The 111,119-nt window shown below is 71.7% G+C and carries 111 protein-coding genes, 1 pseudogene and 1 riboswitch (2 of these 113 running past the window's edge); of the genes and pseudogenes, 48 read left to right on the forward strand and 64 right to left on the reverse strand.

The genetic code is table 11. From position 1 onward, the window contains the following. From JOL79_RS01280 to uraD, 7 genes are all read right to left on the reverse strand, one after another. On the reverse strand, positions 1 to 787 hold the 5' portion of the coding sequence (locus JOL79_RS01280; RefSeq protein WP_210153725.1) for a glycerate kinase. Its footprint begins 419 nt before the window's first position; 787 of the gene's 1,206 nt are visible here — the first part of the coding sequence; it begins with the start codon at positions 785 to 787; its stop codon lies beyond the left edge, outside the window. Positions 788 to 954: 167 nt separating this feature from the next. After that, positions 955 to 2,337 (reverse strand): 8-oxoguanine deaminase, encoded by a 1,383-nt coding sequence (locus tag JOL79_RS01285; protein ID WP_307848228.1) that lies wholly within the window; start codon positions 2,335 to 2,337, stop codon positions 955 to 957. 20 nt (positions 2,338 to 2,357) lie between these two features. Then, a complete protein-coding gene (locus JOL79_RS01290) occupies positions 2,358 to 2,858 on the reverse strand; it encodes a (2Fe-2S)-binding protein (protein WP_210153726.1) in 501 nt (166 codons plus the stop codon). Then, positions 2,855 to 3,742, reverse strand: coding sequence for an FAD binding domain-containing protein (locus JOL79_RS01295; RefSeq protein WP_210153727.1), 888 nt, complete (start codon positions 3,740 to 3,742; stop codon positions 2,855 to 2,857). Before JOL79_RS01295 ends, JOL79_RS01290 begins: the two co-directional genes overlap by 4 nt. A 91-nt stretch (positions 3,743 to 3,833) precedes the next feature. Then, positions 3,834 to 4,712 carry a factor-independent urate hydroxylase gene (gene pucL, locus JOL79_RS01300; RefSeq protein WP_210154162.1) on the reverse strand — a complete coding sequence of 293 codons (879 nt, stop codon included), beginning with the start codon at positions 4,710 to 4,712 and terminating at the stop codon, positions 3,834 to 3,836. Next, positions 4,709 to 5,056, reverse strand: a complete 348-nt coding sequence (gene uraH / locus JOL79_RS01305) for a hydroxyisourate hydrolase (RefSeq protein ID WP_210153728.1) — start codon at positions 5,054 to 5,056, stop codon at positions 4,709 to 4,711. The genes pucL and uraH overlap by 4 nt, the downstream gene beginning before the upstream one ends. Continuing rightward, a complete protein-coding gene (uraD, locus tag JOL79_RS01310) occupies positions 5,053 to 5,526 on the reverse strand; it encodes a 2-oxo-4-hydroxy-4-carboxy-5-ureidoimidazoline decarboxylase (protein ID WP_210153729.1) in 474 nt (157 codons plus the stop codon). The genes uraH and uraD overlap by 4 nt, the downstream gene beginning before the upstream one ends. A 122-nt stretch (positions 5,527 to 5,648) precedes the next feature. On the opposite strand from uraD, the gene JOL79_RS01315 reads away from it, so the two are divergent. Continuing rightward, positions 5,649 to 6,488: a deoxyribonuclease IV gene (locus tag JOL79_RS01315; protein ID WP_210153730.1), complete on the forward strand. Its 840-nt coding sequence runs from the start codon at positions 5,649 to 5,651 to the stop codon at positions 6,486 to 6,488. Positions 6,489 to 7,007: 519 nt separating this feature from the next. On the opposite strand, the pseudogene JOL79_RS01320 reads toward JOL79_RS01315, so the two are convergent. Both JOL79_RS01320 and JOL79_RS01325 read right to left on the reverse strand, forming a co-directional pair. Continuing rightward, positions 7,008 to 7,730, reverse strand: a pseudogene (locus tag JOL79_RS01320) (LytR/AlgR family response regulator transcription factor); the annotation flags it as partial. 126 nt (positions 7,731 to 7,856) lie between these two features. Continuing rightward, complete coding sequence (locus JOL79_RS01325) at positions 7,857 to 8,831, reverse strand: NADP-dependent oxidoreductase (RefSeq protein ID WP_210153732.1); 975 nt, start codon at positions 8,829 to 8,831, stop codon at positions 7,857 to 7,859. A gap of 49 nt (positions 8,832 to 8,880) precedes the next feature. Between JOL79_RS01325 and JOL79_RS01330 the strand changes: the two genes are divergently transcribed. After that, complete coding sequence (locus JOL79_RS01330) at positions 8,881 to 9,492, forward strand: TetR/AcrR family transcriptional regulator (protein ID WP_307848229.1); 612 nt, start codon at positions 8,881 to 8,883, stop codon at positions 9,490 to 9,492. On the opposite strand, the gene JOL79_RS01335 is transcribed toward JOL79_RS01330, so the two are convergent. Next, positions 9,489 to 10,658 (reverse strand): sensor histidine kinase, encoded by a 1,170-nt coding sequence (locus JOL79_RS01335; protein ID WP_307848230.1) that lies wholly within the window; start codon positions 10,656 to 10,658, stop codon positions 9,489 to 9,491. The two genes, JOL79_RS01330 and JOL79_RS01335, sit on opposite strands and share 4 nt — an antisense overlap. A gap of 28 nt (positions 10,659 to 10,686) precedes the next feature. Then, positions 10,687 to 11,307, reverse strand: a complete 621-nt coding sequence (locus JOL79_RS01340) for a molybdopterin-dependent oxidoreductase (RefSeq protein WP_210153735.1) — start codon at positions 11,305 to 11,307, stop codon at positions 10,687 to 10,689. Positions 11,308 to 11,566: 259 nt separating this feature from the next. Between JOL79_RS01340 and aroF the strand changes: the two genes are divergently transcribed. Beyond that, entirely contained in the window at positions 11,567 to 12,607 is a 1,041-nt protein-coding gene (aroF, locus tag JOL79_RS01345) for a 3-deoxy-7-phosphoheptulonate synthase (RefSeq protein ID WP_210153736.1), read from the forward strand. A 3-nt stretch (positions 12,608 to 12,610) separates the two neighbouring features. Here aroF and JOL79_RS01350 read toward each other — a convergent pair whose 3' ends face one another. The 4 genes from JOL79_RS01350 to JOL79_RS01365 all read right to left on the reverse strand — a co-directional run bounded on the left by JOL79_RS01350 (position 12,611) and on the right by JOL79_RS01365 (position 16,232). Continuing rightward, on the reverse strand, positions 12,611 to 12,991 hold the full coding sequence (locus tag JOL79_RS01350; protein ID WP_210153737.1) for a periplasmic substrate-binding domain-containing protein: 381 nt from the start codon (positions 12,989 to 12,991) through the stop codon (positions 12,611 to 12,613). 5 nt (positions 12,992 to 12,996) lie between these two features. Then, entirely contained in the window at positions 12,997 to 13,731 is a 735-nt protein-coding gene (locus tag JOL79_RS01355) for an ABC transporter substrate-binding protein (protein ID WP_210153738.1), read from the reverse strand. 79 nt (positions 13,732 to 13,810) lie between these two features. Beyond that, a complete protein-coding gene (gene thiI / locus JOL79_RS01360) occupies positions 13,811 to 15,007 on the reverse strand; it encodes a tRNA uracil 4-sulfurtransferase ThiI (protein WP_210153739.1) in 1,197 nt (398 codons plus the stop codon). A 199-nt stretch (positions 15,008 to 15,206) separates the two neighbouring features. Further along, complete coding sequence (locus tag JOL79_RS01365) at positions 15,207 to 16,232, reverse strand: 6-phosphofructokinase (RefSeq protein WP_210153740.1); 1,026 nt, start codon at positions 16,230 to 16,232, stop codon at positions 15,207 to 15,209. 299 nt (positions 16,233 to 16,531) lie between these two features. Between JOL79_RS01365 and JOL79_RS01370 the strand changes: the two genes are divergently transcribed. Then, positions 16,532 to 17,449, forward strand: a complete 918-nt coding sequence (locus JOL79_RS01370) for a bifunctional helix-turn-helix transcriptional regulator/GNAT family N-acetyltransferase (protein ID WP_210153741.1) — start codon at positions 16,532 to 16,534, stop codon at positions 17,447 to 17,449. 4 nt (positions 17,450 to 17,453) lie between these two features. On the opposite strand, the gene JOL79_RS01375 is transcribed toward JOL79_RS01370, so the two are convergent. Beyond that, positions 17,454 to 18,656 (reverse strand): alkaline phosphatase PhoX, encoded by a 1,203-nt coding sequence (locus JOL79_RS01375; protein WP_230984006.1) that lies wholly within the window; start codon positions 18,654 to 18,656, stop codon positions 17,454 to 17,456. A 194-nt stretch (positions 18,657 to 18,850) separates the two neighbouring features. On the opposite strand from JOL79_RS01375, the gene JOL79_RS01380 reads away from it, so the two are divergent. The 3 genes from JOL79_RS01380 (at position 18,851) to mmuM (ending at position 23,314) form a co-directional block, all read left to right on the forward strand. Then, a complete protein-coding gene (locus tag JOL79_RS01380) occupies positions 18,851 to 19,519 on the forward strand; it encodes a MerR family transcriptional regulator (protein WP_210153743.1) in 669 nt (222 codons plus the stop codon). Beyond that, on the forward strand, positions 19,516 to 22,149 hold the full coding sequence (locus JOL79_RS01385) for a VIT domain-containing protein (protein ID WP_210153744.1): 2,634 nt from the start codon (positions 19,516 to 19,518) through the stop codon (positions 22,147 to 22,149). Before JOL79_RS01380 ends, JOL79_RS01385 begins: the two co-directional genes overlap by 4 nt. Positions 22,150 to 22,411: 262 nt before the next feature. Beyond that, entirely contained in the window at positions 22,412 to 23,314 is a 903-nt protein-coding gene (gene mmuM, locus JOL79_RS01390; RefSeq protein WP_210153745.1) for a homocysteine S-methyltransferase, read from the forward strand. A 13-nt stretch (positions 23,315 to 23,327) separates the two neighbouring features. Here the strand turns inward: mmuM and JOL79_RS01395 are convergent, their stop codons facing one another. Together JOL79_RS01395 and JOL79_RS01400 are read right to left on the reverse strand one after the other, a co-directional pair. After that, positions 23,328 to 24,869, reverse strand: a complete 1,542-nt coding sequence (locus tag JOL79_RS01395) for an MDR family MFS transporter (protein WP_210153746.1) — start codon at positions 24,867 to 24,869, stop codon at positions 23,328 to 23,330. 135 nt (positions 24,870 to 25,004) lie between these two features. Then, the gene (locus JOL79_RS01400; RefSeq protein ID WP_210153747.1) at positions 25,005 to 25,703 is read right to left on the reverse strand and encodes a lysophospholipid acyltransferase family protein; all 699 of its coding nucleotides are present in this window, start codon (positions 25,701 to 25,703) and stop codon (positions 25,005 to 25,007) included. Between the two features lie 128 nt (positions 25,704 to 25,831). Here JOL79_RS01400 and JOL79_RS01405 point away from each other — a divergent pair, with 128 nt between their 5' ends. Together JOL79_RS01405 and JOL79_RS01410 are read left to right on the forward strand one after the other, a co-directional pair. Continuing rightward, positions 25,832 to 26,596 carry an alpha/beta hydrolase gene (locus JOL79_RS01405; RefSeq protein ID WP_210153748.1) on the forward strand — a complete coding sequence of 255 codons (765 nt, stop codon included), beginning with the start codon at positions 25,832 to 25,834 and terminating at the stop codon, positions 26,594 to 26,596. A 12-nt stretch (positions 26,597 to 26,608) separates the two neighbouring features. Next, positions 26,609 to 27,064, forward strand: coding sequence for a hypothetical protein (locus JOL79_RS01410; RefSeq protein ID WP_210153749.1), 456 nt, complete (start codon positions 26,609 to 26,611; stop codon positions 27,062 to 27,064). A gap of 50 nt (positions 27,065 to 27,114) precedes the next feature. On the opposite strand, the gene JOL79_RS01415 is transcribed toward JOL79_RS01410, so the two are convergent. The 7 genes from JOL79_RS01415 to JOL79_RS01445 form a co-directional block, all read right to left on the reverse strand. Next, a complete protein-coding gene (locus JOL79_RS01415) occupies positions 27,115 to 28,350 on the reverse strand; it encodes a hypothetical protein (RefSeq protein ID WP_210153750.1) in 1,236 nt (411 codons plus the stop codon). 115 nt (positions 28,351 to 28,465) lie between these two features. Next, positions 28,466 to 29,158, reverse strand: a complete 693-nt coding sequence (locus JOL79_RS01420; RefSeq protein WP_210153751.1) for an endonuclease/exonuclease/phosphatase family protein — start codon at positions 29,156 to 29,158, stop codon at positions 28,466 to 28,468. Positions 29,159 to 29,178: 20 nt separating this feature from the next. Beyond that, the gene (locus JOL79_RS01425; protein ID WP_210153752.1) at positions 29,179 to 30,120 is read right to left on the reverse strand and encodes an ROK family glucokinase; all 942 of its coding nucleotides are present in this window, start codon (positions 30,118 to 30,120) and stop codon (positions 29,179 to 29,181) included. Positions 30,121 to 30,259: 139 nt separating this feature from the next. Next, positions 30,260 to 30,820, reverse strand: coding sequence for a DUF5304 family protein (locus JOL79_RS01430; protein WP_210153753.1), 561 nt, complete (start codon positions 30,818 to 30,820; stop codon positions 30,260 to 30,262). Then, on the reverse strand, positions 30,817 to 31,980 hold the full coding sequence (locus tag JOL79_RS01435) for an ArsA family ATPase (protein ID WP_210153754.1): 1,164 nt from the start codon (positions 31,978 to 31,980) through the stop codon (positions 30,817 to 30,819). The genes JOL79_RS01430 and JOL79_RS01435 overlap by 4 nt, the downstream gene beginning before the upstream one ends. Continuing rightward, complete coding sequence (locus tag JOL79_RS01440; RefSeq protein ID WP_210153755.1) at positions 31,977 to 32,414, reverse strand: SRPBCC family protein; 438 nt, start codon at positions 32,412 to 32,414, stop codon at positions 31,977 to 31,979. The genes JOL79_RS01435 and JOL79_RS01440 overlap by 4 nt, the downstream gene beginning before the upstream one ends. A gap of 14 nt (positions 32,415 to 32,428) precedes the next feature. Next, the gene (locus JOL79_RS01445; RefSeq protein WP_210153756.1) at positions 32,429 to 33,196 is read right to left on the reverse strand and encodes a metallophosphoesterase family protein; all 768 of its coding nucleotides are present in this window, start codon (positions 33,194 to 33,196) and stop codon (positions 32,429 to 32,431) included. 244 nt (positions 33,197 to 33,440) lie between these two features. Here JOL79_RS01445 and JOL79_RS01450 point away from each other — a divergent pair, with 244 nt between their 5' ends. Further along, the gene (locus JOL79_RS01450) at positions 33,441 to 35,228 is read left to right on the forward strand and encodes an AMP-dependent synthetase/ligase (RefSeq protein WP_210153757.1); all 1,788 of its coding nucleotides are present in this window, start codon (positions 33,441 to 33,443) and stop codon (positions 35,226 to 35,228) included. On the opposite strand, the gene JOL79_RS01455 is transcribed toward JOL79_RS01450, so the two are convergent. From JOL79_RS01455 to JOL79_RS01485, 7 genes are all read right to left on the reverse strand, one after another. Continuing rightward, positions 35,216 to 36,370, reverse strand: a complete 1,155-nt coding sequence (locus JOL79_RS01455; protein ID WP_210153758.1) for a glycosyltransferase family 4 protein — start codon at positions 36,368 to 36,370, stop codon at positions 35,216 to 35,218. The genes JOL79_RS01450 and JOL79_RS01455 overlap by 13 nt on opposite strands. A 173-nt stretch (positions 36,371 to 36,543) precedes the next feature. Next, positions 36,544 to 37,413: a hypothetical protein gene (locus tag JOL79_RS01460; RefSeq protein WP_210153759.1), complete on the reverse strand. Its 870-nt coding sequence runs from the start codon at positions 37,411 to 37,413 to the stop codon at positions 36,544 to 36,546. Positions 37,414 to 37,495: 82 nt separating this feature from the next. Further along, positions 37,496 to 38,026: a C40 family peptidase gene (locus JOL79_RS33625; protein WP_307848235.1), complete on the reverse strand. Its 531-nt coding sequence runs from the start codon at positions 38,024 to 38,026 to the stop codon at positions 37,496 to 37,498. Between the two features lie 121 nt (positions 38,027 to 38,147). Then, positions 38,148 to 38,309: riboswitch (cyclic di-AMP (ydaO/yuaA leader) on the reverse strand. A gap of 312 nt (positions 38,310 to 38,621) precedes the next feature. Then, positions 38,622 to 39,584, reverse strand: a complete 963-nt coding sequence (locus tag JOL79_RS01470) for a C40 family peptidase (RefSeq protein WP_210153760.1) — start codon at positions 39,582 to 39,584, stop codon at positions 38,622 to 38,624. A 136-nt stretch (positions 39,585 to 39,720) separates the two neighbouring features. Further along, positions 39,721 to 41,037 (reverse strand): NYN domain-containing protein, encoded by a 1,317-nt coding sequence (locus JOL79_RS01475; protein ID WP_210153761.1) that lies wholly within the window; start codon positions 41,035 to 41,037, stop codon positions 39,721 to 39,723. Between the two features lie 127 nt (positions 41,038 to 41,164). Continuing rightward, complete coding sequence (locus JOL79_RS01480; RefSeq protein WP_210153762.1) at positions 41,165 to 41,827, reverse strand: response regulator; 663 nt, start codon at positions 41,825 to 41,827, stop codon at positions 41,165 to 41,167. Further along, positions 41,824 to 43,071 (reverse strand): sensor histidine kinase, encoded by a 1,248-nt coding sequence (locus JOL79_RS01485; RefSeq protein WP_230984008.1) that lies wholly within the window; start codon positions 43,069 to 43,071, stop codon positions 41,824 to 41,826. The genes JOL79_RS01480 and JOL79_RS01485 overlap by 4 nt, the downstream gene beginning before the upstream one ends. A 109-nt stretch (positions 43,072 to 43,180) precedes the next feature. On the opposite strand from JOL79_RS01485, the gene JOL79_RS01490 reads away from it, so the two are divergent. The 4 genes from JOL79_RS01490 to mtnB all read left to right on the forward strand — a co-directional run bounded on the left by JOL79_RS01490 (position 43,181) and on the right by mtnB (position 45,991). Next, positions 43,181 to 43,402 (forward strand): hypothetical protein, encoded by a 222-nt coding sequence (locus tag JOL79_RS01490; RefSeq protein WP_210153763.1) that lies wholly within the window; start codon positions 43,181 to 43,183, stop codon positions 43,400 to 43,402. A gap of 194 nt (positions 43,403 to 43,596) precedes the next feature. Next, entirely contained in the window at positions 43,597 to 44,667 is a 1,071-nt protein-coding gene (locus JOL79_RS01495; protein ID WP_210153764.1) for a translation initiation factor eIF-2B alpha/beta/delta subunit family protein, read from the forward strand. Beyond that, positions 44,664 to 45,362: an acireductone synthase gene (mtnC, locus tag JOL79_RS01500; RefSeq protein WP_210153765.1), complete on the forward strand. Its 699-nt coding sequence runs from the start codon at positions 44,664 to 44,666 to the stop codon at positions 45,360 to 45,362. The genes JOL79_RS01495 and mtnC overlap by 4 nt, the downstream gene beginning before the upstream one ends. Continuing rightward, complete coding sequence (gene mtnB / locus JOL79_RS01505) at positions 45,362 to 45,991, forward strand: methylthioribulose 1-phosphate dehydratase (RefSeq protein ID WP_210153766.1); 630 nt, start codon at positions 45,362 to 45,364, stop codon at positions 45,989 to 45,991. Before mtnC ends, mtnB begins: the two co-directional genes overlap by 1 nt. Positions 45,992 to 46,026: 35 nt before the next feature. Here mtnB and mtnK read toward each other — a convergent pair whose 3' ends face one another. Then, positions 46,027 to 47,274: an S-methyl-5-thioribose kinase gene (gene mtnK / locus JOL79_RS01510; RefSeq protein WP_210153767.1), complete on the reverse strand. Its 1,248-nt coding sequence runs from the start codon at positions 47,272 to 47,274 to the stop codon at positions 46,027 to 46,029. Positions 47,275 to 47,500: 226 nt separating this feature from the next. Between mtnK and JOL79_RS01515 the strand changes: the two genes are divergently transcribed. The 3 genes from JOL79_RS01515 (at position 47,501) to JOL79_RS01525 (ending at position 50,242) form a co-directional block, all read left to right on the forward strand. Further along, positions 47,501 to 48,097: a 1,2-dihydroxy-3-keto-5-methylthiopentene dioxygenase gene (locus JOL79_RS01515; protein ID WP_210153768.1), complete on the forward strand. Its 597-nt coding sequence runs from the start codon at positions 47,501 to 47,503 to the stop codon at positions 48,095 to 48,097. A gap of 84 nt (positions 48,098 to 48,181) precedes the next feature. Further along, on the forward strand, positions 48,182 to 49,903 hold the full coding sequence (locus tag JOL79_RS01520) for a DEDD exonuclease domain-containing protein (RefSeq protein WP_210153769.1): 1,722 nt from the start codon (positions 48,182 to 48,184) through the stop codon (positions 49,901 to 49,903). 51 nt (positions 49,904 to 49,954) lie between these two features. After that, complete coding sequence (locus tag JOL79_RS01525) at positions 49,955 to 50,242, forward strand: Lrp/AsnC family transcriptional regulator (RefSeq protein WP_210153770.1); 288 nt, start codon at positions 49,955 to 49,957, stop codon at positions 50,240 to 50,242. A 105-nt stretch (positions 50,243 to 50,347) separates the two neighbouring features. On the opposite strand, the gene trpD is transcribed toward JOL79_RS01525, so the two are convergent. Both trpD and JOL79_RS01535 read right to left on the reverse strand, forming a co-directional pair. Next, on the reverse strand, positions 50,348 to 51,391 hold the full coding sequence (gene trpD / locus JOL79_RS01530; RefSeq protein ID WP_210153771.1) for an anthranilate phosphoribosyltransferase: 1,044 nt from the start codon (positions 51,389 to 51,391) through the stop codon (positions 50,348 to 50,350). 67 nt (positions 51,392 to 51,458) lie between these two features. Continuing rightward, the gene (locus JOL79_RS01535) at positions 51,459 to 51,854 is read right to left on the reverse strand and encodes a hypothetical protein (RefSeq protein WP_210153772.1); all 396 of its coding nucleotides are present in this window, start codon (positions 51,852 to 51,854) and stop codon (positions 51,459 to 51,461) included. A gap of 163 nt (positions 51,855 to 52,017) precedes the next feature. Between JOL79_RS01535 and ctaE the strand changes: the two genes are divergently transcribed. The 4 genes from ctaE to qcrB are packed head-to-tail and all read left to right on the forward strand — an operon-like array spanning position 52,018 to position 56,181. Next, on the forward strand, positions 52,018 to 52,635 hold the full coding sequence (gene ctaE / locus JOL79_RS01540; protein ID WP_210153773.1) for an aa3-type cytochrome oxidase subunit III: 618 nt from the start codon (positions 52,018 to 52,020) through the stop codon (positions 52,633 to 52,635). A gap of 17 nt (positions 52,636 to 52,652) precedes the next feature. Beyond that, entirely contained in the window at positions 52,653 to 53,465 is an 813-nt protein-coding gene (qcrC, locus tag JOL79_RS01545) for a cytochrome bc1 complex diheme cytochrome c subunit (RefSeq protein WP_210153774.1), read from the forward strand. Continuing rightward, the gene (qcrA, locus tag JOL79_RS01550; RefSeq protein WP_210153775.1) at positions 53,462 to 54,541 is read left to right on the forward strand and encodes a cytochrome bc1 complex Rieske iron-sulfur subunit; all 1,080 of its coding nucleotides are present in this window, start codon (positions 53,462 to 53,464) and stop codon (positions 54,539 to 54,541) included. Before qcrC ends, qcrA begins: the two co-directional genes overlap by 4 nt. Beyond that, a complete protein-coding gene (gene qcrB / locus JOL79_RS01555) occupies positions 54,538 to 56,181 on the forward strand; it encodes a cytochrome bc1 complex cytochrome b subunit (RefSeq protein ID WP_210153776.1) in 1,644 nt (547 codons plus the stop codon). Before qcrA ends, qcrB begins: the two co-directional genes overlap by 4 nt. Before the next feature lie 147 nt (positions 56,182 to 56,328). On the opposite strand, the gene JOL79_RS01560 is transcribed toward qcrB, so the two are convergent. The 4 genes from JOL79_RS01560 to ctaC all read right to left on the reverse strand — a co-directional run bounded on the left by JOL79_RS01560 (position 56,329) and on the right by ctaC (position 60,603). Continuing rightward, entirely contained in the window at positions 56,329 to 57,507 is a 1,179-nt protein-coding gene (locus tag JOL79_RS01560) for a L,D-transpeptidase (protein WP_210153777.1), read from the reverse strand. A 218-nt stretch (positions 57,508 to 57,725) separates the two neighbouring features. Then, positions 57,726 to 58,121, reverse strand: coding sequence for a cytochrome c oxidase subunit 4 (locus tag JOL79_RS01565; RefSeq protein WP_210153778.1), 396 nt, complete (start codon positions 58,119 to 58,121; stop codon positions 57,726 to 57,728). Continuing rightward, the gene (ctaD, locus tag JOL79_RS01570) at positions 58,118 to 59,776 is read right to left on the reverse strand and encodes an aa3-type cytochrome oxidase subunit I (protein WP_210153779.1); all 1,659 of its coding nucleotides are present in this window, start codon (positions 59,774 to 59,776) and stop codon (positions 58,118 to 58,120) included. Before ctaD ends, JOL79_RS01565 begins: the two co-directional genes overlap by 4 nt. Beyond that, a complete protein-coding gene (ctaC, locus tag JOL79_RS01575; protein ID WP_210153780.1) occupies positions 59,773 to 60,603 on the reverse strand; it encodes an aa3-type cytochrome oxidase subunit II in 831 nt (276 codons plus the stop codon). The genes ctaD and ctaC overlap by 4 nt, the downstream gene beginning before the upstream one ends. Positions 60,604 to 60,789: 186 nt before the next feature. Here ctaC and JOL79_RS01580 point away from each other — a divergent pair, with 186 nt between their 5' ends. Both JOL79_RS01580 and JOL79_RS01585 read left to right on the forward strand, forming a co-directional pair. Continuing rightward, entirely contained in the window at positions 60,790 to 61,917 is a 1,128-nt protein-coding gene (locus JOL79_RS01580) for a cysteine desulfurase family protein (protein WP_210153781.1), read from the forward strand. Then, on the forward strand, positions 61,917 to 62,246 hold the full coding sequence (locus JOL79_RS01585; RefSeq protein ID WP_210153782.1) for a sulfurtransferase TusA family protein: 330 nt from the start codon (positions 61,917 to 61,919) through the stop codon (positions 62,244 to 62,246). Before JOL79_RS01580 ends, JOL79_RS01585 begins: the two co-directional genes overlap by 1 nt. 118 nt (positions 62,247 to 62,364) lie before the next feature. Here the strand turns inward: JOL79_RS01585 and JOL79_RS01590 are convergent, their stop codons facing one another. After that, positions 62,365 to 63,351: a carbohydrate kinase family protein gene (locus JOL79_RS01590; RefSeq protein WP_210153783.1), complete on the reverse strand. Its 987-nt coding sequence runs from the start codon at positions 63,349 to 63,351 to the stop codon at positions 62,365 to 62,367. Between the two features lie 226 nt (positions 63,352 to 63,577). After that, positions 63,578 to 63,928: an iron-sulfur cluster insertion protein ErpA gene (gene erpA / locus JOL79_RS01595; RefSeq protein WP_210153784.1), complete on the reverse strand. Its 351-nt coding sequence runs from the start codon at positions 63,926 to 63,928 to the stop codon at positions 63,578 to 63,580. A 202-nt stretch (positions 63,929 to 64,130) separates the two neighbouring features. On the opposite strand from erpA, the gene nadA reads away from it, so the two are divergent. Then, positions 64,131 to 65,312: a quinolinate synthase NadA gene (gene nadA / locus JOL79_RS01600; protein WP_307848237.1), complete on the forward strand. Its 1,182-nt coding sequence runs from the start codon at positions 64,131 to 64,133 to the stop codon at positions 65,310 to 65,312. A 46-nt stretch (positions 65,313 to 65,358) separates the two neighbouring features. Here nadA and pspAB read toward each other — a convergent pair whose 3' ends face one another. Genes pspAB through JOL79_RS01620 form a run of 4 tightly spaced genes read right to left on the reverse strand, consistent with a single transcriptional unit; the run spans position 65,359 to position 67,890 of the window. Beyond that, the gene (gene pspAB / locus JOL79_RS01605; protein ID WP_210153786.1) at positions 65,359 to 65,907 is read right to left on the reverse strand and encodes a PspA-associated protein PspAB; all 549 of its coding nucleotides are present in this window, start codon (positions 65,905 to 65,907) and stop codon (positions 65,359 to 65,361) included. Then, the gene (gene htpX, locus JOL79_RS01610) at positions 65,907 to 66,806 is read right to left on the reverse strand and encodes a zinc metalloprotease HtpX (protein ID WP_210154165.1); all 900 of its coding nucleotides are present in this window, start codon (positions 66,804 to 66,806) and stop codon (positions 65,907 to 65,909) included. The genes pspAB and htpX overlap by 1 nt, the downstream gene beginning before the upstream one ends. Then, entirely contained in the window at positions 66,806 to 67,084 is a 279-nt protein-coding gene (gene pspAA, locus JOL79_RS01615; RefSeq protein WP_210153787.1) for a PspA-associated protein PspAA, read from the reverse strand. Before pspAA ends, htpX begins: the two co-directional genes overlap by 1 nt. Next, positions 67,081 to 67,890, reverse strand: coding sequence for a PspA/IM30 family protein (locus tag JOL79_RS01620; RefSeq protein ID WP_210153788.1), 810 nt, complete (start codon positions 67,888 to 67,890; stop codon positions 67,081 to 67,083). Before JOL79_RS01620 ends, pspAA begins: the two co-directional genes overlap by 4 nt. A gap of 144 nt (positions 67,891 to 68,034) precedes the next feature. Between JOL79_RS01620 and JOL79_RS01625 the strand changes: the two genes are divergently transcribed. Both JOL79_RS01625 and JOL79_RS01630 read left to right on the forward strand, forming a co-directional pair. Then, complete coding sequence (locus tag JOL79_RS01625) at positions 68,035 to 68,655, forward strand: DUF3043 domain-containing protein (RefSeq protein ID WP_210153789.1); 621 nt, start codon at positions 68,035 to 68,037, stop codon at positions 68,653 to 68,655. Between the two features lie 64 nt (positions 68,656 to 68,719). After that, positions 68,720 to 69,718 (forward strand): aldo/keto reductase family protein, encoded by a 999-nt coding sequence (locus JOL79_RS01630; RefSeq protein WP_210153790.1) that lies wholly within the window; start codon positions 68,720 to 68,722, stop codon positions 69,716 to 69,718. Positions 69,719 to 69,763: 45 nt separating this feature from the next. Here JOL79_RS01630 and JOL79_RS01635 read toward each other — a convergent pair whose 3' ends face one another. Next, positions 69,764 to 69,970, reverse strand: coding sequence for a hypothetical protein (locus JOL79_RS01635; RefSeq protein ID WP_210153791.1), 207 nt, complete (start codon positions 69,968 to 69,970; stop codon positions 69,764 to 69,766). A gap of 190 nt (positions 69,971 to 70,160) precedes the next feature. Here JOL79_RS01635 and JOL79_RS33630 point away from each other — a divergent pair, with 190 nt between their 5' ends. Continuing rightward, the gene (locus tag JOL79_RS33630; RefSeq protein ID WP_230984010.1) at positions 70,161 to 71,285 is read left to right on the forward strand and encodes a bifunctional adenosylcobinamide kinase/adenosylcobinamide-phosphate guanylyltransferase; all 1,125 of its coding nucleotides are present in this window, start codon (positions 70,161 to 70,163) and stop codon (positions 71,283 to 71,285) included. A 2-nt stretch (positions 71,286 to 71,287) separates the two neighbouring features. Next, complete coding sequence (locus tag JOL79_RS33635; protein WP_230984011.1) at positions 71,288 to 72,145, forward strand: adenosylcobinamide-GDP ribazoletransferase; 858 nt, start codon at positions 71,288 to 71,290, stop codon at positions 72,143 to 72,145. Between the two features lie 80 nt (positions 72,146 to 72,225). Here JOL79_RS33635 and JOL79_RS01645 read toward each other — a convergent pair whose 3' ends face one another. Then, positions 72,226 to 73,236, reverse strand: a complete 1,011-nt coding sequence (locus tag JOL79_RS01645; protein ID WP_210153792.1) for a DUF1648 domain-containing protein — start codon at positions 73,234 to 73,236, stop codon at positions 72,226 to 72,228. After that, positions 73,233 to 73,580 (reverse strand): GntR family transcriptional regulator, encoded by a 348-nt coding sequence (locus JOL79_RS01650; RefSeq protein ID WP_210153793.1) that lies wholly within the window; start codon positions 73,578 to 73,580, stop codon positions 73,233 to 73,235. Before JOL79_RS01650 ends, JOL79_RS01645 begins: the two co-directional genes overlap by 4 nt. An 84-nt stretch (positions 73,581 to 73,664) precedes the next feature. On the opposite strand from JOL79_RS01650, the gene JOL79_RS01655 reads away from it, so the two are divergent. From JOL79_RS01655 to JOL79_RS01695, 9 genes are all read left to right on the forward strand, one after another. After that, positions 73,665 to 75,224, forward strand: a complete 1,560-nt coding sequence (locus JOL79_RS01655) for a leucyl aminopeptidase (RefSeq protein ID WP_210153794.1) — start codon at positions 73,665 to 73,667, stop codon at positions 75,222 to 75,224. Between the two features lie 116 nt (positions 75,225 to 75,340). After that, the gene (gene lpdA / locus JOL79_RS01660) at positions 75,341 to 76,720 is read left to right on the forward strand and encodes a dihydrolipoyl dehydrogenase (RefSeq protein ID WP_210153795.1); all 1,380 of its coding nucleotides are present in this window, start codon (positions 75,341 to 75,343) and stop codon (positions 76,718 to 76,720) included. Between the two features lie 30 nt (positions 76,721 to 76,750). Continuing rightward, the gene (gene sucB, locus JOL79_RS01665) at positions 76,751 to 78,232 is read left to right on the forward strand and encodes a 2-oxoglutarate dehydrogenase, E2 component, dihydrolipoamide succinyltransferase (RefSeq protein ID WP_210153796.1); all 1,482 of its coding nucleotides are present in this window, start codon (positions 76,751 to 76,753) and stop codon (positions 78,230 to 78,232) included. 96 nt (positions 78,233 to 78,328) lie between these two features. Then, positions 78,329 to 79,222 (forward strand): TIGR01777 family oxidoreductase, encoded by an 894-nt coding sequence (locus JOL79_RS01670; protein ID WP_210153797.1) that lies wholly within the window; start codon positions 78,329 to 78,331, stop codon positions 79,220 to 79,222. 43 nt (positions 79,223 to 79,265) lie between these two features. Then, positions 79,266 to 80,012, forward strand: a complete 747-nt coding sequence (locus JOL79_RS01675; RefSeq protein ID WP_210153798.1) for a Type 1 glutamine amidotransferase-like domain-containing protein — start codon at positions 79,266 to 79,268, stop codon at positions 80,010 to 80,012. Next, the gene (lipB, locus tag JOL79_RS01680; RefSeq protein ID WP_210153799.1) at positions 80,009 to 80,671 is read left to right on the forward strand and encodes a lipoyl(octanoyl) transferase LipB; all 663 of its coding nucleotides are present in this window, start codon (positions 80,009 to 80,011) and stop codon (positions 80,669 to 80,671) included. The genes JOL79_RS01675 and lipB overlap by 4 nt, the downstream gene beginning before the upstream one ends. A gap of 183 nt (positions 80,672 to 80,854) precedes the next feature. Further along, positions 80,855 to 81,796 carry a lipoyl synthase gene (gene lipA, locus JOL79_RS01685; protein WP_210153800.1) on the forward strand — a complete coding sequence of 314 codons (942 nt, stop codon included), beginning with the start codon at positions 80,855 to 80,857 and terminating at the stop codon, positions 81,794 to 81,796. 29 nt (positions 81,797 to 81,825) lie between these two features. Next, positions 81,826 to 82,497, forward strand: coding sequence for a DUF4191 domain-containing protein (locus JOL79_RS01690; protein ID WP_210153801.1), 672 nt, complete (start codon positions 81,826 to 81,828; stop codon positions 82,495 to 82,497). A gap of 18 nt (positions 82,498 to 82,515) precedes the next feature. Beyond that, a complete protein-coding gene (locus JOL79_RS01695; RefSeq protein ID WP_210153802.1) occupies positions 82,516 to 83,307 on the forward strand; it encodes a class I SAM-dependent methyltransferase in 792 nt (263 codons plus the stop codon). On the opposite strand, the gene JOL79_RS01700 is transcribed toward JOL79_RS01695, so the two are convergent. Further along, positions 83,308 to 83,766, reverse strand: coding sequence for an RDD family protein (locus tag JOL79_RS01700; RefSeq protein WP_210153803.1), 459 nt, complete (start codon positions 83,764 to 83,766; stop codon positions 83,308 to 83,310). 100 nt (positions 83,767 to 83,866) lie between these two features. Between JOL79_RS01700 and JOL79_RS01705 the strand changes: the two genes are divergently transcribed. Beyond that, positions 83,867 to 84,967: a hypothetical protein gene (locus JOL79_RS01705; RefSeq protein WP_210153804.1), complete on the forward strand. Its 1,101-nt coding sequence runs from the start codon at positions 83,867 to 83,869 to the stop codon at positions 84,965 to 84,967. Positions 84,968 to 85,135: 168 nt separating this feature from the next. Next, complete coding sequence (gene glnA, locus JOL79_RS01710) at positions 85,136 to 86,560, forward strand: type I glutamate--ammonia ligase (protein WP_210153805.1); 1,425 nt, start codon at positions 85,136 to 85,138, stop codon at positions 86,558 to 86,560. Between the two features lie 161 nt (positions 86,561 to 86,721). Here the strand turns inward: glnA and JOL79_RS01715 are convergent, their stop codons facing one another. Beyond that, entirely contained in the window at positions 86,722 to 87,741 is a 1,020-nt protein-coding gene (locus JOL79_RS01715; protein ID WP_210153806.1) for an aldo/keto reductase, read from the reverse strand. 116 nt (positions 87,742 to 87,857) lie between these two features. Here JOL79_RS01715 and JOL79_RS01720 point away from each other — a divergent pair, with 116 nt between their 5' ends. From JOL79_RS01720 to JOL79_RS01735, 4 genes are all read left to right on the forward strand, one after another. After that, entirely contained in the window at positions 87,858 to 88,475 is a 618-nt protein-coding gene (locus JOL79_RS01720; RefSeq protein ID WP_230984013.1) for a TetR/AcrR family transcriptional regulator, read from the forward strand. Continuing rightward, positions 88,472 to 88,735 (forward strand): hypothetical protein, encoded by a 264-nt coding sequence (locus JOL79_RS01725; RefSeq protein WP_210153807.1) that lies wholly within the window; start codon positions 88,472 to 88,474, stop codon positions 88,733 to 88,735. Before JOL79_RS01720 ends, JOL79_RS01725 begins: the two co-directional genes overlap by 4 nt. Positions 88,736 to 88,874: 139 nt before the next feature. Further along, complete coding sequence (locus tag JOL79_RS01730) at positions 88,875 to 89,243, forward strand: hypothetical protein (RefSeq protein ID WP_210153808.1); 369 nt, start codon at positions 88,875 to 88,877, stop codon at positions 89,241 to 89,243. 162 nt (positions 89,244 to 89,405) lie between these two features. Continuing rightward, the gene (locus tag JOL79_RS01735; protein WP_210153809.1) at positions 89,406 to 90,092 is read left to right on the forward strand and encodes an alpha/beta fold hydrolase; all 687 of its coding nucleotides are present in this window, start codon (positions 89,406 to 89,408) and stop codon (positions 90,090 to 90,092) included. A 155-nt stretch (positions 90,093 to 90,247) separates the two neighbouring features. On the opposite strand, the gene JOL79_RS01740 is transcribed toward JOL79_RS01735, so the two are convergent. The 7 genes from JOL79_RS01740 to JOL79_RS01770 all read right to left on the reverse strand — a co-directional run bounded on the left by JOL79_RS01740 (position 90,248) and on the right by JOL79_RS01770 (position 101,539). Continuing rightward, the gene (locus JOL79_RS01740) at positions 90,248 to 91,969 is read right to left on the reverse strand and encodes an IlvD/Edd family dehydratase (RefSeq protein WP_210153810.1); all 1,722 of its coding nucleotides are present in this window, start codon (positions 91,967 to 91,969) and stop codon (positions 90,248 to 90,250) included. Between the two features lie 88 nt (positions 91,970 to 92,057). Beyond that, entirely contained in the window at positions 92,058 to 92,939 is an 882-nt protein-coding gene (locus tag JOL79_RS01745; RefSeq protein ID WP_210153811.1) for a carbohydrate ABC transporter permease, read from the reverse strand. After that, on the reverse strand, positions 92,939 to 93,814 hold the full coding sequence (locus JOL79_RS33640) for a carbohydrate ABC transporter permease (RefSeq protein ID WP_210153812.1): 876 nt from the start codon (positions 93,812 to 93,814) through the stop codon (positions 92,939 to 92,941). Before JOL79_RS33640 ends, JOL79_RS01745 begins: the two co-directional genes overlap by 1 nt. Before the next feature lie 134 nt (positions 93,815 to 93,948). Beyond that, positions 93,949 to 95,355 carry an extracellular solute-binding protein gene (locus tag JOL79_RS01755; RefSeq protein WP_210153813.1) on the reverse strand — a complete coding sequence of 469 codons (1,407 nt, stop codon included), beginning with the start codon at positions 95,353 to 95,355 and terminating at the stop codon, positions 93,949 to 93,951. A gap of 212 nt (positions 95,356 to 95,567) precedes the next feature. Beyond that, complete coding sequence (locus tag JOL79_RS01760; RefSeq protein WP_210153814.1) at positions 95,568 to 97,751, reverse strand: alpha/beta hydrolase; 2,184 nt, start codon at positions 97,749 to 97,751, stop codon at positions 95,568 to 95,570. A gap of 166 nt (positions 97,752 to 97,917) precedes the next feature. After that, positions 97,918 to 98,940, reverse strand: a complete 1,023-nt coding sequence (locus JOL79_RS01765; RefSeq protein WP_210153815.1) for a LacI family DNA-binding transcriptional regulator — start codon at positions 98,938 to 98,940, stop codon at positions 97,918 to 97,920. Between the two features lie 199 nt (positions 98,941 to 99,139). Then, complete coding sequence (locus JOL79_RS01770; protein ID WP_210153816.1) at positions 99,140 to 101,539, reverse strand: glycoside hydrolase family 3 N-terminal domain-containing protein; 2,400 nt, start codon at positions 101,537 to 101,539, stop codon at positions 99,140 to 99,142. 177 nt (positions 101,540 to 101,716) lie between these two features. Between JOL79_RS01770 and JOL79_RS01775 the strand changes: the two genes are divergently transcribed. Continuing rightward, positions 101,717 to 102,586 (forward strand): fumarylacetoacetate hydrolase family protein, encoded by an 870-nt coding sequence (locus JOL79_RS01775; protein ID WP_210153817.1) that lies wholly within the window; start codon positions 101,717 to 101,719, stop codon positions 102,584 to 102,586. Positions 102,587 to 102,650: 64 nt separating this feature from the next. On the opposite strand, the gene JOL79_RS01780 is transcribed toward JOL79_RS01775, so the two are convergent. Next, positions 102,651 to 103,208, reverse strand: a complete 558-nt coding sequence (locus tag JOL79_RS01780; protein WP_210153818.1) for a DoxX family membrane protein — start codon at positions 103,206 to 103,208, stop codon at positions 102,651 to 102,653. A 222-nt stretch (positions 103,209 to 103,430) separates the two neighbouring features. Then, the gene (locus JOL79_RS01785) at positions 103,431 to 104,153 is read right to left on the reverse strand and encodes a VOC family protein (RefSeq protein WP_210153819.1); all 723 of its coding nucleotides are present in this window, start codon (positions 104,151 to 104,153) and stop codon (positions 103,431 to 103,433) included. A gap of 217 nt (positions 104,154 to 104,370) precedes the next feature. On the opposite strand from JOL79_RS01785, the gene JOL79_RS01790 reads away from it, so the two are divergent. Continuing rightward, positions 104,371 to 104,733 carry an alcohol dehydrogenase catalytic domain-containing protein gene (locus tag JOL79_RS01790; protein ID WP_210153820.1) on the forward strand — a complete coding sequence of 121 codons (363 nt, stop codon included), beginning with the start codon at positions 104,371 to 104,373 and terminating at the stop codon, positions 104,731 to 104,733. 139 nt (positions 104,734 to 104,872) lie between these two features. Continuing rightward, entirely contained in the window at positions 104,873 to 105,445 is a 573-nt protein-coding gene (locus tag JOL79_RS01795) for an ester cyclase (RefSeq protein WP_210153821.1), read from the forward strand. Between the two features lie 32 nt (positions 105,446 to 105,477). Here the strand turns inward: JOL79_RS01795 and JOL79_RS01800 are convergent, their stop codons facing one another. Then, complete coding sequence (locus JOL79_RS01800; RefSeq protein WP_210153822.1) at positions 105,478 to 105,885, reverse strand: VOC family protein; 408 nt, start codon at positions 105,883 to 105,885, stop codon at positions 105,478 to 105,480. 75 nt (positions 105,886 to 105,960) lie between these two features. On the opposite strand from JOL79_RS01800, the gene JOL79_RS01805 reads away from it, so the two are divergent. After that, positions 105,961 to 106,449: a MarR family winged helix-turn-helix transcriptional regulator gene (locus JOL79_RS01805; protein WP_210153823.1), complete on the forward strand. Its 489-nt coding sequence runs from the start codon at positions 105,961 to 105,963 to the stop codon at positions 106,447 to 106,449. On the opposite strand, the gene JOL79_RS01810 is transcribed toward JOL79_RS01805, so the two are convergent. Next, on the reverse strand, positions 106,434 to 106,940 hold the full coding sequence (locus JOL79_RS01810; RefSeq protein ID WP_210153824.1) for an SRPBCC domain-containing protein: 507 nt from the start codon (positions 106,938 to 106,940) through the stop codon (positions 106,434 to 106,436). The genes JOL79_RS01805 and JOL79_RS01810 overlap by 16 nt on opposite strands. A gap of 161 nt (positions 106,941 to 107,101) precedes the next feature. Then, complete coding sequence (locus JOL79_RS01815; RefSeq protein ID WP_307848241.1) at positions 107,102 to 108,046, reverse strand: helix-turn-helix transcriptional regulator; 945 nt, start codon at positions 108,044 to 108,046, stop codon at positions 107,102 to 107,104. 81 nt (positions 108,047 to 108,127) lie between these two features. Between JOL79_RS01815 and JOL79_RS01820 the strand changes: the two genes are divergently transcribed. Next, the gene (locus JOL79_RS01820; RefSeq protein ID WP_210153825.1) at positions 108,128 to 108,835 is read left to right on the forward strand and encodes an alpha/beta fold hydrolase; all 708 of its coding nucleotides are present in this window, start codon (positions 108,128 to 108,130) and stop codon (positions 108,833 to 108,835) included. Positions 108,836 to 108,846: 11 nt separating this feature from the next. Here the strand turns inward: JOL79_RS01820 and JOL79_RS01825 are convergent, their stop codons facing one another. Both JOL79_RS01825 and JOL79_RS01830 read right to left on the reverse strand, forming a co-directional pair. After that, positions 108,847 to 110,109 carry a hypothetical protein gene (locus JOL79_RS01825; protein ID WP_210154207.1) on the reverse strand — a complete coding sequence of 421 codons (1,263 nt, stop codon included), beginning with the start codon at positions 110,107 to 110,109 and terminating at the stop codon, positions 108,847 to 108,849. Beyond that, positions 110,106 to 111,119 carry the 3' portion of a bifunctional [glutamine synthetase] adenylyltransferase/[glutamine synthetase]-adenylyl-L-tyrosine phosphorylase gene (locus JOL79_RS01830; RefSeq protein WP_307848288.1) on the reverse strand. The gene runs 1,995 nt beyond the window's last position, so 1,014 of the gene's 3,009 nt are visible here — the last part of the coding sequence; its start codon lies beyond the right edge, outside the window; its stop codon occupies positions 110,106 to 110,108. Before JOL79_RS01830 ends, JOL79_RS01825 begins: the two co-directional genes overlap by 4 nt.

The following is a 111,119-nucleotide window of genomic DNA, read 5'->3' on the forward strand; positions in this document are numbered from 1 at the left end:
CGCCCGCCGCCCCTGCGCCGGGCATGCCGGCCACGCCCATGCTGCGGACCACGCCGTCGTGCTCGGCCGCGCCCGCCAGGCCGTGGGTGTGGGCGGCGACCGCGGCCAGCCGGGCGAGCCCCGCCGCAAGGACGGTCACGTCCTGCGGCGACGCGCCCTTCTGCGGCGCGTACACGGCCGCCGCGCCGTACGGGCCGAGCAGCGGGTTGTCCACGTCACTCGCGACGACCAGGTCGAATCCGCGCAGGCACCCGGACGGGTCGATGACCGCGAGGTCGCGCAGCGCCGCCCCGCCCGGCGGCAGCTCGGCTCCGGCCTCGTCGAGCAGCCGCACCCCGAGGGCCTGGACCAGGCCCGCGCCGCCGTCGGTGCAGGCGCTGCCGCCCAGGCCGAGCACCACCCGGGTCGCGCCGTGCCGTACGGCGTGGGCGATCAGCTCGCCCGTCCCCCGGCTCGTGGCCGTCAGCGGGGCCGGGCCCCGCCCCTCGGGCAGCCGCCGCAGGCCGGACGCCTCGGCCAGCTCGACCACGGCCAGCCGCCCGCCCCCGGGCTCGTCGCGTACGGCGTAGGAGGCCGTGACCGGCTCGCCGACCGGCCCGGTGACCTCGGTCTCGACGCGGGCGAAGCCGCAGGCCACCACGGCGTCGACGGTCCCGTCGCCGCCGTCCGCGACCGGCAGCAGCACGGTGGGCACGCCGCCCAGCCCGGCCGCGACGTGCCGGGCCACCTCGGGGGAGGTCAGCGACCCGCGGAACTTGTCCGGCGCGATGACGACGTGGCCGCTCATCCGTGACGCTCCGCCCCGTGCCGATCAGAACCGTGCCGATCAGCCCAGGGCCGCTCGCCCGCGTGCCGCGGGCCCCGGCCGTCCCGGTGGTCTCTCGGGTGCCGCCTCATGCTCCGCCTTCCCTCCCGGTGCCGCCCGGCGCCCTGCCGTGCCCGACGGTGTGTCATCTACACATGATCGCCGGTCAGGAGACGGCGGTGCGCCCGGGCCCCCGCCTCGGCGGCGGCCTGGCCGGACACGGTGCGCAGCTCGCCGCCCGCCACGACGGTGCGGCCGCCGACGAGCAGGCGCTCCAGGGGTGGGGTGGCCCCGTAGGCGAAGGCCACGACGGGGTCGTCGATCGCGTCGTAGAACCCGCCGAGCCGCCACAGGGCGACGTCGGCGAGCTTGCCCGGCTCCAGGGACCCGATCTCGTCCTGCCGTCCCAGGCACCGGGCGCCGCCCAGGGTCGCCATCTCCAGCGCCCGCCTGGCGGTGAGGGCGCGTGGGCCGTACCGGGCCCGTTGCATCAGCATCGCCATCCTGATCTCCCCGGCGAGCGGGGTCATCTCACTGGAGGCGGCACCGTCGACGCCCAGCCCGACGGGCGCGCCAGCGGCCAGCAGGTCGCACACGCGGGCGATGCCCGCGCCGAGGCGGCCGTTCGACGACGGGCAGTGGGCGGTCCCGGTGCCCGTCTCGCCGAAGCGGCGGACGTCCTTGTCGGTCAGGTGCACGCAGTGGGCCAGCCACACGTCCGGCCCGAGCCAGCCCAGCCGGTCCAGATACTCGACCGGCAGCACGCCGAACTGCTCCCGGCAGTGCTCCTCCTCGTCGGCCGTCTCCGCGATGTGCGTGTGCAGCCGTACGCCGTGCGCCCGGGCCAGCTCGGCCGACCCGGTCATCAGCTCCTCGCTGACCGAGAACGGCGAGCAGGGAGCCACCGCCACCCGCAGCATCGAGCCGAACGACGGATCGTGATATTTCCGGATCACGTCTTCGGTGGCCCGGAGGGCGTCCCCGGCCCGCTCGACCACGTCGTCCGGCGGCAGGCCGCCCGCCGACCGGCCCCGGTCCATCGACCCCCGGCACGGGTGGAAGCGCAGGCCGACCCGCCGGGCCGCCTCGACCTCCGCCTCGAACAGGTCGCCCCGGCCCTTCGGGAAGACGTAGTGGTGGTCGGTGGACGTCGTGCAGCCCGAGGCGGCCAGCCAGGCCAGCCCGGCGGTGGCCGCGCCCGCCACGACCTCGGCGTCCATCCGGGCCCAGAGCGGATAGCTGGCGACCAGCCACTCGAACAGCGTCCCGTCGGGGATGACGCCCTGGGCGGCCCACTGGTAGAGATGGTGATGGGTGTTGACGAGCCCGGGGGTGGCCAGGCAGCCGGAGCCGTCGATCCGCTCGGTTCCCTCCGCTCCCCCGGCCGGCTCGGCGGCCGGGCCGGGACCGACGGCCGTGATGCGGTCGCCCTCCACCACGATGTGACCGGACGGGAACTCCGCCCCCGAGACCGTGACCACGTGGGCGTTCTCGATGACGAGGCGCCGGGCCCCCGGCGCGTCCCCCGGCACGCGTGTTCCTCCGGCCGGGCTCACGCCGCCGGCTCCGCTTGGCCGGAGCCGGCGCCCCCGCCGTACGCGCGCGCGGCGGCCAGCCGGACGGCGTCGATGATCTTCTCGTAGCCGGTGCAGCGGCACAGGTTCCCGGCGAGCGCCTCCCTGATGTCGGCGTCCGCCGGGACGCCGCGGGTGCTCTCGATGAGGGACTGCGCCTGCACGACCAGGCCCGGCGTGCAGAAGCCGCACTGCACGGCCCCCGCCTCCACGAACGCCCGCTGCACCTCTCCCGCGCGCGATGCGAGGCCCTCCACCGTGACGACCTCGCGGCCCTGCGCCTGCCCGGCCGCGACGAGGCAGGCGCACACCGGCGCGCCGTCGAGGAAGACCGTGCACGAACCGCACTCGCCCTGTTCGCACGCGTTCTTGGCGCCCGGCAGGCCCAGCCGCTCGCGCAGGACGTAGAGCAGGCTCTCGCCCTCCCACACGTCGTCGGCCGCCGCCGGGCGGCCGTTGACGGTCAGGCTCACTCTCATGCCGCTCCCCTCCCGCTGCTCTCGCTCGTGTCGTCTCCGATGTGATCGGCCCAGGCCCAGGTCAGCGTGCGGCGGGCCATGACGGCCAGCGCGTGCCGCCGGTAGGCGGCCCGGCCCCGCACGTCGTCGATCGGCGCGGCCGCCGCCGCCACCAGCTCGCCGAACCGGCGGGCGAGGCCGGGGTCGAGCGGGGACCGTCCCGCCCAGTCGAGCCCTTCGGCCAGCAGGGCCTCCGCCTCGGGGGCGCGGCGCGGCGTCGGCGCGGCCGAGCCGATGCCGGTCCCGGCCCGGCGCTCGGCGGGATGCAAGGCGACGGCGAACGAGCACACCGCGATGACCATGGCGTTCCTCGTGCCGATCTTCGAGAAGTACTGCGGGCCGCCGGCGACGGGCACGCGGACCGCGCGGATCAGCTCGTCCGGCCGGAGGGCGTTGCGCTTCACCCCGGTGTAGAACTCGCCGATCGGGATCAGCCGGGTGCCCCGCGTGGACGCCGCCTCGACGGTGGCGCCGGAGGCGAGCAGCGGCGGGTGGCTGTCGCCCGCGGGCGAGGCCGCGCCCAGGTTGCCCGCCACCGTGCCCCGGTTGCGGATCTGCGGCGAACCGACGGTGCGGGCCGCCTGGGCCAGTCCCGGGAGCACGTTCCCCAGTTCGGCGATCAGCCGCGCGTACGTGAGCCCGGCGCCGAGCCGTACGACGTCGCCCTCCCGGGACCATCCGTCCAGCCCGGGGACGGCGGTGAGGTCGAGCAGCGCGGCGGGCCGTCCCCGGTCCAGGTTGATCTCCACCATGACGTCGGTGCCGCCCTGGATCGGCGTGGCGTCCGGCCGCTCGGCCTTGCCGGCCAGCGCCTCGTCCCAGGTGCGGGGTCGCAGGAAGTCCATGGTCACTCCGTCACTCGCGGGGTCGCCCTCACGTCTCGCCGCCGGTCGGCGCCGTCCCCCGGCGTCACCGGCATCACCGATGTCACCGGCGTTACTGCCAGGCCGGGCCGGGGTCGGGGGCGTCGTCGCGCAGCACCGCGCCCTCGATCAGCCCGTACGGCCGGTCCGCGGCGTGGTAGACCTCACCGTCGTTGGCCAGGCCGAAGGGCGACAGGTCGACCTCGAAGTGGTGCCGGTTGGGCAGCGAAAGCCGCACCTCGCACACCCCTGGACACTCGGTGAGCACGCGGCTCCCCATGGCGTACAGCGTCTGCTGCAGCGAGAGGCTGTAGGTGTCGGCGAACGCCGCGAGCAGGGCCTGCCGCGCCTTCTCATACGTTTTGTCCCAGTCTCCACCGTCGCCGTCCTCCCCTGCCGCGGTGTGCCGCCAGGACGCCTCGACGGCCGTCGCCAGCACCCGGTCACGGGTCTCGGGCAGCGTCGTGTACTCGTCCCTCACGTAGCCCCAGAACTCCGAGTTCGTGGTGTTGAGCACGACGAGGTCGCGCAGCCCGGACACCACCCACGCGCGGGAGCCGTCGTAGTGGGCGACGCAGACGCGGGTCTCCCGGCCCGACCGGACGAACGCGTGGCCCAGGGCGCCGTTGCGCTCCCAGGCGTACTCCTCGATCGCCACCCTGGCGTGGCGCACGGGCTCCTGGGAGTCCACGAAGTGCTGGGCCAGCGTGAGCGCGAAGTCCTCGATCGCGCCCACTCCGTAGCGTTTGGCGAAGGCGAACACCGTGTTCTTCTGGCTGTCGGTCGGCAGCACCGCCGCGTTGTCGCCGCTGAGGTGCACCCGCTCCATGTCGCCGGACAGGGCGGTGCTCACGTTGAGATCCTTGAGGCTGTGGGCGTCCCCGTGCCGGGTCACCCGGACGAGCCTCGTCTCGGCCTTGCCGTACCTGTTGGGACCAAGGACGATCATCAGCTCCCCCGGTAGGTCGAGTAGGCGAACGGGCTCAGCAGCAGCGGCACGTGGTGGTGGCCCCCGGCCTCCCGCACCGTGAAGACGACGCTCACCTCGGGGAAGAACGCGTCCTCGCCCAGGTATCCGCCGGTGTCGAAGAGCAGCCGGTAGGTCCCGGGCCGCGGGTCCACCCCCGCGCTCCACTCCCGGCCCAGCGGGGACCACTCGCGGATCCGGCCGTCGTCGTCGGTCCTGCCCTCGGCCACCGGCACGAAGCCGTGCGGTGCCCGCCGCGACAGCCGGACGAGCACGTCCTTCGCGGGCCGTCCGGCCGCGGTGTCCAGCACATGCGTCGACAGGCTCACCGGCCCTCCCACAGCTTCTCCAGGCGCAGGGAAACGATCTTCCCGAGCTCCTCGCGGACCACCTCGCGCTCGGCCTTCCGGTCGTTGCCGAGCCGCTCGCGGAGCAGATCGAGCAGCTCGGCCGCGCCGAGTCCGGTGGCGCACACCAGGTAGACGTGGCCGAACCGTCTCTCGTATTCGGCGTTGCCCGCGTGGATCGCGTCCAGCACGGCGGGCCCGGCCCCCGCCGTCCCCGCCTGCTCGCGGCGCGACCACGACGCCTCCCTGCCGTCGCCCGCGGGCCGCTCCCCGATCCGGGGATGCGCCGCGAGCGCCTCCTCCACGTCGTCCCAGGCCAGCTCGGCCAGCGCGGCGCGGCCCGCCTCGGTGAGCGCGGCGACGTCCTGGTACGGCCCCCGCGCGCCGACGGCCGCCACCCAGGCGGCCGACGCGCAGCAGGAGCGCAGGTCCTCCGGGGCGAGTCGTCGCATGCCCGCCAGTCAACCGGGGCCGCGGTGACGGGTCCAGCGGCGCGAACGCCAACCGCCCGCCATCGGCCACGTCGCTGTTTGTACGTTGTCACAAAGGGGGCCGCACTAACCTGGAGGGCATCATGACTGCTTCCCAGCTCATCGGCGGACACGTCCTCGTCAGCGGCGGCCTGGCCACAGGCGGGCTGCGCTACGCGGCCGACATCGGCGCCGAGATGATCCAGGTGTTCGTGACCAACCCGCGCGGCTGGGCGCTCCCCGCGGGTAACCCGGCGGAGGACGCCAAACTCAGAGAGTCGGGGATGCCGGTCTACGTGCACGCCGCCTATCTGGTGAACTTCGGGTCGCCGACCCAGGCCACGCTGGACAACTCCGTCGCCGTGGTGCGCCACACCCTGCGCAGGGGCGCGGAGATCGGGGCGCTCGGGGTGGTCGTGCACACCGGCTCGGCGGTCAGCCAGCCACGCGAGGACGCCATGCGGCAACTGCGCGAGCACCTGCTGCCGCTGCTGGACGAGATCGGCGACGACGGCCCCGACCTGCTGCTCGAGCCCATGGCCGGGCAGGGTCAGATGCTCTGCGCGACCGTGCAGGACATCGGTCCCTACCTGGAGGCCCTGGACCACCACCCGAAGGCGGGCATCTGCCTGGACACCTGCCACGCCTTCTCGGCGGGGCACGATCTCTCCACCCCGGCAGGCGTGACCGAGACCTTCGACGCGCTGGGCGAGGTCGCCCCGGGCCGGCTGAAGCTCATCCACGCCAACGACTCCAAGGACCCGTGCGGGTCGAAGAAGGACCGCCACGAGAACATCGGCGCCGGCCACATCGGCGCGCAGGCGTTCGCGGACATCATGCGCCACCCGGTCGCGGCCGGCGTGCCGCTCTGCATCGAGACGCCCGGCAAGGCGGACAAGCACCGCGAGGACATCGAGACGCTGAAGAAGCTCCGCGGCCGCTGAGCCGCCCGGACTGAGCCGCCCCGACTGAGCCGCCCCGACTGAGCCAGCCGGGCTGGGCCACCTGGGCTGGGCCACCTGGCCGAGCCAGCCAGGCCCGCGCCACCCGGACCGCCACCCGGACCGCCACCCGGACCGGGGCCCCCGGGGCGATCCGGCGCCCCCGTATGGCCGGATCGCTCCACGGGCTCCCGCCACGCGGGGCGGAGCCCTTCCCCCCCGAGAGGGCCCCGCCCAGACTAACCGTTCAGCGAGGTTTCCCTCACTTTCGGCTACTCCGCGTGTCTTGCTATGCCGATAACACTACGTGGGGTAGTCAGATGGGCGCGTGTGGCTTCGGACGAGCGGCGCCTAGTTAGCGCCATGCGGCCCGTCGCCGCGCGACGAGCGGGGCACGGAGAACGACGAGCGGTCGCCGACAGCGTGCGTCCCGTCCCTCAAGCCGGGCGAGACGTCCTGCGGCGCGGACCCGGGCGACGGCGGGGCCGGCGTCATCGTCGCGCCGGTGTCGGTGAGGCAGGCGCGGAACTGCCGGACGAGCAGCTCCCGCACCTGCCGGGTGTGGCGCCTGCTGACGGGCAGCGTCTCGTCGCCGACCTGGAGGACGACCCGGCCCGCGTCGAACCGCAGCTCGCTCACGTGACGCGCGTTCACCAGGGTGCTCCGATGCGCCCGGATGAAGCCGGAGCCGCCCCAGCGGCGCTCCAGGGCCGCCAGCGACATCCGTACGAGGTAGTTGGCGTCGGAGGTGTGCAGGCGGACGTAGTCGCCCTGCGCCTCTGCGTAGCAGACGTCGTGCTGGGCGACGAACCGGGTACGCCCGGCAAGCTCGACCGGGATCACCTCGTCGGCATCGTCCGGCGACGGGGGCGCGACGGCGGCGGTGAGCCTCCGCACCGCCTCGGCGAGCCGCTCGGGGCGGACCGGCTTGAGCAGGTAGTCGACAGCCTCCAGCTCGAACGCCTGGATCGCGCAGTCGTGGGCGCTGACGAAGACCAGCCGGGGCGGCGCGGGAAAGCCCCCGATCAACCGGGCCAGGTCGAGGCCGTCGAGGCCCGGCATGCGGATGTCGAGGAACACCCCGTCGAGGCGCTCCCCATTCGTGATCATCTGGACCATGTCGTGGAGCGCCGCTCCGCCGTCCGAGGCCGTGCGCACGTGCTCGATCCTCGCGTCCTGCCGGAGCAGGTAGGCGAGCTCGGACAGGGCGGGGACCTCGTCATCGACCGCAAGGACGCGCAGCATGGCCAACACCGTGCCCCGTGCGGCCACCCCAGCGCAAGGGTTTGATCGACAATCGGTGAACAATCAATTACCCAAAGCGACAATGACCGGCCATACGGCTCGAGATCGAGGGCCCGGTGGGGCCGATCAGTTCACCAGCACGATCTTCCCGCGTGCGTGACGGCTCTCGCTCAGCCTGTGCGCGGCCGCGGCCTCGGTGAGCGGAAACGCCGCCGCGACCGGCACCCGCAGCCGGCCCTGCCCGGCGAGCTCGACCGCGATGCCGAGGCCGTGTACCGCCAGCGGGTCGGCGGCTCCCACAGCCGCGGCCCTGTCGCCGGCCCTGTCGCGGGCCCTGTCGCCGGCCGGCACGCCGTGCGACAGGTGCACGCCGAGGGCCGCCGCGGTGAGGTCGGGAGCGATGGTCACCACGCGCGCCGGGCTCCCGGCGACGGCGATCAGATCGGGCAGCGCCCCTCCCGCGCAGTCGAACACCGCGTCCACCCCGCCCGGCGCCAGCGCGCGCACCCGTTCGGCCAGACCCGCCCCGTACGTCGTCGGCTCCGCGCCGAGCGAGCGCAGGAAATCGTGGTTGTGCTCCCCGGCCGTACCGATGACGACGGCGCCACGTGCGACCGCGAGCTGCACGGCGACCGCGCCCACCCCGCCGGCCGCGCCCTGCAGCAGCACGGTGTGCCCGGCGCCGACCGCGAGCCGGTCGAGCACCCGGGTGGCCGTCTCGACGGCGCCCGCGGCGCCGCCGGCCTCCTCCCAGCTCCACGCGGCCGGTTTCGGCGCCCAGGCGGTCAGGACCGCGTGATCGGCGTTGGCGCCGCGCGCGGCCGGCGCGGTCATGCCGAACACCTCGGAGCCGAGCCCGACCCCCGTGACGCCGTCGCCGACCTCGTCCACCACGCCCGCGGCGTCGAACCCGGTGCGGTACGGGAACGTCACGGGCACCACGTCACGCATCTTCCCGGAGCGGATGGACGTCTCCCCCGTCGACAGTCCGGACGCCCGCACCGCGATGCGGATCGTCCCCGGCCCCGCGTGCGGCTCCTCGACCTCGGCGACACACACCACGTCGGCCGGGCCGTACTCGGAAAACTGAACAGCTCTCATGCGCCGCACCGTAACGGAACACCCCGTCCGTTTGACTAAAGTGAGAGCGGTGACGGCGGAAGTGAGGCAGAAGCGGCGCTCGGACGCCCGCGACAACCGGGCGCGCATCCTCGCGGTCGCCCGCGCGGCCTTCGCCGCCGAGGGCCTCAACGTGCCGATCCGGGAGATCGCCCGGCGCGCGCAGGTCGGCGCGGCCACCGTCTACCGGCACTTCCCGACCAAGGAAGCGCTGCTCGGCGAGGTCTTCGCCGAGCCGATGGCGATGTGCTCGGCGGTCGTCGAAGAGGGACTGGCGGAGGCCGACCCGTGGCGCGGCCTCTGCCTGGTGATCGAGAAGCTCATGGAGGTGCACGCCCTCGACCGGGGGCTCTCCCGCGCGTTCACCTCACGGCTGCCGTACTTCACGGCGGACCGCGACCGATCGATCCGGCTGCTGCTCCAGCTCATCCGGCGTGCGAAGGAGGCGGGTGACCTGCGGCCGGACATCGTCCTGGAGGACGTCGTCCTGGCGATGATGGCGAACGAGGGCATCCGCGCCGAATCACCCGAGCAGCGAGTGGCGGCGTCGCGCCGTTTCGCGGCCCTGATGATCCAGTCGTTCCGCGCCGATCCCGTCCGCGCGCCTCTTCCGCCGGCGGTCCGGCTGGAGTTCGGGGCCTAGACCGGGCTGTCCTCGGGGCGGATCTTGGGCACCCGGAGCTGAATCCGGGTGCCCTCTCCCGGCGCGGTGCGAACCACGAGTCCGTACTCCGGCCCGTAGATGTGGCGCATCCGCAGATCGACGTTGCTCAGCCCGATCCCGCCGCGCGGCTCCTCTCCGAGGATCGCCCGCACGTGCTCGGGGTCCATGCCGATCCCGTCGTCCTCGACGGAGATGTGGGCCTCCGGTCCGGCGTCCTCGATCACCACGCGCACCTCGCCCGGCATGCCGTGCTTGATGGCGTTCTCGACGAGCGGCTGCAGGCACAGGAACGGCACCGGGACCCGCAGCACCTCGGGCGCGACCTGCACGGTGAAGCGCAGGCGGTCGCCGAATCTGGCGCGTTCGAGAAGCAGATAACGGTCCACGCAGCTCAGCTCGTCGGCGAGCGTGGTGAAGTCGCGGGCGCGGCGCAGCGCGTAGCGGGTGTAGTCGGCGAAGTCGAGCAGGAGCTCGCGGGCCCGCTCGGGGTCGGTCCGGACGAACGAGGCGATCGTGGTGAGCGAGTTGTAGACGAAGTGGGGGGAGATCTGGGCCCGCAGGGCCCGCATCTCCGCCTCCAGCGCGCGCCGCCGCGACGAGTCGAGCTCGGCCAGCTCAAGCTGCCCGGAGACCCACCGGCCCACCTCGGTCGCCGTGCGGACGCGGGAGGCGCTGACCAGCGGGTCGTACGCCACGAGCGCGCCGATCACCCGGCCTTCGACGGTCAGCGGCACCACCACGCCCGCCACGGTCGCGGCGCCGCCGCCGGGGCCGCCGATTGAGCCGCTGATTGGGCCGTCGCCGGGGATCAGATGGGGCCGGCCGTCCGTCATGGCCGACCGGACCCCGGCGAGGATCTCCTCGTCCACCGGCAGGTTGTCGCCGTCCCGGGCGAGGACCCGGTCGGTGGACGTGACGGCGAGCGCGGCGGTGCCGAGCAGCGTCCGCAGGTGGCGTACCGCCTTGCGGGCCGACTCGCGGGTGAGGCCCGCCCGCAGCGAGGGCGCGGCGAGACCCGCCACGTGGAGGGCGAGATAGGTCCCCTCCTCCGGAAGGCCGCCGCGGCACGGCCTCGTCCGGCGGGCCAGCGCGTAGCCCGCGGCGGCGGACATCGCGCAGAGCGTCACCCATACGGCTGCAGACACGCGGCACACCGTAACCCCTCGGCGGGGGTCAGGGCGGGCCCTCGCCCGGCTCCTCCTGATATGAGTAGCGCTGCTCTTTCCAGGGGTCGGCGATGTTGTGGTAGCCGCGGTCCTCCCAGAACCCACGCCGGTCATCGACCAGATATTCGACGGCGCGCACCCATTTCACGCTCTTCCAGGCGTACAGGTGGGGGACGACGAGACGCACCGGATGGCCCGTCTCCGGGGTGAGGCGCGCCCCGTCCAGGTGGGTGGCGAAGAGGGTGGTGGGCCGGTCGAAGTCGCTCATCCGGAGGTTGGCGCTGTACCCGTACTCCGCCCAGACCAGGACGTGCCGGACCTCCGGCGCCGGGGGCGCCCGCTCCAGCAGCGCGGCGGCGGGGAAGCCCTCCCACTCGTTGCCCAGGACGGAGAACTTGGTGACGCAGTGGAAGTCGGCCATGACGACCGCCGGGGGCAGCCGGGAGAACTCCGCCCAGTCGAACTCGTGCACCTCGCCGGACGCCGTCGCGCCGAAGACCTGGAACCGCCAGGTCTGCGGGCGGAAGGCCGGCACCCTCCCGTAATGGATGACGGGACGCCCCCGTGGGATGTACTGGCCCGGGGGCAGGCGAGTCTCCTCTTCAGGGATCTCCGGCACGCCCGCCATCCTGCCATCAGGGGCTCGCCCGGCTCCCACCGGACCCCGGGCGGCCGATCCAGCCCGACGATGCGCTATATTCCACGCCATGCGCACCGTTTACGCGTTTTGGTATGGCGACGGACCCGTGAGGACCGCTCGCCCGCGAACGCTGCGCTGACAGCCACCGCGAACGAAGGCCCCGGGTCCACTGGACCCGGGGCCTTCGTCGTTTTTCCCGGAACCGGCAGCAGAGACCGGCACCAGACCCGCAGCAGAAGGAGTCATCATGGTCATCGTCATGGCCCCCGAGGCCACGCAGGACGACGTCGAGGCGATCGTCGAGGTCGTCGTCGCGGCGGGCGGCGAGGCATTCGCCAGCCGCGGCGTGAGCCGCACGATCGTCGGGCTCGTCGGCGACGTGGAGCGCTTCGCCACGCTGAACCTCGGCGCCATGCGCGGCGTCGCCGAAGTCGTCCGGGTGTCGACGCCGTACAAGCTGGTCAGCCGGGAGAACCATCCCGACCGGACCACGGTGACCGTGCGCGGCGTGCCCATCGGCCCGGACACCGTCACGCTGATCGCCGGCCCGTGCGCGGTCGAGACGCCGCGGCAGACGCTCGAGGCGGCCCGGATGGCCAAGGCGGCGGGTGCCACGCTGCTGCGGGGCGGCGCCTACAAGCCGCGCACCTCGCCGTACGCCTTCCAGGGGCTGGGCGAGGAGGGCCTGCGCATCCTGGCGGACGTCAGGGAGCAGACCGGTCTGCCGATCGTGACCGAGGTGGTGGACGCCCACGACGTGGCGCTGGTCGCCTCCTACGCCGACATGCTGCAGGTCGGCACCCGCAACGCGCAGAACTTCGCGCTGCTGCAGGCCGTGGGTGCCGCGGGCAAGCCGGTCATGCTGAAGCGCGGCATGACGGCCACGATCGAGGAGTGGCTCATGGCCGCCGAGTACGTGGCGCAGCGCGGCAACCTCGACATCGTCCTGTGCGAGCGCGGCATCCGGACCTACGAGACCGCGACCAGGAACACCCTCGACATCTCGGCCGTCCCGGTGGTCCAGCGGCTGTCGCATCTGCCCGTCATCGTGGACCCCTCCCACTCCGGCGGACGGCGCGACCTGGTGCTGCCGCTCACCCGGGCCGCCGTGGCCGTCGGCGCGGACGGCGTGATCATCGATGTGCACCCCGACCCCGGACAGGCCCTCTGCGACGGCCCGCAGGCCCTCGTCGACGGCGACCTGGACGAGCTGGCCGCCGTCATGCGGGACTTCCCCCCGCTGATGAACCGCACACTCGCCGGAGCCGCCGCGCGGGCGCTCGCCTGACGGCTACGCGATCCTGACCGAGGACGCGTCCAGCCATCCGGAGGGAGTGAGCTTCGCTGACGCGATCCTGGACGAGTAGCCGGCCATCTCGCGCGTGAACCAGAGCGGGATGGCCGGCAGGTCCTGGACCAGGAGCGACTCGGCCCGCTGGTAGAGCCGCGTGGCCCCGGACGCCGAGACCTGCCGGTCGGCGGACTTCAGCAGCGCGTCGAACTTCGGGGCGCGGTAGACCGAGAAGTTGAAGAGCGCGCCGGAGGCGTAGTGGCCGAGGGCGTTCTCCACGTACGGGAAGTCGAGGCTCCAGCCCGCGCGGAACAGGCCGGGGAGGCGTCCCCCGGCCTGGGCCCTGGTGAACTCCGCCAGCGTCTTCACGGGCTTCGGCACGATCTTCAGCTTGCCGCCGAACGCGCGCCGGAGAAGGCCGACCTGACGATCGCGGCCCGGTCGATCGCCGCCGAGATCGCCTTGCGGACGTCCGCGCCGGTGTGCAGCGAGAGCGGGAAGTCGATCGTCTCCAGCGTGCCGCCCGGCCGGTCGACGACCCGGCCGCCCAGGTCCTGCCGGAAGCTGCCCGCCTTCGCGGCCGGGATCAGGTCGACGAAGTCGACGTCACCGGCCAGGAGGGCGCTGTAGCCCTGCCCGGCGTCCCGGAACGTCGTGTATCTGACGCCGGTCACGTTGGTCCGCAGGGTGCCGGCGTACCCGCCGAACCGGGCGAGCACGGCGCCGGAGCCCGGCGTGCCGGAGACGAGCCTGAACGGGCCGTCGACCACGGGGTGAGCGGCGAGCGACGACGGCCGCTTGAGGGTCGCGTCGGGCAGCGGCGAGAACGCCACCTGCCCCAGCTTCTTCACGAACGGCCCGAAGGGCCGGTTCAGCTCGATGGTGAAGGTGAGGTCGTCGACCACCGTGAGACCGGACATCCGCCGGGCTCCGTATCCCTTGATGTCCTGGAAGAGGTAGGACGCGCCCCTCTTCGAGGAGGCGGCCAGGTTCCACGCCTCGACGAAGTTGCGGGCCCGGACGGGGGGCGTCCCCACGACCAGCGCCGAGGACACCAGGGTGAGGGCGAGGCCAAGCCCGCGGTGGGACACCGTCTCCTCCGGGATGAAAGCCGCGATCAACAACAGATTGAACATCCCAGTGGTGAAGGTTGACCCTCGGAGTCAGTAAGACGCCCGGCCAGAAACGATCGAATTACGATCAGGCGTCCAGTTTGTACGGCCGAATGGAGTCGGCGAGCTGAGAGGCCAGGTCTTCCGCGTCGAGCCGCTTCTCGATCTGCTTGAGATCCTCGATCTTCGCCCGGGTCTCGGCGGACCGGGGGGCGAGCACGGTGCAGCAGTCCTCGTCCGGCAGCTCGGAGATCTCCAGCGTGCCGATGCGCCGCGCCTCGGCCATGATCTCTGTCTTGTCGAGGCCGATCAGCGGCCGCAGGATCGGCAGGTCGACGGCGTGGTCCTGCGCGGTGATGTTGGTGAGCGTCTGGGAGGAGACCTGACCGAGGGAGTCTCCGGTGACCAGCGCCTCCGCGTGGATGCGGCGCGCCACCTCCTCGGCCGTCTTCAGCATGAGCCGCCGCTGGGCGATGACCGCGAGCCGGTCGTGGCCGGAGTTCCTGATCGACTGCTGGGCCTTGCCGAACGGCACCACCCACAGCCGCGACTTGCCCTGGAACCGGTCGAGGTTGCGCACCAGCGCGTACGCCTTGTAGATCGACTCCGAGGTCGTGTAGGGGATCCCGGAGAAGTGCAGGAAGTCCACGCGCAGGCCGCGTCGCATCATCCGGTACGCCGCGACCGGTGAGTCGATGCCGCCCGACAGCAGGGCGAGGGCCCGGCCGCTCGATCCGACCGGCAGGCCGCCCTGCCCCGGGCGGCCGTCCGTGAAGAGGAACACCTCGTCGCGGTCGACCTCGATGTTCACCCTCAGCTCGGGGTCGCTCAGGTCGACCGGCAGGCCGTATGTGTCGTTGATGGCCCCGCCGACGAGACGGTCGAGCTCGATCGAGCGCAGCGGGAACCGCTTGTCCCTGCGGCGCGATCGCACCGCGAAACGGGCCTTGCGGGCCACCTCGTCGGTGTCCCTCACGAGTTCGAGGGCCGCCTTGGTGACCGACTCCGGGTCCTTCGGCACCCGCCAGGCGAGGTGGATCAGCACCAGGCCGGGCACCTCGGACACCCGCCGCGCGACGGCCTCGGCCACCTCGACGCCGGTGCCAGCGGGCAGGAACAGGGCGATCACGCCGTGCCGCTGGCGGATGTCGACCGGATAGTCCTTGAGCGCGGCCTTGATGTTGGCGCGCAGCCGCATCTCGAAGAGTTCGCGATTCCTGCCTTTCAGGACCACCTCGCCGAGCTTGAGCAGCACACACGGCTCTCCGAGGGCGGACATGGTCATGAGCGGGAACCTCCGGGAAGGGGACACGGGGGCGTGGTCGCTGCGACGACGCTCCCGTGCAGCGCGAACTTCCCTACTGTAGTGCGGCCGTGGCGCGCACGCTCCCGGGGATCCGCCGCCGATCCGGCGGATGTCCCCGGACGCGCGTACGGCTCCCGCGGAAAGGGACCGCGGGAGCCGTACGACAGGCCGGAAAGGATCAGCCGAAGAAGACCTCGGCCTCCTCGTAGCGGGAGGCGGGCACCGTCTTCAGCTCGGAGGTCGCGTCGGCGAGACCGACACGCACGATGTCCGTGCCGCGCAGGGCGACCATCTTCCCGTAGTCGCCCTCGTGCACCGCGTCGATCGCGCCGAGGCCGAAGCGGGTGGCGAGCACGCGGTCGTAGGCCGTCGGCGTGCCGCCGCGCTGGATGTGGCCGAGGACCGTGGTGCGGGCCTCCTTGCCGGTACGCTTCTCGATCTCCTTGGCGAGCAGCTCGCCGATGCCGCCGAGACGCACGTGGCCGAAGGCGTCGAGCTCGCCGGCCTGCAGCGCCATCTGGCCCTCGATCGGGTGGGCGCCCTCGGCGACCACGAGGATCGGCGAGTAACGGGTCTCGAAACGCGACTCGACGTAGGCGCAGACCTTGTCGATGTCGAACGGCTTCTCCGGGATCAGGATGACGTTCGCACCGGCGGCCATGCCCGCGTGCAGCGCGATCCAGCCGGCGTGGCGGCCCATGACCTCGCAGATCAGCGCGCGGTGGTGCGACTCGGCGGTGGTGTGCAGCCGGTCGATCGCCTCCATGGCGATGTTGACGGCCGTGTCGAAGCCGAAGGTGTAGTCGGTCGCGTTGAGGTCGTTGTCGATCGTCTTGGGCACGCCGACCACGTTGACGTCGCGGTCGAAGAGCTGCTTCGCGACGCCGAGGGTGTCCTCGCCGCCGATCGCGATGAGCGCGTCGACGCCCTGGGAGGCCAGGTTCTCCTTGATGCGCTCGACGCCGTTCTCGATCTTGATCGGGTTCGTGCGGGAGGAGCCCAGGATGGTGCCGCCGCGCGGCAGGATCCCCCGGACGGCCTGGATGTCGAGCGGCATGGTCTCGCCCTCGAGGGGCCCCCGCCAGCCGTCGCGGAAGCCGACGAACTCGTGCCCGTAGACGCCGATGCCCTTGCGGACGACGGCGCGGATCACCGCGTTCAGCCCGGGGCAGTCGCCGCCTCCGGTGAGGACACCAATGCGCATGACGAGTTTCCTCCGTATGGGATTACGAGGGCAGGACCGTGCAATCGTGAGCACGTCGGGACGCACCGCATTCTGCCCCAGCCGCCACGAATGGTCTAGACCACACGAGGCTACCGAGCAGGCCCCGGCGCGGACAACAGTCTCGCACGGCGGCGTCGCGACCCGTGCGCCGCACGCGCCCATTCCCCGCCCCTTGTGCCCACCGGCCCGTACCCGACCTCCCTTTCCCGGATTCGCCTTCGGTCCGGGCGTTCTCGCGCTATCTTTTGACTCAGTCAAGTATTCGTTTGAGGTGAGCAATGGATATGGTGACCGAGGTCCGCGCGTTCAACCGCTTCTACACCCGGGTCATAGGCGTGCTCGGGGCCGGGATGCACGACACGCCCTACTCCCTCACCGAGGCCAGAGTCCTGTTCGAGGTCGGCGCGCGGGAGCCGGCCGAGACGGCGGACATCCGCGAGCTGCTCGGCCTCGACCCGGGATACCTCAGCCGGATCCTCACGCGCTTCGAGACCGAGGGCCTCATCACACGACGCCGATCGGCCGAGGACGGGCGCCGCCAGGTGGCGGAGCTCACCGACGACGGCCGCCGGACCCTCACGATGCTCGACCGGCGCTCGTCCGACGAGGTGGAGACGATCCTGGGCGGGCTGACCGGCGAGGACCGCCGGAAGGTGATCGCAGCGATGCGGACCATCCGCACCCTCCTCGGCCCCGCCGAACGGCGGGAGCCGTACGTCATCAGGCCGCCGCGGACCGGCGACCTCGGCTGGGTGGTGCACCGGCACGGCGTCGTCTACGGCGAGGAGCACGGCTGGGGGGCCGGCTTCGAGGCGCTCGTAACCCGGGTCGTGGCCGACTACGCGGACCACCACGACCCCGCGAGGGAGGCGGCCTGGATCGCCGAGGTCGACGGCGAGCCGGCCGGCTGCGTCTTCTGCGTGCGCAAGGACGATGAGACCGCCCAGCTCCGGCTGCTGCTCGTCGACCCGCGGGCGCGCGGCATGGGGCTGGGCCGCCGGCTGGTCGAGGAGTGCGTGCGCTTCGCCCGCCAGGCGGGGTATCGGCGGATCATGCTCTGGACGAGGGACGTTCTCGCCGGCGCCCGCAAGATCTACCTGGACGTCGGCTTCACGCTCGCCGAGCAGTACGCCGGGGAGGAGTCGGGCGCCCCGGTCACCGAGCAGATCTACGTGATGGAGCTCGACCGCGGGTGACGGGTCATCCGGCCGCTCCGCCGGCTGTTTGTGCGGCTGCTTGTGCGGCTGTCTCATCGGCTGTTTCACCGGCCGCATCATCGATGCCCGTCGCGGCCCGGAGCCGTTCACGGAAGGGGCCGGCGACCTCGTAGGTGACACCGGCCTCGACCGGTCCGGCGCCGCCGCGCCGGACCGGGACGCGCGGGGACGTGGGCCTGCGGCAGGAGAAGTACAGGCGGGTGCCGTCGGGAGAGAACGCCAGGCCGCTGATCCGGGCGTCCTCCATCCCACCGGCCGGGCCGTCGACGCGGAGGAACGGCTCGGCCGCGCCGCCGGGAACGACGACCGTGATCTCCGTCACGCCCGGGTCGCCGGCCAGGAACAGCCCCTCCTGACCGCCCGGGCGGCCGGTGCTCTCCCCCGGCCCGGCCGCCACCCGGACCCTCTCGTGCCGCGTGTCGTACGCCCAGACCCGGCCGTCCCCCCGCGTGACGATGTGGCAGACGCCGCCGGAGTAGTGGCACGCCTCTCCGCGGTCGAACCTGCGCGCCCCCTTGACCTGGTCGCGGAGCGGCCGGGCCGGGGCGGCGGGGCTGGGGACGCGCGCCCAGTCGACCTCCTCGGCGCCGGGCTCCCCCACCATGACCTCCAGCACGCCCGTCGTCAGGTCACCCCAGTCGTCGGGACGGAACCGGTACAGGCAGCCGTCGGGTTCCGCCTCCGTCAGGTAGAAGACCTCGCGGTCCGGGTCGCCGACGATCCCGTGATGCCGGAACAGTCCCATGCCGAGCCGCGGCATCGGCGCCCGCGTTCCGTACGGGTCGCACTCGAAGACCTGCCCGACGGCCGTCTGCTCGCACGACAGCCACGTGTGCCAGGGCGTCGCCGTTCCGGAGCGGTTGAGATCGGTGCCGGACAGGATGCGGTACGCGTCCCGGAGCCCGCCGTCCGAGGCGAACCGCAGCGCCGTCACGCCGCCGAGCAGCGCGACGCCGGAGTTGGACACGTAGATCCAGCCCTCGTCCTCCGGGAAGCAGGCTCCGTCGCCGGGCGACGCGTGCCAGGTCACCCCTCCGGTGCGCTCTCCCGACCGGGCCACCACCCTGCTGGTGAACCCCTCGGGCACCGCCACTCCGTCCGCGCCCCGGCGAAGGGCGAACACGGAGCGCCACAGCGAGCCCGAGAGCGCGTGGAGCGCGCCGGACCGGACAAACGTTCCCCGCAACGTTGACCACCTCCACGGCCTGCCCCGGCCGACGTCGTCGCGTCTCTCCGCGCGCCCAGTCGACAGGGGATGTGTTAACGGCCGGGGAAGCGGCACGGCTCCGCCCGGCGAACTTTCGCGGACCACGGCATGACGTCGAGGCAATGACGAGATAATCGTTGACACTGTCATCGTGACAGTGTCATTGTGGAGGCATGAGCGAGACGTGGACGATCAGCGAGCTGGCGGAGCGGGCGGCGAGCCTGCTCGGTCCCGAGTCGCACGTCAACGGCCGCGTCCGCGAGGTGCCCAACGAGCGGCTCATCCGCTGGTACACGACGATCGGCCTGCTCGACCCGCCGCTCACCCGCCGGGGCCGGGTGGCCATCTACGGGCGGCGCCACCTGCTCCAGTTGCTCGCCGTCAAACGGCGGCAGGCGGAGGGGCAGTCGATCGCGGCGATCCAGGTGGAGCTCGCCGGCGCCCCCGACAGCGTCCTCGAACGGCTGGCCGGGCGGGTCTACGGCATCACCGGCCCCACATCCGCTTCGCCGGGTGCGGCGGAGCCCGCCGCCTCCCCCGCGCCCGGCCGCTTCTGGACCCGCGCGCCGGTCCCGGCAGCCCCGGAGGCGGATCCCCCGGCCGCCGCCTCGACGGCTCCCGCTGCGGCTACAGCGGCCGGCGACGTCCGTCCACCGGCGCACGACGTGGTGACGGGAGTGCGGCTCGCCCCCGGCGTCACGGTGCTGCTCGACGCGGCCGGACGCGCCCCCACCCATGACGATGTCGCCGTGCTTCGCGCGGCGGCCGAGCCGCTCCTGGCCACGCTCGCGGCCCTCGGCCTGGCCGAGGGTTCCGACCGCTCCGAAGGGATGACGCCATGACCGTTCCCATCACGCCGCTGCGCCCCGAGGAGTACCGTCCCGCGCCCGAAGCGGGATTCGGCACGCTGGAGACCGACAAGGGCAACCTGCCCCTGCGGAGCCTCGGCGTCACCGCCGGGATCACCGGGTTGGTGGCCGGGGTCGACGTGGTCCAGGGCTTCGGCAATCCCTTCGACGTGCCGCTTGAGGCGACCTACGTCTTTCCGCTGCCGCCCCGGGCCGCGGTCACCGCGTTCCTGATGGAGGCGGACGACCGGGTCGTCGAGGGCGTGCTGAAGGAGCGGGGCCGGGCCCGCGCCGACTACGACCAGGCCCTCGCCGAGGGCAGGCGGGCCGCCATCGCCGAGGAGGACCGTCCCGACGTCTTCACCATCCGCGTCGGCAACATCCTCCCCGGCGAGGAGGTCACCGTCCGGCTCTCCCTGACCCAGCCGCTCCCCTGGGAGGACGGCGCGGCGGAGTTCCGGTTCCCCCTCGTCGTCGCGCCGAGGTACATCCCGGGCGTGCCCCTGCCCGGCCCGTCGTCGGGCGACGGCACCGCCCCGGACACCGACGCGGTGCCGGACGCCTCACGGATCAGCCCGCCGGTCCTGCTGCCGGGATTCCCCAATCCCGTACGGCTGTCGCTGACGGCCGACGTCGACCCGGCGGGACTCGACCTGCGCGAGATCCGATCCAGCCTGCACGAGGTCGTCCGCGAGGGGAACACCATCAGCCTGCGGCCCGGCGAGCGTCTCGACAGGGACTTCGTCCTGCGACTGGCGATGAGCGCCTCCAGTTCGCTCACCCTGGTGCCCGACACCGCGGCCGGGAAGCCGGCCGCCTCCGCCGACACCGCTCGTGACACCGCTCGTGACACCGCTCGTGACACCCCTCATGACGCCGCCGGCGGCGCCGTCGGGGAGGGGACCTTCGCGCTGACGGTGCTGCCCCCGGACGGGTCAGGGGACAGGTCCGCCCCACGCGACGTCGTGCTCGTCCTCGATCGCTCGGGGAGCATGGCCGGATGGAAGATGGTGGCGGCCCGGCGGGCGGCGGCCCGGATCGTCGACACGCTCGGCGGCGGTGACCGCTTCGCCGTGCTGTCGTTCGACTCCGTGGTGGAGCGCGCGTTCACCGGCGGGCTCGTCGAGGCGAGCGACCGCCACCGTTACCGCGCCGTGGAACATCTCGCCAGGCTGGAGGCCCGCGGCGGCACCGAGATGCTCGCGCCGCTGGAGGAGGCCCTCCGGCTGCTCACCGAGGACGCGCCCGGTACCCGGCCCAACGACGCGTCCGGCGCGTCCGGCGCCACCGGCGGCTCCGCTCCCACCGGGGCGGGCGCGCGTGACCGCGTGCTCGTCCTGGTCACCGACGGTCAGGTGGGAAACGAGGATCAGATCCTGGAGCGGACACACGCGCGGCTGGGCGGGATCCGGGTGCACACCGTGGGCATCGACCGCGCGGTCAACGCCGGGTTCCTCGGGCGGCTGGCGGTGCTGGGCGCGGGCCGGTGCGAGCTGGTCGAGTCGGAGGACCGGCTCGACGAGGCGCTGGAGCACATCCACCGCAGGATCGGCTCGCCGCTCGTGACCGATCTGCGTGTCGTCCCGGACGGGCTGGAGATAGTGCCCGGCAGCCTCACGCACGTCGGCTCGCTCTTCCCCGGCGTTCCCCTGACCGTCCGGGGCCGCTACAGCGGACCAGCGGGGGCGCTCACCGTCGCCGGGCGCACCGCCGACGGAGGGCCCTGGGAGGTCCGGTTGGACGGCCACCCAGGCGAGGGCCGCGCCGTGCGCGCGATGTGGGCGCGCGACCACCTGCGCGGGCTGGAGGACCGATACGCGGCGGGCGACCGCTCGCTGGAGGAACGGATCGTGCGGACCTCGATCCGCTTCGGCGTGCTGTGCCGGTTCACCGCCTTCGTCGCGGTCGACACCCGTGTGGCGGCCGACGGCGCCCCACGGCACCACGTCATCCAGCCCGTCGAGCCGCCGAGTGGCTGGGAGCTGCCGGCTCCCGTGCCCATGACCGTCGCGGGAGCTCCGATGATGGCCATGCCGGCCTCCTTCGCCCCGCCGCCGGCGCCGGGAGGGGCGGTCGCCGCCACCCGCGGCTCGTCGCCGGACGCCGCCCTGGGCACGCCCGGGGGGCTCATGCCGGGGCCCGTCCCCCCGGCCGCTCCGAAGCGCCGCGCCGCCCGGGGGTTCTCGGCAGGAGTGCCGTCGATGCCGGGCGAGCGTGTGGCGATCACGGGTTTCGACGGCGTCCTCCCGCTGCTACGCGAGGAGCTGACCCGGCTGCGGGCGGCGGAGTCGCTGCCGGAGCGGGATCGGCGGCGCCACCTGGCCGACCTGGCCAGCCGCCTGCGGGTCTTCGTCGTGATGCTGGGCGACCACCCGGGGCTCGCCGCCCTGGCCGCCGACCTGGAGAAGGCCGAAGACGCCGGCACGTCGCTGGGCGACCTGTGGCGGCGCACCGTCGAGCTGCTGGAGGGCCTGACGGGCGGCGGGGGCGCGGGGGGAGGTTCCGGCGGACCCGGCGACCGGGCCGCGGGGGAGGTTCCGGCGGGTCCTCCGGCGGGGCAACCCGGTGGGGCCTCCTCCGAGGCGGGGACGCCGAAGCGCAGGGCCTTCTGGAAGCGTTCCTGAGCGGCCGGGCCGGGTTTGGTCCGGCCCGGCCCGGCGGACGTCAGGTCGTGTGCCGCCCGGGGACGGGCGGGCCGGCCTCAGTCCGGTTCTGGTAGGCGGATGACATCGGAGGGCGGGGTGGGAACGGGACGCCGAGGCTCCCGTACCCCTCCCGTGTCGGGCCGGTCGTCGCGTCCACCTGCGGGGACGCGAGAACGACGGTGCAGCAGTCGGTCGATGAGCCGTTTGAGCCCCATACGTGCCGAACGCATAGTGTTGCGGGGTGAGTTCCCTTGTTCTCGACGGCGGTCTCTCGACCCATCTGGAGGCCCTCGGCTGCGATCTCGACGACGAACTGTGGTCGGCGAAGCTGCTGGTGGAGAATCCCGGCGTCATCCGGCGGGCCCATCTCGACTATTTCGCGGCGGGGGCCGACGTGGCCACCACGGCGAGCTATCAGGCGAGCATCCCCGGATTCGCCCGCCGCGGTCTGTCGCCCGCCGAGGCACGCGACCTCATCCGCTCGTCGGTGACGCTGGCCCTGCAGGCGAGGGACGAGGCGGGACACGGACTGGTCGCGGCGAGCGTGGGACCCTACGGGGCCTACCTCGCGAACGGCGCCGAATACACCGGCGACTACGACCTCGACGAGGACGGCCTGGTCCGCTGGCACCGCGAGCGCTTCGAGGTCCTCGCCGAGTCCGGAGCCGACCTGCTGGCCTGTGAGACCATCCCCTCGGTCGTGGAGGCCCGCGCGCTGGCCACACTGCTGCGCGAGTCGCCCGGGACGAGGGCGTGGGTGAGCTTCTCCTGCCGGGACGCGGAGCACGTGAGCGACGGCACCCCGTTCACCGAGTGCGCCGCTGTCTTCTCCGGGCTGCCGCAGGTGACGGCGGTGGGGGTCAACTGCACCGCGCCCCGCTTCGTCCCCGGCCTCATCGCGCGCGGCGCGACCGTGGTCTACCCCAACTCGGGCGAGACGTGGGACGCCGGGAACCGCCGATGGCTCGGCCTGGCCGACCCGGTGGAGTACGGCCAGGCGGCCGCCGGGTGGCACGCGCTGGGCGCCGAGTACATCGGTGGCTGCTGCCGGACCACGCCCGACCACATCCGGCAGGTGCGGGCGCACCTGGACGAGAGCGGGGACGGACACGCCGTCCCCGCTCGGGAGATGCGGGGAGCCTGATCGGCCGGCGGAGTCAGCCGGCCATCGCTCCCGGTTCGGACGTGCGGGTGCCCAGCGGGATCTCCTTGAGGAAGCACGCGACCACCAGCGCCAGCAGCACGAACGGCAGGCTCGCGAGGAACACGTCGTCGATGGCGCTGGTGAAGGCCGTCAGCACGTGCTCCTTGACCGGCGGAGGCAGTTGCTGGATGGCCTGGACGTTGTTGGCGTCCACCTTGCCCGACGGGGCCTTCCCGGCGAACTCCACGGCCAGGTAGTGGGAGAGCCGGCTGGTCAGGACGGCGCCCATCACGGCCGTGCCGATGGCGGCGCCCATCATGCGGAAGAACGTCGCCGAGCTCGTGGCCGTGCCCATGTCGGCGCGGCCCACCGCGTTCTGGATTGCCGTGACGACCGTCTGCATGGTGAAGCCCAGCCCCGCGCCGAACAGGTACGCGTAGACCGCGACCTGCCAGTAGGGCGTGTCCACCCTGATCGTGGACAGCAGCCACAGACCGCCGGCCAGAACGACGGACCCGAGGATCGGATAGACCTTGTACCGGCCGGTCCGGGTCATCAGCTGGCCCGAGGTGATGGACGTGGAGAAGATGCCGAGGACGGCGGGGAGCAGCGCCAGGCCGGAGACCGTCGGCGACATCCCCTGCACGGCCTGGAGGTAGACCGGCAGGAAGATCATGCCGCCGAACATGGCGATGCCGGCCAGGAAGTTGAAGGCGTTGCCGACGCTGAAGATCGAGTTACGGAACAGCCGCATCGGCAGGATGGGCTCGGCCGCGCGCAGCTCCACGAGCACGAACAGGGCCGCCAGCGCCACGAAACCGGCCACCAGAGCCAGCGCCCCCGGCGCGGTCCAGCCGAGGTCGTCGCCCGCCCAGTCGAGATAGAGGAGCAGGCACGTCACACCGGCGACGATCAGACCGGCTCCGAGGTAGTCGATGCTGTGCTGCCGCCGGGCCACCGGGATGCGCAGCGCGACGGACGTCACCACGAGCGAGACCAGCCCGATGGGCAGGTTGATCCAGAAGATCCACCGCCAGCCGGGCCCGTCGGTGAAGAACCCGCCGAGCAGCGGCCCGGCCACGCTGGAAGTGCCCCAGACGGCGCCGAAGTAGCCCATGTAACGGCCCCGCTCACGGGGCGGGATCACGTCGCCGATGATGCTGAAGGCCAGCGCCATGAGGCCGCCGCCGCCGAGGCCCTGGACGGCCCGGAACACGATGAGCTGGCCGATGTTCTGGCTCAGACCGGCCAGTGCGCTGCCGATCAGGAAGATCCCGATGGCGGTCTGGAAGATCGTGCGCCGGCCGTACAGGTCGGAGATCTTGCCCCACAGCGGGGTCGCGGCCGTCGAGGTGAGCAGGTAGGCCGTGACCACCCAGGAGAGCTTGTCGAGGCCGCCGAGGTCGCTCACGATCCGCGGCAGGGCGGTGCCGACGATGCTCTGGTCGAGGGCGGCCAGGAGCATGCCCGCGGCGACCCCGCCGAGCACGATCAGGATCTGACGATGCGGCAGGTAGTCCGTCTGCTCCGCCTGACTCTCGGTGCGAACGCTCATGCCCGGCCACCGGATGACCGCTTGGTGATGGCGCGCCCGCTTCGTACGTTCCGCTCGATCATGTGCCTTCCGTTCTGGGTGCGTACGACCAACTCAGCAACGCTACCCCCCACGGCCGACAGTTTTCCCGAGCCGTCAGGCTTTCTCCCTCGCCGCCCGCGCGAGCTCGACCTTCGCGGTCGCGGCGTACTTGTCGACGTACTCCTGCCCGGAGAGCTCCATCAGCGCGTACATGATTTCGTCGGTGACCGCGCGCAGCACGAGGCGGTCGTTCTCCATGCCGTAGAAGCGGGAGAAGTCGAGCGGCTTGCCGTACCGGACGCCGGGACGGATGCCGAACCTGGGGAACGGGCGGCCCGGGGGCATCATCTCGAAGGTGTTGACCATCGCCCACGGGATCACCGGCGCGCGGGACTCCAGGGCGAGCCGCGCCACACCGGTCTTGCCCTTGTAAAGCCGCCCGTCGGGCGACCGGGTGCCCTCGGGGTAGATGCCGAGGACCCTGTTCTCGCGCAGGACCCGCAGGCCGGTCCGGAGCGCCGCCTCACTGGCCTTCCCGCCGGAACGGTCGATCGGGACGGTGCCCACGCCGGAGAAGAACGCCCGGCTGAACAGGCCCTTGAGGCCGTTGCCGGTGAAGTACTCCGCCTTGCCCAGCGAGATGACCTTGCGGGGCAGGGGCAGCGCCCCGAAGAAGTGGTCGGCGAACGACAGGTGGTTACCGGCCAGGATGACCGGCCCCTCCTTCGGCACGTTGTCCACGCCTTCGGCCCACGGGCGGAACACGAAGTGGAGGAACGGCCAGAGGATGGCCTTCACCACCCAGTAGAACACTCGGGCACCCCCTCCTATGAACGTGAAGTCATCTTCCCACGCGCGGCCCTCTCGCACTAACGACGACTTACGTGCGAGTATCGGGCGGAATAAGCCGGTCGCTCGTGCCGTGTGACGCGGAGGTTCTCATGCCAGTACTGCCGGGCGCGGAACCGTACCACCATGATGGCGGGCCGATAGGCGCCCTGCTCTGCCACGGATTCACCGGCTCGCCGCAGTCGCTGCGCCCCTGGGCGGAGCATCTCGCGGACGCCGGTCTGACCGTGTCGCTCCCCCGGCTGCCCGGCCACGGCACGAGCTGGCAGGAGCTGAACCGCACCCGCTGGGAGGACTGGTACGCCGAGCTCGACAAGGCGTTCGCCGACCTGCGGGGGCGGTGCTCGGAGGTGTTCGTCATGGGCCTGTCGCTGGGCGGCTGCATGGCCCTGCGCCTCGCCGAGGTGCACGGAGAGGCCGTCCGGGGGGCCGTCGTGGTCAACCCGTCGGTGGTCAACGACACGCCGCTGCTGCGGCTCGCGCCCGTGCTCAAGCTGGTGATGCCGTCGGCCGCCGGGCTCGCCGGCGACATCAAGAAGGCGGGCGCCGCCGAGCTGGGGTACACCCGCACCCCGGTGCGAGCGGCGGCGACGCTGCCGCGGCTGTGGAAGCTCGTCCAGGCGGACATCGGCCGGATCCGCCGGCCCGTGCTCGTCTTCCACAGCAGGGACGACCACGTGGTGAAACCGGCCGGCGTGGCGTTCCTGAAGGCCAGGATGGGCGGCAATCTGGAGGTGAGGGAGCTGGACGACAGCTATCACGTGGCGACGCTCGACAACGACGCGCCCCGGATTTTCGACGGGAGCCTGGACTTCGTCCGCTCGCACGCCTCTGTACCCTTGACGAAGGACTCGTGAGCTGGGATCGACGTGACGCCGCAGAGTGACGAGGACGAGGTCTGGCGCCAGATCGTCGCCTCGTACAACGACAGTGCCGGGGACGCCTCGGCCGTACAGCCATGGCCTGATCGGGAGAACATCCCGCAGGACGACGCCGAGGAGAGCCCGGACGCCGGGCCGTCCGCCGAACCGGAGGACGACCAGCCGGCCGGGGAGACCAGGGCGTCCAGCGAAGACGAGGATCACTACATCCCGCCCCCGCCTCCCCCGCTGCCCAAGGGCGACGCCCTCAGCAAGATCTCGTGGGGCGCGCTCTTCGGGGGGCCCGCCTACCTGTTACTCGCCACTCCGCTCGGCCTGCCCATGGACCCGTGGATCGTGTTCACGGCCGTCGCGGCGTTCATCGGCGGGTTCATCACGCTCGTCGTCCGCATGGGAGACGGGCCGCCCCCGGACTCCGGCTGGGACGACGGCGCGGTCCTCTAGCCGCCGCCGTCCTCCGACCGTTGACCGCCGCCTCCTCCGGAAGGCCGCGGTCACTCGTCCCGCGTGGCCGGGCCGACCCGCTCGACCAGGTCGCTGTAGTGGTCCGCGTCGTCGAGGACGTGGCCGACCGCGATGGTGTGACCGGCGACATGGGCGACCGCCTGGAGCCGCACGGTGCGGTCCTTTGACGGCACCTGCCCGCGCAGCGTGGCCCAGCGCGACCCGTCGTAGCGGAGCACGAAGCCGCGCGCGGCGTGCGCCGGGTCGTAGCCGGAGATCCAGAAGGTGCCCGCGCCATCGCCGGTGACGCCGTACAGCTCGGCGTGCCGCTCCGGCGGGTCCTCGCGTGTCCACCGCCTGCCGTTCCAGGTGAGGACCAGCGGCATGATCGAACCGTCCGCGTCGTAGACGCCGCCGATGGCGATCGCCCCCTTGCGCCCCTCGGCGTAGACGTCCCGCAGGAAGCCCCGGTCGATCTCGGGGACGTCCCACTCCTTCCAGCCGTCCGCGGTGAGCCGCATCACGAGGGGCCGGGTGCCGGTGTCGCCGACCGCCCAGCCGTCGGACCTGCCGGCGAGCGCCACCCCGTAGAGAGAGCCTTCCGGACCGCCGTCCGTCGTCCAGGCCGCGCCCTTGGCCGAACCGCCGCTCGCGGCCATGAAGGCCCTGCCGTCGCGGGTGCCGACCGCGACGACGCGGCTCGCCGACGCGGCCACCCCGCCGAGCCAGTCGCCGGGGCGCAGCTGGGGCACCCCCACGCGGGTGAGCCCGTCCTTCGAGCCCCGCGCCACGTACGGCAGGCCGTCGTGGCCGTCGCCGACCGCCCAGATCTCCCCGCTGGACACGGCCGCCACCGAGCGCAGGTGACCTGCGCCCGTCGAATCGCCGCGGAGGGGCACCTCCACCCATGAGACGCCGTCCCAGTGAGTGACGACGCCGCGGTTGCGCCAGAAGTCCCAGGCGCTCTGCTGGCCCACCGCCCACACGTCGGAGGGCGACAGGCCCGCGACGTCGGACAGCGAGCCGTCGGGCTGCAGACGTCCGGTCGGCCCGCTCTCGGCGACCTCGCCGTCCGCCAGGACGGAGGTGGTCTCGGAGAGCGCGGCCGCGGACGGGCCGCGCCCGGACGTCTGGTCGCGATCCGGCGACGGGCTCGATTTCACGGATGCGCGGGCCGGGACAACGTGCGCGTGCGCCACCGATGTGGCGCGGAGGAAATGGGCGGCCAGCAGGCCGACGACGAGCACGCACAACGGCACCGCACGCCGTACCAGGCGGCGGGTCATGGAACAGATCGTAGGGGCACCGGCCCTGCGCCTGTCCCGGAAGGCGGGAATTCCGGTCCAAAGCGATGCGCTGCCGTGACCGGAAATCACCCCTCGGAACGGTCCGTAACCGGGGTCAGCGCGGGCGGAGATCCGCGATCACGGGCAGGTGGTCACTCGCAGCGGCGAGGTCGGCGGCCGGTACGCCGGCGACCCCGCCGCAGGACAGCACCTCCAGGCCGGGCCCGGCGAAGACGCCGTCGATCCGCATCGAGGGGCGGGCCGCCGGGAAGGTCCGCCCGTCGCCCCGGGGCGCGACGGCGAAGCAGTCGGCCCACCTCCGGGCGAGATAGCGCCAGGCCGGCCCGTCCGGCTCCTCGTTGACGTCTGCGGCGAGCACCGGCGCGGCGCCGAACACCCGGGCCGTCCCGTCCAGGACGGCCACCACCTCGGTGGCGTGCCGCAGCCGGGCCCCCGCCACGAGGTCGAGGTGCGCGCAGCACACGGCGTACCGCGCGCCCTCCTTCTCCACGACGGCGACGGCCGCGGCCCGCCATTCGAGGCCCGCGTAGCGGCGCAGCGGGTGACCGCTCCCGTGCAGGACCCGTACGGCGGGGCCGGCGAACACCGCCACCCCTCCCGCGCGTCCTCCGGCCGCGACCGTCATCCCCGCCCGGTGGGCGAGGCGCCGCCGCCTGGCCCGCCAGGACGCGAAACGGGGCGCCTCCTGGACGCAGAGCACGTCTGGCCGGGCCGCCGCGACGACCCGGATCAGGGCCGCCCGGTCGTCCCTCAGCCCGCGTACGTTGTAGCTCGCGACCCTGAGCACCGTGTGCGCGCCGTGCCGGGTCAGCGGATCCTGGCGAGGTCGGCCGCGCCCGCCACCCCGGCGGCGGCGCCGAGCTCGGCGACCCGGATGTCGGCGAGCGGGCGGTGCCCGCGGCCGGTCAGCCGCGCGGCGAACTCGGCGCGCACGGTGTCCACGAACAGGTCGGCCGCGCGGGAGACGCCTCCCCCGATGATGAAGCGGCCGGGGTCGAGCACCGCGGCCATGTCGGCGAGGCCCTGGGCGATCCACCCGCCCAGCGACGCGAACGCCGCGAGGGAGGCCCGATCGCCCAGCCGGGCCGCCTCGGTGACGTGCTCCCCCCTGACGCCCTCGATCGAGCCGCCCAGCCGGAGCAGGTGGGGCGCCGTCGACGGGTCGGCCTCGGCGTACTCCACGGCGTCCATCAGCAGGGCGCTGCCGCTCGCGTACCGCTCCCAGCAGCCACGGTTGCCGCAGCCGCACGGCCGCCCGCCCGGCACCGCCTGCATGTGCCCGAACTCGGCGCCCATGCCCCAGCGGCCCCGGTAGAGGGCGCCGTCGAGCACGATGCCGGCGCCGATCCCGGTGCCCACGGTCACGCACACCACGTGGCTCTCGCCGCGGCCCGCGCCGAAGCGGTACTCGCCCCAGGCCATCGCGTTCGCGTCGTTCTCGACGACCACCGGCAGGCCGACGAGGTCGGCCACCTTCTCCCGCAGCGGCTCCTCCCGCCAGGCGAGGTTGGGCGCGAAGCGGACGACGGACCGCGTCTCGTCGATGAAACCGGCCGCGCCGATGCCGACCGCCTCGACGTCGTGGCGCGCGGCCAGCTCCTGGACGGCCTCGGCGATCGTGACCGCGATCTTCTCCGGGCTGGTGGCGGGGCTGTTGCGCACGCCGCTCTCGAGGATCCGTCCCTCCTCGTCCACGACGCCCGATGCGATCTTGGTACCGCCCACGTCCACGCCGATGGTCAGTGCCATGCCGTCTCCCTCTCACCCACGTCCGCCCGGTCCGGTTCGCCTTCGCACGCGGCGTGCGCGGCGAGCCCGCGCCGAATTGAAGCGGATCTACGGCGGATGAGGCAACGACAGGGAACGATCCTCGGGGAAATTGGGAGGATCATCCCAAATCAATGTGCTCCACGCGCGAGCCGCCGGGCCGGTCCGAGCCGCCCTGCCCCGCCTCCCGGCCGTGACCCGATCCCTGACCCGGGCCCTGAGCCGAGCTGTGGGCCGGCGGGCGCTGCAGGGCGTCGACCGCCTGCCGGAACGCCGCGAACAGCTCGCCGCCGGCCGCGAACAGGTGATCGGCGACGTCGCCGCCGGACTCCCGGCGCGCGGCGATCACCCGGCACACCGGGCAGGCCCGGCAGATGTACCCGTCGTCGTGGCCCTCCGCGACCGCCTCGCTCCAGACGTCGCCGCCCCGGCCGCGTCCGCCGCCGCCGGCACCGCTGCCGCCGAACACCGCGCCGATGCCGCTCACGCCACCCTTGACCAGGCCCTTGCCGATCTCCCGGCCGACCCGCTGCTGAACGGCGTCGAACAGCTTCATGGCCTCCTCCGCGGCGGACCCGAGCGGATCCTGGCGGCGGTCCTGCCGGCGGTCCTCGTGGCGCGGTCCGCTCTCACCGCGGTCGCCGCTTCCGTTCGTCGAGCCGGATTCCGTTGGTTCGGTCATTTCGCCCCTCCTGCCTCGAACCGTACCCGCAGGCGGCCGTCGCGGAGCGCCGCGGAGGCGATCCTCCTGCGGGCGAGCCCGGCGGGCAGGGCGATCACCCGGCGGTAGGGGCCCGCGGTGACGATGATCTCGTCGCCCTTGCGGGCCAGGTCGAGCGTCTCCCGGTCGGCGAGCGGCAGGGCGAGGGTCACCTCGTCGGCCGTGAACCGCAGCGGTGGCGGCGCGGCGGGCGGGGCGAAGGGGTCGTCCGTCCCGGCGTACAGCGCCTCGGCCACCTCGGCGAGCGCGCCGGGCCCGACGGGCTCGGCCCGCAGGTACGGAACGGTGAGGACGGGCAGCGGCGCGAACGACTCCTCAACCTCGTCCAGCTGCCTGGCCTGGGCCTCGACCCAGCGCCGCCGCCACTCGTCGGCCCCGCCGGCGGGGAAGACCCGGTTGGCGACGACGGCGTCGACGCGGTAGCCGTAGAGGCTGAGCGAGGTGAGGGTGCGGCGGGCCTCGGCCACCACGACGGCCTCGGGGGTGAGCACGAGCCGCACCGACGCGGACTCGCCCGCGAGCAGCTCGCGGACGTCCATCAGGGCCCGGTGGAGCCGCTCGCCCGCCGAGATGACGCCGGTCTCGGGCGCGCTGACCTTCGCGACGTGCCGGATGACCGGCGAGAGCGCCCCGAGCAGCCGCCGGCCGACCGGCAGCAGGCGGCTGACGTGCCAGTCCAGCGCCTCGGGGAGGGCGAGCAGCCGCAGGGTCTCGGCCGTCGGCGCGCAGTCGACCACGATCACGTCCCACCGGCCGCCGCGGGCCTGCTCCCGCAGTTCGAGGAGGGCGATGACCTCCTCGGCGCCGGGCAGCACGGTGACCTCCTCGGCGGTGATCTCGTCGAGGCCGAGCTCGCCGAGCAGGCCGCGCACGTAGTCGCGCAGCTCGCCCCAGTGCCGTTCGAGCGACCGTTGCGTGTCGACCTGCTGAAGGTGCAGGCCGGGCGCCGCCTCGACCGGCTCGGGCGAGGGCGTCACGCCGAGGGCGTCGGCCAGGGAGTGGGCCGTGTCGGTGGAGACGACGAGGGTCTTCAACCCGCGGCGGGCGGCCAGGGTCGCTGTCGCGGCCGCGACCGTGGTCTTGCCGACCCCGCCCTTCCCGGTGAAGAGGACGACCCTCATAGGCTCTCGACGCGCCGCTTGAGTCCCTTCAGAGCGGTGTCGACGATGACCTTCTCGGCCTTGCGCCTGATCATGCCGATCATCGGGACCTTCAGGTCGACCGCGAGGTCGTAGGTCACCTCGGTCCCGCCGCCCGCGGGCCGAAGCCGGTAACTGCCGGTGAGGCTCGACACCATCCGCCCGGCGTCGGCGATCCTCCAGCTCACCTCGTCGTCGCCCGCCCAGGCGTAGCTCAGGACGTACTCGTCGCTGATCACGCCGGCGTCGAGGACGAACCTGACCAGGCCGGGACGGCCGTCGCCGTCGGTCTCCAGGACCTCCGCCGCCTTCACCTGCCCCGCCCATTCCGGATAGGACGGGAAGTCGGCGATGACGGCCATGATTGTCGACCGGTCGGCGCCGATCGTGATGCTCGACGAGGTGCGATCAGCCATGGGCCAACCGTACTTCACCATTCCAGCGCGAACGGCGTGCCGCGGCCGCGGAAGTGGCCGACGTTGACGCACTCGGTACGGCCGATGCGGGTCCTGCGGACGAGGGGCTGGTGCACGTGGCCGAACAGCGCGAACCGCGGCTGGGTGCGCCTGATCGCCTCCAGCGTGGCCTCGCTCCCCCGCTCGAACCGCCGGGCCACCACGTCGTACAGCAGCTCGGGGACGGCGGGCGGGATGTGGCAGCACAGCACGTCGACGGCGCCGACCGCCTCCACCTTGCGGGCGAACTCCTCGTCGTCGAGCTCGTTGGGAGTGCGGTAGCGGGTGCGCAGCCCGCCGCCCACGAAGCCGAAGGTCAGGCCGCCGATCTCCACGACCGCGCCGTCGAGCACCCGATGGCCGGGCCGCACGTAGTCCTCCCACAGCCGGGGCAGGTCCACGTTGCCGTAGGTGAGGTAGGCGGGGGCCGGCATGGCCGCGAAGATCTGCTCGTACTGCCGGCGGACCGCGGCCTCGATGTGCTCACCCGGGTCGCCGCCGAGCTCCGCCCACAGCCGCCCCGACATGGCGCGCGCCTCGTCGAACCGCCCGGCGGTGCGCAGGCCGACCAGCTCCGTCGCCCTGGCCGCGCCGAAGAGCTCGGGAAAGATCCCCTGCGAGTGGTCGGCGTAGTCGACGAACAGCAACAGGTCTCCGAGACACACGAGGGCGTCGGCCCCGTCGGCCGCGCGGGCCAGCGCGTCCGCCCGGCCGTGGACGTCGCTGACGACGTGGATTCGCATGCCGACATCGTAGTGCCGGACGATCGACGTAGCCGAGCAACTGCTTGCTCACGGCACAGGTGTCGGGACGCCTCCGGCAGGGGACACTGGTAGCGTGCGGGCGAGCCGTAAAACGCCCGGGCGCTGGATCTACCGGTGCGTAACATGACGCGGTAGCGTCCGTGAAACACGTAGTGTGATGCCCGTTTCAAGCGCTCCGGCTCCCCGCTCCGGAGGCCTCAGGAGCGTTCACGAAGGAGTGACCGTGCGCGAGTTCAGCGTCCCCGTGCTGGTTGACGTCCCCCCCTCCGCCAACTGCGCCGACGTGGTCTTCCAGCGAGGCCTGGACGAGCCCGCCGCGGTGGTCGTGCGCCGGAAGGCGGCCGAGGCCCCCGACGCGCCCTGGGAGCCGGTCACCGCCGCGCGGTTCCGCGACGACGTGGCCGCCGTGGCCAAGGGCCTCGTCGCCGCGGGGATCGAGCCGGGCGACCGCGTCGCCCTGATGTCGCGCACGCGCTACGAGTGGACGGTGGTCGACTACGCGATCTGGGCGGCCGGCGCGGTCGGGGTGCCGATCTACGAGACCTCCTCCGCGGACCAGGTCAAGTGGATCATCACCGACAGCGGCGCCAAGGCGGCCGTCGTCGAGCTCCCCTCCCACGAGGAGACGGTGCGGGAGGCCGTACCCGAGCTCGGCCTGCTGTGGCCGATCGAGCGCGGCGGCCTCGACGAGCTGCGCCGGCTCGGCGCGGACGTGACCGGCGACACCCTGGCCGAGCGCCGGGCGAGCCGGGGCGGCCGCGACCTCGCGACGATCATCTACACCTCGGGCACCACCGGCATGCCCAAGGGCTGCCGGCTCACCCACGACAATCTGCTGTTCACCGCGCGCAACGTCTACATGGGCCCGCTGGCGTCTCTGTTCGAGGTGGACGACCGGGCGGCGCTGCTCTTCCTGCCGCTCGCGCACAGCCTGGCGCGGCTCATCGAGATCGTGCTGGTCGAGACCGGCACGGTGATCGCGCACACCCCGAACATGAAGAACGTCGCGCCCGACCTGCAGGCGTTCAAGCCGACGTTCCTGCTCGGCGTGCCGCGCGTCTTCGAGAAGGTGTACAACTCGGCGGAGCAGAAGGCCACGGCCGAGGGCAAGGGCAAGATCTTCCACACCGCCGTCGCCACGGCGATCGCGTGGAGCAGGGCGGAGAGCGCGGGCGGCGCCGGTCTCGGCCTCCGGATCAAGCACGCGGTCTTCGACCGGCTCGTGTACGGCAAGCTGCGCGCGGCCACGGGCGGCTCGCTGCGGGCGGCGGTCTCGGGCGGCTCCGCGCTGGGCGAGCGGCTCGGCCACTTCTTCCGGGGGGTCGGGATCGAGGTGTTCGAGGGCTGGGGGCTCACCGAGACCAGCGCGCCCTCCACCGTCAACATCCCCGGCGCGAACAAGGTCGGCACGGTCGGCAAGCCGTTCCCCGGCGTGAGCCTCCGGATCGCCGACGACGGCGAGATCCTGGTGAAGGGCCGCCACGTCTTCGACGGCTACTGGAACAACGAGCGCGCCACCAAGGAGGCGATCGACCCCGAGGGCTGGTTCCACACCGGCGACGTGGGCCGTCTCGACGACGACGGCTACCTGCTGATCACCGGCCGCAAGAAGGAGATCCTCGTCACCGCCGGCGGCAAGAACGTCGCGCCCGCGCCGCTGGAGGACGCCATCCGGGCCCACCGGTTGATCAGCCAGGTCATGGTAGTGGGCGACGACCGGCCGTTCGTCGGGGCGCTGGTCACCCTCGACCCCGAGGCCCTCGATCACTGGAAGCGCGACAACGGCAGGGCCGACGTCACGGTCACCGACCCGGCCCTGATGGCCGAGGTGCAGAGCGCCGTCGACGTGGCCAACCGCATGGTCTCCAAGCCCGAGCAGATCAAGAAGTTCGTCATCCTGGAGACCGACCTGACCGAGGAGAGCGGCCACCTCACCCCCTCGCTGAAGGTGAAGCGCAACCTGGTCATGCGCGACTTCGCCAAGCAGATCGACGAGCTCTACGGCGGCTGACGGCGTCCCCCCGCGCCGCCCGCCTCCGCGCCGGTGAGCAGCTCGCCGAACCGGTCGGACACCAGCTCCCAGCGCCACTCCTCCTCGATCCAGGCGCGCCCCCGCTCCCCCATCGCGCGGGCGCGCCCGGGATCGGACAGCAGACCGGCGACCGCGTCCGCCACCGCGGCGGTCGAGGTGCCGTCGACCACCAGCCCCGTCTCGCCCTCCCGTACGGCGTCGCCGGCGCCGCCGGAGGCTCCGGCGACCACGGGCAGCCCGGTGGCGGAGGCTTCGAGGTAGACGATGCCCAGCCCTTCGGCGTCGAGACCGCCGAGCCTGCTGCGGCACGGCATCGCGAAGACGTCGCCCGCGTCGTAGTAGGCGGGCAGGCGGGCCCACGGCACCGACCCGGTGATGACCACGGAGTCGCGCAGCCGGCGCGCGGCGGCCGTCCGTTCCAGCGCCCGCCGCTCCGGCCCGCCGCCAACCAGCAGGAGCACCGCGTCCGGCACCCGGCGCAGCACCAGCGGCCAGGCGCGCAGCAGCGCGTCCTGGCCCTTGCGCGGGACCAGGCGGGAGACGCAGACGGCCACCGGACGCGTGCCGAGCCCGAGGGACGCCCGCACCGCGTCACCGCCCGCGCCGCGGCGGAACGCCGCGGTGTCGACACCGGGCGCGAGCCGTACCAGCTTGCCCGGTGGGATCAGCGGGGCCAGGCTGCGGTAGGTGTAGTCGCCGAGGTAGGTGACGACGTCGGCGCCCTCGCCGATACGCCGCAGCAGCCGCCGGGCGCCGGGAAGCCGCGCCCAGGACGCCTCGTGCCCGTGGGTCAGCATCACCACCCGGGCCGCCCCGGCCCTCCGCAGCGCGGGAGCGAGCAGGCCGAGCGGCGCCGCCGCGCCGAACACCACCGCGCCGCCGTCCTCCACCAGCGACGCGGCGGTCCTCTCCACCGACCGCGTCGGCAGCATGAGCGAGGACGGGTGCCTGACCACCTCGTACGGCTGCCGCGCGTCGAACTCGTCGCACCCCTTCCAGCGGGGCGCGTACACGACGACCGAGCCGGGCGGGCGGCGCGCGGCCAGGCCGTGCACGAACGCCTGGATGCCTCCCGGGCGGGGCGGGAAGTCGTTCGTGACGATCAGCGTCCTGGTCCCCATGCTCGTCCCCTGTCGTCCGCGCCGGCCGCGCGCCCGTCATGCGCCCTTGCCGCGTGTCCGCCCGTGCCCCGTCATGTGCACCGTCATGTGCCCCGTCACGCGCCCCGTCGCGCGCTCGCCGCACATTGTCGCAGGGGCGGACGCGGCGCGGGTCGTGGCGCGGGTGGCGGCGATCAGCCGGGCGGCACGGGGACCTCCTCGCGGACGTACCGGCGCCACTCGTCGGTGAGCGCGGCCGGCGTCAGGGCCAGGGTGGAGCGCAGGGCGGCCGTGATCCCCTCGCGGAGCGCAGCGCGGTAGAGGGCGACGAGGGCGTGCTCGCCGTACCGTTCCGCGATGTGGCGGCAGGCGAGCCAGGCCGCCTCGTACGCCTCGGCGGGATGAGCCGCGAAGTCCGCCCGGCCGGGCAGCTCGCCGGGGAACGCGGAGCCGCCCGGAGCCGAGCCCCGCACCAGCGCGCCGAGCTCGGCGGCAATGACGGGCACCGGCAGCCCGCTGCCGAGATAGCCCACGTAGTCGGCGAACCCCTCCACGAGCCACGGCGGCATGCCGGGGCGGACCGCCGCCCCGGTCGCCAGGTGGGTGAGCTCGTGGGTGACGACGACGCGGCGGCCGGTCTCCGACAGACGGGCGAAGCCGGACGGCGCGACGATCACATGGTCGGCCGCGGCGAAGGCGGCGAACCCCTCCACCGGGGCGGGCGCGGCCAGTTCCGCGGCCTGATCGTCGGTCGCGGGCACCAGGATCACGGCGTCGACCGGCCGGCCCCAGACCCGCGCGATCGTCCGGCTCGCGCCGTCGGCCAGCCGGGCGAGGTCCGCGGCGAGGGCCCGGGACCCGCCGACCACGATGACGTTCCGTCCTCTGGCGAGCGGCGCCTGGCCCCACATCCCGGGGTGCTGCCGGACGACGGCCCGCGCGGACGCCAGCAGCCGGTCGGCGGGGGCGGCGGCGGTGGGCGCGGCGAGCAGGACGGCGGCCACCGCGACGCGGACGGCCGCCCGGGCGCCCGTCCCGCTCCGCCGCCGGCCGCCTGGACGCATGGCGAGCATCGTAGAACAGCCCGGACAGCCCGGGGGCCCCGCTCCGGACCTCGTCCGGAACGGGGCCCCCGGCCCGGCGATCTCAGGCGCCGGGACGGACCGCGCCCGCGAAGGTGCGCCGGCGGTAGGTGTCGAGCTTGTCGATCCTGACCCGCGCGCCCGAATGCGGCGCGTGGATCATCCTGCCGTGCCCGACGTACATGCCCACGTGCCCGCCGCCGCTGGTGAAGATCAGGTCACCGACCTGGAAGTGTCCCCAGGCGACCTTCTTCCTGACGGCGCCGCGCATGGACCACGTCGTGCGCGGCAGCCGCACGCCCGCCTTCCGCCAGGCGTACTGGATCAGGCCCGAGCAGTCGAACGCCCGCGGGCCGGTGGCTCCCCAGCGGTACGGGGCGCCGATGCGGCTCTCGGCCGTGTGCACCGCGCGCCGGGCCCTGCTCCGCTGCAGAGCGGCCCGGCTCAGTTTCACCTTCTTGGTCTTCCGCGTCTTCCGCGTGGGGGCGGCCTTCGTCCGGGGGACCCCGGCCACGGCGGGCGTCGCGGCGGAGGTGAGGGTCGTGGTCGCGTCCGAAGCCGTGTCCTGAGCCGCCTTCGTGACCGTGATCGTCACCGAATCGGCCGCCGCAGGCGGGGCGCCGGCGGCCCCCACGGCCGCCGTCAGCGCGACGCCGCCAAGGGTGATTCGGGCAATACGGGACAGACTAGAGGGGTTGGTAGACAGGATCTCTCCTAGGATCTTCCGCTCGCGCCTACCGGGTTAGCTGACGGGTTCGGGCGGGGAAGTCGCCCTACGGCGCGCTCTGGCGCCGATTCACCCCGGGGCCTTCGCGTGAAGGCCGGCTGGGTCCCCGGCTCCGTGCCTCCTGACTGCACGGACTCGGCAGATCACCGCTCGCCCAGGGGTCCCGTTTCCGGGGGGAATGGATGACGGCGGCGGTGACGGTGGAGCGCCGCGGGTCGCCGGCTCACGGCCGGACGCTCACGGCGGCGACGGGGGTGCCCCGCCGCGGCCCAGAAGCTACCCAGGCGTCGCGGCGTTCGGCAAAGCCCGCGGCGCCGGTAAAGATCCAGTAACGGAGATCGCGGAGAGAAACCCGCAGGACACTTACGTCACGTTCCAATAATTGTGACACTCGACACATTCCCGAGATCAGACCCTGAATGTCACAACAAATGCCGCATTCGCATCACGCGCCAGCGGCCGGTCAGGGACGGACGGCACCGATGGCGTGATACTCCGAAAGTGAGACAATCTTCACAACATCCCCGGTCTGGGGCGCGTGGACGACCTTGCCGTTGCCGGCGTAGATGCCGACGTGGCCGAACCCCGCGTGGAAGAGCAGGTCGCCCGGCTCAAGAGCGGACAGCGACACCCGCCGGCTGGAACCCCAGGCCCACTGCTCGTAGCTCGTGCGCGGCAGGCTCACCCCGCCGGCCGCCCAGGACGCCTGGACCAGTCCGGAGCAGTCCCACGAGCCCGGCCCGGTTCCTCCGTACCGGTACGGCTTGCCCACCTGCTTGTAGGCGAACTGGAGAGCCGAGAGCGCGTTACCCGACGCGGAGCCCCGGTAGACGACGCCGGCACTGTTGGGATCGCCCGCGTTGTAGACGTTCAGCTTGCGGAGCAGCTTGGTCTGCTCGTCGACCATCCGGTCGACCTTCTCCTTCTCGCCGGCCAGCTCGGTCCGCACCTTCGCGGCCTCGTCGAAGAGCGACTTCTTCTCGTCGCGGCGCTGCTTGAGCCCCTTGATGGCGTCCTCGTACGACTGGAGCTGGGAGGCGCGCTCCTGGGAGAGCTGGTCGAGCGCCGCGAGGCCGCTCAGCATGGCGTCCGGGTCGGGGGTGTAGACCACGCCGCCCCAGCCGCCGATGTCACCGACCTGGTACGCGTCGACGGCCATTGAGACGAGCTGCTGCCGCAGGTCCTCGACGCGCCCGGACTGCTTCTTGTAGTCCTCGTTGACCCCGGCGTACTGCTTGCGGGCCTTCTTCCACTTCTCGTTGGCCGCGTTGTATCGATCCACGAGCTGGTCGGCCTGGGTGTTCAGCTTGTCCAGCTTCGCCTTCACCTGCGCCGGCGTGGGCTTGGGAGCCGCCTGTGCGCTCGTTCCCGGCAGCAGAAGAACCGCCGCGGCCAGGCCGGCCGCCACCGGAAGTCGCCCTCGCACTCAGGCCCCCTGGGTATCGTCTGAAACCTGCGGCGCGACTCTATCTAGGCGATCTTGATGGTTCAACCTATTCGCAGGTATTCACCGCAGTCGCCACGTATGGTGAACAAATGGGGACAAAGAGCGACGAGGGTGGTCAACCTCGGCCGAGGCGCCGCAGCAGGAGCACCGACGGGACGGGCCGCGCGCCCATCCGGCGGATCGACTCGGCCACCTCCCGGTCGGAGGAGACGACGGCGACGCCCCGCCCCTCGGGCTCCGCCCGCACGAGCTTCCTGATGAGGTCGTCGGCCGTCTCCCCGGGCGCGCTGAACATCACCCGGACGCCCCGTGGGGCGCTCACGTGGACGGGACCGTTCAGCTCCGCGCCGTCGAACACGCAGGTCACCTCGACCCGCGCCTGCACGGCGAGGCCCCCCAGGCCGGTGAGCAGCCGGGAGCGCTGGTCGGCGAGCGTGAGCGACGGATAACCCGTCTTGGTCACGTTGTAGCCGTCGATGATCAGATGCAGGTTGGCGATCCCGAGGAGCTGGTCGAGCAGCGCCGGGTCGTCGTTGGCCAGCGCCCTGGCGGGGATCGCGGCGACGCCCGGCTCGCCGGGGGTCACCGCCGCCACGTAGTCGGCCGGCTTGCTGATCGTCGTCGGCAGGGCCAGCTCCTTGCGCAGCCCGGCGGCGGCGTCCTGGAGCGCGTCCATCAGCACGCGGATGCGGGCGTCCTCGACGCTGCGGCCCTCTCTGGCCGCCCGGCGGCTGGCCTCCAGCTGACGCTCGGCGTCCGCGAGGCGCTCCCTCAGCCGCCGCAGCTCGGTCTCCGCCACGCCGTTCGCGCTGGCGACCCTCGACCTGGCCTCCGCCGTCTCGGCGTCCAGCGCCGCCGCCCTGGCCTCGGCGGCCTTGACCCGGCCGCGGGCGTCGTGGAGCTTGCGGCGTAGCTCGGCGTTCTCGGCGCGGGCCGCCCTGAGCTGCTCGCGGACCCGGTCGATCTCCTCCTTCGCCGCCGCCCGCTGGGCCGCGAGCTGCTCGCGCAGCCGCGACTCGGCCTGCTCTCGCTGGGTGTCGACGGACGCCGCCCGCTCCAGGTCCGCCCGCGCCTGCTCGACCAGGTCCGGCCAGCCCGGCGGGCGGGTCAGGTAGGCGGCCGCGGCCACCAGCACCGGATCGGCGGCCGGCGGCACCGTGCCCTCCGCGAGGCCCGCCACCAGCTCCGGCCAGGCTTCCTCCAGCGACTCGGCCACCAGCTCGCGGAACTTCTTGTCGCCTTCGAGCTGGGCCGCGATGGGCGCCCCGCCCAGCCTGGCACGCTTGCGCGGGTCGAACCGCGCGATGCCGCGCAACGGCGACGGAACCGCGGCCGCCGGCATGGAGCCGAGCACCTGGGCCGCGACCTCCACGACATGTAACCGGACCTGCTCGGGCAACGGACGAGACAGGCCTTCTCCGGCTGAACTCATCTCGTCGCTCCTTGTACTTGTCCTTCGTTCAAGGGTACGGCCGCCCCACCCGTGGCCGGGTCCGCCGACGTGTCCCGGCCCCCGCCACGCCTGCCGCCACGGGCCCCGCGCGCTCCGCTGCGGATTCTCAGCCCGGCCGGGCGGCGTCGTGCACCAGCAGCGCGATCTGCACCCTGTTGTTGAGGTCGAGCTTCGTCAGCACCCGCGACACGTGCGCCTTCACGGTGGCCACGCTCATGTGCAGCTCGGCCGCGATCTCCGCGTTCGAGCTTCCCCGTCCCACCGCGACCGCCACCTGCCGCTCCCGCTCGCTGAGCAGGTCGAGCCGCGCCCGCGCCCGGGCCGGCCGCTCCCCCGCGTCCGGCCCGGTCACATGGGCGATGAGCTGCCGGGTCACGGCCGGCGAGAGGATCGGCTCGCCACCCGCGGCCCGGCGGAGGGCGGACACGATCGTGGCCGGCGGGGTGTCCTTGAGCAGGAAGCCGGCCGCGCCCGCGCGCAGCGCGCGCAACACCTGGGCGTCGGCGTGGAACGTCGTCAGCACGACGACCTCGGGCGGCGACGGCCGGGCCCGCAGGCGCTCGGTGGCGGTGAGGCCGTCGATCCCCGGCATGCGGATGTCCATGAGGACGATGTCCGGCCGGTGCGCGTCGACCAGCCCCGGCACCTCGCCGCCGTCGGCCGCCTCCCCGACGATCCGGATGTCCTCCGCCCCGCCGAGGATCATCGCGAGACCGGCCCGCACCAGCGGATCGTCGTCCACGATCAGCACACGGATCTCGGCGTTCATGCCGGCCAGGGTAGCCAGACGAGCAACCGGAAGTCCCCCCCGAACGGGCCGTGCTCCAACCGCCCGCCCGCCAGGCCGACGCGCTCGGCGAGGCCGATCAGGCCGGTGCCGCTGCCGGGCAGTCCTGCCCGGCCGAGCCCGTTGCCTGAGGCCGGGGCGTCGCCCACGTGGACGGCGACCGAGCGGACGGCCCGGGCCGGCGGGCCGGCGGAGAGCGCGTTGCGGACCTCCACCGTGAGGCCCTCGCCCGCTCCCCCGGACAGGCACACGCCGACCGGCGCCTCCGGGGCGTGCTTGCGGGCGTTGGTGAGACCCTCCTGGACGATCCGGTACGCGTTGCGCCCCAGGCCACCCGGCGGCTCTCCAGGCCATCCGGGCATGGTCAGGGTGATCCGCATCCCCGCCTCCCGGCACTCCTCCACCAGTCCGCGGACATCGGCCAGCGTGGGCTGCGGCCGTTCCGGCTCAGCCTCCGCCGCCCCGCCCCGCAGCACGCCGATCACCTCGCGCAGGTCCTCCAGCGCCTGGTGAGCGCCGGCCCTGATGGTCGCGGCGGCCCGGTGGATCTGCTCCGGAGGGGCGTCGGGACGGTATTCGATTCCCCCGGCGTACAGGCTGAGCAGCGAGATCCGGTGCGCGAGGACGTCGTGCATCTCCCTGGCGATGCGCTCGCGCTCCGCGCTGCGCGCCCGCTCCTCCCGCAGCGCGGCCTCGACCTCGGCCCGCTCCACCCGCTCCCGCAGCGACAGGACGAGCTGGCGCCTGGCCCGGGCGAACAGGCCCCACGCGACCAGCACGGCGAACAGCAGCGCCGACACCAGCAGGCCGCCCCAGAACGACAGGTCGGGGTCGGGGCGCAGCACGGTGTACGGCAGCGTGGTCAGGAGATGCAGTGCCACCACAGGCCCGGCGATCCGGAACGGCCGGTACACGACCACGGTGAACACCGCCACGCAGACGGCGGCCGCGACCACGAGGCTGAAGGTCCCGAACGGGACCAGCGCCAGGGCGAGCCCGGCGGGCCAGCGGCGGCGCAGCCACAGGGCGGCGCACGCGAGCGCGCCGACCACCTGGTCGGCGAGGGCCACGGGCGGCGGGACGGCCGGATCGGTCCACAGCATCATGGACAGCGCCAGCGTGACGACCGACGCCAGAAGGAAGATCAGGATGTCGGCGATCCAGTCCCGTGCCGTCCGTCGCGCCCGGCCCCGCCGCGCGGGAGCGACGAGCATCGGCGACGCCATGACCCGAGGGTAGATCGTCGCGGCGGCGGGACGATAGCGACCAAAGTAGCGGTGGTCCCCTACCCGCGGCCGAAGACGTCGCCGGGGGCCGGCGGCCAGTCTGGTGCCTGTGAAGCACCTGATCGCGTTCATCGGCTTCGTCCTGACGGCCCAGGGCGTCATCGCCCTCGCCACCTATCTCCTCACCGGGGAGGCCCGATCGTTCCTGCTGAAGCGGATCGAGGTCCTGCACGGTCATGAGGTCTTCGCCGGAATCGTGCTCGTCGTGCTCGGGGTGGCCGTCATGGCGGCCTCGGACGCCGTGGGCCGCGGCCGCGGCGAGGGGCACTGATCCCGTAAACCGCCTTCACCCCAAATGCGCCCCTTATTGCCCCTCCTCGCCCCTTGCCGACACATTTACATGACTTTGTGGGCATAAATATCCAGATGATCTGCGGCGGATGAGCCCGGGCCCGCTCATGCATGCTGGGCGTACGGCCCTCGGGACGGGGCCGGCGGACGGGAGGCACGCCCACAGGAGGTCGCATGACGAAGACGGAATCCGGCGGGCCGGGCGGGCGCCCCGCCCTCGCGGACTCGGTTCGCCTCACCCCCGACGGCGTCGAGATCCTGGACCGGCGGGTCTATCCGTTCGAACGGCGATGGGTGCGGTGCGCCACGAGTGAGGACGTGGCCGTGGCCATCGAGCGGATGGTGACCCAGAGCCACGGCCCGCTGTTCGCCGCCACCGCGGGGATGGTCCTGGCGGCGCGGGAGGCGCGCGGGGAACCTCCGGGGAGGGCCGCCGAGCGGCTGCGCGCCTCGGGGCGGCGGCTCGTCGCCACCCGGCCCACCAACAACCACATCAGGGACGCCGTCCAGGCGATCCTGGCCGCGACCGTGGACGGCCCGCCTCCGGCCGCCGGCGACGAACTGGTGGCGGCGGTGGAGGCCGCGGCGGCCCGGCACGACGCGGCGTATCGGGACAAGAGCCGGTCACTCGGCCGGCACACCGCCGCGCTGCTGCCCGACGGGGCGCGCGTCCTCACCCACTGCTGGGCCGACGCCTATCTGATCGCCACGGTCGAGGCGGCCCGGCTGGCCGGAAAGCGGCTGGAGTTCGTCTGCACCGAGACCCGGCCCTACCTGCAGGGCGCCCGGCTCACCGCGGCCACGCTGGTCGAGATGGGCTACCGGCCCACGATGATCACGGACGGCATGGTGGCCGCGGCGCTGTCCGACGGGCTCGCCGACGTGGCCCTGGTGGCGGCGGACCGGGTGACTCTCGACGGGCACGTGGTCAACAAGGTCGGCACCCTCGGCGTCGCCCTGGCCGCGCGCGCGTTCGACGTGCCGTTCTACGTCATGATCGAGGCCCCCGACCGGCTCGCGCCGGGCATCGCCGACGTGGTGATCGAGCGCAGGGACGGCGACGAGGTGCTGCACGTGCTGGGCAGGCGGACCGCGGCCGAGGGCACGACCGGCTACTACCCCGCCTTCGACGCCACCCCGCCCCATCTGGTGACGCGCGTCGTCACCGAACGCGGCGCCTACCCGGCCGGGCAGCTGGCCCGCCATTTCGCCGAGGAGCGCGCGCTGGAGGTGCCCGCCGGATGAGCGCCGTCTCCTGGATCGTGCTCGACATCGAGGGCACGACGAGCTCCACCGAGTCCGTCCACACGGGGCTGTACGCGTACGCGCGGCCGCGGCTCGGCCCCTGGATCGACGCGCACCGGGACGACCCCGGCGTCCGCGAGGCGGTGCGCCGGGTGGAGCGCGACGCGGGCCTGCCCGAGGGGGCCGGGACCGGCGACGTGGTGCGGGTGCTGCACGGATGGATGGACGCCGATGTCAAGGCGACGCCGCTGAAGACGCTCCAGGGGCAGGTGTGGGCGGCGGGGTTCGCGGCGGGCGAGCTCACCGCCCACTTCTTCGCCGACGTGCCGCCCGCGCTGCGGCGGTGGCACGCCCGCGGCCTCCGGCTGGCCGTGTTCTCGTCCGGCGCCGTCTCCAGCCAGCGCCCGTGGTTCCGGCACGCCCGGGACGGCGACCTGTCGGCGCTCGTCGACGACCACTTCGACACCGTGAACGCCGGCCCGAAGCGGGAGCGCGCCTCCTACGAGCGGATCGCGGCGGCGCTCGGCGCGCCGGGCGGGGCGATGCTCTTCCTGTCCGACGTCCCGGCCGAGCTTGACGCCGCCGCGGCGGCGGGCTGGCGCACGACCGGGCTGCGCCGCCCCGGCGAGCCGAGTGAGCACGCCGACTTCGGCGGGCATCCGGTGGTGGAGACATTCGGGGAGGTGGAGGTCTGATGACGGTCTCCGGGCCGCTCACCGCGGAGCGCGTGTTCGAGTCCGGCGCCCGCCTGGCCGCCGAGTCCGCCAAACTCGCCGGGCTCGGCTGGATGCGCGGCACCTCCGGCAACCTGTCGGAGGTGGTCTGCCGCGACCCGCTGCGGCTGGCCGTCACCGCCAGCGGCCTCGACAAGGGCGAGCTGTCGGCCTCCGACGTGGCCGTGGTGGGCCCGGCCGGGGAGGCGGCCCACGTCAGGGGCGTCGCACCGCTCACCCCCTCGGCCGAGGCCGGGCTGCACGCCCGCGTCGCGGACCTCACCGGCGCGGGGGCCGTCGTCCACGTGCACGCGCTCAACGCCGTGATCGCGGGTGATCGCTGGCCCAAGGGGGTGCGCCTGCGCGACGTGGAGATGCTCAAGGGCATCGGCCGGCTCGCCCACGACGACGAGGTGGTCATCCCGGTGATCCGGAACAGCCAGGACATGGCGGATCTGGGCGACCGGCTGGAGGCGGCCCACGACCCACGCACCCCCGCGGTGATCGTGGCCTCGCACGGCCTGTACGCCTGGGGCGCCGATCTCGTCCGGGCCAGGCACGTGACGGAGTGCGTGGAGTGGCTGCTCGCCTACGCGCTCGCCGTGGGGTGACCGGCGCGGGCCGGGGGCCCGCGCCCCCCGCCGGGTCAGCGGCCGGCGGTGATAGCGGCGGCGAGCACGTCGCCGGTCCGGTCGAACAGCGCCGCGGGACCGGGCTGGGCGGCGCCCTCCACGAAGAGCAGCCGCGCCGCGTGGAGCACCCCGCGGACGGCCCGCGCCCGGGCCTCGTCGGGAAGCGTCTGGATGTCGCTGACCCCGGCGAAGCCGATCACCCGGCGGGCCGCCTTGGCCGCGGCCATGGCGACCCCGTCGTCGTACACCGCGTTGAGGCGGTCCTCCAGCACGCCGTCGCCGTAGACGCGGGGATCGGCCCGCTCCGGCCACAGCGCCGCGAACTCCGTCTGGAACGCCTCCCAGGTCTCCGTCGCGAGACCCAGCACCCAGGCGGCGTGGCCCTCGTCGCCGAGCGCCAGCCCGCGCGCGGCCGCCAGCACGTAGTTGCCCCACAGGGCGCCGATGTCGAACCCGACCGGGCCGTAGAAGGCGAACTCGGGGTCGAAGGCGCGGGTGGAGCGCGCGAGCCCTGGCTCCTCCGCCCGCACGAGGACCGAGCCCGTGTGCAGGTCGCCGTGGATGAGGGCCTCGGCGTGGGTCATGAAGGCCAGCTTCGCCCGGCCGACGGCCGTGCGCACCTCGGGGTCGCCCGCGTAGGCCGCCACGTCGCCCTCGTTCTCCGGCGCGATCCTGTTGTGCTCGTGCTCGATGTACGGCTCCGTGAAAACGAGGTCCTCGGTGATCTCGCACAGCTCGGGGTTGACATGGGCGGCGACGGCGGCCTTGTGCGCCCGCGCGCCCAGGCCGAACACGGACGTGCCGAACGCGACGCGGGCCACATAACGGCCGAGGTCTCCGGCGGCGCCCTCGTGGCGCAGTCCCTCGTTGAGCGCGCCGCGCCACACCCGGTGGTCGGACAGGTCCTCGATCGCGATGACGTGCCGGCCGGGATCCTCGTCGTATATCGCCGGCACCAGTCCCGGCGCGACCGCGTTGTGCACCCGCAGCGCCGCGGCCTCCAGGCCGTTGCGGTCAGCGGTCATCGGCCACGTCGGGTCGACCCGCACGTACGGCGGCGACTGCTTGAGCACCAGGCCGGAGCCGGCGCTCGTCCGCACCGCGAAGACGAGGTTCATGTTGCCGTCGCCGACCTCCCGCACCTCCGTGATGGAGCCGGGGTCGAGCAGGCCGCGCAGCGCCGGCCGGGACGCGATGTATTCCGGCACGTCGCCGGGCGTGAGGAGCGCACGGGTCTCGCCGATGTGAGCGGTCGCTGTCAAGTGAACGTCCTTTCCCCGGGGGAGGTCACCACGAGCGAGCAGACGGGCAGCGCCCCCGCAAGGGATTCCGAGCCGCGAGGGGGCGTCGAGCGTGAACCCCGGCCATCGTAATCGCCGTGACCATGCCGACAAAGGCCCTCGCGGTTCCCGACGCCCGGAATTGCCGTACAAACATGCCGGAATAACATAAATTGCCATTCCCGTGCGTCCAGCGCACAATCAGGGCATGACCTTCCTCACGGTGTACACCGATGGCGAAACCCCCGAGACCCTCCTCGAGACCGCGGACGCCGAGGAGATCGAGCGGGCGCTGAAGGAGATCGACGTACGGCTGCGCCACTGGCGCGTGGTCGAAGAACTGACCGGCGGCGCCGACCAGGACCGGATCCTGGACGCCTACGCCGACGACGTCGCCCGGATCGTGGCGGAGGAGGGATACTCCCTCGTCGACGTGGCCCAGCTCCACCCCGACGGGAGCGCCGACTGGCCGGAGCGGGCCAGGGCCGCCAGGGAGAAGTTCCTGTCCGAGCACACCCACGACGACGACGAGGTGCGTTTCTTCGTCGGCGGCTCAGGCATCTTCTATCTGCACGTCGGCGGCCGGGTCCACGCCGTGCTGTGTGAGCCGGGCGACCTGCTGAGCGTGCCCAAGAACACCACTCACTGGTTCGACATGGGCACCGAGCCCGACTTCATCGCGATCCGTTTCTTCCACGACGAGGACGGCTGGGTGGGCGACTTCACCGGCGACCCGATCTCGGCCCGCATCCCGTCCTTCGACGCCATCGCGACCCGGCGGGCGGCCCTCGGCGGCGCCTCCTGACCGGTCCACCTGACGGCGTCCCGGGTCCGCCCGGCGGCCGGCGGCGGCCGCAAATGTCGGTGGGGATCTCTAAGGTCGTGGATCGTGGACGCGGTACAGGGCACCCTCGACGAGCTCGGCACCCCCCTGCACGAGGTCACGTTCGTCGTCTTCGACCTGGAGACGACGGGCGGGTCGGCCGCCGAGCACGCGATCACCGAGATCGGGGCGGTCAAGGTCCGCGGCGGCGAGGTGCTGGGCGAGTTCGCCACGCTGGTCGATCCCGGAGGCCCCATCCCGCCGTTCATCTCGGTGCTGACGGGGATCACCGACACGATGGTGACGGCGGCCCCCAAGTTCTCCGAGGTGCTGCCGAGCTTCCTGGAGTTCGTCCGGGGCGCCGCCCTCGTCGCGCACAACGCGCCGTTCGACCTGTCGTTCATCCGGGCGGCGTGCGCGGCCCAGGGCTACCCCCCGCCGGCCAACCCGGTCGTCGACACGGCCGACCTGGCGCGCCGCGTCCTCACCCGGGACGAGACGCCCAACTGCAAGCTCGCCACCCTCGCCCGCCTCTTCCGCAGCTCCACCGAGCCGCAGCACCGGGCGCTGGCGGACGCGCGGGCGACCGTCGACGTGCTCCACGGGCTGATCGGCCGGGTCGGATCGCTCGGCGTGCGCACCCTTGAGGAGCTGCGGGGCTTCGTCCGCGCCCCCACCCCTGAGCAGCAGCGCAAGCGCCACCTGGCCGAGGGCGTGCCCGGCGCGCCCGGCGTATACATCTTCGAGGACGCCCGGGGCGAGGCGCTCTACATCGGCAAGAGCTCCAACCTGCGCAACCGGGTGCGCAGCTACTTCACGGCGAGCGAGACCCGAACCCGCATCCGCGAGATGGTCGGCATCGCCGAGCGGGTGCGCACCATCGTGTGCGCCACGGCGCTGGAGGCCGAGATCCGCGAGCTGCGGATGATCGGGGCCACCAAGCCCCGCTACAACAGGCGGTCCCGGTTCCCCGAGCGCGTGGTCTGGCTGAAGCTGACCGACGAGCCGTTCCCCCGGCTCAGCATCGTCCGGGAGGTGAAGGACGACGGCGGCACCTATCTGGGGCCCTTCGGCAGCACCCGCTCGGCCGACGACGCCAGGACGGCCATGCACGAGGCGCTCCCGCTGCGGCAGTGCACCGAGCGGCTGTCCCCCCGGATCACCCGGCCCGCGTGCGCGCTCGCCGAGATCGGCCGGTGCGGCGCGCCCTGCGAGGGCCGCGAGAGCGCCGAGTCGTACTCCCGCCACGTAAGGATCGCCAGGCACGCCATCGATCAGGACGCGGAGGTGGTGTTCTCCGCGATGGAGGCGCGCATGCGGCGGCTGTCCGCCGAGCAGCGCTACGAGGAGGCCGCCGTCGACCGCGACCGCCTCGCCGCGTACGTGCGCGCCGCCGCGCGCATGCAGCGCCTGCGCTCCCTCACCCGCATCCCGCAGATGATCGCCGCCAGCCCGTCGTTCGACGGCGGCTGGGACATCCACGTGATCAGGTACGGCCGGCTCGCCGCCGCCGGTGTCATGCCGAGGGGCGCCCACCCCACGCCGTACGTGGACGCGCTGGAGGCCACGGCGGAGACGGTGACCCCGGGCCCGGGGCCCACGCCCGCCGCCAGCGCCGAGGAGACCGAGTGCGTCCTGCGCTGGCTCGACCTGCCCGGCGTGCGCCTGGTGCGGGTCGAGGGCGGCTGGAGCGTCCCGGCGTACGGCGCGGGACGGCTCGCCGGGCGGATCGAGCGGGCCTACCAGGCGACCCGCGCCGACCGGCGTGAGGGCAGGCCGCTCCGGTGACGCTAAGCTCGGGGACGAAAGGCCCATAGCGACGGAGCAGGAGAGCCCCGAATGGTCACCGCGATCGTGCACATCAAGGCGGATGTCGACCGGATCCCGGAGGTAGCCGAGGCGATCGCCGAGATCGACGGCGTCAGCGAGGTGTACTCCATCACCGGCGACTACGACCTGCTGGCCATGGTCCGGGTGCCGCACTACGAGCGGATCGCCGAGGTCGTCCCGGGGCGGATCAACAAGGTCGGCGGCGTCCGGCACACCGAGACGCACATCGCGTTCCGCACCTACTCGCGCCACGACCTCGAGGCCGCCTTCTCCATCGGCCTCAACGACGCCGACTGAACGCGACGGACCGAACCGCGCCGGCAGAACGGCGCTGACCGGACACGGCGGGCCGGACCATGCGGCTCGTCGACCACGCGGCTCGTCGACCACGCGGCCGGGCGCTCAGCCCCGGAGCGCGCCGCTGATCTCCACCCAGCGCTGCAGCGTGCCGGCCGCCCGGCCGGAGTCGACCGACTCGGCGGCCCTGGCCAGGGCGGCGGCCATCTCGGCGTTCAGGTCGTCGCCGGGGCCGTCGAGGGCGACCAGGGCGGCGGCGGCGTTCAGCAGCACCGCGTCGCGGACCGGGCCCTCCTTGCCCGCCAGCAGGTCGTGCACGGCCGCCGAGTTGAACTCGACGTCGCCGCCGCGCAGGTCGCCGGGCTGGGAGCGCGGCACCCCGATGTCCGCGGGGTCGAACCGCACGGGCGCGGCCGAGCCGTCCCTGACCACGTAGACCGTGGACGGCGCGGCCGTGGACAGCTCGTCGAGGCCGTCCTCGCCCCGGAACACCAGCGCCGACACCCCCCGCTCCGCGAACACCCCGGCGATCACGGGCAGCATGCGGGCGTCGTAGACGCCGATCGCCTGGGCCGACGGGCGCGCCGGGTTGGTCAGCGGGCCGAGGAAGTTGAAGATCGTCGGTACGCCGATCTCCTTGCGGGTGGGGTTCGCGAACCGGAGCGCCGGGTGATAGACGGGCGCGAAGCAGAAGGCGATGCCCGCCTCGGCGGCGACCCTGGCGGTCGCCTCCGGGGACAGGTCGAGCACGACGCCGAGGTGTTCCAGGACGTCGGCGGCCCCGCACAGGGACGAGGCGGCGCGGTTGCCGTGCTTGACGACCCGGGCGCCGGCGGCCGCCGCGACGATCGCCGCCATGGTCGAGACGTTCACGGTGTGCGCCCGGTCGCCGCCGGTGCCGACGACGTCGACGACCGGCCCCTCGACCGTCAGCGGGGTGGCCAGGTCGAGCATGGTCCGCGCGAGCCCGGTGACCTCGGCGACCGTCTCGCCCTTGGCGCGCAGGGCGACCACGAAGGCGGTGATCTGCGAAGGGGTCGCCGACCCCGACATGATCTCCCGCATCGCCCACGCCGTCTCGTCGGGCGTCAGGTTCTCGCCCGTCAGCAGGGCGTTCAACAGCGTTGGCCAGGTGGTGCGCGCGTCCATGGTGGGCTCCGCGGTGGTCAGGAGTCGGAGTTCGGGATGCCGGCGGAGCCGGGAGGGACGATCGGCGTCAGCGCGCCGGGGCGACGCTCAGGCGGGCCCGCATGAGACCGGCCACCGCCTCGGCGAGGACGACCGGGTCGATCGGGTGGGCGACGACGGCGTCCGCCCGGGACCAGTTGGCGAGCCACCGGTCGTCGCGGCGGGCGATGAGCAGCAGGATCGGCGGGCAGTTGTGCACCTCGTCCTTGGCCTGCCTGCTGATCCCCATGCCGCCGGCCGGGACGGCCTCGCCGTCCAGGACGGCCACGTCGATGCCGCCGCCGTCGAGGTGCTTCAGGACCGCGGGCTGCGTGGCGCACTCGACGATCTCGACGAGGGGCAGGTCGGCGGCGGGACGCCGCCCGATTGCCAGCCGCACCTTCTCCCGGGTGCCTGCGTCGTCGCTGTAGACGAGAACCCTCATGTCACGCTCACTGTCGAATCGCGGAGTATGGTCATCGTGATGCTACCGGCGCGGCTGCCAGGATCGCAGCCCCGGGGCCGCGGCCGTGTCGTGCCGCCCGTCCGGCGTGGACCGGGCCTCTAGCGGGGGGTCGTGGGCCGACCCGACCTGGGGAGCCGCAATAATGCTGGGCGTGGCGACAGCATCCGCAATTACTGCGACGACGAGACCGCATGGGTCCAGCCGTCCGAACCTGGTTCAGGTCGGCACGATCGTGTGGTTGTCCTCTGAACTCATGTTCTTCGCGGCGCTGTTCGCGATGTACTTCACCATCCGGTCGGTCAGTCTCGCCCAGCACCAGCCCTGGCCCGAGGCAGAACTCAACGTCCCGTTCGCGACCTTCAACACGACGGTCCTGGTTCTGTCGAGTGTGACGTGCCAGCTGGGCGTGTGGGCCGTGGAGCGAGGCCAGGTCGGGAAGCTGCGATTCTGGTACATCGTCAGCTTCCTGATGGGGGCCTTCTTCGTCGGTGGGCAGCTCTGGGAGTACGGGAACCTCGCGAAGGAAGGTCATGTCCTTTCGCACAGCCCGTACGACTCGGTGTTCTACCTCACCACGGGCTTCCACGGCATGCACGTGACGGGTGGTCTGATCGCGTTCCTCTTCATCCTGGGACGCACGTACGCCGCGAAGCGCTTGACGTATGAGCAGCAGACCAGCGCGATCGTCGTGTCCTACTACTGGCACTTCGTCGACGTTGTCTGGATTGGTCTTTTCGCGACTATCTACATCATCAAATGATCGGAACGGGGAATTCGGTGAACTCCATCACCGCCCGGCGGCGCCATCCCCTCGCGCGAGTCGCCGTCGTGACACTCGCGCTGGGCCTGCTCGGCGGCGGATACGCACTGGCCGGGCCGAACGGCGGGGCCGCCGACGCCGCCATCGCGTCGGGCAAGGCCGACGACGTGGCCCAGGGCAAGAGCCTCTTCGTGGCGCACTGCGCGAGCTGCCACGGCTTGAACGCCGAGGGCACCGCCAAGGCCCCGACGCTCGTCGGCGTCGGGGCCGCGGCCGTCGACTTCCAGGTCAGCACCGGGCGCATGCCGGCCGCCGACGCGGGCCCGCAGGCGCCGCGCAAGCCGCGTGCCGACTGGGCCGACGACCAGGCGGTCAGCGACCTGGCGGCGTACGTGCAGTCGCTGGGCGGCGGCCCCACCCGCCCCGCCGCGGAAGAGGTCGACCCGGCCAAGGGCGACCCCGGCAAGGGCGGCGAGCTGTTCCGCGCCAACTGCATCCAGTGCCACAACTTCGTGGGCGCCGGCGGCGCGCTGACGTACGGCAAGTACGCCCCGCCGCTCAACCCGGCGACGCCGACGCAGATCTACGAGGCGATGGTCACCGGCCCGCAGGCGATGCCGGTCTTCAACGACTCGACGATCACGCCGGAGCAGAAGCGCGACATGATCGCCTACATCACGAACGTCCGCGAGCAGACGGACCCGGGCGGCTCGGGCCTCGGCCGCGTCGGCCCCGTCACCGAGGGTCTTGTAGCGTGGGTCGTGGGTCTCAGCCTCCTGATTCTGGCCTCCATCTGGATCACCGCAAAGAAGCGACGGGCCAAGGCATGACAGAGCAGAACGAGTTCCCCGAGAGCCGCGTGCCGGTGCGCGTGATCGGCACGCCGCCCGCCGACGCTCCGATCGTCGAGAACGACCCCGGCGTGCACGCGCCCGAGGGCGTGCCCGGCGTGATCCCGGCCGACCCGGTCAAGGCCCGCAAGGCCGAGCGGGTGGTCGCGCTGCTGTTCGTGATCGCCTTCCTGGCCGGCGTGGCGTTCATCGCCTCGTACGTGCTGTTCCAGGTGGGGACGATCGACCGGACCGCGACCTCGAACTACACGCTCGGCGCCTCGCTGGCCGTGGGCCTGCTCGCGCTGGCCATCGGCATCACCGTGTGGGTCCGGCAGATCATGCCGAAGTACAACCTGGTCCAGGAGCGCCACGCGATGGCCTCCGACCCGGACACGCGCGAGTACGTCCGTGACACGTTCGTGCAGGGCGCCGACGAGAGCGGCTTCGTCAAGCACCGCCTGCTGCGCCGCACGCTCCTGCTGGCCGCCGCGCCGCTGGGCCTGGCCCCGCTGATCCTGCTGAAGGACCTCGGCCCGCTGCCCGGCACCTCGCTGCGGCACACGGTGTGGGGCGAGCCCACCAAGGGCGGCAAGCCCCGCCGGCTCGTCGTCGAGGGCACCGGCCGGCCGATCCTGGCGGCGGACTTCAACTCCCCCGGCGGCATCCTGTCGGTCGTCCCCGAGGGCTTCGAGGAGGACCTGGACGCCCTCGCGAAGGCCACGCTGATCCTGCTCAAGTTCCGTCCGGAGGAGCTGAAGCAGGGCACGAACCTCAACTGGACGCACGACGGGATCGTGGCCTACTCCAAGATCTGCACCCACGTGGGCTGCCCCGCCGCGCTGTACGAGCAGACGACCCACCACATCCTCTGCCCGTGCCACCAGTCGACGTTCGACGCCTCCGACGGCGCGAAGGTCGTCTTCGGTCCCGCCGCCCGGCCGCTGCCCCAGCTCCCGATCGGCATCGACGAGGAGGGCTACCTCGTCGCCAAGTCCGACTTCAAGGTCCCCGTCGGTCCCAGCTTCTGGGAGCGCGGAGACGCCGAAGCCAAGCTCAGGGAGAACGCATCATGAACGCTCCCCCAAAGGCCATCACCGGACCCTCGACGTTCCTCGACGACCGACTGGGCGCGGGAAGCTTCCTCAAGCGCAACCTGAGGAAGATCTTCCCCGACCACTGGTCGTTCCTGCTGGGGGAGATCGCGCTCTACTCGTTCATCATCCTGCTGCTGACCGGCACGTTCCTGACGTTCTGGTTCAAGCCGAGCATGGGCGAGGTCACCTACTTCGGCAGCTACCGCGAGCTGTACGGCGTGCGGATGTCGGAGGCCTACCAGTCGGCGCTGCACATCAGCTTCGACGTCCGCGGCGGCCTGCTGATCCGGCAGATCCACCACTGGGCCGCGCTGATGTTCGTGGTCGGCATGATGGCCCACATGCTCCGCGTGTTCTTCACCGGCGCGTACCGCAAGCCGCGTGAGCTCAACTGGCTCATCGGCGTCATCCTGCTCACGCTCGCGCTGCTGGAGGGCCTCACCGGCTACTCCCTGCCGGACGACCTGCTGTCCGGCGCGGGCCTGCGGATCACCGAGGGCGTCATGCTGTCGATCCCGGTGATCGGCACCTACCTGGCGTTCTTCCTGTTCGGCGGCGAGTATCCCGGGCACGACGTCATCTCGCGGTTCTACACGATCCACATCCTGCTGATCCCGGGCATCCTGCTCGCGCTGATCAGCGCCCACCTGATCCTGATGTGGGTGCAGAAGCACACGCAGATGGCGGGCAAGGACCGCACCGAGCGCAACGTGGTGGGCGCCCCGTTCTACCCGGCCTTCATGGCCAAGTCCGGGGCCTTCTTCCTGTTCACGTTCGGCGTGGTGGCCCTGCTGGGAACGTTCGCCCAGATCAACCCGATCTGGCTGTTCGGGCCGTACAACCCGGCGAACATCTCCGCGGGCTCCCAGCCCGACTGGTACATGGGCTTCCTCGAGGGCGCGCTCCGCATCATGCCGCCGTGGGAGATCAACTTCTTGGATCACACGCTCACCCTGAGCGTGCTGATCCCGGCGCTCGTCCCGCTCGGCATCCTGATGACGGGCCTGGCGCTCTATCCGTTCATCGAGCAGTGGGTCACCGGCGACCGGCGCGAGCACCACTTCGCCGAGCGGCCGCGCAACAACCCGCACCGCACGTCGATCGGCATCTCGTCGATCACGTTCTACGGGATCCTGTGGCTGCTGGGCGCGAACGACCTGATCTCGGCCAACTTCCACATCGACCTGTACACCACCACGCTCATCGGCCGCGTCGTGATCTTCGTCGGGCCGGCGATCGCGTACTGGGCCACCTACCGGATCTGCATCGGCCTCCAGCGCAAGGACGCCGAGGTGCTGTCCCACGGCGTGGAGTCCGGCGTCATCAAGCGGATGCCGAGCGGCGAGTACATCGAGGTCCACACGCCGGCGGCGGAGGACATCGCCGAGCACATCCGGGGCAAGCACGAGATCCCGGTCCTGGAGAGCGCGGAGGACGGCGAGGGCATCCCGCCCAAGAGCGCCCGCACCCCGCTCGGCCGGCTGCGCACCAAGATGAGCGCCGCCTACGGCACGGACCACGTCCCGCTGGGCGACGGTCACGTGCACGGCGAGCACGAGGAGGCGCACGAGGACGAGCACGCCGCGGTGGGCGCCGGAGAGCACAAGCAGCTCCACTGACGTCCGGCGGCGGTCCTGGCACCGCACAGGCGAGAGAAACGGCCCGGGGGATCCCTTCCCCCGGGCCGTCGTCGTCTCCGTGCCTCTATCCGCCTCTCAGCGTCTTCTGGGCGTCTCAGTGTCTCGGCGTCTCGGCGTCTCAGGGGTTCACGTGAGGCGGTCGGCGGGCGCGTCGCGCAGGCGGCTCCACTTGAGCCAGTCCACCCACGACTCCTGCCAGTGTCCCCAGCCGTTGGTCGGCTCCAGCTTGCGCGGCGTCCCGGTGACGATGACGGGATCGCCGATCAGGGTGTTGTCCTTGAACCACTTGGCCCGTTCGGGGCTGAGGTTCACGCACCCGTGGCTGACGTTGGAGTTGCCCTGGTCCCCCACCGACCACGGCGCGCCGTGGACGTACTCGCCGCTGTTGGAGATCCGGACGCTGTTGTAGACGGTGGTCTGGTAGTAGCCCGCCTGGCCGGGACCGGCGTCGGGCGACGTCATGACCGTGACGTCCTCCCTGGACATCGCCAGGTGGATGCCGCTGGTGGTGTAGTGGCGGTAGACGTCGCCCATGCCAGCGCTGATCGGCCAGTTCTTGAAGGGCTTCCCGTCGCGCTCGATCTTCATGTAGTGGGTGCGGGTGTCGGCCGTGCTGATCTGCGACCGGCCGATCTCGAATTCACGGGTGTAGTCCTGCTTGCCGTACACCCCGTCGGCGCCGCGGATGCCCGCCAGGCGCGCGGTGAACTTCACCTTGGTGTGCGCCGGCCAGTATTCCCTGGGCCGGAAGACGACGTTCTTGTTGTCGTACCAGTGCCAGGCCCCGTCGATCGGCCTGGACGCCTGGATGACGAGGTTGCGCTCGATCGACACCCGGTCGGTCACCGGCTGGCTGAACGTGATCATGATCGGCATGCCGACGCCGACCGTGAGCCCGGTGTCCTGCTTGTTGGGCAGGAGACTGGCGATGCCGAACGTCTTGTCCGCCCGCCTGGTGGTGAACCGCACGGTGCGGTCGGCCGCCCCGCCGGGCCCCGTCGCCCGCGCCTCCACGCTGTACGACAGCCCCGGCGCCATCACCCGCTGACTTCGCCACTGGGTGTGGTCCGGACTGAACAGGCCCGGCACGGGCTGCCCCCCGGCCCGTACGGTCACCTGCGTCAGCCTGCCGCTCACCACGGCCACCGTGATGGGCTGCTCCGGCGCGAGATCACGGGCCCCGTCGAGCGGGGTGACGCTGATCGCGGTCCTGTCATCCCGCCTCTCCGCGTCCGAGCCGCCCCCCAGGGCGGAACATCCGGTCGTCAGCACCAGAAGGGCGAGCGCCCCGGCACCAGCTCGCACGTCGGTCCCCCTCAGCCTGTTCGGTCCACCGAGGGTTATTCCCCGGCAGCCCCCGGCTGCGGCAGGCGTGGGCCCCGGTCAGGGCAAAGATTCCCGGCGCCTGGCCGAGCCGCGGCCTGGAAACGATCACGTGAATCCCGGCGGCCCCTCCCCCGGAACGCGAAACGGCCGGCCCGCGACGGTGTCGCGGACCGGCCCTGCGTCGCCGGAAGCCCCGGTCAGTGCGAGAAGTTGCCCCGGTAGTACTGGAACACGAAGCCGATCGCACTCATGATCGTGCAGAAGATGCCGATGAAGAACAGCCACCAGCCGATCGCGAAGCCGAAGAAGGTCAGCGCGGCCGACAGGCAGATGAACAGCGGCCACCAGCTGTGCGGGCTGAAGAACCCGATCTCACCGGCGCCGTCACTGATCTCAGCCTCCTTGTTGTCCTCCGGCTGGTCGCCGATCCGGCGGGCCGTGAACAGCAGGTAGTAACCGATCATGAAGGCGAGGCCGACCGAGATGGCCATCGCCGTCGTGCCGGTGGGCTCCTTCGACCAGAACCAGTAGACGACGTCCGCGGCCGCGAAGAAGACACCGCAGAGCAGGAACATCCACCCCTGAATCTTCATGAGCCCTCCTCCAGGGCGGGCTTGGCCGCGACGTGCGGGTACTTGAGGTCGAAAGCGGGCCGCTCGGAACGGATCCGCGGCAGCGACGTGAAGTTGTGCCGCGGGGGCGGGCACGAGGTGGCCCATTCGAGCGAGTTGCCGTAGCCCCACGGGTCGTCGACGGTGACCTTGGGCGCGGTCTTCCAGGTCCGCCAGACGTTGTAGACGAACGGCAGCGTGGAGGCGCCGAGCAGGAACGCGCCCACGGAGGAGATCATGTTGAGGTCGGTGAAGCCGTCGGCCGCCGAGTAGTTCGCGTACCGGCGGGGGAAGCCGTCGACGCCCAGCCAGTGCTGCACCAGGAAGGTCAGGTGGAAGCCGAAGAACAGCATCCAGAAGTGGATCTTGCCCCACCGCTCGTTGAGCATCCGGCCGGTGAACTTGGGCCACCAGAAGTAGAAGCCCGCGAACATCGCGAACACGACGGTGCCGAAGACCACGTAGTGGAAGTGGGCGACGACGAAGTAGGTGTCGCTGATGTGGAAGTCCAGCGGCGGCGAGGCCAGGATGACGCCGGTCAGACCGCCGAAGAGGAACGTCACCAGGAAGCCGACGGCGAACAGCATCGGCGTCTCGAACGACAGGTGACCGCGCCACATCGTGCCGATCCAGTTGAAGAACTTCACCCCGGTCGGTACGGCGATCAGGAACGTCATGAACGAGAAGAACGGCAGCAACACCTGGCCGGTCACGAACATGTGGTGCGCCCAGACCGTCACCGAGAGGCCGGCGATCGCGATCGTCGCGCTGACGAGGCTGATGTACCCGAAGAGCGGCTTACGGCTGAAGACCGGCAGGACCTCGGTGATGATGCCGAAGAACGGCAGCGCGATGATGTACACCTCGGGGTGGCCGAAGAACCAGAAGAGGTGCTGCCACAGCATCGGGCCGCCGGTCGGCGAGTCGAAGATGTGGGCGCCGAGCTTCCGGTCGGCCTCCAGGGCGAGCAGCGCGGCCGCCAGCACCGGGAAGGCGAGCAGCACCAGGATGCTGGTGAGCAGGATGTTCCAGGTGAAGATCGGCATCCGGAACATGGTCATGCCCGGCGCGCGCATCGTGATGATCGTCGTGATGAAGTTGACCGCGCCCAGGATGGTGCCGAGACCCGACATCGCCAGTCCGAGGACCCACAGGTCACTGCCGAGACCCGGCGAGGTGATCGAGTTGGACAGCGGGGCGTAGGCCGTCCAGCCGAACGAGGCGGCGCCGTTCGGGGTGAAGAACCCGCCGACGGCGATCGTGCTGCCGAACAGGTAGAGCCAGTAGCTCACCATGTTGAGCCGCGGGAAGGCGACGTCGGGCGCGCCGATCTGCAGCGGCATCAGCTCGTTGGCGAAGCCGGCGAACAGCGGCGTCGCGAACATCAGCAGCATGACCGTGCCGTGCATGGTGAACAGCTGGTTGAACTGCTCGTTCGACAGGAACTGCAGCCCCGGCTGAGCCAGCTCGGCACGCATGACCAGCGCCATCACGCCGCCGATCAGGAAGAAGACGAACGACGTGATCAGGTACAGGTGCCCGATGATCTTGTGGTCCGTCGAGGACAGCCACTTGGCGATGACCGAGCCCTTGGTGTACGGCCGAACCGCTACCCCGGCCGGTTGGATGGCGGTCACTGCGCACTCCCCGCCTGACTCTTGATGTACTGGTCGAACTCCGCCTGGGGCACGAGCTTCACGGAGAACAGCATCTTGCTGTGGTCGACACCGCAGAGCTCGGCGCACCGGCCGAAGAAGACGCCCGTCCGGTCGAGCGTCGTGATCTGGAAGTGGTTCACGACGTTGCCGGGGAACACGTCCTGCTTGAACAGGAAGGCCGGCACCCAGAACGAGTGGATGACGTCGTCCGAGTGCAGATCGAACTGGACCTCGGTGTTCACCGGCAGCACCAACTGGGGCCCCTGCGGGGTCTGCGGGGTCTGCTTGTCGAGGTCGACCGGCACGCCCGCGACCACGGCCTTCTGGCCCTGATACTCCGTGGTGAAGCGCCAGCTCCACTGGTAGCCCTCGACCGCCACCTTGACCGGGGCCGAGTTGCTCACCTTGGTGATCTCGGTCTCGTCCCTGGCGGTGAAGTAGAAGAAGACCGCCACCATGATGACCGGGACCACGGTGTAGAGGATCTCGATCGGGAGGTTGTACCGCACCTGCGGAGGCAGGACCTCCGTCGAGTTCTTCTTCTTACGGTGGAAGGCGCACGCCCAGAGGATCAGCCCCCAGACGACGACGCCGGTGGCCAGAGCCGCGATCCAGGCTCCGTTCCAGAGCGTCTGGACGATGCCGGCCTGCTTGGTGACGCCTTCCGGCATGCCCCCTCGGGACCACTGATCGAGCGCCTGGTTGCTACACGCCGTCGCGGACGCCACCAGCAGCACCACGGCGGCGGCGCCGGGCAACCGGCGGCGTGCCCACGGTCGCCGTGTCGTACGGCGGGTCGGACTCACGGATCGCCTACCCCACAGATGAAGCCCAAGAGTCCTCTCTTGGGCGTTTATACCAATGTGACGCTTTTGCGCGACCGGCACTCGGCTGGCGCCGGCGCGCCCTTTACTTGATTGATTTCACGCTGGGGGACACATTAGCGCGGACCGGCGCCGCCCCCCTGAGCAGCCCCCGTTAATGTCCTAACCGTGGGCTACCTGGACGCGGCTTCGACCGAACCTCTCCATCCCGCGGCCCGTGACGCCATGGTCGCGGCTCTCGACGCAGGCTGGGCCGACCCCGCCCGCCTCTACGGCGCGGCGCGGCGCGCCCAGATGTTACTGGAGCGGGCGCGTGCGGAGGTAGCCGAACTGCTCGGCGCCCGCCCGGACGAGGTGTCCTTCACCTCCTCCGGCACCCAGGCCGTCCACCTCGGCGTGCTCGGCTCCCTGCGGGGCCGCAGGCGGGCGGGCGACCGGCTGGTCGCGGGCGCGGTCGAGCACTCCAGCGTGCTGCACGCCGCCGAGGTCCACGAGCGCGACGGCGGCACGGTGGAGACTGTCGGCGTCGACCTGCTCGGCCGGGTGGACGCCGGAGCCTTCGCCGAGGCGGTCTCCCGTCCCGGCACGGCCCTGGCCTGCCTGCAGACGGCGAACCACGAGGTCGGGACGGTGCAGCCGGTCGAGGAGGTCACGGCGGCGTGCCGGGCCGCCGGGGTGCCGCTGCTGGTCGACGCCGCCCAGTCGGCCGGCCGGCTGCCGGTGCCGCCCGGCTGGTCGGTCCTGACGGCCAGCGCGCACAAGTGGGGCGGCCCGGCGGGGGTCGGCGTGCTGGCGATCCGCAAGGGCGTCCGGTGGCGATCGCCGTACCCGGAGGACGAGCGGGAGCGCGCTCCGGGGTTCGAGAACGTGCCGGCCATCGTCGGCGCGGCGGCCGCGCTCCGCGCGAGGGCCGAGGAGGAGGCCGCCGAGGGCCCGCGCCTGTCCGCCCTGGTCGACCGGATCCGCGCGGAGGTGCCCCGCCTGGTGCCGGACGTCGAGGTGGTGGGCGACCCGGACCACAGGCTGCCGCACATCGTGACCTTCTCCTGCCTGTACGTCGACGGAGAGGCTCTCCTGACTGAGCTCGACAAGGCGGGTTTCGCCATTTCGTCCGGAAGCTCCTGCACGGCGAGTACGCTTCGGCCATCGCACGTCCTGGAAGCCATGGGCGTGCTTACGCATGGGAATGTCCGGGTATCGCTGCCCCGTGGCGTGTCCGAGGGCGACGTGGATCGCTTCCTCGCGGTGCTCCCGGACATCGTGCGCCGGATCCGCTCGACTTTGGGGGTTCACTGATGTGGCGCAGACGGACGGCCGGCGGGCACGCGTCCGGGGCCCGGCCAACGGCACCGGCGGCGTCCCCCGAACCCGCTGAGACCCCGGCGCCCGCGGAGCGCCCGTCGCTGACGATCGACGCCCTGGGCCGTAAGTGCCCCATCCCGATCATCATGCTCGCCGAGCAGATCAACAACGTGCCCATGCGTGACGTGGTCGCCGTGCTCGCCGACGACCCCGCCGCGTACACGGACGTGCCCGCGTGGTGCCGGCTGAAGTCGCACGAGCACGTGGGCAGCTACGACCTGCCCCAGGGCGGCTGGGCGATCCACGTCCGCCGCAACTACTGACAGCCGCAACCACTCGGCCGAGACCGCTGAACGGCCGCACCCGCTGAACGGCCGCCCGCGCCCGCCCCGCCATCAGGAGGCGGGGGCGGGAGCGGCGGACGGCCGCTCCGGTCGAGCGTCAGGCGTAGTGGAACGTGGCGTGCGCGGCCACCTCGTCAGCGGCGGCGGCGCCGTACGCGGCGGCGAAGCGCTCGAGGAAACCGCCGCGGCTCAGCTGGTACTCCTGGCCGCCGACCTGCTCCAGCACGTGGGTGGCCGTGAGGTTGCCGATCTGGGCGCAGCGCTCCAGGGACAGGTCCCAGGCGAGCCCGGCGAGGAACCCGGCGCGGAACGCGTCACCGACGCCGGTCGGGTCGGTCTTCCCCAGCTCCGGGGCCGGGGCGACGTGCAGGGACGGCTCGCCCTTGCGGTCGATCCTGGCGCCCTTGGGCCCGAGGGTGGTGACGCGGACGCCGACGCGGCCGAGGATCTCGTCCTCCGACCAGCCGGTCTTCTGAACGATCAGCCCGAGCTCGTAGTCGTTGCTGAAGAGATACGCCGCGCCCTCGACGAGCCGGCGGATCTCGTCGTCGGGCATGCGGGCGAGCTGCTGGGAGGGGTCGGCGGCGAACGGGATGCCGCGCGTGCGGGCCTCGTCGGTGTGCCGCAGCATGGCCGCCGGGTCGTTGGGGCTCACCAGGACCAGGTCGAGCCCGCCCAGGCGTCCGGCGACCGGGCCGAGCTCGATCTCGCGGGCCTCCGCCATCGCTCCGGTGTAGAAGGAGGCGATCTGGTTGTGCTCGTCGTCCGTGGTGCACAGGAAACGCGCGGTGTGGTGGAGCTCGGAGACATGCACCGACGCGCAGTCGACGCCGTGCCGCTCCAGCCAGGAACGGTAGTCGGCGAAGTCGGTGCCGACGGCCCCCACGAGCACCGGGCTGAGGCCGAGACAGCCCATCCCGAACGCGATGTTCGCCGCGCACCCGCCTCGGCGGATCTGCAGGTCGTCGACGAGGAACGACAGCGACACCCGGTGGAGTTGCTCGGCGATCAGCTGGTCGCCGAAGCGGCCGGGGAAGGTCATCAGATGGTCGGTGGCGATGGAGCCGGTGACGGCGATGCGCACGGGGTCATTCTCCTCGTTGTCAGCATCTGGGGACGGGATCCGAACACGGGCCGCGATCGTCGCGGCCGGATCCTGGCGAACCCATCGAGCTTACCGGCTCGGCCTTGACACGTCGGTCCGCGCGCCTCCGGCGTCCGGCCGCTCCTCCCCCCGGGAAAACGATCGCCCCGCACGGGAGATCCGTACGGGGCGTTCAGGGGGTGCCGGCGCGGCCGGGCGGCGAGCTCTAGTTGAACGAGTCGCCGCAGGCGCACGAACCGGTGGCGTTGGGGTTGTCGATCGTGAAGCCCTGCTTCTCGATGGTGTCCACGAAGTCGACGGTCGCGCCGACGAGGTACGGCGCGCTCATCCGGTCGGTGACGACGTTCACGCCGCCGAAGGTCGACACCACGTCACCGTCCATGGCACGGTCGTCGAAGAAGAGCTGGTAGCGCAGCCCGGAACAGCCACCCGGCTGCACCGCGACCCGCAGCTGGAGCCCTTCCTCGCCCTGCTGCTCCAGCAGGCTCTTCACCTTGGCGGCGGCCGCGTCAGTCAGGATCAGGCCCTGCTGCTTGGTCTCGCTCTCAACCGTCATGTGCTGACTCCCGCGTCTGCGCCAACCGCTCACCCGGAGCGGTCGATGGGTACTGACGTCCTACTAGACGCTACCAACACCTGCCGATCGCTACACATTCCATGAGCGGCCGTCTTGCGGGGACCGGTCGGACAGCCGTTCCGGGCGGTGTGCGATGATTAGTCGTCAGTTCGACGATAAGTCCCCCGAAGGAGGTGTGGTCGTGACCACCACTGCGGCCACCACTGCGACCGGCACCGTGACCGGCCTGCCGTTGTTCGTGCTCGGCAGGGACGCCGACCCGCACAGTGAGCGCGGCGTCGACTGTCCCGGCGAGCTGCCGCCCGCGTCCGACCCCGGGCTCGTGGCGCGCGCCCGCGCGGCCAGGGAGCGGCTCGGCGACCGGCTCTTCGTGCTCGGCCACCACTACCAGCGCGACGAGGTCATCCAGTTCGCCGACGTGACGGGCGACTCGTTCAAGCTGGCCCGCGACGCCGCCGCGCGGCCCGAGGCCGAATACATCGTGTTCTGCGGCGTCCACTTCATGGCCGAGTCGGCCGACATCCTCACCGGCGACGCGCAGAAGGTGGTGCTTCCCGACCTCGCCGCCGGCTGCTCCATGGCCGACATGGCGACGTTCGCGCAGGTGGAGGACTGCTGGGACGCCCTGGAGGACGCCGGTCTCGCCGACCGGGTGGTGCCGATCACCTACATGAACTCCAGCGCCGACATCAAGGCCTTCTGCGGCCGGCACGGGGGCGCGGTCTGCACCTCCTCGAACGCGCGGCGGGCCCTCGAATGGGCCTTCGAGCAGGGGGAGAAGGTTCTCTTCCTGCCCGACCAGCACCTCGGGCGCAACACGGCGGTCCTGGAGCTGGGCCTGTCGCTCGACGACTGCGTGGTCTACAACCCGCACCGGCCGAACGGCGGCCTCACCGCCGAGCAGCTCGCGAACGCCAAGATGATCCTCTGGAAGGGCCACTGCTCGGTGCACGGCCGCTTCACCGCGGAGTGCGTCGACGACGTGCGGGCCCGCATCCCCGGCGTGAACGTGCTTGTCCACCCCGAGTGCCGGCACGAGGTGGTGACCAAGGCCGATTACATCGGGTCGACCGAGTACATCATCCGGATGCTGGAGGCCGCTCCCGCGGGGTCGGCCTGGGCCGTGGGCACCGAGCTCAACCTGGTGAAGCGCCTGGCGAACCGGTTCCCCGACAAGACCATCACGTTCCTCGACCGGACCGTGTGCTACTGCTCGACGATGAACCGCATCGACCTGCCCCACCTGGTCTGGGCGCTGGAGTCGCTCGCGGCCGGCGAGGTGGTCAACCAGATCACGGTCGACCCGGACACCACCCACTGGGCCAGGGTCGCCCTCGACCGGATGCTCGCCCTGCCCCAGTGACCCGGAGGGCGCGGCCGGCCTCCGCGGACCCCGCCCCCCAGGGCGGTCAGAGGCCGGGCGCGCCCCAGACGGGGAACCAGCTCGCCAGATCAGGCTCGATCTTGAGCTCGCCGGCCAGGACGCCGCGCACCTGCAACTCCAGGGCGTTGTCCCGGCGCGGCTCCCCCGCCGGGGCGAACGGATAGAAGGTGCCGCGCTTGTAGAGGTAGACCAGGGCGAGCCGCCGGTCCGACGGATCGCTGAAGGTCACCAGCGAGCACAGCAGCGACGGCCCGAAGCCCGCGGACTCCAGCGACGAGTTGGCCGCGTGGAGGTCGGTCACGAGGGCCGAGACGTCCGGGTTCGCGACCGTCACCCACGTGTAGCCGTACGAGTCCTCGGAGACGTCGACCTTGCCCATCAGCGCCTCGACGTCCTTCTCCAGCTGGGCGAACGCCCCGCCCTCCGCGGCCCGGAACGACACCGACCCCGTGCCCGCCGGGACGAAGCCGGTGGCGGCCTGCAGGGTGACGGCGGCCGACGGCAGCGCGAAGAGGGCGTCGAGGTCGGGCCTGGCGGGCTTGGACCGGCCGAGCAGCGAGTCGAGCCAGCCCATCAGCGCCCCAGCTCGGCGGAGATCCGGGCGAGCTGCGCCAGCCGGCGGTCCAGCGGCGGATGGGTCGACAGCAGCGTGGCGACGCTCTGCCCGGACAGGGCGGGGGCGAAGTAGAAGGCGTTGAACGGCTGCGCCTCGCGCAGGTCCCGGGTCGGGATCCGGGCGATGTCACCGCTGACCTTGGTGAGGGCGCTGGCGAGGGCGGAGGGGCGCTGGGTGAGCAGTGCGCCCGCGCGGTCGGCGGCGAGCTCGCGGTAGCGCGACAGGGCCCGCGTCAGCAGGAAGCTCACGCAGTAGACCAGGCCGGAGACCAGGAAGATGATCAGGCCGATCGGCGGGCCGTTGTTGTTGTCCCGGCGATTTCCCCCGGCCAGGCCGCTGTAGAGGGCGAATCTCGTCATGAGACCGGCGACGATGCCGAGGAACGAGGCGATCGTCATCACCGCGACGTCGCGGTGGGCCACATGGGACAGCTCGTGCGCGATGACGCCCTCGAGCTCCCTCGCGTCGAGCCTGCGCAGGATTCCCGTCGTCACGCAGACCACCGCGTTCTTCTGGTTCCGGCCGGTGGCGAAGGCGTTCGGCATGTCGGAGTCGGCGATCGCCACCCTGGGCTTCGGCATGCCGCCGAGCGCGCTCAGGCGGTCGATGATGCCGTGGAGCTCGGGAGCCTCCTGCGGGGAGACCTCCCGCCCGTGCATCGCGAACAGGGCGATCTTGTCGGACAGGAAGTACTGCGCCAGCAGGAGGCCGCCGGCGATCACGAGTACCGCGACGGCCCGGACGCCCACGGCGACGAGGACGGCCATGAACGCCACGTAGAGCAGCCCGAGCAGGAACATCGTCACGGCCATCCGCGTGGACAGACCTCGATCGGGCGCGAACCGGGTCGCGGCCATCATCCAGGGATGAGCCCGGTGTCCCCGAGCATCTCCCGCACCTCCTCGATTGAAGCGTCGGCCGGCGGCAGGATCAGCTCGGACGGCTCCAGCGAGTCGTCCGGCAGCGCCCTGCCGACCTGACGCACCTTCTCCAGCAGGGCGTGGAGCTTCGAGCGGAAGACGTCCTCGTCGTTGGTCTCGATGGCCGCCTCGAGCTCGGTGTCCAGGGCGTTCAGCACGTCGATGTCGGAGGAGCCGATCTCGACCTGCCCCTCCCCCATGATTCTGACGATCACAGGCCCTCCCCCGGCTGCCGGAACTGCTGAGTGTGCTGCTGGGCGGCGGGCTGGTTCGCCGGCGCCGCCTGGCCCTGACGGCCGGCCTCGATCGCCGACTGCGAGGGCCCCTGGCCGAGCTCGGCCTTCATCCGGGCGAGCTCCAGCTCGACGTCGTTGCCGCCGCCCATGCGGTCGAGCTCGGCCTGGATGTCGTCGCGCTGGCCGGTGAAGTCGTCGAGGGCGCCGCTGGCGAGCAGCTCGTCGATCGCGCCCGCGCGCGCCTGCATCTGGGCCGTCTTGTCCTCGGCCCGCTGGATGGCGAGGCCGACGTCGCCCATCTCCTCGGAGATGCCGGAGAACGCCTCGTTGATGCGGGTCTGCGCCTCGGCGGCGGTGTAGGTGGCCTTGATGGTCTCCTTCTTCGTGCGGAAGGAGTCGACCTTGGCCTGGAGGCGCTGGCTGGCGAGGGTCAGCTTCTCCTCCTCGCCCTGCAGGTTGTTGTACTGGATGCGCAGGTCGGCGATCTGGGCGTTGAGGCCGTTGCGGCGGGTGAGCGCCTCGCGGGCGAGATCCTCACGGCCGGCGGACAACGCCTGACGGCTCTGGTTCTCCAGTTTGGTGGCCTGGCCCTCGAGCTGGTTGATCTGCAGCTCGACGCGCTTGCGGCTGGTGGCCACGTCGGCCACGCCCCGGCGTACCTTCTGCAGCAACTCCAACTGCCTCTGATATGAGTAGTCGAGGGTCTCCCGAGGATCCTCCATCTTGTCCAAAGCCCGGTTGGCCTTGGACTTGAAGATCATGGAAAGTCTCTTCATCACGCTCATGCGCGTCGGCCGTCCCCTTCGTCAAGGTTGTGCGTGGTAAGCCCAGCCGTCTCAGCCCCATAAAAGCGGCGGAGCCGCCTGGGTTCACCCTACGCATAACGCGCGAGGGCGTCACTAAGTTGCACTCCCGGTAGGCTGGGCGACGTGTTCCGACGTCGTACCCAGACCACTACCGACGACTCCCCCGTCCCCGTGGTCGATCCTAAGCCTCAGGGGACTCCGGGCAAGGGCCGTCCCACTCCGAAGCGGAGCCAGGCCGAGGGCCGCCGCCGCTCTCCCGTGACGGCGCCGTCCAACCGCAAGGAGGCCTACCGGCTGCAGCGCGAGCGCGACAAGACGCTCCGGGCGCGGCAGCGTGAGGCCATGATGCGGGGCGACGAGCGGGCACTGCCCGCGCGCGACCGCGGCCCGGTGCGGAAGTTCGCCCGTGACTGGGTCGACGCGCGACGCCTCCCGGGACAGTACTTCCTGCCCGCGGTGCTGGTCATCATGGTGTTGTCGATGATCCCGTTCCCCGTGGAGATCAGGAAGGTCGTGCTGCTCGGCTACACGATGTCGCTGCCCGTGGTGATGGTGCTGGTGCTGGCCGGCGCCTTCTACGTGGCGGGCCGGGTGCGCAAGGAGGCGGCGGCCAAGTTCCCCGGCGAGAACCTGCGGGGCCTCGGCTTCTACGCCGCGATGCGCTCGTCCCAGCTCCGGCGGCTGCGCTTCCCGAGGCCGGCGGTGCTCCCCGGCGGCGCGCCGGTCCCCGAGCAGCGGCGCTGACGGGCGGCCGGGCGCGCCGGTACCGCGCGCCGTCGCCTGCCATGTGGTCTATAGGGTCTACGGCATGGAATACCGTCATCTCGGCCGGAGCGGCCTCATCGTCAGCGAGATCAGCTACGGCAACTGGCTCACTCACGGCTCACAGGTGGAGGAGGACGCCGCGGTCGCGTGCGTGCGCGCGGCGCTCGACGAGGGCATCACCACGTTCGACACGGCCGACGTCTACGCCGGCACGAAGGCCGAGGAGGTCCTCGGCCGGGCCCTCAAGGGCGTGCGCCGCGAGTCGCTGGAGATCTTCACCAAGGTCTACTGGCCCACGGGGCCGGGCAAGAACGACCGCGGGCTGTCCCGCAAGCACATCGTCGAGTCGGTCAACGGTTCGCTGCGCCGTCTCGGCACCGACTACGTCGACCTCTACCAGGCCCACCGGTACGACGTGGAGACCCCGCTCGAGGAGACGCTGCGCGCCTTCGACGACCTGGTCAGGCAGGGCAAGGTCCTGTACGTGGGCGTGAGCGAGTGGCGGGCCGAGCACATCGCCCAGGCGCTGAAGATCGCCGACGAGATGGGCTTCGACCGGCTCGTCTCCAACCAGCCGCAGTACTCCATGCTGTGGCGGATCATCGAGCCCGAGGTCGTCCCCCTCTGCGAGAAGGAGGGGCTGAGCCAGATCGTCTTCTCCCCCATCGCCCAGGGCGTGCTCACCGGCAAGTACCTCCCCGGACAGCCGGCGCCGGACGGCTCACGCGCCACCGACCCCACCGGGGCCAACATGATCGGCCGCCTGCTCGACGACGACCTGCTGCGCCGGGTGCAGGAGCTCAAGCCGATCGCGGCCGACCTCGGCCTGTCGATGGCCCAGCTCGCCGTGGCGTGGGTGCTGCAGAACAAGAACGTGGCGTCCGCCATCGTCGGGGCCTCGCGTCCCGAGCAGGTGCGCGACAACGTCAAGGCGGCCGGGGTGAAGCTCGACGCCGAGACCATGAAGAAGATCGACGAGGTGCTCGGCGAGTTCGTCGAGCGCGACCCGGCCAAGGCGCACGTCCCCGACCGGCGTCCCTGACCGGCGTTCCCCGCGCCACCGCCTGAGGGCCCTCGTCGAGGGTCCTCATTCGGGGCGCAGGGACATCCGGGAGTATTCGACGCGATCGTCCTCCAGCAGCGTGACCTGCTCGACACCGGCTTCGAGCAGGTCACGCCAGCTCTCGCCCAGCCACGACTCGGCGTCGCCCTGGCTCGAGAAGATCTCCCGCGGCAGCGGCCGGTCCGTCACCTCGCCGCCGTTCGCGTCCTCGTACTGCCACCGCCAGATCATCGCCATACTCCCTCGGAAGCCCCGTCGCCGCGCGCCGGTCGGGCCGGATCGCGCGGGGTGCGGTCGTTGAGCGACCCTACCTCCTGGCACCATAACGCCGATCATGTGCGGCCGTTCCACGCGCGGCGCGTCGCGCCCCCGCGCGGGCCCGAGGAGACCCCGGGGCGACGGCCACCGGAGAAAGGACGGGATGGAGATCTTCCTGGAGGCGACAGGCGGGCCCGCCGGCTGGCCCGAGCCCGGCTGTGGCTGCGCCTCATGCGGACGCCTCACGCCCGGCCACCGGCTCCCCACCTCGATCGTGCTCGACGGGCTGGTCAGGCTGTCGCTCGACGGCGGCGTCCTCCGCCGGTCGAGCCCTGCGGGGGCCGCTCTCCCCGCTGCCGGTGGAGCCGGAGCGCACCGACACCGGATCGCCTCAGGGCCCGACGGCCACGAGATCACCGATCCCGGCGGCCGCCGCCTTCTCTACGCGACCGCGCTGCCCCTCGCGGGCGCGCCCTCCGCGGGCTCCCCGGCCGCGCCCGCGTCCGGCCCGGACGGGGCCCCGTTCGACTGGGTGCTGATCGATCTCCTCGATCGGCCGGAGCGCCTCGGCGACCTGCGCCGCCGCGGCCGGGTGGGGCCGGCGACCCGGGTGATCGCCGTTCACCTCGACCACCGCGCGGCGAGCGAACGCGAGCTGGCCCGCCGGCTGGAGCTGTGGGGCGCGGAGGCGGTGCCCGATGGCACGGTGCTCGGCCCCGCCGTCTCCGGGGCCCGGACGCCCCCGCGACGGACCCTGCTGCTCGGCGGCTCGCGGTCGGGCAAGTCGGAGGAGGCCGAGCTGCGCCTGGCGGGCGAGCCCGATGTGACCTATGTGGCCACAGGCCCGCGGGCCGAGGGCGACCCGGCCTGGGCGGAGCGCGTGCGGGCCCACCGGGTGCGCCGCCCCGCGCACTGGCACACGGTGGAGACCGGCGACGTGACCGCGCTGCTCGCCGATCCTCCGTCGGGGGCGCTGCTGATCGACGGCGTCGGCACCTGGCTGACGGGTGTGTTCGACGACTGCGCGGCCTGGCCGGGGGTGTCCGGCGACCTGGCCGGCCCGGCGGCGGCCGTGGCCGAGCGCTGCGAGCTGCTGGTGTCGGCCTGGCGGCGGACCGCGGCCCGGGTGGTCGCGGTGAGCGACGAGGTCGGGCTGGGGGTCGTGCCCGCCACCCCCGCGGGCCGGGTGTTCCGCGACGCGCTCGGGCGTCTCAACCAGCGGCTCGCCCGCGAGTCCGAGGCCGCGAGCCTCGTGGTCGCCGGCCGCCTCGTCGACCTGCCGGTCTGATCATGTCCGTGTCGCTCCGCCCGGACGCCGTCGCCGCCGCGTACCGGTTCGCCGTCGGGACGCTGACCGTTCTCCCGGTCCGGGCGCCCGCCGCCGACCGGACCGTCGCCGGACGGGCCATGACGGCGGCGCCGCTCGTGGGAGCCGTGCTGGGGCTGGCGGCCGCCACCGTCCTGGCGGCCGCGGCGGCGCTGTCCGGATCGGCCCTCCTGGCCGCCGTGCTCGCCGTCGGCGCCCTCGCCTGGCTGACCCGCGGCCTCCACCTGGACGGCCTGGCCGACCTCGCCGACGGCCTGGGCAGCGGCAAACCGGCCGGGCCCGCGCTCGACATCATGAAACGCTCCGACATCGGGCCCTTCGGCGTGGTGACGCTCGTGGTGGCCCTGCTCGTCCAGGTGGCGGCGCTGTCGTCGCTGCCGGCGCCGGAGGCCGCGGCCGCCCTGGTCGCCGCCTGCGCGAGCGGCCGGCTCGCCCTCACCTGGGCCTGCCGGGCGGGCGTGCCGGCGGCCCGGCCCGGCGGCCTGGGCGCGTTCGTCGCGGGCACCGTGGGGCGCGGCGGCGCGGTCGCGGCCACCGCCGCCACCGCGATCGTCGTCGGACTGCTCGCCCCGCTCGCCGCCCTCGGCACCGGCTCTGTCACCAGCTCTGTCACCGGCCTGGTCACCGCCGTGCCGGCCGGATTCGGCTCCGCCGGGCCCCTCGCCCTGCGCGCCGTCGCGGCGGGCGCGGCGGGACTGGCCGCCGCGTGGCTGCTGCGCCGCCGTGCCGTACGACGACTGGGCGGGATCACGGGGGACGTCCTCGGCGCGCTCGTGGAGACCGCGGCCACGACGGCGCTGGCGGCCTTCTGCCTGCTGTGACCGCCGCCTGAGACCGCCACCTGTGACCGGCTGCTGTGGCCGGGTCGCCGTTGTGATCGGCCGAGCGGCGGCCCTCCCCGTCAGGGGCGGGCGGTGGCGAGAAGGGCGTTGAGCAGGGCCGCGCCGGTCGCCGCGTCGTCCACGCTGATCGCGAGCCGTCCCCCCGACCGGTAGGCGACCACGAGGCACTCCCCACCGCGGATCATTATGGTGGCCCGGCCCGGCAGTCCCCGGTAGCCCCAGCCGCCCACGTCGAGCGGGCTCCGCTCCTCGACCCAGGCCCGCTCGATCCGGTCGAGCGGGACGCGGCGCGCGGGCCACCGCAGCGGGCCGAACCCGATCCGCAGACCCTCGGGACCGGCCTGCACCGAGACCGTGGACAACGCGATCACGACGAGGCCGGCGAACGCCAGGACCAGACCCACCTCGACCGGCCGCCGGGTCTGCCCGGCAAGGGTCCCGGCGAAGAGCAGGACCCCCGCCGCGGCCATGACGCACCCGAGGGCGAGCAGGACCGGCGCGGAGACCGAGGAGACCCAGACCGGGCGGCGGCCGGGGTCCAGGCCGATCTCCGGCCGGACCGGCGGCTCGGCTTCCGGCGGCGGCGTGTCGTCGCCTCCCCGGCGCGCCGCGAGGGCCGCGAGCGCCCCGGCGGCCAGCGAGAGGACGATCACCACGACGAGCGGCGGCCCGATGCCGGAGGCGTCCTGCCAGCGCGCCCTGTCGAGGTTCGCGCCGAGGGAGATGATCTGCAGGCCCACGGTGAACACGCCACCCCAGCCCAGGACGGCCGCCGCCCTGGCCCGGATCGCCGCTCTCGGGAAGGCGCGGCGGCGCAGCGCCGCCGCGAGGCCGCCGGCGGCCGCCACCACCCAGACGGCCAGAGGTACGGCGGCCGAGGCGACGAGGGGCAGGGAGCCGTCGGGCTCGCCGGACGGCCCCCAGTGCGAGGCGACCGGATCGGGGAGCCGGTCGGCCAGCGCCAGCGGCAGCGCGACCAGTGTGGCCGCGACCAGCAGCGTCCAGGCCACGGCCACGGCGGTGAAGAGGCCACGCGGAGCGGGGGACGACGGGGGGCGGGGCATGTTCATGACAGCTCCTTGATGAGGTCGGCGACCTCGTCGGGGCCGAGGCCATACTTGGCGGCCTCCTCCAGCAGGCCGCGCGCGCGGTCCCGGAGCGCCTCGCGTGGGTCGGGACGCCGCAGGACGGACACGCCGCGACCGCGGCGGAACTCCAGCAGGCCCTCGTCGCGCAGGGCGCGCAGCGACCGCAGCACGGTGTTGGCGTTGACGCCGAGCGCGCCGGCCAGGTCGCGCGCGGGGGGCAGCCGGTCGCCCGGCGCCACCTCCCCTCCGGCGATCGCCCGCCTGATCGCGGCCGTCACCTGCTCGTGCAGGGGCCGCGGATCGTTGAGGTCCAGCATGAGCAACATGATGCTATTGACGCTAGCACCATTTCGATGTTCGGCCGTATGGGGCCGTTCATATCGGCTCCATGGCGACTTCTCTTTGATGGGATGAACCCTCGTTTATGCGTAGCGGAGTCACCCCAGCTAGCATCGGCACACGTGACCACAGTGCGCGTCAATCCAGCTGACACCGTCTCTATCGAGACCGGTGCCGTCGTAGTAGGCGTCCACGGTTCACCGGAGGGCCTCCGCGCGGCTCCCGGTGCCGACGGCCTTGACCAGGCCCTGGGCGGCCGGCTCATCGAGAGCCTCACCTCGCTCGGCTTCACCGGCAAGAGCGAGGAAATCGCCAAGATCCCGACGTTCGGCGCGCTGCCCGCCCCGCTCGTCGTCGCCGTGGGCCTCGGACCGGAGCCGGACGGCGAGCATGATCTGGAGACCCTGCGCCGGGCGGCCGGCGCCGCCATCAGGTCGCTCGCCGGCACCGCGGCCGCCGCCGTCGCCCTGCCCGCCGCGAGCGCCGCCCAGACCGAGGCCGTCGCGCTCGGCGCGCTGCTCGGGGCGTACGGGTACGCCCGCTACCGAACCGGCGGCGACAACAAGGCCCCGGTCGGGGAGATCACCGTGCTGTCCCGCGCCGAGGGCGCGGAGCAGGCCGTCCAGCACGCCGCCACGGTCGCCGAGTCGGTCACGCTCGTCCGCGACCTGGTGAACACCCCGCCCTCCGACCTGTGGCCGGCGCGCTTCGCCGAGATCGCGCAGGAGAAGGCCGGCGCGGCCGGCCTGTCGGTCGAGGTCCTCGACGAGGCCCGGCTCAAGGCGGAGGGGTACGGCGGCATCGTCGGCGTCGGACAGGGCTCCGTCAACCCGCCGCGCCTGGTCCGCCTCTCGTACAGCCACCCGGACGCCGCCCGGACGGTCGCCTTCGTCGGCAAGGGCATCACCTTCGACTCCGGCGGCCTCTCGCTCAAGCCGACCGCCTCGATGGACTGGATGAAGTCCGACATGGGCGGCGCCGGCGCGGTGCTGGGCTCCCTGCTCGCGATCGCGAAGCTGGGCCTCCCGGTCAACGCCGTCGGCTACCTGTGCCTCGCCGAGAACATGCCGTCGGGCACCGCGCAGCGCCCGTCCGACGTGCTGCACACCTACAGCGGCAAGACGGTCGAGGTCCTCGACACCGACGCCGAGGGCCGCCTCGTGCTCATGGACGGCCTGGCCCGCGCCGCCGAGGACGAGCCCGACCTGATCGTGGACGTCGCCACGCTGACCGGCGCACAGATCGTCGCGCTCGGCTGGCGCGTGGCCGGCGTCATGGCCAACGACGACGAGCTCCGCGAGGAGGTCGTGCGGATCGCCGGGCGGCAGGGCGAGAGCGCCTGGGGCATGCCCCTGCCCGACGACCTGCGCAAGGGCCTCGACTCCGCCGTCGCCGACATCGCCAACGTCCAGCCCGAGCGGTGGGGCGGCATGCTCGTCGCGGGGATCTTCCTGCGCGAGTTCGTCCCCGAGGGCGTGCGCTGGGCCCACATCGACATGGCCGGTCCCGCCTTCAACAAGGGCGAGCCGTACGGTTACACCCCGAAGGGCGGCACCGGCGTCATCACCCGCACCCTCATCGGGATCGCCGAGCGGTACGCGGGGAACGGCACGTCCTCCCAGGCTGTTTGACGAAGAGGGCGGCTCCGCGGCCGGCGCCGGCCGTGGGCCCGCCCGAACACGCTCTCCCAGACAAGTGAAAAGATGCCGTCGGGACATCCGGCGGCGCATCGACAAGGAGCATTCCAGTGGCTGATGGCAGCGGCCCCTATGACATCGTCGTCCTAGGTGGCGGTAGCGGTGGTTACGCCTGTGCGCTGCGGGCGGCCGAGTTCGGCATGAATGTCGTCCTCATCGAGAAGGACAAGGTCGGAGGCACCTGCCTGCACCGCGGCTGCATTCCCACCAAGGCGCTGCTGCACGCGGCGGAGCTGGCCGACCAGGCCCGTGAGGGCGAGTCCTTCGGCGTCCGCACCACGTTCGAGGGCATCGACGTGCCGGGCGTCCACTCGTACAAGGACAAGGTGGTCACCGGCCTCTGGAAGGGCCTCACCGGGCTCGTCAAGAGCAAGAAGATCACGGTCGTGGAGGGCGAGGGCCGCCTGGCCGGCCCCAACCGCGTGGTCGTGGGCGACCAGGTCTTCGAGGGCCGCAACGTCGTCCTGGCGACGGGCTCGGTGCCGAAGTCGCTGCCCGGGCTCGACATCGACGGCGAGAAGATCATCAGCAGCGACCACGCCCTGGTGCTCGACCGGGTGCCGTCCTCGGTGGTCATCCTGGGCGGCGGCGTCATCGGCGTCGAGTTCGCCAGCGTGTGGCGCTCGTTCGGCGCCGAGGTGACGATCGTCGAGGCCCTGCCGCACCTTCTTCCCCTGGAGGACGAGTCCAACTCCAAGCTGCTCGAGCGGGCCTTCCGCCGCCGCGGCATCAAGTACGAGCTCGGCACCCGCTTCGAGAGCGTCAAGACCACCGACACCGGCGTGGTCGTCTCCCTGGAGAACGGCAAGACCATCGACGCCGAGCTGATGCTCGTCGCCGTGGGCCGCGGCCCGGTCTCGGCCGGTCTCGGCTACGAGGAGGCCGGCGTCACCGTCGACCGCGGCTACGTGCCGGTCAACGAGTACTGCCAGACGAACGTCCCGGGCGTGTACGCGGTGGGCGACCTCATCCCGACGCTCCAGCTGGCCCACGTGGGCTTCGCCGAGGGCATCCTGGTCGCCGAGCACATCGCCGGCCTGAACCCGGTCCCGATCGACTACGACGGCGTGCCGCGGATCACCTACTCCGAGCCCGAGGTCGCCTCGGTCGGCATCAGCACCGCCGTCGCCCGCGAGCGGGGTCACGACGTCGTCGAGCTCAGCTACAACCTCGCCGGGAACGGCAGGAGCAAGATCTTGCAGACGCAGGGCGAGGTCAAGGTCGTCGCCGAGCGCGACGGCCGGGTGCTCGGCGTGCACATGGTGGGCAGCCGCGTCGGCGAGCTCATCGCGGAGGCTCAGCTGATCTTCAACTGGGAGGCCACGCCCACCGACGTCGCCCAGCTGATCCACCCGCACCCGACCCAGTCCGAGGCCCTCGGCGAGGCGATGCTGGCCCTGGCCGGCAAGCCGCTCCACGTACACAACTAAGCCCTCTTAACGAACGCGAGAGAAGAAACCATGCCGGTCTCCGTAACCATGCCCCAGCTCGGCGAGAGCGTTACCGAGGGCACCGTCACCCGCTGGCTGAAGAAGGAAGGCGAGCACGTCGAGGCCGACGAGCCGCTGCTCGAGGTGTCGACCGACAAGGTCGACACCGAGATCCCGTCGCCGTCCGCCGGCTACCTGACCAAGATCATCGTCGCGGAGGACGAGACGGTCGAGGTCGGCGCCGAACTGGCCCTGATCGACGCCAACGGCGCCGCGGCGGCCCCGGCCGCGCCGGCCGAGACGGCGGCGCCCGCCCCGGCTCCCGCCCCGGCCCCGGCCCCGGCCCCGGCACCCGAGCCTGCTCCGGCCCCCGCTCCGGCTCCGGCCGCGCCGATCTCGTCCATCCCGCAGCCGGCACCCGCCGTGGTGACGCCGCAGCCCGCTCCGGCCGCCCCCCGGCCGCCGGCGCCCGCTCCGGCGCCCGCTCCGGCCGTGGCACCGGCCCCCGCTCCGGCCGCGCCGCCGGCGACCGGTGGCGAGAGCCCGTACGTCACGCCGCTGGTCCGCAAGCTCGCCTCCGAGCACGGGGTCGACCTGGAGTCGCTGACCGGCACCGGCGTCGGCGGCCGCATCCGCAAGCAGGACGTCGTCGAGGCGGCCCGCGTGCAGCGTGAGCGCGCCGCCGCCGCGCAGGCCGCCGCCCAGCCCGCCGCCCCGGCTCCGGCCGCGGCCGCTCCGGTGGCCGCCGCTCCGGCCGCGGCTCCCGAGCCGGTGCAGGTCGACACGACCCTGCGCGGGCGCACCGAGAAGATGTCGCGGCTGCGGCAGATCATGGCCAAGCGGATGGTCGAGTCGCTGCAGGTGGCGGCGCAGCTCACCTCGGTCGTCGAGGTCGACGTCACCCGGATCGCCAAGCTCCGCGACCAGGCGAAGGGCGACTTCCCGCGCCGCGAGGGCGTGAAGCTGTCGTTCCTGCCGTTCTTCGCGCTCGCGGCGGTCGAGGCGCTCAAGCAGCACCCGAAGCTGAACGCCACGATCAACAGCGAGACCAACGAGGTGACCTACTTCGACGTCGAGCACCTCGGCATCGCGGTGGACACCGAGCGCGGCCTCATCGTCCCGGTGATCAAGAACGCCGGCGACCTCAACATCGCGGGGCTCGCCCGTAAGATCGCCGACCTGGCCGACCGCACCCGGACCAACAAGATCGGCCCGGACGAGATCACCGGCGGCACGTTCACGCTGACCAACACCGGCAGCCGGGGCGCGCTGTTCGACACGCCGATCCTGAACCAGCCGCAGGTCGGCATGCTCGGCACCGGCGCCGTGGTCAAGCGGCCGGTCGTCGTCGACACCCCGGAGGGCGAGGTCATCGCCGTCCGCTCGATGGTCTACCTGGCGCTGACCTACGACCACCGCCTGGTCGACGGGGCCGACGCCGCCCGCTTCCTGACCACGATCAAGCGTCGCCTGGAGGAGGGCCGGTTCGAGAGCCAGCTCGGGCTCGCGTAACCCCGCCGCACCCCCGCCGTGCCGTCGTGAGGCCGTCCCGCATCCCGCGGGACGGCCTCCGCCGTATAGGGGACTGTGGGAGATACTCTGGCGCCGATGACGATCGTGGTGACGGGCGCGTCCGGGCTGCTGGGATCGGCCCTCGTACGAGCCCTTGAGGACGACGGGCACGAGGTGCGCCGTCTGGTGCGGCGGGAGCCCGCGGGCCCGCAGGAGTGGTCCTGGGACCCGATGGGAGGCGTTCTGGACCGCGCGGCCCTCCGGGGGGCCGACGCCGTCGTCCACCTCGCCGGGGCCGGCGTGGGAGACCGCCGGTGGAGCGACGCCTACAAGCGTGAGCTGGTCGACAGCCGCGTTCTCGGCACCGGCACGCTCGCCCGCGCGCTCGCGTCCCTGGACGAGGGGCCGCGCACGCTGCTGTCGGCGTCCGCGGTCGGGTTCTACGGCGACACGGGCGACCGGGCGGTCGACGAGACGGCCCCGCCCGGGACGGGGTTCCTGGCCGATCTGGCGCGGGAGTGGGAGGCGGCCCTCGCCCCGGCGGAGGAGGCGGGCCTGCGGGTCGTCCCGATGCGGACGGGCGTGGTGTTGAGCGGCCGGGGCGGCGCGCTGGCGAAGATATTGCCGATCTTCAAGATGGGAGCCGGCGCCCCGCTGGGCAGCGGCAGGCAGTACGTCTCGTGGATATCGCTGCCCGACTGGGTCGGCGCGGTGCGGTTCCTGCTCGGCCGCGAGGGCATCGCCGGTCCGGTGAACCTGACGGCCCCCGAGCCGGTGACCAACCGCGAGTACACCCAGGCGATCGCCGCGGCGCTGCACCGCCCGGTGATGCCGGTGGCGGCTCCCCCGTTCGCCCTGCGCCTGGCGCTCGGCGAGTTCGCCGACGAGGCCGTCCTCGCAGGCCAGCGGGTGCTGCCCAGGCGGCTGCTCGACGCCGGCCACCGGTTCGCCCATCCCCGCGTCGCCGACGCGCTCGCCGCCGTACTCTAGTGAGTCCTGGTAGCCGAATCGTGATCTGACGCGGGAGCGGGCAATGAGCCGGATCGGGCAGTCGCACATCGTCGCCATCGGCGGCGGATCGTTCCGGCAGTCGGAGCGGTACGGGTTCGTGGAGCCCACTCCCCTGCTGCGCTACGCGCTCGACCTGACCGGCCAGGACCGCCCCAAGCTGGGGCTGCTCGCCACGGCGACCGGAGACGACGCCGAGTGGCTGCTCAAGATGTACGGCGCGTTCAGCCGCTGGGACGTCGAGGTGAGCCATCTCACGGTCTTCCCCATGCCCAACGTCGCCGATCCCCGTGAGTGGATCCTGGAGCAGGACGCGATCTACGTGAGCGGCGGCAGCGTCGCCAACCTCGCCGCGCTGTGGCGGCTCCACGGGCTCGACGAGGCCTTCGCCGAGGCCTGGCGGGCCGGTGTCGTGCTGTCCGGGCAGAGCGCGGGCGCGCTGTGCTGGCACGTCGGCGGCAACACCGACTCGTTCGGGCCGCGGCTGCGGCCCTGGGCCGAGGGGCTGGCGCTGCTGCCGTACTCGTGCGGCGTCCACTACGACTCCGACCCGCAGCGGCGGACGCTGCTGCACGAGTCGGTCGCGTCCGGGGAGCTGCCCGAGGGGTACGCCGCCGACGAGGGCGTCGCGCTCCACTACGTCGGCACCGAGTTCATCCAGGCGGTCAGCATCTCGCCGCGGGGCTACGCCTACCGGGTCGAACGCGACGGGCCCGGAGTCAAGGAGTTCCGTATCGAGCCCCGCCTGCTGACCTCTACGCTGGACGCGTGAAGGGTCTGGCCATCGTCCGCATGGGCGTCGACGTGCCGTACGAGCAGGCGTGGACCCTGCAGCGGCGGCTCCACGCGCGGCGGGCGGCGGGCGAGATCTCCGATCTGTGCCTCATGGTGGAGCACGCGCCGGTCTACACGGCGGGCAAACGGACGCTGCCGCACGAGCGGCCGGCGGACGGCACTCCGGTCATCGACGTCGACCGGGGCGGCCAGATCACTTGGCACGGTCCCGGGCAGCTCGTCGCCTACCCCATCGTGGGCGTCGGCGACGTCCCGGCGTACGTGCGGCTGCTTGAGGACGTCGTGATCCAGGTCTGCGCCGACGTGGGCCTGGCGGCCCGCCGGATCAAGGGCCGCGGCGGCATCTGGCTGCCCGCCGACGCGGAGCGCGGCCGGCCCGTGCGGCGGCTGGGCACGATCGGCATCCGGGTCTCGCGCGGGGTGAGCATGCACGGCTTCGCCCTCGACTGCGTCAACGACCTGAGCTGGTACAACCGCCTCATGCCGGGCGCCGTCGGCGACACGGAGGTCACCTCGCTGTCGGCGGAGACGGGCCGCCGGATCACCGTGGACGAGGTCGTCCCGTTCGCCGAGAAGCGGCTGGCCGAGGCCCTGGGCGCCGAGCCGTACGAGATGTACGAGGAAGACCTGGCCTGACGGCGCCCGCTCGCCCCGGAGGAGCCGTCTCAGATCACGGGAGAGCAGGTAATAAGCTGGCATGGTGAGCGAGCGGGCCGGCCAGGCACGGCGCTCCGGGGGCCGGCACGACCGTGGCACGACCCCCGGTTCCCCGCGCGGCCGACACGCCCACGGTGCGTTGTCGCGGAATGAGGAAGTCGCATGACGGTCGGGCCGGAAGGTCGCAAGCTCCTGCGCCTTGAGGTGCGTAACAGCCAGACGCCCATCGAGAAGAAGCCGCCGTGGATCAAGACCCGGCTGCACAACGGCCCCAACTTCAACGAGATCAAGTCGCTCGTCAAGGGGGCGGGGCTGCATACGGTCTGCCAGGAGGCGGGCTGTCCCAACATCTCCGAGTGCTGGGAGGACCGCGAGGCGACCTTCCTCATCGGCGGCGACCAGTGCACCCGGCGCTGCGACTTCTGCCAGATCGACACCGGCAAGCCCGCGGCGTACGACAGGGACGAGCCGCGCCGGGTGGCCGAGTCGGTCCACCAGATGGGCCTGCGGTACGCCACGGTGACCGGCGTGGCCCGCGACGACCTGCCCGACGGCGGGTCCTGGCTGTACGCCGAGACCGCCAGGCAGATCCACGCGATGGTGCCCGGTTGCGGCGTCGAGCTTCTCGTGCCCGACTTCAACGGCGACCGCGACCAGCTGGAGGAGGTCTTCTCGGCCGCCCCCGAGGTGTTCGCGCACAACATCGAGACGGTTCCGAGGATCTTCAAGCGGATCCGGCCGGCGTTCCGCTACGAGCGGTCGCTGCAGGTGATCGGCATGGCCCGCCAGGCGGGGCTGGTCACCAAGTCGAACCTCATCCTCGGGATGGGCGAGGAGCGCGCGGAGATCAGCCAGGCGCTGCGCGACCTGCACGAGGCCGGGTGCGACCTGGTGACGATCACCCAGTACCTGCGGCCCAGCCCGCGGCACCACCCTGTGGACCGCTGGGTGAAGCCCGAGGAGTTCGTCGAGCTCAAGGAGGAGGCCGAGGAGATCGGGTTCGCCGGCGTCATGTCGGGTCCGCTCGTCCGCTCGTCCTACCGGGCCGGCCGCCTGTACCAGCAGGCGATCGCCGCCCGCGTGGGCGAGTCACGTTTTCATTAATCCCGTCAGGGATTTGTATCCTTCACACCATGGCGAAAGACGCGGCGGCACCAGGGCGGCTCAAGCAGCTCCGGATGGTCGCACAGATCATTCAGCAGGCGAACCCCAAGGGCATGCCCATCGTCTACGGGTCGGCCCTGGCGACGTTGGTGCTCTTCGTCATCGTGGGTGTGATCTTCAGCTGGACGTGGATCGTCCTCGGGGTCTTCGCCTCGGTGCTGGTGGGCATGCTGGTGTTCAGCCGGCTGGCCCAGACCGCTCAGTACTCGATGCTCCACGGCCAGCCGGGCGCGACGTACGCCGTGCTGCAGGGCATGCGCGGGAACTGGCATGTGGAGGAGAAGCCCGTCGCCGTCAACCGCGACCAGGACCTCATCTTCCGCGTCGTCGGATACCCCGGGGTCATCCTGGTCGCGGAGGGTCCCTCCAGCCGGGTGCAGCGCATGCTGGTGGCCGAGAAGAAGCGGGTGCAGCGCGTCGCGATCGACGTACCGGTCTACGACGTGCAGTGCGGTGACGGGGAGGGTCAGGTGCCTCTGGCCAAGCTCCAGCGGCACCTGATGAAGCTGCCCCGCAACCTGAAGAAGGGCGCCGTCTCGGAGATCAACAACCGCATGCGGGCGCTGACCCCGGCCATGCCGATACCGAAGGGCCCGATGCCGAAGGGCCTGCGGATGCCGCGCGGCCCGAAGATGCGCTGACCCGGCCGGCGGCGGACGTTGGACGTCGGCAGACGGCCGGTCGCCCCCTCCGAGACCTCCCGGGCCAACCGGGGCTGGTGGGACGGCGCGGCCGACGACTACCAGGCCGAACACGGCGAGTTCCTGCGGGACGACGGCTTCGTGTGGGGCCCTGAGGGCCTCGACGAGGCGGACGCCCGCCTGCTCGGCGAGATCTCCGGCCGGAGGGTGCTGGAGATCGGCTGCGGGGCCGGGCAGTGCGGCCGGTGGCTCGTCGCACGCGGAGCGACCGTGGCAGGCGTCGACCTGTCCCGGCGGCAGCTCCAGCACTCGCGGCGGATCGATCTGGAGACCGGCCGGGTGCTGCCGGTCGCGCAGGCCGACGCCGAGGCCCTGCCCTTCGTGGACGGCTCGTTCGACCTGGCCTGCTCGGCCTACGGGGCGCTGCCGTTCGTGGCGGACGCCGGCGCGGTGCTGGCCGAGGTCCGCAGGGTGCTGCGGCCGGGCGGCCGGTTCGTGTTCTCCGTCAGCCATCCGATCAGGTGGGCCTTCCCCGACGACCCGGGCGAGCGCGGCCTCACCGCCGACCGCCCCTACTTCGACCGGTCGCCGTACGTCGAGTTCGGGGACGACGGGACGCCCTCCTACGTGGAGCACCACCGCACCATGGGTGACTGGGTCGGGCTGATCCACGCCTCGGGGCTGGTGCTCACCGGGCTGGCGGAACCGGAGTGGCCGGAAGGTCACGACCGGGTGTGGGGCGGCTGGAGCCCGCTGCGCGGCCGGCTGCTACCCGGAACCGCGATCTTCCAGTGCCTGCGGCCCGCCTGATCAGAGGTTCACCACGACGGTGGCGGACGCCCGGTCGTGCAGGCCGCGCCGGTCACGGTCCCAGATCAGGGCCGGCACGGCGAGGCAGAGCAGGAACGTGCGCACCAGGACGGAGATGAACGGTGGCCTCTCGCCGTCCAGGGTGGCCACGCGGATGCCGCACACCCGCATGCCCAGGGTCATGCCGAGCGTGCCCAGCAGCAGGACGTACTCCGCGGCGAAGACCCCGAGGCCCACGAGGTTGAGGTCGGAGCCCTTGGCGTGCAGCAGCCCGCCGGCGATGGCCCAGGTGCACAGGAACCAGTCGATGACGACCGCGGCGAGGCGGCGGCCCCAGCTCGCGACCGATCCGCTGCCGGTCTCCGGCAGCCCCAGCCGCTGTCCCGGATAGCCGAGGTCGGCTCCCGCGCGGGGGCCCATGAGCCACGTCTGCGTCCATCGCGGCTGCCGGTCACTCATGGTTCCTCAGCGTATCGGGATGGGCCACCGCCCTGGCGCTCGGAGCCGCCACCGTACATCATGAGGTGTTCTGCCCCCTTTGTTACATGTGGAGTGAACGGTGCGGCCGGCGGAGCCAGACGACATCGAGGAGCGCTTCCGGGCGCTGGTCGCCCAGTTCGGCGACGACGAGATCCGGCGGCTGACGGACGAGGCCGACCTGGGCGAGCGGGCCGTCCGCCGGCGGGACAGAAGACCCGTCCGGGCCGTGCTCCTCACGCTCTTCGCGGTCGTCGTGATCGCGGGCCTGGTGATCGGCGCGCGGCCGGACGTGCTCGGCAGGCTGTCCTCCCTGGCGGGCGGCTCGGGCGGCGAGCAGACACCGGAGCCGCATTTCGGGGCGGCCGTCGCCCGGCCGGGCCCCACGCTCAACCCGGTCCCGGGCGAGCCCGACGGGGACACGGATCCCGAGACGGGCCCCGACCCGGACGCGGGGACCGGCCCCGGCGCGACGGGCGCCGCCGCCGATCCGTTCGCCGGATCTCCGGCGGCCGGCTTCGCCGTGGGCGGAAAGGGCATCGTCACGCCACACCCCAAGGGGCTGGGCGGGCTGAGCCGCGGACAGGTCGGCGAGGCGCTGCGGCGGGTCCGGCGGATCCTGACGGCGGCCCACCTCGATCCGGCGACCATCCGCGGCGGGCGGCCGGCCGCGCTCATCGCGCTCCTGCATCCGCGGCAGCGCGACTACTTCCGCGAGCACCTGGACAAGAACGGCCCGGACAACACCAGGAGATGGGTCTTCAGCCTCAAGCCGGGCTCGGCGGAGCAGGCGACGGACGTGGTCAAGGTCGACGGCGAGACGACGATGGCGAAGCGGCACTCCCGCGACGGCCGCGGCGGCGTCACGATCACGGCGGACTACCTCTTCGTCTACGCGGTGAACCGCCCGGGCGACCCCGCCGCGACGACGCGGCTGGTCACTCACCGCACCGCCGAGTTCTCCGCGTACGAGCGGGACGGGAAGCTGACGGTCTGGCTGGAGCGGACCGCGCGCAGCGACGCGGGCGCGGGTTGCGGCTTCGCGGACGGCTTCGTCCACCCCGATTTCGGCGACGCGCCGGACGGCGTGAGCGCGGTGGAGCCCTCGGGATCGCCGATCGACCCGTACGATCGCAAGAGGAATATGGCCCGGGCCGGATGCTTCCCGTCGGCACCGGTCTGACCTGCGGTTATGCTGTGATGCGGGGTGCGCGTCGCGCCCGTTCCGGTGCACAGCGGACGGGCGGCGGGGGGCGTACTCATTAACACGCGCGAAACAAACGAGACATGGCGCGGAAACGGCACAAGCCTAGTTTCGGGTTGCTAGCCCATGCCCCTGGGAGGTTCGAGAGTGTTCAACTCCGCCGACGACGTCCTCAAGTTCATCCGGGACGAGGGTGTGCAGTTCGTTGACGTCAGGTTCACGGACCTGCCGGGGACGACGCACCACTTCACCTTCCCTTCGGAGAACTTCGGTCCGAACGTCTTCTCCGACGGCCTGATGTTCGACGGGTCGTCTATCCGCGGTTTCCAGGCCATCCACGAGTCGGACATGCTCCTGCTGCCCGACCCGTCGACCGCCGTGCTCGACCCGTTCCGCCAGCACAAGACGCTCAACATCAACTTCTTCGTGCACGACCCGCTGACCGGCGAGGCGTACAGCCGCGACCCGCGTAACGTCGCACGCAAGGCCGAGGAGTACCTCAAGGGCACGGGCATCGCCGACACGGTGTACTTCGGCCCGGAGGCCGAGTTCTACATCTTCGACGACGTGCGCTTCGAGACCCGGCAGAACGCGGGTTACTACTACATCGACTCGATCGAGGGCGCCTGGAACACCGGCAAGGCCTCCGAGGGCGGCAACCTGGGCTACAAGCCCCGCTACAAGGGCGGCTACTTCCCGGTCCCGCCGATGGACCACTTCACCGACCTGCGCTCGGAGATGGTCCGCAACCTGATCGAGGCCGGCATCGAGACCGAGATGCAGCACCACGAGGTGGGCACCGCGGGCCAGGCCGAGATCGACTTCCGGTTCGGCACGCTGCTCAAGACGGCCGACAACCTGATGCTGTACAAGTACATCATCAAGAGCACCGCCATCCAGGCCGGCCGGACCGTGACGTTCATGCCCAAGCCGATCTTCGGTGACAACGGCTCCGGCATGCACTGCCACCAGTCCCTGTGGAAGGACGGCGAGCCGCTCTTCTACGACGAGGTCGGCTACGCCGGGCTGTCGGACACCGCCCGTTACTACATCGGCGGCCTGCTCAAGCACGCTCCGTCGCTGCTGGCGTTCACCAACCCGACGGTGAACTCCTACCACCGCCTGGTCCCCGGCTACGAGGCGCCGGTCAACCTGGTCTACTCCCAGCGCAACCGCTCCGCGTGCGTCCGGATCCCGATCACGGGCTCCAACCCGAAGGCCAAGCGCATCGAGTTCCGCGTGCCGGATCCCTCGTGCAACCCGTACTTCGCCTTCGCCGCGATGCTGATGGCGGGCCTGGACGGCATCCGCAACAAGATCGAGCCGCCGGAGCCGGTCGACAAGGACCTCTACGAGCTCCCGCCCGAGGAGGCCCGCAACATCCCGCAGGTGCCCGGCTCGCTCACGGCCGTCCTCGACGCGCTCGAGGCCGACCACGACTACCTGCTCGAAGGCGGCGTCTTCACGTCCGACCTGATCGAGACCTGGGTGTCGTACAAGCGTGAGAACGAGGTCGACCCGATCCGCCTCCGCCCGCACCCGCACGAGTTCGAGCTCTACTACGACGTGTGACCGGTTACCGCGCGATGACGTGCATGTTCATCGCGCGGTTCCCGGCTGTCCGGAAGCCCGTGGGAAGGCCGTGCGCCTTGCCGCGGGCTTTTCGCATGGCGCGCTCAGGGCCCGGACAGCGGAGAGCAGCATGAGACGCCGGCAGAGCACACTCTCGATCTTCACTGTCGCCCGGTGGTCATGCCGTTGACGGGTACGAGGCTGGCGGACCGGGAGATCTCATCGAGGCGGCCGATGACCTCGGCGGGGAGGTCCAGGGTGAACCCGGCGAGGTTGCCGTGGAACTGTTCGAGGGTGCGGGGGCCGATGATGACGGAGGTGACGCCCGGCCGTCGCCGTACCCAGGCCAGGGCCACGGCCGCCGGCGTCGCGACCAGGTCGGCCGCGACCTTGACCACCTGGTCGGCGATCTCGAGGTTGGGCTCGTTGAGCAGGCCGTCGGCCCAGGCGCGGGCCATGGGCAGCGTGGACGCCCGCAGCCGCCCCATCCGCGTGTCGGCCCCGGGGGCGGCGCCGCGACGGTACCGGCCCGTCAGCACACCGCCTCCGAGTGGAGACCAGACCAGGGTGCCCAGGCCGTGACGTCGGCTGGTCGGCAGGATCTCCGCTTCGATACCGCGGGCCAGAAGCGAGTACTGCGACTGGAGGCTGACAAAGGGGGTGGCACCGAGGCGTTGAGCCGCCCACTGGGACTCCACGACCTGCGCCGCGGTGAAGTTCGAGCAGCCCAGGTAGCGAACCTTGCCGGAGCGCACGAAGCCGTCGAGGGTGGCCACCGTCTCTTCGATGGGGGTCGAGTCGTCCCATTGGTGGCACTGGTAGAGGTCGACGTAGTCGGTGCCGAGCCGGCGCAGACTCGCCTCCAGCGCTCTGGTCAGGTGGACCCTGGACAGTCCCCTGTCGTTCGGGCCCGGCCCTTGCGGGAGGAACGCCTTGGTGGCCAGAACGACCGACTGGCGTCTGCCTTTGACGGCCCGGCCGACGATCCTTTCGGACTGGCCGCCGGTGTAGCCGTCCGCGGTGTCGATGATGTTGCCGCCGGCGTCGAGGAAGGCGTCGATGATGCGGGCGGCCTCGGTTTCGTCGCAGCCGGCCACCGCGTCGGAGGTCCCGAAGTTCATGGCTCCCAGGCACACGGGAGAGACCTTGAGACCCGAGCTGCCCAGCGTCGTGTAATCCATCGCCAAGTCCTTCCGGTGTCAGGACGGGGAATCGGCTACGATCCGGAACAGTCGTTCCGGCAGTTCTCCGGAACATACGGAACAAGCGTTCCGCATGTCAACATGCGAGGAGAGTGATGAGCGACGGGGGCAGGCCCTTGCGCGCCGACGCGCGGCACAACCGGGCGCGCGTACTGGAGGCGGCCGAAGTGGTCCTGGCCCGCGATGGCCTGTCGGCTTCGATCCGGGCCATCGCCCGGCACGCCGGCGTGGGGCTGGGCACGATCTACCGGCACTTCCCGACCCAGGAGGCTCTCTACCAGGCCGTCATCATCGAGCGCGCACAACGCCTGGTCGCCGAGGCGGACGCCTTGACGGTCGCGGACGACCCCGGCAGAGCGTTCTTCGAGTTCTTCACCCGGATCGTGGAGAACTCGACGCGGAACAAGACCCTGGCCGACATACTCACCCGTGCCGGCCTCGACCCCAAGGCCGGCACGGCGGACATCAGCCGCGACATGAGAGACGCCGTCGAAAGGTTACTGGTCCGCGCCCAGGAGGCCGGAGCCGTCCGCGAGGACCTGCGCATGCCGGAGTTACTGGCGCTGCTGGGGGCCGCGTGCATGGCGGCGGAACGCAACCAGTGGGACGATGAGCTCCGAACCCGGACGCTGACAATCGTCTTCGATGGGCTGCGCCCCACTGGCCGCCACCCCGCGAGCCTCCTGCCCCCCGACTTCGGTTCCGCACCGTGACCAAGGAGAAGGGACGAGACGACCCCGACGACTTCTCGGGGATCAGCCTCGGCGGCATGGCCTTCATGCTGACCGTCATGGCGCTGAGACACCCTTGGCAGTCGCTCAAGGAACTGCTCAGGGCGGTCCGCCGGCTGGGCCGCCGGGCCCTCAGGCTCGCAATGGCCCCTGCCGCACTGGTGGCCGCGATCGTGTTGTCGCGCCGCAGGGATCGACGCCCCACCTTCGAGGACTACCTGCATGGCCGCGACGAGGAATGAGACCACTCGGGACCAAGCTCAGAGAGTGCGCCGAGCGTCAGTGCAGGTCACAGAGATAGGCACGGGGCCTATACCAGGCATATACCGCTAAGCGCTTCCCTCGTCGGTATCCGTTCCGCACGAGCCAAGGAAGTGAACCATGGGTATTCGCAGGGGAATGGCGGCGGCCGCTCTGGCCCTCGGAGTCGGCGTAACCGTGCTGCCGTCGGCCCCGGCCTGGGCGGCGAACTCGGAGTGCACCGTTCAGACCTTCTGGACGACCTGCTCCACGGGGAACCTTTCGGCCATCAACGGCTGGATCGACGTGACGACCTTCGAGTCGTACATCGGCAACCCGCTGTGCGACGCGAGCGAGATCCGCTGGAAGCTCGTGGACGCCACCAACGGCGTCGTCGTCGGCCGTGGCACGGGTGCCACCAACCGCTGGCGGATCTCCGGCCTGACCAACAGCTACTACGGCCGCTTGGACAACTGTCCCCGGATGACGATCCGCATCCACAACTCGTAGCCGCCCACGGCGGGCTGAGTGGCCGGTCTGCCAATGGTGTACGTCGTGGGCGACGATGCCGGCGTCGCCCACGACGTTCCCAGCCGCGTGCGTTGCTCTCTCGTCCTGACATCCTGATCAGGTTCCGCCTTCGCCGGAGCGCTTGAGGAAAGAGAACTGATCATGGATATTCTGCTCATCGCCGGCCTGTGGCTCGACGGATCCGCGTGGGACGACGTCGTGCCCGCACTTGAGGCGCTGGGGCACCGCCCCGTGCCGATCACCTTGCCCGGGCAGGGCGACGGATCCACCTCGGCCACTCTCGACGACCAGATGGCGGCCGTGCTCGCCGCCGTGGAGTCGGCGTCGGGAAGGCCCATGGTGGTAGGGCATTCCGCGGCCTCCACCCTGGCGTGGCTGGCCGCCGACGCGTGCCCGGAGCGGATCGCCAAGGTGACGTTGATCGGCGGCTTCCCGGCCGCGGACGGGCCGCCCTACGCCGGCTTCTTCGAGGTGAAGGACGGCGTCATGCCCTTCCCCGGCTGGGGTCCGTTCGAGGGTCCTGACTCCGCCGACCTCGACGAGGAGGCGAGGCAGGACTTCGCGGCCACGGCGATTGCCGTCCCCGCCGGGGTGGCGAGGGGTGTGGTGCGCCTGACGGACGAGCGACGGTTCGACGTCCCCGTCCTCGTCGTGTGCCCCGAGTTCACCCCCGCCCAGGCGCGGACATGGATAACCGCCGGTGACGTGCCCGAGCTGGCCAGGGCGAAGCACCTTGACCTCGTGGACATCGACTCGGGCCACTGGCCCATGATCACCAAGCCGGCCGAGCTCGCCCGCCTCCTGGCCGCGGCCGCCTCCGAGGCCTGACCCGGCCGCCGGCCATCCGGACGGCGTGATGCACGAAGCCGCGATGCCGAGGACACTCCACCTCCTGAGAGGTGGGACAGAAGTAGATGTCGGGGCAGCGGCAATCGAAGATTCATGCGGTGAAGGGCCCGCTTCGCTCGCATGTTCCGCGGTGGTCAGTGTGAGTGGCGGGGCGGGGCGCTGCCACTGCCACCGACGAGGAAGTCAAGGTCCGCTCCCCTGTCGGCTTGCAGGACGTGCTCGCTGTACAGCCGTACCCATCCCCGGTCGGCGGCCGGTCGCGGGGGCTGCCAGGTAGCTCGGCGGTGTTCGAGCTCCGCGTCGTCCACAAGCAGGTCCAGACGGCGCTCCGTGACGTCGACCCGGACCAGATCGCCGGTACGCACGAGTGCGAGGGGGCCGCCCACCGACGCCTCCGGGGCCACATGCAGGATGCAGGTGCCGTACCCGGTGCCGCTCATGCGGGCGTCGGAGATCCGCACCATGTCGGTGATCCCGTCGGTGAGCAGCCGCCGCGGCATGGGCACGTTGCCCACCTCCGGGAAGCCGGGGTAGCCGCGCGGCCCGGCGTTCCGTACCACGATGACCGTGTCGGCGGTGACGTCCAGGTCCGGGTCGTCGGCCGCGACGACATAGTCCTCGATTCGGTCGAACACGAGCGCCGGTCCGGTGTGCCGGAGCAGATGGGCCGAGGCGGCGGAGACCTTCAGCACGGCCCCGGACGGTGCGAGCGACCCGCTCAGCACGACGGTCCCCGAGCCGGCGGGCTGGAACGGCTCCTCCATGGTGCCGATGACCTCTCGGTTCCAGCACTGGGCACCGCTGATGTTGTCGGCCACGCTCTTCCCGCTGACGGTGACGTGGTCCAGGTGCAGCAGGGAGGCGATCTCCCTCATCACCGCCGGGAGTCCGCCCGCGTACGCGAAGTCCTCCATCAGGTACGTGCCGGAGGGCATCAGGTTCACGAGCATGGGCACATCGGCGGTGAGCGTGTCGAAGTCCTCCAGCGACAGGGGGACGCCGAGGCGTCCGGCGATCGCGAGCAGGTGCACCACGGCGTTGGTGGAGCCGCCGATCGCGGCGTTGACCCGGATGGCGTTCTCGAAGGCCTCCCGGGTGAGCACCGTGGACAGCCGCTGGTCCTCTTCCACCATGGCGACGATCCGGCGCCCGGCGGCCTGCGCGAGCGCGTACCGGCGGGAGTCGACCGCCGGTAGGGCCGCCGCCCCGGGCAACTGGACGCCCAGCGCCTCGGTCACACAGGCCATCGTGGAGGCGGTCCCCATGGTCATGCAGTGCCCGCGGCTGCGGGACATGCCGACCTCCGCCTCGGCGCAGTCGGCCGCGGTCATCCGGCCGGCGCGCTGTTCCTCGGTGAAACGCCACACGTCGGTGCCCGACCCGATGTCCCGGCCGCGGAACTTGCCGTTGAGCATCGGACCGCCCGTGATCATCAGTGTCGGCAGGTCGACGCTGGCCGCGCCCATCAGCAACCCGGGCGTGGTCTTGTCGCAGCCGGACAGCAGCACCACCCCGTCGAGAGGGTTGGCCCGGACGAGTTCCTCCGCCTCCATCGCCAGCAGATTGCGGTAGAGCATGGTCGTCGGCCGCATCAGCGGCTCCCCCAGGCTCATCGCCGGGAACACCAGCGGCAGGCCGCCGGCCTCCCACACGCCGCGCTTCACCGACTCGGCCACGTCACCCAGGTGAGCGTTGCACGGCGTCAGCTCCGACCACGTCGTGGCGATGCCGATCACCGGCCGGCCGTCGAAGACGTCGTCGGCGAACCCCTGGTTGCGCATCCACGATCGATGAATGAACCCGTTACGGCCCTCCGCGCCGAACCACTCCTGGCTGCGCAGTGGGCGACCTCTCATCGACATCGGCACACTCTCCGTTATCTGTCCGGCCACCGAGGAGGCGGCGCTCAATGGTGAAGCAAATGATCGGCCGGCGGACCGCGGCCTACCTCAGGCCCCCGACGGACAGTCCGCCGCGCCAGTGCCGCTGGAGGGTGAAGAAGGCGATGATGAGCGGGATCACCGACACGAGCGCGCCCAGGATGATGAGGCTCCAGAGGGAGGTACTGCCCGAATTGTTCGCCGAGGCGATTCCCTGCCAGAGGCCGAGCCCGACGGTGACGGGGAACAGGCGGTTGTCGGAGAGCATCGCGAGGGGCAGGAAGTAGTTGTTCCAGGACGCGACGGCGGACAGGAGCAGCACCGTGACCACCGCGGGCCGCATCAGCGGGAACGCGACTGTGAGGAACGTCCGCATCTCACCCGCGCCGTCGACCCGCGCCGCGTCCAGGATCTCGTCGGGAACCGCGTCGCGCGCGTACACGTGCATCAGGTAGACCCCGAACGGGTTGAGCAGTGACGGGAGGATCACCGCCCAGATCGTGTTCGTCAGGCCGAGCCCGGAGAACATCATGAAGGTGGGGATCACCAGGGCGGTCGCGGGCACCATCAACGCGCCGAGCAGGATCGAGAAGCCGAAGCGCCTGCCGGCGAACCGGTATTTGGCGAATCCGTAGCCGGCCATGACGGCCAGGATCGTGGCCCCGATCCCACCCGCGAGCGCGTACAGCGTGGAGTTGAGAATCCACCTGCCGTAGATGCCGCCGTCGTAGGTGAACAGTCGCTCGAGGTTCCCGAAGTAGTCGACCTGCTCGGCGAACCACAGGGTGTTGCCGCCGCCGAACAGGCCGGGGGCGTCTTTGGAACTGTTGACGATGACCCACCAGAACGGCACCAGGAAGTACACGACCAGGAAGCCGAGGAAAATCTGCAGGGGGAGGTGGCGTTGGGGACGGCGGCGTGCGCCGGCGCCGGAGCTGCCGGTCATCAGAAGAAGCTCCTCCGCTTGCGGGTGAAGAACAGGAAGGCGTAGACGCAGACGAACACGATCCCGCCGAGGGCGAAGGAGATCGCCGATCCGTAGGTGAAGTTCGCGAGCCCGAACGCCTGCTGGTAGGCGTACATGTTGGGGGTGAATCCCGGTGAGATCGTGCCGGCCGCGAGGTATCGCAGGATCTGCGGTTCGTTGAAGAACTGCAGAGTGCCGATGAGTGAGAAGACCAGGATCAGGAGCAGCGCGGGGGCGATCAGCGGGATTTTGATCCGAAGCGCGATCTGCCATTTGCCGGCACCGTCCATACGGGCGGCCTCGTAAAGCGCCGGGTCGATTCCCTGGAGCGCCGCGTACAAAATGATCATGTAGTAGCCGGCCCACTGCCAGGTGACGACGTTGATCAGGCCGTAGAAAATCAGATCGCTGCTGAAGAAGTCGGGCGCGGTGGCGCCGAACAACCCGAAGATGTCGGAGAGCGGGCCGAAGCTCTTGCTGTACAGGAATCCCCACATGACCGCCCCGATGACCGTGGGAATGGCATAGGGAAGGAAAATCATGAGACGGGAGAAGCGGGTGAACAGCGTGGTCACGGCGTCCAGGATGAGGGCCATCGCGAGCGCGACGATGATCTGCAGCGGGATGGCGGCGAGCGAGAAGCGGATGACGAACCACGCCCCGGACAGGAACGTCGGGTCGGTGAACGCCTTCACGTAGTTGCCGAGAAAGACGAAGCTGATGCCGCCGATCAGCTTCTTCTGCCAGAGGCTGAGGTAGAACGCGTACGCGAGCGGCGCGATGAGAAGAGCCAGGAAGACGATCCCGAACGGCCCGACGAAGAGCCACCCCATCAGGTGCTCACGGAGGCGCACCTTGCTGCGGACCTTGTGCGCTTTCTCTTGAGTGCTCGCTGCACTCTCCTTGGTCAGGAGGGTCAATGTGGGCTCCGGGAAGTCGAGGCTGGGGGGTCGTGGGTGGGCCGGGGACGCCCGGCCCACCCGTGGTGTCACTGGACGGTGAACCCTTGCTCCTTGGCGTAGCCCACCACGTCCTCCTGGAGCCGGTCGGCGGCCTCGGCGCCGGTGACGGAGCCCTGGATCATCGCACTGACCTGCTTCGTCATGGCGTCGTAGTAGTACTGGCCGAACGGCGCGTAGGTCATACCCTTGTAGGCGTTCGCCGCGGGGACGTAGACCTCCTTGTTCGCCTGCTGGCCGTCGAAGAACGCCACCTTCAGATCCACGAACTTGGGATCGTTGAGCGCCTTGAGGTTCAGCGGGAAGATGATCTGATTGGTCCAGCCGTCGGTGAGCGACTCCTCGTCGGCGTAGAGGCCGTACGCCGCCTTCGCCGCGAGTTCGGGATTCTTGGCCTGGCTCGTCACCGAGAAGGCCGAACCACCCCAGTTCACCTGCACCGGGTTGGCGGAATCCCACTGCGGGAGCGGCGCCACCGCGAACTTGCCGGTGTCCTTGCCCTTGCCCACGCCGGCGCCGGTGAGGTATCCGGGCGCCCAGGCCGCCGAGATGTACGTCGCGTACTTACCGTTGACCACACCGGCGATGTACTCCGGCGTGAACTGGTCCTGCTTCCCGACCAGGCCCTTCTTGGCGAGGTTCCCCCAGTAGTCGAGCACGTCCTTGGATGCCTGGTCGTTCAGCTTGATGCCGATCGACTCCGGCCGCGCCGGATCGTAGGTGTACGGATTCGCGCCCTTCTGGATCTGCAGCGCCATCATGACGGCCGGCACGTTGGCGCCCAGGTCGCCGAACAGCGGGCCCCCGGCGTCCTTCACCTTCTGCGCCGCCTGCTCGTACTCGGCCCACGTCTTCGGCGGCGTGATCTTGTACTTGTCGAAGATGTCCTTGCGGTAGATCATCGCCATCGGGCCGCCGTCGACCGGCACGCCGTAGACCGCGCCGCCGATCGAGACGTCCTTCCACGCGCCATCGCTGTAGTTCGCCTTCACAGCGTCGAAGCCGTAGTTCTTGATGTCGACGAGCGCCTTCTGGATCTGGAAGGTCGGGATCCGGTCCGCCTCGATCATGATCACGTCGGGGGCGCCGCTGCCCGCCGAGATGGCCGTCTGGAACTTGTCGTACTCGTCACCGCCCTGGCCGACGTTGGTCCAGCAGACCTGCACCTCGTTGTTCTGCTTGTTGAAGTTGTCGACGACGAGCTGCATGTTGGGGTACCAGCCCCAGAACGTCACTACCGGCAGGTTCTTCTTGCTGATCGTGTTCGTGCAGTTGCTCGCGTTGTTTCCGCCCGCGTTGTTCGCGGGAGCGGCGCTTGCGCTCGCGGTGCTTCCGCCCGCAGTGCTCCCGCCCCCTCCCACGTCGGGGGCGCAGGCGGCGACTGCCCCCGCGGCGGCGAGCAGGGCCGCAGCGGTTATCAGGCTGTTTCTCTTCATTGACATGATCTCCCTTTTGGGGGGGTCGCAGCGCACAGAGGGGCCGTGCGCCACCGCTGAGGCCGAGCGATCGGCCGGACCGGGCACGGGTGACACACCCCGTGCCCGGTCCTCTGTGCCGATCCTCAGGTGAACGCTCGGTACGCTCCCGTGCCCGGCGGGCATCACCAGGGCCCCCGATGCCCCGATGTGCCGCCTCCGACGGGGTTTACCTAGCGCTTGAACAGACGCGGCGCCAGATCGATGAGGTTCTTCTGCCACACGTCCCAGCCGTGCGGCCCCTGGGTGACCCCGGCGAACTCGTAGTGGATGCCGAGGCTGTCCATAGTGGGCAGGGACGCCATGACCGACGGGTAGACGAAGTCGGTCACGTCGCCGACGTACAGGCGGAACAGCTTCGTCCCGCTGTTGATGGCCGCCACGTCGACGCCGGTGCCGCTGCCGAAACCGGCCGAGAACGCCGCGACGTACGCGAACTGGCCCGGGTACGCCTTGAGGACCCCGATCGCCTGTCCACCGCCCATCGAGAGGCCGGCGAGGGCCTGCCGCGACGGGTCGCTGGAGATGTTGTAGCGGGCACGGGCCGCCGGAACGATGTTCTCCAGCAGCTCCTTGTTGAAGTTGGAGGAGTTGCCGTTGCCCATCACGACCACCATCGGCACCAGGTCCCCGTCGAGGGACAGGTGGTCGAGGATCTGCTTGGCGCGTCCCATCTCGGTCCAGTCGGTGTAGTTCTGGCCGCTGCCGTGCTGGAGGTAGAGGACGGGATACTTCTCGGACCGGTTCGGGTCGTACCCGGGCGGGGTCCACACCAGCGCGGTCCGCTCCGCGTTCGCCACGGTGCTCTGGTAGGTCAGGCTCTCGACCTTCCCGCCCTGGCCGGCGGGAACGTCCGAGAGCAGGCGCGACCTCTCTCCGGGGATGAAGAAGCTGCTCCAGGTCGGCTCGGAGGTCACCTTCGTGGGGTTCGACGGGTCCTTGACCGAGACCCGGTCGACGATGAACTTGTAGTAGTAGAACCACGGGTCCAGCGGACCCACGGTGGCCCGCCACCGGTCGCCGTCACGGGTCATCGGAACGCGCAGCCAGCTCCCGCCGGGAGCGTCGTTCGCCCACACCGTGACGTGCTGGGCGTCCTTGTAGTCGGTCGTGGTCTCGAAGGTGACGAAGCCGTCCTGCACGAACGGCGTCGGGGTGGTGCCGGGCGCCGGTGGGTGGAACTCGCCCTTCAGCGGCCCGTGACCGGCGCTCGGACCGTGATCCCGCACCGTACGGAACAGCCGCGGCACGAAATCGATCAGGTTCTCCTGCCAGGCGTTCCAGTTCGCCCCGGCGTCGGGGTTGACGCCGTCGAACTCGTACCTGACGCCGGCGCGGTGCAGCGCCTTCGTGAGGCGGTCGGTCGCGTTGTAGGCGGGATCGGTCACGTTGCCGGTGTACAGGCGCACCAGCTTGACCTCGCGGTTGATCGCCTTCGCGTCCGGCCGGCCGGCGTTCTCCGTCAGGAGACCCGAGAACGAGCCGGCGTAGGCGAACTGACCGGGGTGGGTCAGAGCGGCACGCAGCGCCCGCGCCCCGCCCTCGGCCACACCGGCGATCGCCTGGTGCGCCGGGTCGCGCAGGAGCCGGTACTTGTCCGCGGCCGCCTTCCTGAGGTCCTTCAACTCCTTGTCGTCGTCCTGTCCGTTGCCGTCGCCGATCACGACCACCATCGGCTCCATGGCATTGCCGGCCGACAGGTTGTCGAAGATCTGCTTGGCGCGGCCGAGGTCGAGCCAGTCGCCGGCGCTCCCGCCGTCGCCGGATCGCAGGAACAGCGCCGGCAAGGCCTTGGTGCCCTTGGCCGAATACGCCGGCGGCGTCCACACCAGGGCCGACCGCTGCTTGTCCTTCGGCCCGTAGGTCAGAGTCTCGATCTTGCCGCCCTGCCCCTCAGGCGCGTCGGCGAGCAGGCGCACCGAGTCGCCGGGAACGAAGAAGGTGCTCCAGAGCGGCTTGGACGCCACGCTGGTGCTGTTGGTCGGGTCCTTGAGACCTTTGGTGTCGTCGCCGGTCACCTGGTAGTAGTACAGCCCCGGCTTGAGCGGGCCGAGAACCCCCGACCAGACGTCGCCCCTGCGCGTCAGGCCGTACTCCGCCCAGTTGAAGGACGGGCCGAAGTTGCCCTCGATGACGACCTGCGACACCTGGCCCGCGTTGGCCTGGACGTAGGCCGCGGGGACACTGAACGACACATAGCCGTCGTCGGAGACAGTCAGCCACGGCGTGTCCGCCGCCGCCGCCGTCAGCGGCGCGAACAACACGGCCGAGACGGCCATGACTCCGGCGGCGACCACCGCCAAGAGCCGGCGCACGCCCTTGGGGCGTAAAGCTTCGTGGTACAATGACAATGTCATACCGCACTCCTCAATGGTCGGCAGCGGATTGCGCCCGCTGGCCGGCCTGAATCATCGGTGGATGTACCGTCGGTTCTGTTGCCGCACCTCCGTCCGTCTCTGGTTGGCCTTGTTCACCTGTGGCCAGGTGGGTCTGGTAGGTGCACCGCCTTCGGGTGCGTGTGTCTCACGGTCTCGTAGTGAGACTCGGTGGTGCGGTGGAGCCGCGAACCACCAAGCGGGTCGGGAGCACGATTCGGCGGGACTCCTCCCACTCACCGGTCACCAGCCCCTTCAGCATGCGCGCGGCCTCGTATCCGAGCCGGTACATCGACTGGTCCACCGTGGTCAGCCCCGGCTCAGCCAACGCGGCCTCCGGAATGTTGTCGAAGCCGACCACCGAAAGATCGTCGGGAACGTTGAGCCCCAGCTCCGCCGCGACCTCGAGAACCTTCAGGGCCATCCCGTCGCTCGCCGCGAAGATCGCCGTCGGGCGGTCCTCGCGTCCCAGCAACGCGCGCGCCAGCGGAACCGCCGACTCGGGGTTGAAGTCACCTCTGCCGATCAACGCCGGATCAACGGGGACGCCGGCTTCGGTCAGCGCCCTCCGGTAACCCTCCTCACGCGACCACGCGGCCGCCAGGTTGGGGCGGCCCGTGATGAATCCGATACGCCGATGCCCCAGGCTGAGTAGATGCTCAGCCACCGTGGTGGCACCCGCGAGGTTGTCCGCCGTCACCGAGGGCGCCGTCGAGTCCCTCACCGGATCGATGACCACGACCGGCGTGCTGCTCCGCACCTCGCCCCACGGTGTGACCACGATGCACCCGTCGGTGAGCGTGCCCGACAGGCGGGTCAGATGCCGCCGCTCCCAGCCCTCCGAATACGTCCCGTACAGATGGCTGTTGGCATAGACGATCAGGTCGTAGCCCGACTGCGCCAACGCCTCCATCACGCCCTTGAGCACCTCGGCCGTATAGGACTGGAAGCTGTGGGTCACCAGACCCAGGACATTGGTACGGCTACGCCGCAGGCTCGCCGCCACCAGGCTCGACTCGTAACCCAACCGCTCAATGGCCGAACGGACCTGGGCGATGGTGCTGGCGCTGACGCCGTAACGCCCGTTCACCACCCGCGACACGGTCGCGGTGGAGACGCCCGCCAGGCGCGCCACATCACTCATCGTCACCGGCGCACCGCCGTCGACCATGCCGCTCTCCACTGCAATCGTTATCGATTACGTTTCCAGCGCTTAACGTAAGCGACATCGTTTGCGAAGACAAGACCCTTTTCGGCCTCTTAGTGCGCCGACCGTACGCACTAAACCGACATGACCAGAATGCGCAGGCCAGCCAGGTGGGGCGGCGCCGATCACGGCCATCCGTCCCGCGTCAGCACGCCGTCGCCCATCAAGCCGGTGAGGTGGTCACCTGAGGCGGTTCGCCGACACTGACCGTGCCCGTGTACGCCTTTCCGGCCCTCGGCCGGTCGGCGTCGCCGGTAATGGTGAATGTGCCGGCGAGGGTGCGGTTGTCCGCGGAGAAGCCGGCGTACACCTCGATCTGCCCGGTCTCCACGGTGTAGTTCATGTCCCTGTCGTAGAAGCCGAGCTGGCCCGTGGGCAGGTCGAAGCGTACGGCCGCCCGCCGCCCTGGACCGGCGGACACACGGGCGAAACTCTTCAGCTCGAGCACCGGCCGGGTGACCGTCGCCCGCGGGTCGCGAATGTAGAGCTGGACGACTTCCTCGCCTGCTCGATCACCGGTGTTGGCCACGGTGACCTCCACGGTGACGCTGTCCCCCGCGGTCACTTCGGCGCGGTCCAGCGTGGCCAGTTCGATGGCGAACGGCGCGTACCCGAGTCCGTGGCCGAAGGGGTATCGCGGGCTGACGGGCGAGTCGACGTAGTCGCCATGCCAGTGAGACCGTCCGCCCGACACCTTGTGCCCGTAGAAGACGGGAATCTGGCCCACGGTGCGCGGGTAGGAGATGGGCAGCCTCCCGCTCGGGTTCACCTCGCCGAGCAGGACCTCGGTGATCGCCTGAGCCCCGGTCTGCCCCGGCAGCCAGGCCGACAGCACCGCGGCGCAGTTCTCGTGCAGGAAATCGCCGCCGACCGGCCGGCCGGCGACGAGCACCGCCACCACGGGTGTTCCCGTGGCGACGACGGCACGGACCAGGTCCTCCTGAACGCCGGGAAGGTCCAGGCTGGACCGGTCCCGCGACTCCCCCGTGGTGGCCCGGGTCGTCAGCCCCGAACGATCGCCCAGGACCAGCACCGCGACGTCGGCCGCCGCCGCGGCGGCGACCGCCTCGTCGAAACCGTCCCTCGATGGGTCGATCACATCGCATCCAGGGGCGAAGCGCACCCGGTCGCCCAGGCGGGCCGTGAGCTCGTCACGCACCGTGGGCAGCCCGTCCGTGCTCTCCTCGGTCTCGAGGTCGTCGGGGACCGTCATCATCTGACCGAGCAGGCCCTGCCGCTCACGCGCCGCCGCCAGCGACTCCACATGCGCCGCGAAGGAGTAGTCACCGAGCAGGTGCCGGGCGTTGTCGGCGTTCGGCCCGATGAGAGCGATCGTTCCGGCGCCCGGCCGCAGCGGCAGGATGCCGTCGTTCTTGAGCAGGACGAGGCTCCGGCGAGCCGTCTCGAGCGCCACCTCCCGGTGGCGCTCGGCGTTCACCACGGCCGCGACCGCGCCCTCGTCCACGTAAGGGTCTTCGAACAGGCCGAGCTCGAACTTGTGCCGGAGGACCCGCGAGACCGCTTCGTCCAGTTTCTCTTCGCCGACCTCTCCGGCGTCCACGGCGCCTGCCAGCGCGTCCGCGTACGCGTCCGTCGCCGGGAGCTCGACATCGGTGCCCGCGGTGAGCGCCAGGGCCGCCGCCTGCTCCCTGTCCCCGGCGAAGTGGTGATACGAGTGGAGTTGCTCGACGGCGAAGTAGTCCGACACGACGGTCCCCGCGAACCCCCACTCCCCGCGGAGCACATCGCCGAGGAGCTCACGATTGGCATGGCAGGGAATCCCGTCCAGCTCGTGGTAGCCGGCCATCACCGACTGAAGGCCCGCCTCGCGGACCGCCGTCTCGAACGGATACAGGTACACCTCCCGCAGCAGACGAGGCGGAAGGTGCGCCGGCGCCCAGTTCAACCCGCCTTCGGACGCCCCGTAACCGACGAAATGCTTGGCTGTCGCGATGACGCCCTCCGCCAGAGAAGCGCCCTGCAGGCCCCGGATGAACGCCGCGCCCATGCGGGCCACCAGGTACGGGTCCTCCCCGTAGGTCTCCTCGGTCCGGCCCCAGCGCGGGTCCCGCACCACATCCAGCACCGGCGAGAGCCCCTGGTGGCTTCCCATCGCGCGCATCTGCTCACGGACGGCGTCCGCCAGCCGCCGGTTGAGTTCCGGCTCCCAGGTGCTCGCGACGCCGATGGCCTGAGGGAAGATGGTGCCCTCCCGGGCCATCAGTCCGGAGCACACTTCCTCGTGCACGATCGCCGGAATCCCGAGCCGGGTCTCCGTCACCAGGAACCGCTGGATCGCGTTCGCCACCCGCGCCACCTGCGCGGCCTTGAGGCTGGTGGCTCCGGCGATACGGGTCACGTGCCCCAAGCCGTGCCGAAGGACCGCCCGGGCCCGCTCCGCCGAGTACTGACCACCCTCGATCAGCGAGAACGCCCAAGCGCTTCCCAACTGCGCGAGCTTCTCCTCCCGAGTCATCCGGGCCAGCAGATCCGTCACGCGCTCTTCGACGGGCGCGGCCGGATCGGTGTAGATCGCTCCTGACTTCCGTCCCACAGTGGTCACCCGGTACCCCATTCATGATCGCAACGCCGTTCGCGGCGTTGTCGACGACACCGACAGTGGCCTCTGAACACACCTGGCCAGACCGCCACGGGCGCCCTCGTAAACGTGATCGATAACGTTTACAATACAGCGATTGGTGATCAAATCCCCGTTGTCCAGATTTCGCAGGAGAACCGAGTGCACATCGTTCGATACCGGCGGAATGACGACCCCCGCCCACGCATCGCGGCGTTGAACGACGGCGTCCTGTCCACCCTGCCGGTCGCCGGCATGTTCGAGCTTCTGCAGCACCGGAAGGAGGAGATCGAACGAGTCTGCGCCGCTGCCGCCCCAGACTGCTCGCTCAGCGAGGTGCGTCTGCTCGCGCCCGTGGACGGCGCCACGGAGGTGTGGGCCGCCGGCGTGACCTACCTGCGCTCCAAGGACGCCCGCGTGGAGGAGAGCGCCCTCAAATCGGTCTACGAGCTGGTCTACGACGCCGAGCGCCCCGAACTCTTCTTCAAGTCGCCTGCCTGGCGGGTGGTCGTCGACGGCGAACCCGTCGGCATCCGCTCCGACTCGGCGCTCAACGTTCCCGAACCCGAGCTGGCTCTCGTGCTGAACCGCTTCGAGGAGATCGTGGGCTACGTCGTGTGCAACGACATGAGCTCACGATCGGTGGAGGGCGAGAACCCGCTCTACCTGCCGCAGGCCAAGCTGTACGCCGGCGCGTGCGCCCTCTCCTCCGGTATCCGGCCCGCATGGGAGGTCGACCCCTCCGACCTCGCCATCCGCCTGACAGTTACCCGCGAGGGCGCCGTCGTCTGGGACGGCACGACCTCCACCCGGCGGATCCGGCGCCCGTTCACCCAGCTGGCCGCCTATCTGTTCCACTCGGAGAACTATCCGCACGGGGTGGTGCTCTCCACCGGGACCGGCCTGGTGCCTGATATCGACTTCCGGCTGCACGCGGGCGACCTGATCACCGTGGCGATCGACGAGATCGGCGAGCTCCGTAACCGGGTTGCCGTGGGCAAGGACCACTTCGGCTTCCTGACGACCCCGTGACGCCCGGCGGCGATCACTGCCCTGCCCCCGCTCCCCGCCGGGGCAGGGGTGACGGGCGCGGAGCCTACTTGAGGAACGGATGGCGCCGCACCAGTGCCGTGTTCCCCCACCATCTGCCGATTCCCAGGGTGTCCCCGGCGTTCACCATGGCCAGTCCCACCATGACGAGTGCGTAGACGAGACGGTAATCCATGAACGGGTTGTGCTCGGGCGGCAGTTCGGCCGCCCACATGAGAAGCAGCAGCAACCCGCCCAACGCCGCCGCCAGGCGCAATCCGACTCCCAGGACGAGCGCCGCGCCGGTGCCCAGCAGGCCGAGCATGAAGAGCCAGTCCGCCCACGCGTGTCCGGCCAGAGGTGAGAACACCGCTCCCAGGGGCTTCCTCACGGTGCCTTTGAGGTAGCCGGTCGTCGGGCTCGCTCCTCCGATCCAGGCGCGATCGGCCGGAGTGTTGAACCCCCAGCCGAAGGTCTTGTCCAGGAACGCCCAGAGAAACACCCAGCCGATCGAGATCCGGACCAGCGCCCAGATGGAGTCGCTCGGACGAGTGGCCGTACCGACCGCACGGTGCTCGGCGACATGGACGGTCGTGGCACCGCCCCTGTTTCCAGAACCGGCCATCGCCGCCCCCTAGAAGTGTCACTGAGGAACCCGCCTCCGCGGCGGGGCGACGCGATGTTCACGCAGTCCCCGCCGTACTCACGACGGAATGCCGGGCTCCCTGACCGTGGTAACCCCCACGTGCCAGCCGAACCTCCCAGAGCACCCTGGGCTGGGCCGTGATTCGGCAAAAGAGACAACGCCTCAACGGCCGGGGCGACGGCCGCCCGGGATCCGCACGCGTTATCCCGGCGGCATGACACAGAACTCGTGGCCGTCGGGATCGGCCATGACCACCCAGTCGACCTCGCCCTGACCGATGTCGGCGCGCGTCGCTCCAAGGGAGACGAGACGCTCGACCTCCGCCTGCAGATTCCCGTCCGCGGGTGGCGCGAGGTCGAAGTGCAGCCGGTCCTTCCCGGTCTTCGGCATCAGTGGCGGGCCACCCCAGGTGATCTTCGGGCCGCCGTGCGGCGAGCGGATCGCGGTCTCCTGGTCCTGATCCCAGACCAGCGGCCAGCCGAGCGCCTCGCTCCAGAAGTATCCGGCCTCCTGCGAACCGTCACTCGCGAGCGCCCCGATGAATCCGCAGTCGGCGAGGAACCGGTTGCCCGGCTCGATGACGCAGAACTCGTTGCCTTCGGGGTCCGCGAGCACCACATGGCCCTCCTCCGGACGTTGACCGACGTCGATGTGCCTCGCGCCGAGCCCGAGAGACCTCGCCACCGTGGCCCGCTGATCCTCCAGGGATGTGCTCGTCAGGTCGAAGTGCGTCGGGTTCTGGCCGATCTTCGGCTCCCGGCTGGGAAGGAAGCGGATCCGGAAGCCGGTGTCGTCGGCCGGCAGGAGCGCGATGCCGTCCCGGGGGTCGCCGGCCGTCTCCCAGCCCAGGACGCCGGCCCAGAAGCGCGCGAGACGGAGCGGGTCGTGCGCGTCGAAGCAGAGCGCGATCAGGTGACACGTCATTGCGTTCCGGACCTCCGATCCGCTCATGCGGAGTCGCGGGAAGGGCACGCCGCCGCGCCCGTGGAGAACATAACGCCGGGCGATCGGCGCCCGCCACGCAATAAAGCCGCGCGCGGTGAAGCGGCGTCCGGGCGCGGGATCTGCCTGCCGGCGTCCGGGACCACTGGTCCTCCGGTCAGGAGCGCGCCACGCCGTCGCCGGCGGCGAGGCCATCGACGTGGAAGGGCTGCCGAGGCCGCCGTACGTGCCGGGTCTGGAGGTGGCGGGCACCGTCCGGGCGCTGGGCGGCGGCGTGACGGACCTGCGGGTCGGAGAGCCGGTGGTGACCCTCTCCGGCACCGGAGCCGAGGGCGGCTACGCCTCGATCGCCGTCGCGGACGCGGCGTTGACGGCCAGTCTGGACGGCATCGACATGGATCCGGCGCTCGCGGTGGCGGCCGTGCCCAACGCCGCCACGGCGTATCTCGCCCTGACCGAGGTCGCGCATCTCAAGCCGGGCGAACGGGTGCTGGTGCACGGCGCCCTGGGTGGACTGGTCTCGGCGTTCCCCGGGGTTCCCGCACCCTCGGCGCCGCCCTGATGGTGGGCACCGCGCGGCGCGCCTCGCTGGCCGCCGCACGCGCCTTTTTGGAGTGCGCGAGGGGTCATCAGGGCGGGAGGCGGGCCCCGTACTGGGTACCATCCAATGAAATATCCGATTCGATCGCCAAAGGCATCCCATGTCCACTTTCTGGGATCTCAAGCACCGGCTGTGCGACGCGATCAACGCTCACGACATGCAGGGCGTGCTCGATTGCTACAGCCCGGACGCCGTGTATGTGACGCCCTCAGGCGTGGCCGAAGGGCGTGACCAGATCGCCTGGCTCTATGAGCAGATCTTCACGGCGTTCGCGGATTTTCATGCGTTCGCCTGGTTCGAACTCGCCGACTGCGATAATCCCGCGGTCACCGAATGGACCTACACCGGCACTCATACCGGGCCCTTCCTGCTGCCGGACGGCAAGGAGATAGAACCGACGGGCCGCCACATCGCCATTCGCGCCACCTGCACCAGCCACGTCGAAGGCGGAAAGATCACTACGCACCGCGAATACTTCGACCAGCTGGAGCTGTACAGCCAGCTCGGTTACGGCCTGACGAAGCTCCCCGACACGGCGGACAGGGCATGCGCGACGGACGGGGGCGTGCGGGCGTCCGCGCATCGGGTCCGTCCCCGTACCGTCCGGCGGCGGCGCCACGCCCGCATCGGGAGGAACGGCAGCGGCGAGTTCGATCTCTACTACGACAGTTGAGCTCCGCGCGGCCGGGAGACGCCTGACCCCGGTCAGTACGACTGGAGCTCGATCAGTGTGCCGGCCGGATCCCGCAGGTGGGCGGTCCGGAGGTTCGGGCCCCAGCCGGGCCGGTCCGTGGGCGGCGCGACCGGCGTGGCGCCGTGCCGCAGGCACAGCCTCATCCCTTGCTCCACGTCGCCGACCCGGCACACGAACATCACCGCGTCAGGCGCCGCCGCGTTCCCGGAGGGGAGAAGGGCCATGCCCGTCGACGCGGCCATGACCCCCCGGTCGAACAGTGCGAGGATTCCCTGATCGGCGACCTCCCAGCTCGCGTAGGGACCGGCCGCAGCGCCCCCGGCCCGCTTCGCGCCGGCGAGTTCCGGCAGTACGGCGTCGTAGAAGCGGAAGGCCGCGGCGAAGTCGTCGACCAGGAGACGGGGATGGAGAGCGTCCACGGGATTGCCTGCCTTTCAACCGGCGAAAAATAGTGGGCCGCCACCTACTATAGGTGCGGACCTACAATATCTCCCATGGGACCCACGTCACCGAACCCCGCTCCGCCCACCCTGCTCGGCCTGCACACCTATCTGCTCTCCCTGACCGGCAAGGCGGCGCGCGGCCGCCTCTCGGACCGGCTCGCCTCCCGGGGGCTGCGCCTGTGGCACATGGCCGTGCTGGCCGCGCTCGCCGACTTCGGCCCCCACACGCAGCGCGATCTGTGCGCACGCCTGTCCGTCGACCCGAGCGACATGGCGAAGATCGTCGAACAGCTGGCCGGGTTCGGCCAGATTGAGCGGACCCGCGACCCCGCCGACAGGCGGCGCGTCTCCGTCGGGCTCACGGACACCGGCCGCCGCGCCCTGACCGAGCTCGTCGGGGAGGCCCGCGCCGTCCAGGACGAGATGCTCGCCCCCCTGACGGGCGACGAACGAGCCCAGCTTCACAGCTTCCTGCTCAAGGTCTTCACCGCCGGGCCGGGCGCCGGGACAGGCGCCAGGGCGGATCAGGGCCGGGCCTGACCCCGCACCGCCCGCGAGAGCACCGCCGACCTGAGGTCGCCAAGCCACCGCTCGTGGTTGCTCCGGAGCGTGGCCTCGCGATACAGCAGCGGCAGCAGCGGGCCGGCGAGCGACTCCTCGACGACGACCCTCGTGCGCCCGTCCTCCAGCGGCTCCAGCACGTGCCGGTCCACCGCCCTGTAGAGGAGAAGCGAGCCCGACCAGGTGAGCTCGCGCTCCGGCTTCACGACGGCGAAGCGCGACCGGAGCGTGACACCGTTCATCTTCCACCGGAAGTCACGGCCCGGCAGCACCTCGCCCAGCTCCACGATCCGGATGCCCGAGGCCCACGAGGGCCAGGAGCGCAGGTCGGCCAGCACCTCCCACACCTCGGCCGGCGCCGCGTCGACCACGATCGACGACGACGTGACCAGGGGCGCCCGCCGGTCGATCCGGCCCGCCTCCGCGTAGTCCCGATGCAGAACGTCCAGGGACGGCCCCGAGTAGAACATGGCACACCTCCGAGATTGTCGCTCCCATTCAAGAGCGATGCTCTCTCATCGGTGGGCACGACGTCAAGAGCGGTGCTCTCGAAACAGCGCTTCGCTCCGGCCACCCCCCCACGCGTACGGCGAGGCAGGCGTGGGCTCCCGGTGACCGGTCGCCAGGGCGTTCAGCCCGTCTGTTCCAGCAGGCGCTCGGCCAGGCTCCGGACGGCGGTACGCAGTTCCGGAGGCGACAAGATCGTGAACGGGAAGCCGAGCCCGGCGATCATGGCGGCCATGCCGTCCAGGGACTCGGCATGCGTCCGCAGGAGGGCTCCGTCCGGTGTCTCGGTGAGTGTGGCCACCGACGGCGGGATGCGGCGGGACGCCTCGGCGAGGGGAACGTGCAGGATCACCTCGACGACGTGCGCGTACGGCACCCGGGCCAGCGACGCGGTGACCTGCCGCACCGGGTCGGACTCCTCGGGGATCTCATAGGAGGCCGCGCCCGGGACGACCGAGGAGATCCGGTCGACGCGGAAGGTGCGGATCTCACCGGACCGGTGGTCGTGGCCGGTGACGTACCAGCGGCCGGAGTGGAAGACCAGGCCGTGGCCGTCCAGTTCACGTTCGGTCTCGGCGCCCTTCCAGGAGCGGTAGCGCAGTGTGACCCTGCGGCGGTCGCGGATCGCGGCGGCCAGGGTCAGCGTGGCCCGGCTCGCGGGTGTCGGCGCCGTGCGGTCGGCGAGAGTGAAGTCCAGGGTCTCCTCCAGCGCGCCGACCTGTTCTCGCAGCGTCGCCGGCAGTACTCGCCGGATCTTGGCCAGGGCGGCCTCGGTGGCCTCGGCGGCGAGGCCCAGGCGGCGCCCGGCGAGCAGGCCGAGAACCACGGCGGTGGCCTCGTCGTCGGTGAGCATCAGCGGTGGCAGCTTGTAGCCGGGCGTCAGCTGGTAGCCGCCGTAGCGGCCGCGCTCGGCGGCGACCGGGATGCCCAGTTCGGCGAGCCTGGCGGCGTAGCGCCGGACGGTCCGCTCGTCCACACCGAGCCGCTGCGCCAGGTCGCGCCCGCCCAGCCCGCGGTGCGCCTGGAGCAGTTCGAGCATCGCCAGCATCCGGGTCGCCGGATATGACACAGGTCACCCACTTAATCCGGGCGGATTCTGTCCGATATCGGCTTTAGCGTAGCGACCTCGGCTCACTGGAAGGACGATGAGATGGCGAATTACGTGCTCGTTCCCGGCTTCTGGCTCGGCGCCTGGGCCTGGGACGAGGTGGCGCGGGAGCTGCGCGCCGCCGGACACCGGGTGCGGGCGGTCACCCTGACGGGGCTGGCGGAGAAGGCTGGGGAGCTGTCGCCGGAGGTCGGCGTGGAGACCCATGTCGCCGACATCCTCGCGGCGATGGACGGGTTGGAGGACGTCGTTCTGGTCGGGCACAGCGGGGCGAGTGTCCCGGTGACCGCGGTCGCCGACCGGAATCCCGAGCGGCTCAGCCGGGTCGTCTACGTCGACACCGCGCCGCTGCCCTCCGGTGTGGCGGTGATCGACTTCAATGACGAGGACACGCGGCAGGCGTGGCGCGCTCAGGTCGGGGACGGTTACGCGCTCGACGCGCCCTCCTTCGAGCCGGGGGAAGGGCGGTTCGCGGGACTGACCGAGGAGGATTGGGCGCGGATCCGCGCGAAGGCGACGCCACAGCCGTGGGGCGCGGTCACCCAGTCGGTTCAGCGGCCGGGGCGGATTCCTCCGACCCCGAAGACCATGGTCGCCTCGACGATGCCGGTGGCGGTGATCCGCCAGCTGATCGCTTCGGGGAACCCGGCGTTCGCCCCGCTCGGCACACCCGAATGGACCTTCGTCGAACTGCCGACCGGCCACTGGCCGATGTTCTCGCGACCGGCGGATCTCGCCGCGCTGCTCTGACGACCCCCAGGTCAGGTGGCGGCGCCGCCGATGCGGGAGCGGATGCCGCTGAGGCGGCGCAGGAGGTCCCACCAGAACGGGGCGCCGAACAGCAGGGCGACGAAGGTGACGAGGAAGCCGGGCCAGTGGCCGGGCGACGCGATCCGGTGCCACCAGTCGCCCCCGCGCCACCTCCAGGAGGGCGGGCCGTCCCCCTCCATGCTCAGGCTCACCGGCGCGTAGGTGAAGATCCGCACGAAGGCGGGCGTGCTCAGCACGTCGGTGACGCAGGCGTAGGTGTCCTGCCCGGGCGCGCACGCGCCGGTCAGCGGCGTCAGCGCCGCCGCCCCCGACTGGGCGAACGCCGTGACCTCGCTCCGGTAGGCGTTGTCCCGCAGCAGGGCCTTGCCGTACTCCAGGGCGTCCATGCTGAACATGAGGGTCACCACGAGGCCGAGAACGGCCACGACCCAGCGGACGTAACGGCGATAGAGCAGGGTGAGCCGTTCCATCTCCCCGTCGAACCAGTCCTCGACGCCCTTGCGGACGGCCTCCAGGTCCTGGCCGGCGTGATCGAGGGCGGCCTTCAGCGGCCGGTAGAAGGGACTCTTCAGGGTGTCGAGCTCCGCGAGCAGCCTCTCGGGGCCGCCGCGTTCGGTGGCGATCTCCATTACCGCCATCGCGAAGCGGACCGGGGGGATCTGGGCGATGCTCGTCCTGCCCCGCCTCACGTGGTCGATCTCCTGTAACCGCTCGTACAGCAACTCGGCCATCGACTTCCCATGCCCGGCGGGCGCCACCTCCGGCGGCTCCGTCGCCGTGGACGTCGCCGTGGACGTCGCCGTGGACGTCGCCGCGGCCATCTCCTCCGCGGCGACGGTGCCCGGGGCGGGGGCGAGCGGCGCGCTCCGCGCCGGCGGGGGCTCCTCGCCGTAGGCGGGCCGGGGATCCCGGCCGAACGGCAGCTTCGCGAACACGCCGAGGAGCGTCGCAGGAAGCCGGGACCGGCCCTCGCGGGACGTGGGCAGCAGCTCCATCAGGGGCCCGCGCAGCCGGCGCCCGAAGCCGCGCAGCGCGCTCAGCATCCGGTCGAGCGTGTGGCGCCGGGCGACCGGGCCGTCCGCCGTCTCCGCGCCGTCGAGGGTGTCGCGCAGGTAGGCCCACAGGAACTTGCTGCGGATGCCGAGCAGCCGCACGATGCCCTCGTTGACCCCGCTGACGAGGAGCGACAGCAGCAGGAAGGCCAGGACGAGACCCACCGCGAGGTCCACGTAGTAAGAGATCAAGGCGATCACCCGTCGTAGAAGACCCGTTCGGCCACCGCCCTGGCCCGGCGCGTGACCCGCCGGTAGTCGTCGACGAAGTCCTCCGAGCCGTCCGGCGGATATCCGAGCGCGCGGGCGAGCATCGTCCGTTCCTTGACCACGCCGGGGATGCTGTCGGCGGCCCGCGCCCGGACCAGCATGATGGCGTCCCTGATCCGCGACGCGAACAGCCACGCCTCGGACAGCACCGCCTCGTCCGCCGGGTCGAGCAGCCCCTCCCCCGCCGCGGCCCGCAGCGCCTCGACCGTGCGCGTGGTCCGCAGGGCGGGTACGGCTCCCGCGTGCCTGAGCTGGAGGAGCTGGGCCACCCACTCGACGTCGGTGAGGCCGCCCCTGCCGAGCTTGGTGTGCAGGGTGGGATCGGCGCCGCGGGGCAGCCGCTCGGCCTCCATGCGGGCCTTGAGCCTGCGGATCTCCAGCACCGCGTCGCGGGAGATGCCGTCCGGGGGATACCGCAGCGGGTCGACCGTCTCGACGAAGGCCCGGCCGAGCTCCCTGTCCCCGGCGCAGAAGCGGGCGCGCAGCAGGGCCTGCGCCTCCCAGTGCGACGACCAGCGGCCGTAGTAGGCCTTGTAGGAGGCGATCGTGCGCACCAGCGGGCCCTGCCGTCCCTCGGGCCGGAGCCCGGCGTCGATCTTCAGCGGCGGGTCGGGGGCGGGCAGCGCGAGCAGCCGCCTGGTCTCCTCCGCCACGGCGTGCGCCGCGTCGGTGGCCTCTCGCTCGGCGACGCCGGGCAGCGGCGCGTGCACGAACATGACGTCGGCGTCGCTCGCGTAGGAGCTCTCCAGCCCGCCCAGCCGGCCCATCGCGATCACGGCGATCCTGGTCGGGAACGTCCCCGTCCGGCGCTCCACCGCGATCTTGTTGATGGCCGCGTCGAGGGCCGCCTGGATCGTCACGTCGTTCAGCGCCGACAGCGCCTGGCCGACCTCCTCGATGTCGATCAGGCCGGACAGGTCGGCGCAGGCCGTGCGGAACAG

This window comes from Microbispora oryzae, assembly GCF_017896165.1.
GTDB lineage: Bacteria > Actinomycetota > Actinomycetes > Streptosporangiales > Streptosporangiaceae > Microbispora > Microbispora oryzae.

What these genes read in the sequence shown, in the direction of transcription:
- JOL79_RS01290 (WP_210153726.1), bottom strand. Translation starts at nt 2,858, where the DNA reads ATGAGAGTGAGCCTGACCGTCAACGGCCGCCCGGCGGCGGCCGACGAC.
- JOL79_RS01295 (WP_210153727.1), bottom strand. Translation starts at nt 3,742, where the DNA reads ATGGACTTCCTGCGACCCCGCACCTGGGACGAGGCGCTGGCCGGCAAG.
- uraD (WP_210153729.1), bottom strand. Translation starts at nt 5,526, where the DNA reads ATGCGACGACTCGCCCCGGAGGACCTGCGCTCCTGCTGCGCGTCGGCC.
- JOL79_RS01315 (WP_210153730.1), top strand. Translation starts at nt 5,649, where the DNA reads ATGACTGCTTCCCAGCTCATCGGCGGACACGTCCTCGTCAGCGGCGGC.
- JOL79_RS01325 (WP_210153732.1), bottom strand. Translation starts at nt 8,831, where the DNA reads ATGAGAGCTGTTCAGTTTTCCGAGTACGGCCCGGCCGACGTGGTGTGT.
- JOL79_RS01340 (WP_210153735.1), bottom strand. Translation starts at nt 11,307, where the DNA reads ATGGCGGGCGTGCCGGAGATCCCTGAAGAGGAGACTCGCCTGCCCCCG.
- aroF (WP_210153736.1), top strand. Translation starts at nt 11,567, where the DNA reads ATGGTCATCGTCATGGCCCCCGAGGCCACGCAGGACGACGTCGAGGCG.
- thiI (WP_210153739.1), bottom strand. Translation starts at nt 15,007, where the DNA reads ATGACCATGTCCGCCCTCGGAGAGCCGTGTGTGCTGCTCAAGCTCGGC.
- JOL79_RS01365 (WP_210153740.1), bottom strand. Translation starts at nt 16,232, where the DNA reads ATGCGCATTGGTGTCCTCACCGGAGGCGGCGACTGCCCCGGGCTGAAC.
- JOL79_RS01370 (WP_210153741.1), top strand. Translation starts at nt 16,532, where the DNA reads ATGGATATGGTGACCGAGGTCCGCGCGTTCAACCGCTTCTACACCCGG.
- JOL79_RS01380 (WP_210153743.1), top strand. Translation starts at nt 18,851, where the DNA reads ATGAGCGAGACGTGGACGATCAGCGAGCTGGCGGAGCGGGCGGCGAGC.
- JOL79_RS01385 (WP_210153744.1), top strand. Translation starts at nt 19,516, where the DNA reads ATGACCGTTCCCATCACGCCGCTGCGCCCCGAGGAGTACCGTCCCGCG.
- JOL79_RS01395 (WP_210153746.1), bottom strand. Translation starts at nt 24,869, where the DNA reads ATGAGCGTTCGCACCGAGAGTCAGGCGGAGCAGACGGACTACCTGCCG.
- JOL79_RS01405 (WP_210153748.1), top strand. Translation starts at nt 25,832, where the DNA reads ATGCCAGTACTGCCGGGCGCGGAACCGTACCACCATGATGGCGGGCCG.
- JOL79_RS01415 (WP_210153750.1), bottom strand. Translation starts at nt 28,350, where the DNA reads ATGACCCGCCGCCTGGTACGGCGTGCGGTGCCGTTGTGCGTGCTCGTC.
- JOL79_RS01425 (WP_210153752.1), bottom strand. Translation starts at nt 30,120, where the DNA reads ATGGCACTGACCATCGGCGTGGACGTGGGCGGTACCAAGATCGCATCG.
- JOL79_RS01430 (WP_210153753.1), bottom strand. Translation starts at nt 30,820, where the DNA reads ATGACCGAACCAACGGAATCCGGCTCGACGAACGGAAGCGGCGACCGC.
- JOL79_RS01435 (WP_210153754.1), bottom strand. Translation starts at nt 31,980, where the DNA reads ATGAGGGTCGTCCTCTTCACCGGGAAGGGCGGGGTCGGCAAGACCACG.
- JOL79_RS01440 (WP_210153755.1), bottom strand. Translation starts at nt 32,414, where the DNA reads ATGGCTGATCGCACCTCGTCGAGCATCACGATCGGCGCCGACCGGTCG.
- JOL79_RS01445 (WP_210153756.1), bottom strand. Translation starts at nt 33,196, where the DNA reads ATGCGAATCCACGTCGTCAGCGACGTCCACGGCCGGGCGGACGCGCTG.
- JOL79_RS01455 (WP_210153758.1), bottom strand. Translation starts at nt 36,370, where the DNA reads ATGGGGACCAGGACGCTGATCGTCACGAACGACTTCCCGCCCCGCCCG.
- JOL79_RS01460 (WP_210153759.1), bottom strand. Translation starts at nt 37,413, where the DNA reads ATGCGTCCAGGCGGCCGGCGGCGGAGCGGGACGGGCGCCCGGGCGGCC.
- JOL79_RS01475 (WP_210153761.1), bottom strand. Translation starts at nt 41,037, where the DNA reads ATGAGTTCAGCCGGAGAAGGCCTGTCTCGTCCGTTGCCCGAGCAGGTC.
- JOL79_RS01480 (WP_210153762.1), bottom strand. Translation starts at nt 41,827, where the DNA reads ATGAACGCCGAGATCCGTGTGCTGATCGTGGACGACGATCCGCTGGTG.
- JOL79_RS01485 (WP_230984008.1), bottom strand. Translation starts at nt 43,071, where the DNA reads ATGGCGTCGCCGATGCTCGTCGCTCCCGCGCGGCGGGGCCGGGCGCGA.
- JOL79_RS01495 (WP_210153764.1), top strand. Translation starts at nt 43,597, where the DNA reads ATGACGAAGACGGAATCCGGCGGGCCGGGCGGGCGCCCCGCCCTCGCG.
- mtnC (WP_210153765.1), top strand. Translation starts at nt 44,664, where the DNA reads ATGAGCGCCGTCTCCTGGATCGTGCTCGACATCGAGGGCACGACGAGC.
- mtnB (WP_210153766.1), top strand. Translation starts at nt 45,362, where the DNA reads ATGACGGTCTCCGGGCCGCTCACCGCGGAGCGCGTGTTCGAGTCCGGC.
- JOL79_RS01515 (WP_210153768.1), top strand. Translation starts at nt 47,501, where the DNA reads ATGACCTTCCTCACGGTGTACACCGATGGCGAAACCCCCGAGACCCTC.
- JOL79_RS01525 (WP_210153770.1), top strand. Translation starts at nt 49,955, where the DNA reads ATGGTCACCGCGATCGTGCACATCAAGGCGGATGTCGACCGGATCCCG.
- trpD (WP_210153771.1), bottom strand. Translation starts at nt 51,391, where the DNA reads ATGGACGCGCGCACCACCTGGCCAACGCTGTTGAACGCCCTGCTGACG.
- JOL79_RS01535 (WP_210153772.1), bottom strand. Translation starts at nt 51,854, where the DNA reads ATGAGGGTTCTCGTCTACAGCGACGACGCAGGCACCCGGGAGAAGGTG.
- ctaE (WP_210153773.1), top strand. Translation starts at nt 52,018, where the DNA reads ATGCTGGGCGTGGCGACAGCATCCGCAATTACTGCGACGACGAGACCG.
- qcrA (WP_210153775.1), top strand. Translation starts at nt 53,462, where the DNA reads ATGACAGAGCAGAACGAGTTCCCCGAGAGCCGCGTGCCGGTGCGCGTG.
- qcrB (WP_210153776.1), top strand. Translation starts at nt 54,538, where the DNA reads ATGAACGCTCCCCCAAAGGCCATCACCGGACCCTCGACGTTCCTCGAC.
- JOL79_RS01565 (WP_210153778.1), bottom strand. Translation starts at nt 58,121, where the DNA reads ATGAAGATTCAGGGGTGGATGTTCCTGCTCTGCGGTGTCTTCTTCGCG.
- JOL79_RS01585 (WP_210153782.1), top strand. Translation starts at nt 61,917, where the DNA reads ATGTGGCGCAGACGGACGGCCGGCGGGCACGCGTCCGGGGCCCGGCCA.
- erpA (WP_210153784.1), bottom strand. Translation starts at nt 63,928, where the DNA reads ATGACGGTTGAGAGCGAGACCAAGCAGCAGGGCCTGATCCTGACTGAC.
- pspAB (WP_210153786.1), bottom strand. Translation starts at nt 65,907, where the DNA reads ATGGGCTGGCTCGACTCGCTGCTCGGCCGGTCCAAGCCCGCCAGGCCC.
- htpX (WP_210154165.1), bottom strand. Translation starts at nt 66,806, where the DNA reads ATGGCCGCGACCCGGTTCGCGCCCGATCGAGGTCTGTCCACGCGGATG.
- JOL79_RS01620 (WP_210153788.1), bottom strand. Translation starts at nt 67,890, where the DNA reads ATGAGCGTGATGAAGAGACTTTCCATGATCTTCAAGTCCAAGGCCAAC.
- JOL79_RS01630 (WP_210153790.1), top strand. Translation starts at nt 68,720, where the DNA reads ATGGAATACCGTCATCTCGGCCGGAGCGGCCTCATCGTCAGCGAGATC.
- JOL79_RS01635 (WP_210153791.1), bottom strand. Translation starts at nt 69,970, where the DNA reads ATGATCTGGCGGTGGCAGTACGAGGACGCGAACGGCGGCGAGGTGACG.
- JOL79_RS33630 (WP_230984010.1), top strand. Translation starts at nt 70,161, where the DNA reads ATGGAGATCTTCCTGGAGGCGACAGGCGGGCCCGCCGGCTGGCCCGAG.
- JOL79_RS33635 (WP_230984011.1), top strand. Translation starts at nt 71,288, where the DNA reads ATGTCCGTGTCGCTCCGCCCGGACGCCGTCGCCGCCGCGTACCGGTTC.
- JOL79_RS01645 (WP_210153792.1), bottom strand. Translation starts at nt 73,236, where the DNA reads ATGAACATGCCCCGCCCCCCGTCGTCCCCCGCTCCGCGTGGCCTCTTC.
- JOL79_RS01650 (WP_210153793.1), bottom strand. Translation starts at nt 73,580, where the DNA reads ATGTTGCTCATGCTGGACCTCAACGATCCGCGGCCCCTGCACGAGCAG.
- JOL79_RS01655 (WP_210153794.1), top strand. Translation starts at nt 73,665, where the DNA reads ATGAACCCTCGTTTATGCGTAGCGGAGTCACCCCAGCTAGCATCGGCA.
- sucB (WP_210153796.1), top strand. Translation starts at nt 76,751, where the DNA reads ATGCCGGTCTCCGTAACCATGCCCCAGCTCGGCGAGAGCGTTACCGAG.
- JOL79_RS01670 (WP_210153797.1), top strand. Translation starts at nt 78,329, where the DNA reads ATGACGATCGTGGTGACGGGCGCGTCCGGGCTGCTGGGATCGGCCCTC.
- JOL79_RS01675 (WP_210153798.1), top strand. Translation starts at nt 79,266, where the DNA reads ATGAGCCGGATCGGGCAGTCGCACATCGTCGCCATCGGCGGCGGATCG.
- lipA (WP_210153800.1), top strand. Translation starts at nt 80,855, where the DNA reads ATGACGGTCGGGCCGGAAGGTCGCAAGCTCCTGCGCCTTGAGGTGCGT.
- JOL79_RS01690 (WP_210153801.1), top strand. Translation starts at nt 81,826, where the DNA reads ATGGCGAAAGACGCGGCGGCACCAGGGCGGCTCAAGCAGCTCCGGATG.
- JOL79_RS01700 (WP_210153803.1), bottom strand. Translation starts at nt 83,766, where the DNA reads ATGAGTGACCGGCAGCCGCGATGGACGCAGACGTGGCTCATGGGCCCC.
- JOL79_RS01715 (WP_210153806.1), bottom strand. Translation starts at nt 87,741, where the DNA reads ATGGATTACACGACGCTGGGCAGCTCGGGTCTCAAGGTCTCTCCCGTG.
- JOL79_RS01720 (WP_230984013.1), top strand. Translation starts at nt 87,858, where the DNA reads ATGAGCGACGGGGGCAGGCCCTTGCGCGCCGACGCGCGGCACAACCGG.
- JOL79_RS01730 (WP_210153808.1), top strand. Translation starts at nt 88,875, where the DNA reads ATGGGTATTCGCAGGGGAATGGCGGCGGCCGCTCTGGCCCTCGGAGTC.
- JOL79_RS01735 (WP_210153809.1), top strand. Translation starts at nt 89,406, where the DNA reads ATGGATATTCTGCTCATCGCCGGCCTGTGGCTCGACGGATCCGCGTGG.
- JOL79_RS01740 (WP_210153810.1), bottom strand. Translation starts at nt 91,969, where the DNA reads ATGAGAGGTCGCCCACTGCGCAGCCAGGAGTGGTTCGGCGCGGAGGGC.
- JOL79_RS01745 (WP_210153811.1), bottom strand. Translation starts at nt 92,939, where the DNA reads ATGACCGGCAGCTCCGGCGCCGGCGCACGCCGCCGTCCCCAACGCCAC.
- JOL79_RS01755 (WP_210153813.1), bottom strand. Translation starts at nt 95,355, where the DNA reads ATGAAGAGAAACAGCCTGATAACCGCTGCGGCCCTGCTCGCCGCCGCG.
- JOL79_RS01760 (WP_210153814.1), bottom strand. Translation starts at nt 97,751, where the DNA reads ATGACATTGTCATTGTACCACGAAGCTTTACGCCCCAAGGGCGTGCGC.
- JOL79_RS01765 (WP_210153815.1), bottom strand. Translation starts at nt 98,940, where the DNA reads ATGGTCGACGGCGGTGCGCCGGTGACGATGAGTGATGTGGCGCGCCTG.
- JOL79_RS01780 (WP_210153818.1), bottom strand. Translation starts at nt 103,208, where the DNA reads ATGGCCGGTTCTGGAAACAGGGGCGGTGCCACGACCGTCCATGTCGCC.
- JOL79_RS01785 (WP_210153819.1), bottom strand. Translation starts at nt 104,153, where the DNA reads ATGACGTGTCACCTGATCGCGCTCTGCTTCGACGCGCACGACCCGCTC.
- JOL79_RS01795 (WP_210153821.1), top strand. Translation starts at nt 104,873, where the DNA reads ATGTCCACTTTCTGGGATCTCAAGCACCGGCTGTGCGACGCGATCAAC.
- JOL79_RS01805 (WP_210153823.1), top strand. Translation starts at nt 105,961, where the DNA reads ATGGGACCCACGTCACCGAACCCCGCTCCGCCCACCCTGCTCGGCCTG.
- JOL79_RS01810 (WP_210153824.1), bottom strand. Translation starts at nt 106,940, where the DNA reads ATGTTCTACTCGGGGCCGTCCCTGGACGTTCTGCATCGGGACTACGCG.
- JOL79_RS01820 (WP_210153825.1), top strand. Translation starts at nt 108,128, where the DNA reads ATGGCGAATTACGTGCTCGTTCCCGGCTTCTGGCTCGGCGCCTGGGCC.